This is a genomic window from Sphingomonas corticis (assembly GCF_012035195.1).
GTDB classification, from domain to species: Bacteria; Pseudomonadota; Alphaproteobacteria; order Sphingomonadales; family Sphingomonadaceae; genus Sphingomonas; species Sphingomonas corticis.
Window position 1 is genome coordinate 1 of record NZ_JAAVJH010000015.1, and the last position, 81,383, is coordinate 81,383.

The window sequence follows — 81,383 nt, forward strand, 5'->3', positions numbered from 1 at the left end:
TCTTGGGAAAGAACGGCCGCAGCCGCTCCATCTGCTCGTCGGTCAGCCAAAACAGGTCGCTCATTCCGGTCTCCTTGCGGAGCCTGAATCAGATCGCAACGCTCACATCAATGGGTCCTGACCCTAGCGATCGTAGACGTACACGCCGGTGCCGGGATAGTAATAGTCGCCGTACCAGCCATAATAGGACGAGGCATAGCCGGGCCCGCCCCAATTGCCCCCGCCCCAGCCGCCGCCAAAGCCGTCGTAATAGGGGTCGCCGCCGTAGGCCGCACCATATCCGACGCCCAGCCCGCTGTAGCCGTATCCGTCGGTGCACGCGGCGGTGCCGAGCGCCAGTCCGCCGAGCAGACCGGACAGGATCAATCGCTTCAGGAACATGGCTCTCTCCTCTACGCCGGAGAGGACCGCAGGAACGCGCGGCCCCGGACCGGAAGGAAACGGGAACGGCGCGGCGAAGTTCCCGCGCGGCTCAATCGCCGGGAAAGGCGACCAAGGCGTCCACCGCGATCCCCTCCGCGCGCAGCCGGTCGGCACCGCCGAGGTCGGGCAGGTCGACGACGAACTGCGCCTGCTCCACCACCGCGCCCGCCTTGCGCAACAGCCGCACGGCGGCGCGCGCGGTCCCTCCGGTCGCGATCAGGTCGTCGATCAGCAGCACGCGCGCCCCCGGCGCGCAGGCGTCGGCGTGCATGGCGATCCGGTCCTGCCCGTATTCCAGCGCATAATCCTCCGCGATCGTGGCGCCGGGCAGCTTGCCGTCCTTGCGGATCAGCAGCACGCCCGCGTTCAGCGGGACGGCGACGGCGGCGGCGAACAGGAATCCGCGCGCCTCGATCCCCGCCACCAGGTCCACCCGCCCGCGGGTGGCGAGCACCAGCCGCTCGACCGTCGCAGCGAGACCGGCAGGCGACAGCAGCAGCGTGGTGATGTCGCGAAAGGCGATGCCCGGCTTGGGGAAGTCGGGGATCGTGCGGATCAGTGCTGTGAGATCGTCGTTCACGTGCGCGTCCTTTCCGAAAACGGGACGGGGGCCGTGGCATCGCGCCCCGGCCCCCGTCGATGTCGCCCGGCTTACGCGGGAGCGGCGGCTCAATGCTTCACGTTGCGCCACACGTTCTGATAGGCGCCCCACGTCAGGAAGACGAAGATCACGAGGAAGATGATCGCCGCGACACCGGCGGCGTGGCGCGATTCCAGGTTCGGCTCCGCGGTCCACGTCAGGAAGGCCGCCACGTCCTTCGCCATCTGGTCCACCGTCGACTTGGTGCCGTCGTCGAACGTCACCTGGCCGTCCGAGGTCAGCGGCGCGGGCATCGCGAGGTTCAGGTTGGGGAAATAGGGATTGTAGTGCAGCCCGGGAGGCGTCTTCGCGTCCGGGAACTTGGCCAGCAGCGCCGCGGGCTGCGCGCGATAGCCGGTCAGCAGCGAGTAGACGTAATTGCCGCCGTCGTGGCGCGCCTTCGTCATCAGCGACAGATCCGGCGGCAGCGCGTTGTTGTTCGCGGCGCGCGCGGCGACCTCGTTCGGGTAGGGCGAAGGCACGCGATCCGACGGCACGTTCTTGCGCGTGGCCGCCTCGCCGGTCTCCTCGTTCACCGTCGGCTGCTCGATCGGCCACGCCTGCGCCAGCGCCTTCACCTGCCCTTCGGAATAGCCCAGGTGCTCGAAGTCGCGGAACGAGACGTATTTCAGCGAGTGGCAGGCGGCGCAGACCTCCTGGAACACCTTCAACCCGCGCTGCAGCTGCGCGCGGTCGAACTTGCCCACCAGCCCCGCGGAGGAGAGGTGCGCGTCGCGCGGATGCTCGTGGAACTCGTGCTCCGCGGTCTCCGCGGCCGGGTTCTGTATGGCATCCTTGGCGGTGAAGAAGAGGGCGAGCGCCAGCACGAAGACGAACCCCGCACCGATCACCAGCGAGATGAGACGAGCCATGTTTCTATCGGTCCCCTGATGTCGTCTCGATCAGCCGGCCATGGCCGTCTTGGCGGGCGACGTGCCGCCATGCTTCGCCAGCACCGCCTCGGTGATCGAATTGGGCAGCGGGCGCGGGCGCTCCGACGCCGACACGATCGGCAGGATGATGAGGAAGTGCGCGAAATAATAGGCCGAGGCGATCTGCCCCAGCATGACGTTGCGGGCGGTCGCCTCCGCCCCGCCGACGTAGCCGAGCACGATCACGTCGAGCAGCAGCACGAGGAGGAACCAGCGATAGGTCGGCCGGTAGTTGGCCGAGCGCACCGGCGAGGAATCCAGCCACGGCAGGAAGAACAGCAGCAGGATCGAGCCGAACATCGCGAGCACGCCCCACAGCTTCGCGGGCAGCAGGAAGTCCGCGGTGAAGCTCTTGAGGATCGCGTAGAACGGCAGGAAATACCATTCCGGCACGATGTGCGCGGGCGTCGAGAGCGGGTTCGCCTCGATGTAATTGTCCGGATGGCCGAGCAGGTTGGGCGAGAAGAAGATCAGCGCGGCGAAGATCAGAAAGAACGCCGCGACGCCGACGCCGTCCTTGGCCGTGTAGTAGGGGTGGAACGGCACCGTGTCCTGCTCGCCCTTCACGTCGACGCCGGTCGGGTTGTTCGAGCCCGGGATGTGCAGCGCCCAGATGTGCAGGATGATGACGCCCGCGATCACGAACGGCAGCAGGTAGTGGAGCGAGAAGAAGCGGTTCAGCGCGGCATTGTCCGGCGCGAACCCGCCCAGCAGCCACACGCGCACCGTCTCGCCCACCAGCGGGATGGCGGAGAAGAAGCCGGTGATGACCTGCGCACCCCAGAACGACATCTGCCCCCACGGCAGCACATAGCCCATGAAGGCGGTGGCCATCATGAGAAGGAAGATCACGACGCCCAGCAGCCACACCATTTCGCGCGGCGCCTTGTACGACCCGTAGTAGAGGCCGCGGCCGATGTGGATGTAGACGACGGCCAGGAACATCGACGCGCCGTTGGCGTGGGCGTAGCGCAGGAACCAGCCCGCGTTGACGTCGCGCATGATGCTCTCGACCGAGCCGAACGCGACGCCGGCATTGGCGGCGTAATGCATCGCCAGCACGATGCCGGTGACGATCTGCACGACCAGCGCGAGCCCGGCGAGGACGCCGAAGTTCCAGAAATAATTGAGGTTGCGCGGCACGGGATAGCCGGCGCCGATGGCATTGTAGACGAGGCGCGGCAGCGGCAGCTTCTCGTCCATCCACCGCATCAGCGGCTGCTTCGGCTCGTAATGCTTCGCCCAGGGAAAGCTCATTTCTCGCTACCTCAGCCGACCGTCACGACGGTGTCGGAATTGAACGTGTAATCGGGCACGTGCAGGTTGGTCGGCGCCGGCCCCTGGCGGATGCGTCCCGCGGTGTCGTAGGCCGAGCCGTGGCACGGGCAGAAATAGCCGCCGAACGGCCCCTTGTTCTCGCCCTCGCCCGCGCCCAGCGGCACGCAGCCCAGGTGGGTGCAGACGCCCAGCGTGATGAGCCAGTTCTTCTTGCCCGCCTTGGTCCGCTCCTCCAGCGTCTGCGGATCGCGCAGCGAGCCGACGTCGACCGCGTCCGCCGCGGCGATCTCCGCCGGGGTCAGGTTGCGCACGAACAGCGGCTGCTTGCGGAAGCTGGCCTTCACCGCCTGCCCCGGCTCGATCTTCGAGATGTCGAGCTCGGTCGTCGACAGCGCCAGCACGTCGGCCGAGGGGTTCATCTGGTTGACCAGCGGCAGCACGATCGCCAGCGCGCCCACGCCGGCGAAGGACACGGCGGCGATGTTGATGAAGTCGCGGCGGCGGGGATCGTGCGCTTCCTCGTGGTACGGCGCGGGATTCTCGCCGAGAGGAATATTGTCGTCCATCGTCGCCATTCGCGTCAGACCCTCAAGCATCGTTCGTCGTCCGCCGGGATCGCGCGAGAGGTTCCTTCCGGAGGCTCCCCTGCCCTCGTGCCCGCCGTCGCCCCCGTCCCCACGGAGGCGCTCGCCGGGCCTGATAGCCGTGCGTCGCGCGCTTTGCCAATCGGTTTTTGCCGCCGCCGGCGGAGGGGTGTAGCGCGGCGGCGATGCGCATCGCCCTGTTCCAGCCCGATATCGCCGGCAATCTCGGCACGATCCTGCGGCTGGCCGCCTGCTGGGGCGTCGGCGTGGACGTGATCGAGCCGGCGGGCTTCCCCTGGAGCGACCGCGCGCTGGCGCGGGCGGGGATGGATTATGCCGCCGTCGCGGATGTGGTGCGCCACGCCGACTGGGCTGCGTTCCGCGCGACGGTGACGGGCCGGCTGGTGCTGGCCACCACCGCGGGCGCCACGCCGCTCTACGACGCCGCGTTCCGCGGCGACGACGTCCTCCTCTTCGGCAGCGAGGGCGCGGGGGTGCCCGCGCAGGTCCACGCCGCGGCCGACCTGCGCGTGCGCGTGCCGATGCGCGCCGGCTTCCGCTCGCTCAACGTGGCGGTGGCCTGCGGCATCGTGCTGGGCGAGGCGCTGCGTCAGGCGGGCGCGTGGGCGGATAGGGACTAGAGGGGCCGCGGGGCGGGCGGCACTGGCAGCGCGGCGGGGGCGGCAGGATCGCCCAGCAGGCGCCAGCCGTCCGGCAGGTAGTCGGTCGACATGTAGAAGTAGAAGCCGCACGATCCGTCCGCGCGATAGCTGCCGCCCTTCACGATGCCGAAGGCGCGACCGCCCAGGAACACCGGCGCGCCGCTGTCGCCGCCCTTGCAGCCGGGGCCCGCCACCGTCACCCAGGTCGGCGTGCACAGCCCGCCGCACAGCTGCCCGCCCGGCGCGAAGTCGACCAGTTCCACCGTCGCGCAGCTGTAGCCGGTGCGCTCGCCGCGGTGGCACACGAAGTCGCCCGCGCGCGTCGACGCCAGTGCGCGGCGCCCCTCCACCTGCCGCATCCGCGTCTTCGCCGTGTCCGCGAAGAAATAGGGTGCCAGCGGGTCGCCCCCGGCGTTGATCTGCACGTCCTGATAGCCCCAGCCCCATTGCCCGACGAAGGGCAGCGGCGCGCGCGTGCCGTCGGGCGCGACGTAGCTCAGCTCGTCCGGGCAATGCGCCGCGGTGGTGATGGCGGTGCGCGCGCCGTCGGTGACGACGAAGCCCGTCGTGCAGGCGAAGCGGCGCGGGTCGCCCGGGTGCGTACCGATCACGCGCGCGCCCCCTTCCGCCGCGGCGGCGAGCTCCACCGTCGTGCCGTCCGCGCGCACGCGCACCGGCACGCCGGCGATGGCGGCGAGCCGCTCGGCGATCACCGCCGCGCCCAGCGCGTCCACGTCGGCGCGCGACGCGGACACGACGATGGCCCCGCGCGCCAGGTCCACGCCCATGCCCGGTGCGTGCGGCAGCTCCGCCGCCAGCGCCGCCTGGTGCGTCGCCAGCGCCTCGGTCAGCTGCCGCCGCGTCGCCGACGCGCCGGTGCGATAGACAATCGGCACGGTCAGCCCGTCGATCACCACCGCTTCGTCCTCCACGGCCGCGTCGCCGGTCAGGCGCACGACGATGCGGAAATCGGGCCGGTGCTCCACTGCGATGCCGGCGAGCCGCGCATCCTGCTCGCGCGCGATGCGCTCGGTGACCGCGACGGTCGCCTCCTGCGCGCGCAGCCGGCGCAGCGCCTCGTCCGCGGGAACGGCGAAGAGGCGGGCATATTCGGCCGCGTCCTGCGCCAGCGCGTCCGGCGCGGCCTGCACCTGCTGCGCCAGCGCCGGCCCCGCTGCGAGCAGCGCGAGCAGCGCGCCCGCGATCGCGTTCATCGTCCCTCCGCCCATCATGCCTTGTCGCATGGCAGGAACGAATGGCGGATTAATGGCCGGCGCGCGCGGAAAGATAGGCGTGGATCGCCCCGATCTCCGCGTCGGTCAGCGCGTGGAGGCGGTGGCGCGCCTCCTGGCTCATCAACCCCACCTGCCGTCCGCCCGCCGCCTCGCCGGTGCGCAGCAGGCGGCGGAAATCGGCGGGGGTGTACCCCGCGGCGACGACCAGGTCGGGCGCGTCGCCGGGCTGCGGGTCCTTCGGCCCTTTCAGGTCGGGCCCGTGGCACTCGGCGCAGGCGATCCGCGCCAGGTAGCGGCCCGTCGCGGTCGCACCGCCGGCATCGAGCGGCGCACGCGCGGCGAGCCGCGTCGCCTGCGCGGCCGAATCGCTGAAGCCGTGGCCCAGCGCCACCGCCCATTGCGGCCCCTTGACGATGCCGGGATGGTCCGTGCCCGTCGGCTTCACCGTGCGAAGCCACGCGATCAGGTCGCGCATGTCCGCGTCGGTCAGCGGCGCCTGCGCGAAGGTGGGCATGAACCACAAGGCGGTGCCGTCGCGCCGCCGCCCGGTCCGCAAAGTCGCCGCGATCTGCGCGTCCGACCAGCGCGGCAGGATGCGCGACAGGTTGGAGCTGTACGCCAGCGCGAAGGCCGGGTTCTCCTCGAACAGGTGGCCGTCCAGCCGCTCGCCGTGGCAGCTGACGCAACCCATCACCGTCGCCAGCCGCCGGCCATGCGCCGCGTCGGCACGGTTCGCCGCCGGCGCGGGGGCGCACGCCGCCAGCACGAGTGTCGCCATCAGCACGAACAGCCGCATCGTCGATTTCCCCCCATCGGCCATGCTGCCACCCCGGTCGCGCCGCGGCAAGGATGGGACATCCTGTCGCCTCGACACCCGCGCCCCGCCGCGGCTACACGCCCGCCATGCCGACGCTCGACCCGCAACAGACCGAAGCCCGCACCTGGTTCGAGCACCTGCGCGACCTGATCTGCGCCGAGTTCGAGGCGATCGAGCGCGAGGCGGGATCGGACGCGCGCTTCGACTATATCGCATGGGATCGCACCGATCCGTCGGGCGAGCCGGGAGGTGGCGGGGTACGCGGCGTGATGAAGGGCCGCGTGTTCGAGAAGGTAGGCGTCAACGTCTCCACCGTCGGCGGCACGTTCGAGGGCGAGTTCGGCAAGACCATCCACGGCGCAGGCGAAGATCCCCGCTTCTTCGCCACGGGCATCAGCCTGGTCGCGCACATGACCAATCCGCACGTCCCTGCGGTGCACATGAACACGCGCTTCCTGCGCACGACGAAGCAATGGTTCGGCGGCGGCGCCGACCTCAACCCCCCGCTGCCGGTGGAGGAGGACACGGCCGAGTTCCACGCCACGCTGAAGACAGCGTGCGACGCGCACGATCCCGCCCATTATCCGCGCTTCCGGAAGTGGGCGGACGAGTATTTCTACATCCCCCACCGCGGCGTGCATCGCGGCGTCGGCGGTATCTTCTACGATCACCTCGAGGGCGATTTCGCCGCCGGCCTCGCCTTCACGCAGGACGTCGGCCGTGCCTTCCTCGACGTCTATCCGCGGATCGTGCGGCGGCGCATGGGGCTGCCGTTCACCGACGCCGACGTGGCGCGGCAGCGCGCGTGGCGCGGCCGCTACGCCGAGTTCAACCTGGTCTACGACCGCGGCACGCTGTTCGGGCTGAAGACCGGGGGCAACATCGACGCGATCCTGATGAGCCTGCCGCCGGTCGCGACATGGGACTGATCGCGGTCCCGCGCGGCGAGCTGGCGACGGTGGTCACCACGCTGGAGATGCGGCGCCGCCCGCCGCTGCGCCCGCTGCCGCCCTCGCCGCTGCGGCTGGTGCGGTGGGACCGGCCCGCGCCCGACCGGTATCGCACGTTGTTCCGCCGCGTCGGCGCGCGCTGGCTATGGTTCTCCCGCCTCGCCATGGACGATGCCGCGCTCCGCGCGATCATCGACGATCCCGGCATCCAGGTGTTCGCCGCGGTCGATCGCGCGGGAATCGAGGTGGGGATGCTGGAGCTGGATTTCCGGCGGGCGGGCGCGTGCGAGCTGTCCTACCTGGCGCTGGTGCCGGAACTCGCCGGCAAGGGGCTGGGCCGGTGGCTGATGGCGGAGGCGCTGGCGCGGGCGTGGCTGCCGGGGGTGGAGCGGGTGTGGCTGCACACCTGCACGCTGGACCATCCGCGCGCGCTCGGCTTCTATCGCGCGCAGGGGTTCGAGGCGGTGGCGCGGACGGTGGAGACCTTCGCGGACCCGCGCCTCGCCGGGTGGCTGCCCCCTGACTGCGCGCCGCAGGTGCCGCTGCTGCCGTTCTAGATCCCTATGCCCGGCCGGTGCGGTACGCCACCACGCCGACCAGCAGCGCCGCCACGTGCCACGCCGCCCCCGCCGCGGCGATGCCGGCATCGACGAGGAAGAGGACGAAGGGATTCTCGTTCCCCGGCGCGCGCAGCCAGGTGTCGGCGGACAGCAGTGGCACCGCCACGATCCACTGCACGAGGAACACGGCCACCAGCGCGCCGGTGATCGCCAGCCCGCGCCCGCGCGTCCGCCGGACGCTGCCCGCCAGCGCCGCGCCGACGCCTGCGCGCGGGTCGCCCGCCAGCAGCGGCAGCGCGACCGACAGCCGCGCCTGCGCGTAGAGGCCGGGCAGCACGAACAGCCACAATCCCAGGCCCACCGGCACCGCGACCGCCAGGTTCAAGAGCGCGAACGGGACGATCCGCCGCGCCGCCTGCACCAGCGCCTCGCCCACCGTCGGCCGCGCGGGGGCGACCAGCAGCAGCGCGACCGCCGCCGCACCGTAGAGCGCGACCACGTCCGCCAGCAGGTAGAGCAGCGCGTTGCCCTGTCCTCCCCACGCGATCACCGTGTCCATCCACGCCGCCATCGCCGCCTGGTCGCGCGGCCCCTCCGGCAGCGGGGGGATCGGATCGGCGGCCAGCAGCGTCGCGAAGGCGGGCAGGAACACCAGCGCACCGGTCAGCGCCAGCACCGCGTCGGCCTCGCGGCGCAGGAGCCGCCAGGCGGCGACAAGGAACGTGGCGGGGGTGCCGGGCATCAGAACGGCGTCGCGGCGCGCTCCGCCTCCGGCCCCTCGCCCGCCCCCGCTTCTGCCACCGCCTCCGCCGCGGCGACGTAATATTGCGCGTAGAACGCCGCCTGCACCGTGCTGGCCAGCGCCGTCAGGATCGCGCCGAAGGTCGACACGACGAACGCCACCGCCGGCAGCGCCTCGCCGCCCAGCAGCAGCCGCGCCACCACGCCGACCACGCTGGTGGTGGCGATGCCGAGCACGAGGAGGACGACGCCGTAGAGGATGATGACGCCGACCAGCCGCCACGCCGCCCCCCGCGTCAGCGCGAAGCTGCGCGCGAAGGCGCCCAGCCCGCGCCGCTCGTTCACGATCACGGCGAACAGCGGCACCAGCTTCGCGCTGACATACAGGCCGACGACGAACAGCAGCAGCGCGGCGAGGCCCGCCAGCGCGATCGGCCCGCCCCGCGCGTTGGTCAGGTCGACCCGGCTGGTGGCCGCGGTGTAGGTCGCGCCGGAGGAGAAGAGCAGGTAGGTGATCGGCAGGATCGCCAGCACGGCGGCGACGATCAGCAGCAGCACGCAGCCCAGCGCCGGCCCCAGCCGCCGCACGGCGATCACGATGCCCCGCGCGCGATCGACCCGCGGGTCGCTGGCCACCGCCGTGATCGCCAGCAGGCCGACCAGCAGCAGCAGCGAGGAGGCGAGGTTCGCCGCCCCCGCGACGCTCCGCGTGGCGGCGCCGCTGCCGCCGAACGCGGCCAGCGCGTTGGTGGCGAGGCTGGGCAGCAGGATGAACAGCGCGGCGATCGCGGCCAGGATGCCGGCCCTTCCCTGCAGCACCTCCAGCGTGCGTTCCCACACGGTGCTGATCCTCACTCGCCTGCCGCCCATGCCGATCACCCCTTCACGCCCACCCGCGCGGTCGCGCCTTCCCTCGGGACTAGCCGCCCGGCGGGCGCTTGCCAATCGCCGCCGCCATGCGCATCTGCCCGCCACCGTGAGCGAAATCGACGATATCGAGTGGCGCCGGACGCCGGGGACGACGGACTATGCCGCGGCGCTGGCGCAGATGGAGGCGCGCGCCGCCGCCGTGGCCGCGGGCGAGGCGCGCGAGCTGGTCTGGTTGCTGGAGCATCCGCCGGTCTACACCGCGGGCACCAGCGCTGACCCGGCCGAGCTGGTCGATCCGCGCTTCCCCGTCGTGCCGGCGGGGCGCGGCGGGCGCTACACCTATCACGGGCCGGGACAGCGCGTCGGCTATCTGGTGCTCGACCTCAACCGTCGCGGCCGCGACGTGCGCTGCTTCGTCCACGCGGTGGAGGGATGGGTGATCGCGGCGCTGGCACACATCGGCATCCCCGCCTTCCGGGCGCCCGGCCGGATCGGCATCTGGACGCGCGATGCCGCCGGGCGGGAGGCGAAGATCGGCGCCATCGGCGTGCGCGTCCGCCGCTGGGTGACGCTGCACGGCTTCTCCGTCAACCTGTCGCCCGACCTGTCGCACTTCGGCGGGATCGTGCCGTGCGGGCTCGCCGAGTTTCCCGTCACCAGCGCGCAAGCCCTTGGCCGCGCGTGCGATCTTGCAACCTTCGACGCCGCGCTGGCGTTGACCGCCGACGCCTTCCTGACAAGCCTAACTTGTGGCGGTGAAATCGAGGCTTGAGGGGGCTGCGTCTTGTGATTAATGTCCAGTCCGGTTTGGGTGAAACGGTAAAGCCGGTCGCCAAAATCCACAGTCTAGGGAGCAAATTCATGCGTGCAGTCATCACCAAGGTTCTGGCCGGTTCGGCGCTCGCTGCGGCGGCGCTCGCGGTCTCGGCCTGCGGCTCGAAGACCGAGACCACCGAGAACACCATGATCACCGACATGAATGCCACCGAGGGCATGGACACGATGACCGACAACATGACGGCCGTCGACAGCTCCATGAACGGCGGCATGATGGCGAACGACACCGGCGCGATGACCGGCAACGACATGATGATGTCGAACACCATGGGCAACGCGATGTAATTTCGCCGACCGGCGTTTTTACCGATCCCAAGGGGCCGTCCGGGCGACCGGGCGGCCCCTTTTCGTTGCGGCGGGGGCGGTTTGCCCCGCGCGCCCGGCGCGTTACAGCGACGCGATGTTCGACCTCGACGCCTATCTCGCCCGCATCGACCTGCCCGCGCGGCCCACGCTGGATGCGGCCGGACTGTCCCGGCTGCAGCGCGCACACCGCCTGGCCATTCCGTTCGAGAACCTCGACGTGATCCTGGGCCGCGGCATCGCGATCGACGGCGCGTCGGTATTCGCCAAGCTGGTGACGGCGCGGCGCGGCGGCTATTGCTTCGAGCACAACCGCCTGTTCGGCGACGCCCTGGGCGCCATCGGGTTCGACCACCGTCCACTGCTCGCCCGCGTGTGGCTGGGCATCGATCTCGGCCATGGGACGGTCCCGCCGCTGACGCACACGTTCAGCCTGGTGGAGTCCGACGAGGGGCCGTGGATCGCGGATCCCGGTTTCGGCGGCACCTACGCGCCCGCCATGCCGCTGGCCGACGGGGCGGAGGCGACCGCCCCCGATGGCGCCCGCTTCCGCCTGTCGCGGCACGATCGCCACGGCTGGCTGCTGGAGCGCAGCGGGACGGTGGCGGGTACCGACGGGCGCGGCGGCGGAGAAGCAAACGCCACCGGAGGCTGGCAGCCGCAGTACAGCTTCACCACCGCCACGGTGTTCGACGCCGACCTCGCGCTCGGCAATTGGTGGTCCTCCACCGCGCCGGGCACGCGCTTCACCACGCTGCGCCTCGCCAGCATCGTGCTGCCGCACGGCTTCGCCACGCTGACCGACGACCGCTATCGCCGCATCGCCGGCGAGGACAAGGCGGAAGGCACGATCACCGATCCGCGCGTCTACCGGATGCGGCTGGGCATGATGTTCGGCATCGCGCTCACCGCGCAGGAGGTCGCCGGGCTGCGGCTGTTCCCGGCGGCGGGCTGAGTCACCACCCCTCCATCCACTCGCTCTCCGCGCCGCCGATCGGCATTCCCGGCGGCACGCGCGGGGTGCGCGCGTCGATCTGCGCCAGCGCGGCGGTGAGCCGCGCCTCGTCGGACAGCAGCCGCGCGGTGCTGCGCGACCAGGCGTCACGCCCCTTCGCCAGCCGCGCGGCGCTGGACGCCACCGCCTCGTCCGCCACCGCCGCCACGCCCGGCGCGCTACGCGGGTCGCGCGCCAGCCGCGCCAGCATCAGCAGCACGCGACCAGCCACCCGCTGCGCCACCGGGTCGGTCCCCGCGCGCGCCACCGTGGCGGCGAGCAGCCGGTCGACCACCTCCGGCACGCCCGGCAGCGCGGGATCCCCGTGCTGCAACGCCAGCCGCTGCATCCGCTCGCCGTCCAGCATCGCCTCCAGCGTCACCGTCGCCGCGACGTCGGCGGCGACCAGCGGATCGAACACCGGCCCGCCCGCGGTGCGCATGATCTCGATGTCGAACTGCCGGTCGCTGCCCCCGCTGCGCCCGGCGGAGAGCAGCGGCTCCAGCCGCGCCGGCACGCGCAGCGCGTCGGGCGACAGCGTGGCCAGCAGTGCGTCCAGCGCCGCGCGCTGCGTCGCGCCGTCGACCGGGGTGGCCGCCGCCTCCTGCCCGCCGCCCGCCACCGGATAGACGAAGGATCGCCCGCCCAGCAGCTTGGCCGCCGCCTCCACCTGATAGCGGTGGAGCAACCAGATCGGCACGAACTTGCGCCGCAGGTTCTCCACCGCCTCGCCGGGGCGCAGCGCGGACAGGCCGAACCGGTCGACCGCGGCGCGGCGCACCGCCATCATCCGCACCAGTTCCGCCGCGGGATCGGCGCCATCGTCCCACAGGCTGCCCCATGGCTGTCCCGACGACACGTTGCGCGCATCCCCGTCGCTGACGAAGCGCAGCCCCGCCGCGGCCAGCGCCGCACTCTTCGCCGCATCCGCCGCCGCCGGCGTCGTGCCGGGCGCGGGCTGGCCGTACAGCCGGTCCACCGCCGCCACGTCCCACGCGCCGATGCCGCTGCCATAGGCGTCGGACAGGTCGGGCGCCCCGTCCTTCAGCAGCACGCGCGGCGCGGGATAATCCATCACCGACGCGCGATCCTGCGTCGATCCGGCGAAATTGTGCTCGAAGCCGAGGGCGTGCCCCACTTCGTGCGCGCCCAGCTGGCGGATGCGCGCCAGCGCCACCTGCACCGGATCGTTCGCGCCGCCCGTTCCCACCTTGTCCGCGCCGACCAGCCCTTCGAAGATCAGGATGTCCTGCCGCACCCGCAGCGAGCCGAGCAGCACCGACCCGCGCACGATCTCCCCCGTGCGCGGGTCGGTGACGGTCTGTCCGTAGGACCAGCCGCGGGTCGCGCGGTTGACCCAGTGGACGACGTTGTAGCGTGCATCCAGCGGATCGGCGTCCGCCGGCAGGATCGCGACGCGGAAGGCATCGACGAAGCCCGCCTTCTCGAACGCGGTCCGCCACCAGCCGACGCCCTCGGCCAGCGCGGTGCGGATCGGCTCGGGCGCGGCATTGTCGATGTAGAAGGTGATCGGCTTCCTGACCGGCGAGCGCGCGGCCGTTGGATCGGTCTTCTCCAGCCGGAACCGCGCGGCGAGCGCGTAGACCACGTCCGCGCCCAGCGGCGCGGCGTAATCGACCACGGGCGCACCGAAGATCCCGCCCCAGCGCGGGTCGAAGCGGATCGGCAGGTAGCCCGGCGCGGGCAGCCGCAGCAGCGAGTGGTGGATCGTCAGCGACACCGACCGCGGGTCGGGCGCGATGTTCGCGATCGCCGCCCCGGGATCGTCGCTGGTCCAGTTCTGCCGCGCCTCCAGCTCCACGTTGTCGGCGAAGACACGCGTGGCGGCGGCGTCCACCACGCTGCCGCCCGCGTCCAGCTTGTAGCCACCCTGCTTTTTCAGCGCCGTCGCGACGCCCAGCGCGTCGCGCGTCAGGAATCCCGAAAGGTCGACGGTGAACGAACCGTCCGGCCGGGTCGCGGCCACCTCGCCGACCCAGGTGGTCGTGGTGGCGAAGCTCTCGCGCGCGGCACGCTGCTCCGCGGCGCTGCCGCCGGTCGCCCGGAAGCGCGGATTCTCGTACTCGGCGATCACCTTTTCGCCGATGCGGCGGAAGGCCAGGACGTAGCTGTCGCCCTGCTGGCCGTGGTCCAGCCCGGTCTCCGGCGCGCCGATGCCGGTGCGCAGCGACGCGGCGTAGAGGAAGCGCGCGGCGACGCCGTCCGCCCCGGGCGGCGGCAGCGTGACGATCACCCGCCCCTTCTGCGCGTCGATCTCCACCGGCAGCAGCGCGGGTGCGGCGGGTGCGGGCGCGCGCTGCGCCGCGACGGGCGCGGCGCCCGCCAGCAGCGCCGCGACGAGGGCGGCGAGACATCGGTTCATGCGGAAAGTCCTTCGAAGGAAGCGATCAGGGCTGGCGGCGGGTCTCGAGCGGCATCTCGCACACGTCGATCGCGCCGGATCCGATCGTCGGCGCGGGCGGGTTCTCGCGCCGGCGCAGCGCGGCGAGGAAGCGGGGGTTGTCCGCGGCGCGATACTGGAACCGCGGCCGCGCGGCGGCGGGCAGATCGCTCGCCAGCACCGCGGACACGATCGGCAGCCGTTCCTCCGCCGTCGGGTAGACGCCCAGCGGTGCGTCGCTGCGCGGCAGCGCGGACAGCCACTTCATCCCCTCGATCACCCGGCCCGCGACCGCGTAATTGCGATCGAGCCGGCGCGCCGACTGGCCGATCGGCGTGAACAGTTCCGCTCCGGTCCCGCTGGTCGGATCGGCATCGCGCGCGACGCCGACCATGCCGTAGCAATGCGTCAGCCACTGGTGCCCCGCGCCGTCCGCGCCGACGGGCCAGCCGTCCGCGGTGATGCCCGAGAAGGTGCTGTGCGTGTCCGCGCGCGCCATCCGGGCGGCGGGCACGGCGGCGGCGGGTGCCTGCGTCTCGAACTCGGGCGGCACGCTGACGGCCACGCCGACCGGAAGCGGCTTCTTCTCCGTCGCGTCGCCCCATTGCGCCACCCAATTCTCCTGCACGCGATAGACGCTCGCGCCGTCCCACCAGCGCGCGCGGGCAAGCCGGCGGATGTTCTCGACGTGCAGCGGCGCATAGGTCGCGGCCAGCCGCACGACGACGGTGCGCCCGCCTGCCAGCGTCACGATCATCACCTCGTCGTCGGGAATCGCGCGCCAGTCGGCGGGGAGCGGATCGTGCGGAGCGGGAGGCGTGGCAGGCGCGACGGCCTGCACCGGCGCCAGGAGCGGAAGGAGCAGCATACGCCGATCCTGCGCCAGCCCCCTCGCCGACGCAATCGCCCGCTTGCACCCACGCCCGCCACCCACTAGGGCGCTCGTTCCCGGCAATGCGGAGCGGTGGCCGAGTGGTCGAAGGCGCTCGCCTGGAAAGTGAGTATACGGCAAAACCGTATCGAGGGTTCGAATCCCTCCCGCTCCGCCACTAGCCGGTGTCAGGCCGTGTCAGGCCCTATCAGAAGCCTTGTCGCCCGAGGCACTTAGCCCTAGCCTCTGTGTCATGGCGCGTCATCCGGCTTCACCCAATCGCAGCTCGAGTGGGGGCATCGCCGGGGCACGGAGCCGCGGCGGATGGGGGCATCGATGCTGACCGAGGTGGAGGCCCGCAAGGCCGTCGCGGCCGACCGCGACTACAAGCTCGCTGACTCGGGCGGCCTGCACCTTTTCGTCTCGAAGACGGGCCACAAGTCCTGGCGACTGAAGTATCGCTTCGGGGGCAAGGAACGGCGTCTGGTGCTGGGGACCTATCCCGCATTGAGCCTGAAGCGCGCGCGTGAGCTCCGCGACGACGCCAAGCGTGCTCTGCGCGACGGGCGCGACCCCGGCCTCGAGTCGAAACGTGCGCGCCACTCCAGGAAGATGGGACACGAGAACACGTTCAGGCAGTTCGCGCTCGAGTGGCATGCCGGCCAGAAAGACCGATGGAAGGACGTTCACGCCGACGACGTGCTGGTGTCCATGGAGCGCGACCTGTTTCCGGAGATCGGCCAGTTCCCCGTCGACCAGATCGACGAGGGTCTTCTGCTGGCCGCGTTGAGGAAGGTCGAGGCGCGCGGCGCGATCGAGACGGCCCACCGGCTCCGCCAGCGGGCCGAGCGAGTGTTCAGGTATGCGGGCGCGGCTGGGGTCAAGAATGGCAATCCTGCCGTCAACGTCCGCGACGCGCTGAAGCCGGTGCCCCCTGGCAAGCGAAGGCCAGCGGTCACCGACGTGGAGACGGTCCGGAGGCTCATCCGGGACGTCGACCGCGCGGCCGCCTCCCCCGTGACCAAGTTCGCCTCGCGATACCTAGGCATCACCGCGCAGCGTCCAGGCATGGTGCGCAACGCGGCCTGGACGGAGATCGAGGGGGTCGACTGGTCCCGGCCGGACGAGCCCTCGCCGGACGCCGTGTGGCGCAACCCTGCCGACAAGATGAAGCAGGAGCTCGACCTGAGGGAGGACGACGCCTTTGAGCACGTCGTGCCGTTGACCGGGCACGCCGTCGCCGTCCTGCGGGCGGTCCGTCCGTTCACGAACGGCAAGGGCCTGATCTTCCCCGGCGGCCGCGATTCCCAGAAGCCGTTGTCCGAGAACGCCATCGGCTACCTCTACAACCGGGAGGGCTGGAAGGGGCGGCACGTTCCCCACGGCTGGCGAAGCTCGTTCAGCACGATCATGAACGGGCGGATGGAGCGCCTCCACCTCGGCGCCGAGCGCCTGCTCGTCGACCGCCTCGTCATCGACCTGATGCTAGCGCACTCGCCGACCGGTATGTCGCACAGCGAGCTGGTCTACAACAGGCAGCGCTACATGGAGCGCCGGCGCGAGCTCGCGGAGGACTGGGCGGCGCTCATCCTGGAGGGCGCCGATCCGCTTGACGCCGTGATCGCGGGCCGTCGGCGACGCGTGGAGCGCTGAACCCGGGACCCTGTCTCACCTCGGGTTGGCGATCCACTCGGCGACCTCGCTTTCCCACCACGACGCGATGTTGCCGCGCTCCATCGGGATCTGCTTCGGGAAGCGGCCCTCGCCGATCCGTCTGTAGACCGTGCTGGCGGACATGCCCGTGCGACGGACGATCTCGGGCATGCGGATGTGTCGGTCCTCGGCCCGGCTTGCGCGAGCTGCGTCGCGATCTTCGGCACCCACGGCTGTGCCTGCCGCGGCGGATCTTGCCGGCCTCCGCTCCGGCACCACGTCGGCGCAGCTCAGTTCGAGCACGCGGTTGAAGTCGGCGAGCTCGAGGAAGATCCAGTGCGTGGATGGGGCGTCGCGGTCGAATGGGCGGTCCGGATCGAAGGCGCTTCTCGCGAATCTTTCCCTATAGTCGTCGAGCTCCCAGTAGGTTGCGGGCACGTCGTCTGGCGGGCCGCCGCCGAATGGTCTGGACCAGGAGTGGATCTCCTCGCGCGCCACCAGCTCGCCTAGCAGCCGCGCCGCGAACCTCACCTGCGCCTGGTCCGACGGGCTGGCCGTCCCGCCCGGATCCAACGCGGCTGCCACCTCGTCGGGGCCGAGGCCGTGGTGCACGGCGCACCAGTGGGCGAGCGCACGTGCGAGCAGCACGCGACCGACCGAGGTCGGGGCCTCCTCCATTGTGTAGGGCGAGATGGTGTCGGTCGTCATGGCTGCCTCCCGCCGAAGTTATAGGATCGCCGTTGACGCCGGCCTAATGGTGGCGGATCAGCGAACACCGATCCGCGACGGCTCGCATGACGGTTGCAGCCATCCCTCAGAGGATGTGGTTTGCTCGTTTAAGGTTTTCGTCTACCTCGACGAGCGTGAGGTCGTAGCCCCCGCCCGAGGAGACCTGCTGGACGCGAAGGTCAGGCCGGGAGCGGCGCGCGGCTATCGCCTTGGCAATGAGCGATGCCGGTGCGCGGGCGCCCAGGATCACGCCGGAAATGAGGGAGGGGTCGACCGTGACGAAGATCGCGCCTGCCGGCTCGCCGGCCCGAACGATGCGGAGCTCCTTCTCGTATGACCATGCTGTCGGCTTGGTGAAGAGGATGGGCCCGAGCATCTCCCCTGGCGAGGCCTCGAACCAGCGCAGTTCGGGTGGCTCAGCGCGATAGGAGACATGGCCGCTTCCCACATGGTCCGCCGATGCGGCCAGCGTGTCGATCACCTCGGGCTTGTAGACTACCGCGAAGCCCCGGTGTGCGTTCGTGTAGTGCGACCACATGAGGTGACTGTCCCACCTCTCGACCAGGCACAGGACGAACAGCCTGGAGAGGACGTTTGCGCGCGGTGCATACGAGGTGTTCCAGTCAGCGGCAGGCCCAGCGAACGCGGCCCAGGCGTTCTCGAGTTCGGCGGCCGATCTCTCCGGATGGTGCTGCCGGTGCCAGGCGTCGAACCTGTCGCGGGACGGAGCAACCGACTTGAACTTGAACTCGAATGGGTCGTTGAAGTGGGCGGCCGAGGCGAACTTCAGCGACCCCGTCAACACCTTGTCCATGACGTCGAGGATGGCGGCGTCGTCGCCACCGACGAATTTGTGAAGCATGAGGTCTGTCGTCCTCTTAGGCCCGCCGTCGGGCTGACCACAAATCGGTAATCAATTCACGATGAGCTTGTCCCGTGTCACGTCGCTGACCTTGCCAGCGAGACCCGGAACCTCCTCAAGTTGCCGAAGGTCGGTGAAGCGTCCCCGTTCCTCGCGATACCGCACGATCTCTGGGCCATGGCCCTCCAGACCCTCAATGGCGTCTAGCGCCTTTTGATCGGCAGTGTTGATGTCGAGCTGCGGCATCGTTCCTCCGGATCAGTCATGGCTCGATTGTCGCGGCGCGTCACCCTACGGCCGCTTTCGGCGGTTCTGCGGCGAGTGACCTCCGGCGGTCCTCGGCCTCTCTGTTGGACTTCGTCTTGGCGGAGCGGAAGCCCGTGAGCTCGGCCAGGTCCGCGCGCATCTGGGCCTTGCTCGGCGTCTCGATCTGGCGTCCCGCGGCTTGGTCGTGCCCCGAGTGCTCGGACGCCCGCGTCATCGCGCGATGGATCAGCATGAAGTCGTCGTCGCTCACGTCCACGCCGCCGAGGCGCAACGTGCCGACCGTCGGGCCGTAGCGGCGGACGACGTCGTTCAGCACGATCTCCTCGACCGCCCGCTCCCAGGTCTCGCGCAGGGCGGCGTAGAACCCCGTGCACCTGCCGCGGTAGGCGTCGCTGGCGACCGCGAGATCATCGGGAATGTCGTCGATCATGGTCTTGAGCGTCTGTTCGCGCTCCCGGACCTTGCGAGCCACCCATGGCGCGTCGCCTACGGACACGATGCCGAACTCGCCGCTGCCGCCCTGCTGGATGAGGCATGGCAGCGCCGGCACCGGGACGGCGCGATCCACGCAGGCAAGCGTCAGCTCGTTGTAGAACACGAGGTTGTGCGTGAAGACGATGATCTGGCGCCCCTTGGCCGCCTCGTCCACCAGCCGGCGTGCCACGCATCGGACTCGACCGTGGTCCAGGCTGGTGACCGGATCGTCGAGGATGATGCCCGACTTGCGACCCGCGACGTGCGACTCCGCGAGGAAGCACGCGAGACTCAGCGCACGCTGCTCCCCCTCGCTCAGGATGCGCGACTTCTTCGCCTTTCTGGTGGTCGCTAGCGCGACCTCGAAGAAGCTGGTCCCCTTGGAGGTTTCGTCCGAGAACTGGAGGGGTATGTGGGTGAGCGCGAAGTTCCCGATCTCCTCCTCGATGCGGGCCTTGAGACCGGGGGTCGTGAGATCCTTGCGCAGCGACGTCATCAGACGCGACAGGGGCCCGGTGTTCAACGCGGCCTCGCACCGCTTCCATGCGAGTATGTTGCTCAGTTCGTTCCTGCGAGCCACCAGCTCCTCGATCTGACCGCTCATCTGCCGCCGGTCGGTCAGCTCCGCGACCCGGCTCACCGCGGCGGCGGTGCGGTCGTCGCCCGACCGCAGCGTTGCTGCGTGGTCGGTCAACTGAGCCGCCCAGTTCCGGAGGTCGTCGACGGGTGAAGCTGGTAGGGTCGCGAGATCGGCGATGCGCCCTGCATCGAGCTGGCTGACGCGCTCGTCACGGCGCGCCTCCAGGGCGTTGCCGAACGCTACCGTCCGGTCCACCAACGCCTGCGCCGGCTCCCCCTGCGTCGCCGCTTCGCCCAGCAACGTGCGGAGTTCGGCCTCGGGTTTGAACGTGAGTGCACGCAGTGCGGCGGTCCGCTGCGCGACTGCGCCCGCGGCTAGTTCGGCCTCCTGCGTTGCGCGTCCCTCCACGTAGGCGTCGAAGGCCGTCAGGCGGGCGGCTGCGTCCTCGCCGAGTGCCTGCTGGCAGAGCGGGCAAGGATCGCCGACGGCGAACGGTTCGCCTCTCATACGCACGCCTGCCTCGGCGGCGAATTGCCGCGCGAAGCCGAAAAGCTCGCGCCAGGTGTCCGACCCCGTCGCGGCAATCGGCTGCGAGCCGATCCGCTCGGCGGCGAGCGCTTCGGCGACCCGTCTCGTCCGCTGCCTTGCGTCGACGAGCGCCTCGTCCGCCGCGACGGCGTCGTCCGTGAGGGCGGCGGCTGCCCCTTCGAGGGAAGCGGCGACCGTGAGGCACGACGTCGCGATCCGGTCGCAGAGTGCGGCGGTCGCCGCTGGCCCCTGCACGAGTTCGGTCTGCAGGTTTGCCAGTTCGGCCTCCGCGTCCGGCCCCCAACTCGCTGCTTCCCGGAGCGCGTGCTCCGTCGGCAGCTCAGCCTCCGCGGTCGCCACCTGGAGCCGTCCTATGAGCGCGGAGGCTGTCGTGCCGGGCGTGTAGTGGCCACCGAAGGACCTTGCGCACCGCCTCGTGGCGTCGCCGATCCAGCTTCGGAAGCGATCGCCCGCGGCTTGGTAGAGGTCGGCGAGCCGCCCCACGCACGCCGCCTCGGGAGGCATGTAGAGGATGTCGCTCTTGCCGCTGACGTAGACGCGCAGGTTCTCGGTATCGAGGAGCGTCGCCCCGCCGAGAGCCGCAGGCTTGGGCTGTCCCTCGGACCAGGTCGCCGTGACCGCATCACCGTCTCCGGCGCGGTAGGTGTAGGTTATCGACTTGGCCGGCGAGCTATCCCCGGCGAAGACGTTTCCCTCGAGCGGTGCTTCCTCCCGCACGCAGGTGAGTTGCCGCAGCGCGCGCGTATAGCCGCTCTTGCCGGACCCGTTCTCGCCGAAGACGATGGTGATGCCGTCGAGCGCGAACTTCAGGACCTGGCCGCCGGCGAGCCGATCCAGGCCCTCCAGCGGACCGACGGAATGTAGGATGACGTCGTCCGGGCTGGCGCCGACGGCCACGATGCTGTCCTCGGTGAACGGCTGACAGGGGTGTTCGCCTTCTATTGCGAGCCCGTGCGCCAGCCCGATGCGGCAGACGAGGGCATCGGCGTCGGCATCCACGTCCTGCGAACACGAGGCTGCGCGCTGCATCGCATCCACCGCCCAGGCGGGCTGGCCTGCGCACCACTCAGCTAGCTTGCCCACTCTCCCCTCCAGCGCCACCCCGTCTTCCGGACGGTGGTAACACCGTTGCGCCATGGCTCGCCAGCCAGACGTGGCAGGCTGCCGGTCAGCGCTGCGGCGCGACCAGGTCGTGGCTACGATCAGTAACGCTGCTCGTCGAGCTGGACCTCCGCGGCCGGTGCGAAGCCGAGCAGCGTGCGCTGCTGCGCCCAGTCCATCGGCAGGCTCGCGTAGAGCAGCACGCGCCGGGTGAGCCGCGGCGGCTGGCGCCCGTCCAGGATCGCGGCGATGATGTCGGGCGCGAGGTAGTTGAGCCGCACGAGCCGGGCGAAGATGCCGGGCTGGCGACGGAAGCGCGCGGCGACCTCGGCGACCGGCGCGGTGCGGTCGTCGTCGAGCGCGGCCTGCGCGCGTCGCGCCTCCCGGATCAGAGCGACCAGCGAAGGTGACGGATCGGCCGCGGATGCGGGGTCGCGGCGATCCAGCGGCAGCGCGAGCGTCCGCTCGATCCTCACGGCGACGGCCGGGATGCGGACGACGTGGACCCTGTCGTCGCGGCGGGAGCCGGTAGGATCGCGCCGGAAGACGCCCGTGCCGTTCCACGCCAGCAGCCGCTCGAGTTCGGCGCAACGGACGAGGAGGGTCACGTCGCTCCGGGTGACCTCCACGCGCGCAAGCACCGCGGTGAGCATCAGGCGCAGCCGTTCGGCCGGGGCGCGCGCGAGGCGACCGGCGGCGGCCGGGCCCGCGGCGACGAGCCTCTCGGTCGCAGGCTCGTAGCTGCCGAGCGAGGCGAGCGCCGCCCGCGTCTCCGACTGGTCTCGAAGCGTCGTGCACAGGGCGGCGAGCACCAGCCGTTCGAGCTCGCCTGCTTCGGCGCGGAGCCGCTTCACCCCCTGCCTGGCCGCCCAGCGGGCCTGGTCCGAGATGTAGTAGCGGTAGCGGCGGCCCCGCGTGCTGTCGTCGGCGATCGTCATCCGGCGGCCGTGGCCGTCGTGCAGGATGCCCAGCAGCACGTTCGGCGAGGGTCCGAGGTCCAGCTTGAACATCGCGCGTCGCGCGCGCAGCGCCTGGACCTCCTCCCAGAGCGCACGGTCGACGATCGCCTCGTGCTCGCCCGGGAAGCTCTCGCCGTGGTGCGGCACCTCGCCGACGTAGAAGCGGCTGGCGAGCATGTTGTAGACCATGCCGCTGCTGACCACGCCGCCGCCGGTCACGACGCCCTTGCGGTTGGTCCAGGTCTTGGTGCGCAGCCCCTCCTCCTGCAGCTCGCGGCGGAGGGCGACGTAGGAGCCGAGCTCGAGGAAGCGCCGGTAGACGCGGTTGACCGTCTCGGCCTCGGCGGCGTTGGGGATCAGCCGGCCGTCGACGACGTCGTAACCGAATGGCGGCGGTCCACCGGTCCACTTGCCCCGGCGCTTCATCGCCGCGACCTTGTCGCGGATGCGGTCGGCCGCCATCTCGCGCTCGAACTGGGCGAAGGTGAGCAGTATGTTGAGCACCAGCCGGCCCATGCTGTCCGACGTGTCGAACGACTGCGTGATCGACACGAACGAGACCTCGTAGCGCTCGAACAGGTCCATCAGGCGGACGAAGTCGCCGAGGCTCCGGGTGAGCCGGTCGATCTTGTATATGACGACGACGTCGACGGCGCCGCGCTCGATGTCGGCCATGAGGCGCTGCAGCGCGGGCCGCACCAGCGTGCCGCCCGACTGGGCAGGGTCGTCGTAGAGTTCGCCCAGTTCCAGCCACCCCTTGTGTCGCTGGCTGCGGATGTAGGCCGAGCACACGTCGCGCTGGCTCTCCAGGGTGTTGTAGTCCCGGTCGAGCCGTTCGTCTGTCGACTTGCGGGTGTAGATGGCGCAGCGCCGCGCGCGCTCCGCCGAAGTGACGATCGCGGCCATCACCCTCTCCGTGCCTGTTGCGTCCGGCATGGTGTGGCTTCCGGCGGCGACGCGTTGCAAATGCCGCGTGCGCGGCTAGCGTGAGCGTCAAGGGGGGAAGCCATGCCGCGCCTGCTCGCACGTCTCGTCTGCGCGATGGCGGCGGTGCTGCTCGCGTGCGCGGGTCAGGTCGCTACGGCGACCGATGTTACGCCGAGCGCTCGCGTGGTCCGCGGTGTCGTCGTGCGCGAGCGCCCCACGACCGCGTCCGCGCCGGTGGGTGGCCTTCGTCCGGGCGACAAGGCGGTGGTGGTCGAGGACCTTCCCGGCTGGTGGCGGGTCCGGCTTCCGGACGGCGCCACGGGCTACGTCAGCAAGGCGTGGACGGTGGTCGTCGCCGAGGCGCCGCCGTCCCAACCTCTGTCCGCTACCGCGCCGACCTGGAAGGTCCACGTCATCGACGTCGGCACCGGGCTCGCGGTGTTCGTTGAGGGTCCCGGCTTCGCGATGCTCTACGACGCCGGCAGCCAGGACGACCTGGCGATGGGGAGGGACAACCGCGTCGTCGCCTACATCCACGCCGTCAGGCCCGACCTGACCACGCTCGACCACGTGGTCCTCAGCCACCCGCACAAGGATCACGTCGAGCTCATGCCCGACGTGTTCGACAGATACGCCGTGCGCGACGTCTGGGATTCGGGGGCGCTCAACCCGACGCGTGGATACTGCCGGTTCCTGAAGAAGGTTCTCGCCGAGCCCGGGGTGCGGTATCATGACGCTATCGCGACCGGGGGCGTCCGGCTCGCCGTCTTCCCTAGCGGAGAGTGCAAGGGCAGGCTCTCCATTCCGCAGTCCACGATGATGACGGCCGACCCGATAGCGCTCGGTCCGGGTGCGTCCATGTCGATCCTCTACCGCAACGCCGAGAGGCACAGCGACCCGAACGAGAACACGGTCGTCGTGAGGCTCGACCTCGGCGGCTACCGCATCCTGCTCGCCGGTGACGCCGAGGCGGGCGGCCGCGATCCGGTCGATACGCCACCGACGCGGGGGTCCATCGAGTGGTCGCTGCTCGGATGCTGCAAGGCGGCGCTCAAGGCCGACGTGCTGATCGTCGGCCACCACGGCAGCCTGACATCGTCCCGGCGGCCCTTCCTCGACGCGGTGGGCGCCTCGATCTTCGTCATCTCGTCAGGCCCCCATCCATACCAGTCCGTGCAGCTGCCGGACGCCGGCATCGTCACCGAGCTGCGCGGTCGCGGCCAGGTGTTCAGCACGAAGGAAGGCGACGAGGAGTGCCTGACCGCGACGGCGAAGGTCGGCCCGGACGAGGACGAGAGCCCGGGCGGCTGCACCAACGTGCTCGTGACGGTGGGCCCGCTGGGCGTCGGCGCGGCGGTCGTGCGTCCCGCCGACTAGTCGGCGCCTGCCTCCGCCGCGGGCAGCCCCGCAAGCAGCTCGCCGAGGTCCACGGGCAGCGCGACCGCGATCCGGGCCAGCGTCTCGAGCGAGACGTTCTGCGCGCCACGCTCGATCCGGCCGAAGAACGAGCGTCCCAGGCCGGTCCGCCGCGCGAACTCCTCCTGCGAGACGCCCGCGGCCTCGCGGCGCGCCCGTATGCGCCTGCCGACCTCGATCTGGAGTTCGCTCTTCACGCCCGGTGGATAGCAGCCGGGCGGCGGCCCCTCCAGTCGAATGCGCGATCACCGTTGACATCAAGGTCGAATGCTGTATGCACCTTTTAAAGCCACGCCCGATAAGGTTCCTAGGCCGTGATTTGAAGGTTGGAGATTGCACGTGCGCGCACTGACGATCCGGCCGGGAAAAAAAGGCGGTGGCCGCCGCCGCGATCGCGCGCCCGCGTCGCCGTGCCGTCTGCCGCGCTTCGGCCCGCCACCATGCCTCGTCCGTCCGCCGATCGGGCGGACCCGGGGACCACCATGGGAGATTTCACGATGACCGACACGATCGAAGACCTCTACGAGCTCGGCGCCATGCGCGCGTCATGGCACGCGCTCGCCGTCCGCTGGGCCATCACCCCCCGCGAGATGGCGGCGATCCTGCCCGACGGCGGGATTCGCAACATGACCCCGCCGGCGACCACCGAGCGCCGCATGCGGCGGATGCTGGCGCTGGACCACCGCCTGCCGTTCTACGACGACGCGGACGCGCGGGCCTGGCTCCGCACCCCGATCCCGCAGCTCGGCGACCTCGCCCCCATCGACCTGCTCGAGCGTGGCGACGCCCACGTCCGCGAGCTGTTGCGGTTCGCGGAATGGAGTTTCGGGAGGTGAGCGCGGCGAGCCTGATCGAGGATCCCGAATACCTCCGCCTCCTGGACGATGTCGCCGGCCACCTGGCGGCACAGGAGGCGTCGCGGCTCGAGCTCTACCGCCGCTACCTCCAGTGGTCGGTGCGCTCGGCGTCGCCGCTCGTCGCCCGCATCGTCGATCGCCCTACGCTCGACGCCGCGCTCGATACGCTCGAGCCGAAGACCTTCTGGCCGGAGATCTTCCCGGTCGCTGGCGCGGGCCGCGGCTGGGGCGGCGGCTCGGTCGCGCAGCGGGTCGCCGGCGTCAGCAAGGGCAGGCTGCGCAAGCGCTTCGCCGACAGGAGCTCCGGCGTGCTGCTCCGCGCTCCCAGCCAGGACGTCGCCGGCGTCGGGGTCCGCATCGTCGAGAACTGCCTCGAGGTCCGCTTCTTCGGCGACAGGTTCCTGGTGACGACCTACCGCGGCAACGTCACGGTCGACGTCGAGGCGGCCGTGCCGGAAACCCTGCTCGATGGTGCCAGGGGGCGCCGGCTCTCGGACGTCGTGGACCATTCGGCGTTCACGGGCACCGACTACCGAATCAGGAGCGTCGGACGGGACGAGAACTACGTCACGCTCGTCGCCCGCACGGGCGTGGTGCCGTACCGGATGCCCTGGCCGCACCTGGTGAGGCCCGCGTGACCCCGTTCGAACCGCGCGACGGCTTCGACCGCATCGCGGCCGCGATGGCGGAGGTGGTGTCGTTCTCGCGGTCGCTCCCGGCCGGGCTCGCGCCCGTCGCGTCGATCTACCTCGACGGGGCCGTCGGCAACCTCATCCACGCGCGCGATGAGCTGCGGGCGGCCCTGGTCGGCGACCGTGGTGGTTGGCGTGCCGACATCGCCGAGATCGGTCTCGTTCAGACCGGTGTCGCGGGCGAAACGACGAGCGCCACCATCGCGGGCGGCGAGGCCGAGGGCGACCCCAGCCCCGACCTCGGTGCCGACGCGATCCGGTCGGGTCGGATGATGGAGCTCTCGCGGCGCGCCGGCTTCGCGGCGCTGCTCGCCAGCGCACTTGCCGAGCACAGGTGGGTGCATCTCGCGAGCGGCGTGACATGGGCGTCGACCTGGCCGGCCGCGGACTCGCTCGTGCGCGCGCTCAACGGGGGCCGGCCTTTCCCCGCGATCGACCACGTGGCGCTCCGCGGGACCGTCGATCGCCGCGTTGCGGAGGAGCTAGCCGTGCTGGGATGGCGACGCCTGTCCTCCCCGCGGCTGCCTGGCCACTAGCCCTTCTTCGTCCGCCAGCGCTTCGCCTCCGCGGCCGAGTCGAGCGCCTCGCGTCTGGCGCTGGCGAGCTGCAGGTCCTTCTCCGCCAGCTTGGACCGCAGCACCCGTTCCCGCTGCTTCCACTCCCGGGCCTCTTCCTGCAGCCGCTCGATCAGGGCCGAGGTGTTCTGGCTCACGCCGTGCGTCGGCCGGATGTCCCTGATGAACCGGGCGAGCTTGGGGTATCGCGGCGTCTTGCCGACCAGCGCCTTCCGGTCGCGCCCGGACTGGATCACGATGTTCTCGATGTTCACCGGCAGCCGCGCGTCCTCGTCGCCGTCGGCCCGCATCTCGTCGAGCTTCCCGAGCAGGTCCCGGTGGTCCGGCTCGCCCCTCAGCAGCGCGTCGACGGCGTCGACGAGGTCGCGGTAGACCGCGGGTCCGGAGCCCAGCGGGAAGTCGAGGTCAGCGCTGATCAGCAGTGGATGGTGCATCATTCCCTCCCATGGTGTTGGCCAAGCCCGACAGCATTGCTCCGCCGACCTCTGCGTCCGTCGTCTTCGCCAGTGCGCCGGCGTTCGCCTTCGTCACCCTCGGCACGCTCGCGCCGAGCGCCTTCAGCACTCCGGCGGCCTGCTGTGCCATCCTCCGGACCACCTCGAAGTCGGCACTGCCGTCCGACAGCATCCAGTTGGACTGATGCTGCACGTAACGTCGCCGCCAGAAGGCGCCGTGCTCGCTCGAGACCGAGAAGTTCTCGCATCCGGCGCACATGCCGGGTGTCCTCGTCTCGACGTTCGGGCTGAGGCGGCGCCAGCCCGAGGTCCCCGCCGCCTCGTGGCACCGCGCCTTGTCCGGGTTGGCCGCGATGAGGCAGCGGCCGTGCTCCGCGTTGAAGATGCGCAGGTCCCGCGTCACGAGGGCATGCCTCACGTTCTCGTAGTTCTCCTCCAGCGGAAGGTCGCCGATCAGTCTCTCCAGGTCGTCGGCGAAGCCGTCCATGGCGCGGTCGAGCTTGCCGAACTTCCCGCCGTCCCGCCGTCGCATCTCGTAGAGCGCGCGGTGCGTCTCCATCATGTGGACGCTTTCCGCCGCCGCGATCATCGATGGGTCCTCGGGCATGTATGCGCCTTCGGTGACGGCGATCGACATGTGCTTGAAGTGGTGCGCGAGCGCGGGGATCATCCGCTCGTCGAGCCGCATCATGAAGAGCGCGAACGTCTTGCGCCACTGGTGCGTCCGGATACAGCGGCCATTGTCCTTCACGTAGGGCGCGAGCTTCGGGTTCCTCGCGACCTGTGACTTCAGCCCGGCAAGTCCGACCTCCTTGCGGCCCGCGTGCTGGGCGAGCGCGAGGTTCACCTGCGAGGACGACGCCGGAACGATCGAATCCTTGCGCCGCGGCAACCCTTGGGTCGCGAACGTCAGGATGAGCGAACGGCGCGTCAGGTCGTCCTCGACCAATTCGCGCCAAGGCTCGAACAGCCGTTCGAGGACGCGGATCGCGCGCACCACGGGCGGCTCCAGGTCGACCGCGTCCGCTGGGCGCGATCCGCAGAGCCACTTCTCGTCCTTCGGCTCGTCCTCTCCCTTCGAGAGCTTGCCGTGCATGAAGAAGTGGTGGTGGAGTCCGCTCTTCGACCGCTTGACCGAGATGCAGGCCGGCAGCGCGTGCGCGGGCGACGACCCGTCAACCGTCTGCGGCCCCTTCGGCTTGACCCCGGTCTCGAGGCTGAGGACCTCGCTGATGCGGCAGCCCGTCCCGGAGAAGATGACGGTGATGCAGGCGTTACGGATGAGCTGGATGAGCTCGCGCAGCTCTTCGGAACCCGTGGCGAGCTTCGTGTCGAGCGAGAGCGGCGCGTGCCAGGCCTTTCCCTCGACCAGCGAGAAATTGAAGTCCGCCGTCACCTTCTGGATGCGCGCGATCTCGTGGACCCAGGGCGGCCGGTCCATCCGGAACATCGCGCCGAGGTGCAGCCTCTGGAGCTCGATCACGTCTTCGGCCGGTTTCCCGATGAGGCGGAACGCGTCGCCCATGATCAGGGTGGAAACCTCGTCGGGCAGAGGCGGGATGAGCGCGACCGCGATGGCCGACGCCTCCTCCGCCTCCCTCGCGACCGTGCTGCCTGGGAACGGGTCCTCCGGCAGCACGTCGACGCCACCAGCGGCCAGGTCGTCGCGGTGCTCCCATAGCTTGCCCAGTATCCAGAGCCTCAGGTGGGCCGCGGAGTAGGTGAACTCGTCCTTCGCGATGATCTTGGGCGGCTTGGCGCTCCGCTTCTTCTTGCCGGCCTTGGTCATCGGCCGATGGAGCTCGGTGTGGCCGTCCGCCTCTACGGGCGGGTCGTCGGTGACTTGGACCTCCTCGTCCGTCGCGCTCGTGACGGCGGTCGCGTGGTCCAGCAGGTTTTCATCAGGGTCGACCTGTTCAGGGTCGGAGAGCGCGACGTGCAGGTCGCGCTTGAAGCGCTTCACCGCGTCGAGGTCGAACTGGTCAAGCGAGCTGTAGCCGTGCCGCTCCATGTAGCGCAGGAAGTGTCGGACGCCGACGCTGAAGTTCGCCGCCGAGGTGTGCTTGTGGAGGACGCGCCCGTCGCGCTCTAGGAACAGCAGCGCCGCGAGGTATTTCATCTCGTCGATCAGCCTCTGGTCCGCGGCGACGTCCCAGTGGATCGCGTGGAGCTTCCAGTTCCGGCCGGGTGTCCAGCCGTCGATATACCAGACGTCGCTGTCGAAGCGGCTGCGCGAAGAGACCATGACCGGCTTCGCGAGGATGTCATTGAGCCTGGGCAGCCGACCCATGTCGAGGCGGGGGAGATGGTTAGCGTCCATGTCGTTCAATCCAGTCTGGGGAGGTCGGGGATGGTGGTCCGGGCCAGCGCTACGCCTCGCTTCACGACCTCGGGATCGGTGAAGATGCGCGCCCAGTGGACGGTGATGCGCTCCTTCACGGGCGCCCAGCGGCGGAGCCACGGTGGACCGAGCCGGCCTGCCGCCTCGTCGAGCGCCTCCCGGAGCTTGATGAGGTAGGCGTATGAGTGCTCGGAGCCGGGGTCCATCATCGCCAGCGGGCAGATCGGGCAACGGCCGTAGGCCTGGCAGAGGCGCCCCTTCCTCTCGCCCTTGAGCGGGGAGCGGTAGGGGTTGAGGCAGGCGAAGCCTGGCGTGGCCGATCCCAGGTCGGAGCGGAGGCGGTGCCGGGCAGCCACGTCGATGCGCCCCGCGGTCTGGTATTTGCGCTCCAGCTGCAGCATGCCCGCCGCGAGCATCTCCTCGTTCCGGCGCTGGAAGGCCTCGCTGGTGTAGAACTCACGGGTCGTGTTGGGATCGTCGTGGTTCGCGACCTGCTGCATCGCGAGCAGGTTGCCGTCGGTGATCTCGTGCACGAGGTCCAGCGTCGTCGGCCTGATCTGCTTCAGCTGGAAGACGTCGATCTTGTGGCGGGCGCAGAACCGCGCGATCGCCTTGCGCATCGCGATGTCTGTCCCTTCGAGCGCGAAGACCTTGTTGTATTTCCAGCTGTAGCGGAGAAACACGCGGTTCGCCCATTCGGGCCTGACGATCGCGCGGGCCCGCAAGCACCGGTCCCGCAGGTGGCGCAGGATCGTGCGCGGGTTGTCGAGGTCGTCCGTCGCCAGGACGGTGTTGATCTGGTTCTTGTTCGCCCTCGGCTTGAACGGCTTGAGCCTGATCCGCTCCCGCCCGAAAAGCGTCTCGTCCTCGTAGTCGTCGTGGGTCATGTTGAGCACCACGCCCGGGTTGAACGCGAACATCAGCGTGAGAAGGAGGACGAACGGGAGGATCTCGTCGAGGTTGGGGTAGAGGAGAGCCTTCGCCGCCTCGAAGAGCGCCTTATCGATGCTGGGGGCGAAGCGCTTCGAGCGGGCGGCGATCTTCCAGTAGACCGGTATGCTGCCCTTGTAGGTCTGCATCAGGTAGGCGGCGCATGAGAAGGCGTCCTTGCCGGCCGCCTCGAGCGGGACTGCTTGGCTCATTGTCGCCTTGAGCCTGTCGCGATCCTTGCGGAACCGCAGGATGCTCCTCTCGCAGTCGTCGGCGGCATGGACGTAGAGCCGCTCTAGCGTGGCGTCGTCGAGGATCTCGGTATGCTTGGTGTCCTTTCCCGCGTTGGGGTAGGGGTTCTTGAGCAGCTTAAGCGCGGGTGACAGCTGCGGTGCCCACCGCTTCGACGCCATCAGCGTCGAGAGGATCCGCTGGCCCGCTAGCAGCACCTTCGAGCGGCTGTTCTCGCTCGGCATGAAGATCGGGGATTCAGGGTCGTCGATCCACGCCTTGAACGCCACGAGGGTACTCTCGTCGATGTCGCTGAGCCTCGTCTCGTGCTTGGCGCCATGTCTGGCGAGGAAGGCCACGAACCCGGTCTTAAGCGTTCCCCATCCCCTGTATCGGGCGTCGGCGGATCTGCTCTCGAGGAAGCGCAGCGTGTAGGCCTCGGCGAGCGGCTGCGCGAGATGCGTGAAGGCGTGGAGCCCTTGAAGCTCGACCGGCCCCTTCGACAGGGCGCCGAAGTGATTGGGGAACGCAACGGAGATCGCGCCGTCGTCGCCTCGCCGGATGTATCTCGCGACGACGTTGTCCGGGTCCGCCCGCTGCTGCTTCTTGGCTTCGCGCGCGCGGCGCGCGGCCTCGCTCTCCCGTTTCGCCATTTTCCCCTCCTCAGTGGATCGTCTCTTCGCGCCGGTCCTCGGCGACCCACCTGTCGCGCATTGCGCGATAGGCCTGTCCCAGCCTGTCCAGCGTCTCGGCGCCGAACGCGTCGAGCACCTTCAGGTAGGTCCCGACCGTGGTGGAGACGGACGCGTGCCCGAGCAGTTTCTGGATGCGGATCCAGGGGCGCGGGATGCCGATGTCCTCCAGCGCATGGTAGGTCATCACGGCGAAGGTGTGCCGGAAGTCATGGAATGTGTGCCGAGGGCCGATGGCGACGGCCGCGTCGGGCGTGCCTTTTGCGATCGTCTTGGAGCGGCGCAGCTCCTCTATGCCTAGGCAGGTCTCGGCGAACCGCTGCTCGATCGGCTCGGCGTTCGCGCGCTTGCCGACGTGGCGCCCGGACCCCGGTGGGTTGACCAGCAGCTGCCATGGGAGCGAGGTGGCGTGGCGTCCCTTCGCCCAGATCCGCCTCGCCTCGGCGAGCGCGACCGACCTCTCCTTGGCGATGTATTCGGCGATCTCGCTCATCAGCCAATAGGGGATGAAGACCTCGCGCGGGACGAGACCCTTGGTGTGCGTGATGCGGAGCTCGAAGAGCTTGAACCCCTCCTCTGGCGTGCAGGTGAAGTCCTTAAAGGTCGCTGAGTCGAGGTTCAGGATCTCGTCGATGCGCATGCCGCAGGACAGCGCGAGCTCCATCGCGAGGCGGTCGCGCGAGGTCATGAGCTTGCCGTCGGGCTCCTTGCGCCAGACGCTGTCCTTGACCTCTGGGTCGGGTGTCCACTTCTCGCCCATGTCGCTCGGGAGCTTGCCCATCCCGCGCTCGAACGCGGGGAGATACTTGCCGGCGATCGGGTGCGGGTCAGCCTCGAAGCGCTGCCACTCGGGGGGCTTCGTCCGCCGCCGCGAAGCGGCGAACTTCAGCTTGGCGAGCCTTGTCGAGGCAAGTGCCGTGGGTGCCCGCTCGACCAACCCCTCGTCGAGCGCCCAGCGGTAGAACTCGCTGACGGAGGCGGCGCGGCGCTTGACCGTCGAACTGGCGAGGAAGTTGTTGGTGCGGCCGCTGATGAGCGTTCGCTGGTCGATCAGCCATTCGGCCACGAGGTCGTCGTCGGCGACGTCCCACGGGATCTCGCGGGCGTCGAGCTTATACCACCAGTCCTTGAGGTCGGAGATCGCGGCTTCGGCCGAATTGCGCTTCGTCCAGCGGCCCTCCGACCAGCAGTTTGCGGAGGTGAACTTGGCGCGGGCGTAGAGCAGCACAGGCTCTATGACTTCGGCGCTCTCGACGTCGAACAGGAACGGGAAGCCTGTCGGAAGCGCAGGCCGCCTGCCGGCGGCGGCAACGCGATCGACGTTCGGCTCCGGCACGCTTTCGTCGAGATCGAAGTGCTCGATCACCAGTTCCATTTCAATTTTCCTCTCAATGTGGACGGACGCCTCACCCGTCCGGCACGGGCTTTTCAGAAGGGACTTTTCCGCAAGGCCGGATAATCCAGCTTATGTCGGGTCGCGATTTCGTCCCTTCGGGGGAATGCCGTGTAAGAAGCGGTGAGTGGGACCTGAGGGGACCTTGGACGTCCGCCTGTTAACATCAGGTCCCCGCTCGGGTCCCTTGCCTCGTCCCTTCGCCCGACCGTCGAGACGACTGTCTCGGCGACCGGGTGATGGGACCGTCAGGCGGCGAGCTTGTCGGAGCGGTATGCCCACTGGCCAGGCCCGTTGAACTGGACGAAGCCCCGACTGACCCCGACGTGGGCGTCACGCATCGCGTCGGACGCCGCCAGCTTCAGGAGCAGGTTGGCGCCGCGCCGCAGCCCGGCCTCAAGCTTCGCGGCCGGCCAGCCCTCGACCTTCGCGATACTGCGGCCGGGACGCAGCACGAAGTGGCATGGCGCCTCGCGCTCCAGGCCGACGAGGACTGCACGCTTGCCGCCTGCCGGCGCCCAGAGGCCGCATTGCGGATAGCAGGCGATCAGGTCGCCCTCGACCCGGAAGACCATGATGCCGTGCGGATCGCCGGCCGCCCGCTCGATGTGGAAGGTTAAGTGGACGACGTCGGTCTCCAGGCGCGCGGCGGCGGCCATCAGCAGGTCGCGTTCCCCGAGCGTCAGCCTGAAGCCGGACTGGATGATCGGCTCCTCGTCCGTCTGGTCGTAGCCGCGGCGTCCGAGCAGCAGGAGGTTCAGCGCTGCCATGTGGCGCGCCATGTTGCCGGCCGCGACCGGGTCCGCGGCGACGCGCTCCTGCTCGCGCTGCATCTCGCGTTCGGCTTCCGTAATCTCTTTCATGATCTGCTCCTTGGTTGGCGCGGAAGCCTGGCCTTTTCCCTCGGCCCGACTTCACACCCCTTCGCACCGCACCCGGATGCGAATCACGCTTGCACCCTGGAATAACGACCGTTACCCAATGCATAACCGCTGCTATCCGTCGCCTGCGGCTGCACCGGTGCGCATCATGGCGACGATCATGACGGTAGGCGGATCGGGGACCGGGAGACTGACGATGGGGAACGCCGACGGTCAGGACCATGACCAGCTGGTCGACGCGCAGTTTGGCAAGCAGGCCGAGCGCTACGTCGAGAGCTCCGTCCACGCGACTGGCGTCGATCTGCGGCGCATCGGCGACATCGCGCGGATCGGGGTCTACGATCGCGTGCTCGACCTCGGTTGCGGCGGCGGGCACGTGACCTACGCCGTGGCGCCGCACGTCTCCGACGTCGTCGCGTGCGATCTTTCCCAGGGCATGCTCGACGCCGTGGCGACGGAGGCGGCAGGTCGCCACCTCTCCAATGTCCGCACGGCGCTGGCGTCGTCGGAACGGCTGCCGTTCGCGGACGCGTCGTTCGACCTAGTCGTCAGCCGCTACAGCGTGCACCACTGGCGGGACTGGGAGGCGGGGCTGCGCGAGGCGCGGCGCGTCGTGCGGCCCGATGGCTGCCTGGTCTTCGTCGACGTGATGGCGCCTTCGTCCCCGATGCTGGACACGCACCTGCAGGCGGTCGAGCTGCTGCGCGACCCGTCCCATGTCCGCGACCGCAGCATGGCGGAGTGGATCGCGGCGCTCGGGCGCGCCGCGATCACGCCCGTCTGGGTCGAACCCTTCCGGCTCCCGCTCGAGTTCGTCCCCTGGGTCGAGCGCATGGCCACGCCCGACGTCGCGGTGGACGCGATCCGATGGTTGCAGCGGGGGTCCTCGTCGGAGGTGCAGGCCGCGTTCCAGATCAAGGACGATGGCGGCTTCGTGGTGGACGCCGTGTTCATCGAGTGCCGGGCGGGAGAGGTCGCATGACGGCCGATCCAGCGGCGCCGACCGACCTCTCTCGCGCACGGCGCCGGCCAGAGCGCGCCACCTACGACCGCCCCGCCATTCACGCCGCGCTCGATGAAGGGTTGATGGCGCACGTCGCGTGGTCGCACGACGGTCAGCCCTTCGCGACGCCGACGGCATACTGGCGCGAGGGCGACACCCTGTTCTGGCACGGCTCGGCCGGCAGCCGGATGATCCGCTCGGTCGTCGGCAACCGCGCCTGCGTCACCGTCAGCCGCATCGACGGGCTGGTCGTCGGCCGGACGGGATTCGCGCACTCGATCAACTACACGTCGGTGATGGCGTTCGGAGGCGTCGAGGCGGTCCCGGAGGTGGCTGGCAAGCGTGACGCGATGCACGCGTTCATCGACCGCATCTATCCCGGCCGTTCGCCGACCCTGCGACCGATGACCGACGCGGAGCTGGCGCAGATCACCGTCGTCCGCATGCCGATCGTGGAGGCGGCGCTGAAGGTCCGGTCCGGACCGCCCGCGACGCTGGAGGCGGACGACGGGTGGCCCGTATGGGCAGGCGTCGTGCCCGTCCGGTCGGTGGCCGGTGTGATGGAGCCCGCCGCGACGAACGACGCGAGCGCGGGCGAGGGTCCGGCACCGTATCGCGATGGCGTGTCCCGCGCTCTGGCGGACCTGCTCCGTCACGCCGCCCGTCAGTAGGGGGAGCCGTCCTTTCGCGTGTAGGTCCACCGGCCGTCCACGTTGACGGCGACGAGGTCGTCCTCGGGATAGTCGGCGGTGTCGCCGGGGCGCCGGTCGCCGATCTCCAGGTAGGTGGCTGGCGCGTCCGAGCGGTTGACCAGGCAGTGCGCCCTCCCGCCGGCCGGGAACCCCGCGCACGTGCCGGCCGACAGTGTCGCCTCGCCGCCCTCGTGCCGCAGGACCAGCTCCCCTGATACGACGAACACGAACTCGTCCTGCACCGTGTGCCTGTGCATCACGGACGATTGGCTGCCAGGTTCGAGCGTGGTGAGGTTCACGCCGAAGCCGTTCAATCCGAACGCGTCGCCGAGCGGACGCTTGAAGCGTCCTCGCACCTTGGCCGCGAACTCCGGGGGATAGTTGGTCGATCCCCGTCCGGGTGCCTGCTGTGCGACCAGTGCGACTGGCGTTGGCGGTTCGGTGTCGTGCATCGTGCCTCCTGCGCTCCTTGCGACATTGGATCACGAACGCTACCCAAATACAACCGGGGACATGGTCGCCGCCAATGCAGAGGAGGTCCGATGAGGAAGTTCGACTACCGCACCGTCGACGTGTTCACCGACCGCCGCTTCGGCGGCAACCCGCTGGCGGTGTTCACGGACGCGCGGGGCATGTCGGACGAGGAGATGCTCCGCCTGTCCGCCGAGATGAACCTGTCCGAGACGACCTTCGTCCTGCCACCGGATGACCCCGCGAACACGGCCCGCGTGAGGATATTCAACCGCACCGCCGAGATGCCGTTCGCCGGCCACCCGAACGTCGGCACGGCCTTCGTGCTCGCGTCGACGGGAAGGGCCAGTGGGGAAGTGCTCCGCTTCGAGGAAATGGCCGGCATCGTCGAGGTCGACCTCGTCCGCGATGCCGGGATGGTGGGTGGCGCGTCGATCAAGGCGCCGCGACCGCTCGAGCTCCTCGGGGAGGTCGAGCCCGCGGCCGTGGCCGGATGCATCGGTGCCGACCCTGCGAAAATCGTCCTGGATCGGCACCCGCCGGTCGTCGCCAGCGTCGGGGTCGACTTCGTCATCGCCGAGTTCGCGCCGGAGGCGCTTGGCCGTGCCACTCCGGATCTTGCGGCCTTCCGCGCGGCACGCGCCGCCAGCGGGCTGAGCACCGACCGGCTCTCCCTGTTCTGCTACGCGCGCGACGGCGGCGGCGTGCGCGCACGCATGTTCGCGCCGCTCGCGGGGACGTGGGAAGATCCCGCGACCGGCAGCGCGAACGCGACCCTCGCGGCGCTGCTGCTCAGCCTAGGCGGCGACGAAAGGATCGCGTTCCGCTCGACGCAGGGCGTCGAGATGGGCCGGCGAAGCGTCCTCGATGTGCATGCGTGGCGCGCGGACGACGGCATCAGGGCCGGAGTGGGAGGTTCCTGCGTGCCGATGTTCACTGGCAGCGTCGAGCTTGACTGAGGCACGAGCCTTTAATCCGGCAACTTCTGCGCGACTGGTCGGCGCACGACGAGCTGGTTCAGCGCCAGCCCGCCGAGCACCAGCGCCCCGGCCGCCAGCTTCCACCCTTCGATGGGTTCGCCGAGGATCAGCGCGGACGAGGCGAGGCCGAAGATCGGCACCATGAGCGCGAGTGGCGCGACCTGCGACGCGGGATGCCGGCTTAGGAGCCAGTTCCAGCTGCCGTAGCCGAACACGGTGTTGGCGTAGGCCTGCCACGCGACGACCGCCCAGACGATCGCGTCTCCCGACAGCAGCGCCGAGCCGAAGGCGCTAGGCCCCTCGATGAGGAGGCTGGTCGCCAGAAGGGGCGGGACCGCGAACGGGCTCGCCCAGACGACGAACGCCACCATGTTCACGCGACCGGCGGTCGCCGCGAAGTAGTTGGACACCGCCCAGCTGGCCGCAGCCGAAAGCACCAGAGCGAGGCCGATCGGCGTGGCGGACGAGCCGCCCTCGACCGCGATGACGACGAGGCCGCCACAGGCGATCGCGAGCGCCGCGATCTGGGCGCGACGGACGGGCTGGTGCAGCAGTGCGGCCGCGATCGCGATCGTCAGGAAGACCTGCATCTGGACGACGAGCGAGGCGAGGCCGGGACTGACCCCGAGCCGCATGCCTGGGAAGAGGAAAGCGAACTGGAAGCCGAGGAAGAAGCCAGCCGCGGCGAGACGGCGCAGCGGGACCGCGGGTCGCGGGATGAGGAGGATCGCCGGCAGGGCCGACAGCACGAACCGCATCGTCGCGAGGAAGATGGGTGGCGCCCGCTCCAGTCCCATGTGGATGACGACGAAGTTCGTGCCCCATACGGCGGTGACGAGCACGCCGAGCAGGAGGTGGAGCGGCGGCAGGCCGCGCGAGGCGGGTTCGGCCGTCCCGCTCATCCCTGACCGGTGATCGCGCGGGCCAGTCGGACGACGTCCGGGAAGGTGGCGTCGAGGGCAGCCTCGATCCTGGCCTTCTCCTCGTCGCTGATCTCGACGTCCTCGAGCGCGTCGACGTCGGCGAGGAAGATGACGCCCTCGAACCGCGCGATGACCTGGGTGTGGCTGTAGTGCCACTTGCCGTCTTCGACACGGATGTAGGGGCCGAGGATCTCGACGGGCTGGCCTGCGAGGATCGCGTTCTTGGGGAAGGTCATGGTCTCGTCTCCTGTTCTGCGCCGCTCCGCGCGGCGGCTATGATCGCTGCCGCGGTGCGGTCGATGTCCGCGTCCGTCGTGACCCAGCTCGAGATGCTCACGCGCATGGCGCGCCTGCCGCGCCAGGTCGAGCCACCGCACCAGCATGTGCCGTCGGCCTGCACGGCCGCGGTCATCGCGTCGGTCGCCGCGTCGTCGTCGGCGGCCACCAGCACCTGGTTGAGCACCACGTCGTTCAGCACCTCCAGCCCGGCCGCGCGGACGAGGTCCGCGAGCCGCGCGGCGTGCCTGCAGGTCCGGTCGACGATCCCGGCGACGCCGCTGCGGCCGAGCGACCGCAGCGCGGCCCAGATCTCGACGCCGCGCGAGCGGCGGGAGAGCTCGGCGGAATAGTGGCTGGGCTCGCGGTGGCCGCTCGTCACGAGGTATGACGCGGGCGCCGACATCGCGGCACGCAGGTGCCCGGGATCGCGGACGAGCGCGATGCCGCAGTCGTAGGGCGTGTTGAGCCACTTGTGGCCGTCCGTGGCCCAGGAGTCGGCGAGCTCCGCGCCGGCGGCGAGGTGCGCCTTTGCCGCCGATGCCGCCACCCACAGCCCGAACGCGCCGTCGACGTGCACCCATGCGCCGGCCTCCCGCGCGCGGGCGCAGATGTCGGCGATCGGGTCGAAGCCGCCGCTGTTCACGTCGCCTGCCTGGACGCATACGATCGTGCGCTCGTCGAGAGGTGGCAGCCTGTCAGCCATGATCCTTCCCTGTCCGTCGACCGGCGCCCGTTCGAGGGTCGCCCGTCCGTAGCCGAGCAGGGACAGCGCCTTGGTGACGGTGACGTGCACCTCCTCCGACACGACGATGCGGAGCCGTGGGGCGCCGGCTAGGCCGTCCTCGCCGACGTTCCAGCCAGCCCTGGCGAGCAGCGCGTCGCGCGCGGCGGCGAGCGCGGTGAAGCTCGCCATCGACGCGCCGGTCACGAACGCGCCGCCGATCGTGGCCGGGAGCCGGAGGATGTCGGCGAGCCACTCGAGCGCGATCTCCTCCAGTCTCGCAGAGACCGGGCTCGCGGCCCACAGTCCCGCGTTCTGGTCCCAGGCGGTCGCCAGCCAGTTCGCCGCGACCGTCACCGGCAGCGCCCCGCCGATGACGAAGCCGTAGTATCGGCCGCCCTGCGAGGCCATCGTTGCGGGCGATCCCGCCTCGTCGAGGAGCGCGAGCGTCTCGGCGGCAGGGGTCGGCGCATCGGGTAGCGGGCCCGCCAGACGCTCGAGGGCGGCGATGTCGGCCGCCGAAGGTCGGACCGGCCGCTCGTCCACGCCGTCGAGATACGAGTTGGCGCGTTCGGCGGCATCGCGCAGCAGCGCGGCGCGCTCGGCATGCATCGCGCGCTGCGAGCCCGCTATGCCCGTCACAGCGCCGCCCCGTAGAGCGCCTCGCCGGAGACCTGGCGACCGTCCTCGAATCGCATGATCTCGACGGCGGTCCGGGCCGCGCCGTCCTTCTCGGCGCGGTAGAAGACGACGAGCGTCTGCGCGGGCACGTCGCAGATCGCCTCGATGAGGTCGAACCTCAGCGACGTGCTCTGCGCGGAGGCACGCTTCCAGTAGGCCCGCAGCGCCTCCTTCCCCCTTACCTCGCGCTCGCCCGTGATGGTGGCGGCCAGCGGGCTGATGAACACCGGATCGTCGGTGAAGTGGCCGAGCACCGCCTCGACGTCCCGTCGGTTCCAGTTCGCGATCCAGTCGCGCGCGAACGCCTGCATCCGCTCCGCGTTCAAGCTATCGGTCACCCGTGTCTCTCCTTCCGTCGGTTGTTTGGCGCGGGTCGCGGCCACGCCGGCATCCGCGCTGACGCCGAGCTCGCGACGAGCTCCCACGCCGCCAGCAGCTTGGCATGGTCGTCGGCCTGCCCGTCGTAGGTCAGGATGCCTGGCTGGACGGCCCACGGCTGTGCGCTGCTCGTCCAGAACTGCGCGACGGGGCGGATCCACGAGGCGTCATCGAGCGTCCCCGCCCGCAGGTTGAGCGTCCGCGCACCGTCGGCCTGCGTGTAGATCCTGGAGTTGCACTTGTCGCAGGCGTGCGACCGGTTCACCCGTCCGGAACCGGTGGGCCGCTCGCCCGTGCGCAGCTCGCCCTGCGTGATGGCGAGCCCATCCGCGGGCACGACGATGGAGAGGCTGAAGGCGCTGCCGGTGCGCTTCTGGCAGAGGTGGCAGTGGCAGATGTAGCACGTGAGTGGCGGCGCGGTGAGCAGGTAGCGGACGGCGCCGCAGTTGCAGCCGCCGACTGCGCCGACCCTCCCTTCTTCGGGGGTCTCGGTCGCCGAAAACGTCCCCTGCTTGCTCACCTAGGCGGCCTCGCGTGTCGCGCGGAGTTCCCCGCAGGGACCGCCGCGCAGCACGCGGACAGTGGACGCGGGATCGGTGGCAAGCGCGGCGGGCGGACGGATCGGCCGGGGGACGAAGTTCCCCTGGCAGTTCGGGCACACGCCACCGAGCACCGTCTCCACGCAGTCGGCGCAGAAGGTGCATTCGTAGGTGCAGATCCGCGCGTCCGGACTGTCGGGCGGGAGGTCGCGGTCGCAGCATTCGCAGTTCGGTTTCAGGTCCATCATCGGCTCTTCTCCACCCCAGGCATCTCGTCCCTACCGCACCAGCCTGGCCCTGTTCACCACCTGCGCGAAGTCCGCGCCGCGCCAGTAGGGCTCGATCCACAGGAGGCGCCGCTCCAAGCGACCTTGTCCGCGGGCGTGGTAGCGCCAATGCCCCGCGACCAGCTGGCGGACGCTTCGACGGTCGGACACCTCGCCGCGCCGTGTCTCGCCGACCGCCCGCCGGGGGCCCAGCGGCACGAGCCCCTCGCCGAGCGCCATGAACTTGCGCGGACTGCGGTTGAGCGGATCGCGCGCGCCCGCATCGCGGCGCGGTGGCGACACGCGTGCCCCCTGCGACGTGATGTAGAGGACCGTGTTGAGCAGCAGCCTGTGGAAGTCGCGCCCCTTCGCGCGGATCGGCGCGTCGTCCACGCCGGGCCACGCGGTCGAGAGCATCGCGTCGAGCGAACCCTCGCCGTATCGCATCGAGCGCTGCATCATGCCGTGGGTCCGCCGTCCGCGCGTGTGGAGCGAAGCCGCTAGCAGGCACGGCTCGCTGCCGACCTGGAGGTCGAAGAGGATCGAGCTGATCGCCCCGCGGCCGGGGTTAGGGCCGAACGGCCGGCCGGTGTGGAAGGCTGCCAGCGACGCGTCGTCGTCGAACACTAGCATGAGGCTCCTGAACGGCAGGCGCAGCGCTTGCGCGGGCACGTCGTCCCGGGTCTCGAGCAGGCGCTCGGCAAGCGCGGGGGCCACGCGGTAGGTCTTTCCGCCCGCCATCTCGAGGTTGAGGACCAGGTGGTAGTGGCGCGCCAGCTCCTCGAAGCGGAGGCGCAGCTCCTCGCCCTCGCGCGCGACGACGGCTGCGCGAGCGTCGTCCCGGCTCGTGCCGAGCCGCTGGGCCTCGGCGACGTAGAGCCTTTCGAGCCGTCGCTCGACGAGGTCGAAGAAGGACGTGGGAACCTCCTCCAGCCGGGCGAACCCGGGCTCGTGACCTGACTCCACCAAGCGCGCCGCGTCCGCGCGCGCCAGCCTGACGAGTTCGGGATCGTTGGCGGCCAAGAAGTCGACGATCGTGGCGGGAAGCGAGGACGCGGGCAGCCCCATCTTCTAGCCGCCTGTCCCGGTAGCCTGGTTCGTTTCTGGCCAGGGCGTGTCCACGCCGGATCATCCCCGATCGGCCTAGTCGTCGACATGGTCGGTCATTCGCCGGCGGGCGCCAATCGCATCGTAATTCAAGTCGCGTCGCTGGCATCGGCATTGGAATCATAGGCTCGGCTCAATGCGTCGATCCCGCTTGCGACGGGATCAGAGCGCATTTAGGATAGAGAACGTTATCCAACTGCCGTCGTCGGTAGTCGGCTACGCATCGGGAGATTTGGATGGAGAGCGCACCGGTCGTCGTCGACATAGAACGGAGCTTCGCGGCGTTCGACGACGTCTGGGCGCCGAAGATCGTCGCTCGCTACAACGGCAACGAGATCCGCCTGGTCCGGACCGAGGGCGAGTGGGTCTGGCACAGGCACGACGAGACCGACGAGCTCTTCATCATCCTGGAGGGTGAGTTCGAGATGGCGTTCCGCGACCAGGTCGTGACGGTCGGCCCCGGCGAGATGCTCCTGGTGCCTCGGGGCGTCGAGCACCGCCCAGCCGCCCGCAAGGGGCAGGTCAGGCTCATACTGATCGATCCGGACGGCACGCCGAACACGGGCGACGTCGCGACGGCCACGACCGCCGTCGAGCTGTGATGGCGACGGTCCGGGACGTCTCCTCCAAGTTGGATTCGATCGACATCGCGCTGATCGAGGCGCTGCAGGCGAACGCGCGGACGCCGATCGCGGAACTCGGGCGCAAGGTGGGGCTGTCGCAACCCGCGGCCTCGGAGCGCGTGCGCCGGCTCGAGGACATCGGCGTGATCGTCGGCTACGGCGTCCGGCTGGATCCCGCTGCGCTCGGTCTCGCGACGGAGGTGTCGATGCGAGTCCGGACGAGCTTCGACCGCTTCCGGCCGTGCGTCGAACACCTGAAGGGGGTGCCGGAGGTGGTCCAGCTGCGGCGCCTGACCGGGGAGGAGTGCCTCGACCTGACCGTGCGCCTGCCCGACACCGTCGCGCTCGAGGCGGTGATCGACGACATCGGCCGCTTCGGCGACGTGAGGACGGCGGTGGTCCTCCACGCCGAGCCCCCTAAGCCGCTCGGGCGGACGCTGATCCGCGGCTGCGGGGCGCGGCGCGCCTGAGGCGCCGCGATCCACCGGCCGGAAAATAGCCGGCCCCGGGGCGCTGATCAGGTCTGTCGGTTTACCCGTCTGCATTCCGCATCGGGCGCACGTGATTCCGGGCCGGGACGCGTCACCATCCCAGCGACGCGTTCTACGCGGCTTCAGATCGATCGCGAACGCGGCGGCCAGGACCGCGTCGCTCACATCAAGTCGCTGCGCACGCTAGCCGGGGACCTGCAATTCGACTCCTGGTCGCCTTGGCCCCTTTGCTGTCGCGGCCGGGCCGGCCTCACGGCAGTGCCTCGAAGTCGCGCTGGTGCCCCTGGACCATGGCGCGCAGCGCCGCGGGCTGGAGCACCTCCACCGACCTGCCCCAGGAATAGAGATGCCAGCACATCTCCAGGTGGCCCGACGCCCTGAACCTCACCAGCAGCGATCCGTCCTTCTCCTCCTCGACCGACTGGGTCGGATGGAAGACGAACCGGCGGGCGTGGTCGGCCGCCTCGGGGGTGAAGCGCCACACCACCTCGCCGTGCTGTGCCTCGCTCTCGTAGGAGCCGAAGCCCTTCTCCGCGTGGGCGCGCAGGCTGAAGCCGGGGTCTATCTCGAAGCTCTCGCCCAGCACCTCGGCCGAGTAGATCTCCTCGACCCGGTAGTGCTGCAACCGCGCGCCCTTCTTTGCCGTGTCCCGCGCGACGAGGTAGCGGCGCACGCCGAGCAGCAGGCCGTGCGGCGCGACCACGCGCTCGCTCGGCTTGTCCTGCGATCGCCGGCGGTAGGTGATGCGGAGCAGGAACGGACCCTTCAGCGCTTCCGAGATCGCGGCGTTGACTTCGCGGTCCATCACCGGCTGCGGACCGGGGCGGGCGGCGTGGCCGAGCGCCTCGAGCAGCGCCTCCTCGTCGACCGCGAGCCGAGTCCCCGCCCCGGGCGGCAGGAGCGCGCGCACCTTGGCCTGGAGCTGCCGCAGCGTCGCCGCCTCGGCCGTCATCTGCTCCGCCTCGAGTTCCGTTATCGCGGTCGCTAGCGCCGCCAGCTCCTCGGCCGACGGCGTCAGGAGCGGCGCGATGGCCTTGGCGTGGATGCGCCACCGCCGCTTCCGGTCTTCGCCGTCCTCGGCCTCGGTCTGCGGGAACGCGGCCTGAAGCGCGTCGGTCATCCGCTGCGCGGTGCGGTGCGAGCACCCCCACTCCTCGACGATCTCCTCGAGCGACACGCCGCTCCGCCCCGTCGCCATCATCGCGAGCTTGAGCAGCTCCTGACCCTTCGCGAACGACATGGACTCACCCCTGACAACTTTTGTCACCCTTATGTGCTATGGAGCAGGAAAGGGGAATGCACATGCGCAGGATCGATGGCGCGATGAGGCTCTCGGCCTCGGACTTGATGCGGTTCAAGGGATGCCGGCACGCGACGGCGCTGGACCTGCGCCTGATCGAGGTCGGCGACCTGGCGCCGGGCGAGGACGGCGCGGAGGCCGAGCTGCTGCAGCGGCAGGGCGACGAGCACGAGCTCGCCTTCCTTGACCAGCTCAAGGCGGACGGCCGCCGCGTCGTCGAGATCCCCAAGGAAGGCATCTCCCTCGAGGAGTCCGTGCGGTTGACGCACGAGGCGATGCGCGATGGACCCGACGTGATCTTCCAGGGTGCGCTGCTCGACGGCGCGTGGGGCGGCTACAGCGACTTCCTCGAGCGCGTCGAGCGCCCCTCAAACCTTGGCGCCTGGTCCTACGAGGTCGTCGACACGAAGCTGAAGCGCAAGCCCGACCCGAAGCACGTCCTGCAGCTCTGCCTCTACAGCGACCTGCTCGCGAAGGTGCAGGGCGTCGCGCCCGAGGCGGCCCACCTGCAGCTCGGCGACGGCACCCGGTTCACGGTCCGGCTGGCGGAGGTGTCCTCGTATGCCCGCCACGCGCGCCGCATGCTGGAGGCGTTCCTCGTGGAGCGGCCGGAGACGCGTCCCGAGCCGGTGTCGGCGTGCGCGCTCTGCCGCTGGAGCGACCGCTGCGAGGAGCGGTGGGAGGCGGAGGACAGCCTCGCGCTGGTCGCCGGCATCAGCCGCTCGCAGCGCCAGAAGCTGGAGGCCGCCGGCGTGACGACGATGGCGGGCCTCGGCGCCCGTGACGAGCGCGTGCCGAGGATGGCGGCCGAGACGCAGCGGCGGCTCGTCACCCAGGCGCGGTTGCAGTCGGCGCGCCGCGCAGGCGGGCCGCCGTCGTTCGAGCTGCGCGACGCCGAGCCCGGCAAGGGCTTCGGGCTGCTTCCCGCCCCTGACGAAGGCGACGTCTTCTACGACATCGAAGGCGACCCCTACTTCCCGGGTGGCCTTGAATACCTCCACGGGGTGTGGTTCCGCGAGAACGGCGCGTGGGAGTTCCGCGCCTTCTGGGCGCACACCCGCGAGGACGAGGGCCGCGCCGCCGCTGATCTGCTGGCGTTTCTCGTCGACCGCATGCGCCGCTACCCCCAGGCGCACGTCTACCACTACGCCAACTACGAGATCGCGGCGCTCCGCCGGCTGACCGCGCAGCACCGCACCGGCGAGGCGGCGATGGACCAGCTGCAGCGCGAGCGGCGCTTCGTCGATCTCTTCAAGGTGGTGTCGGGCGCGATGGTGGCCTCGGAGAAGGGCTACTCGATCAAGGATCTCGAGGCCTTCTACATGGAGAAGCGCGCGGCCGACGTCGCGACGGCCGGCGCCAGCGTCGTCTTCTACGAGGAGTGGCGGCAGACGGGCGAGCAGCGCCTGCTGGACGAGATCCACGACTACAACCGCACGGATTGCGTCTCCACCCAGCTGCTCCGCGACTGGCTGGTCCGCGACGTGCGCCCGGCCGCGATGGCGTGGCCGGTGCTCGGCGAGGTGCCCGAGGGCGGGACGCTATCGAACCTCGCGGCGGAGGACGAGGAGCTCGCGGCACTGCGCGCGAGGCTGCTTCCGGTCCGCGAGCGTCTCGGCGACCGCATCGCCGACCTGCTGCTGGACCTCAGCCAGTTCCATCGGCGAGAGGACAAGCCCGCATACTGGGCGATCTTCGACCGTCTCGCGCAGGAGAGCGAGGAGCTGCTCGACGACCTCGAGTGCATCCAGGGGTTGGTCGCGATCGACCAGCCCGTCCAGGTGACGAGGCAGTCGTTCGAGCGGACCTACCGCTTCCCCGAGCAGGAGACGAAGCTGCGGGCCGGCAAGTCGCCCTGCATGAAGCCGGCGGCTGGCATCGAGGAGGTCAACCTCCGCTCGATCGACCACGACGCGAACACGCTCGTGCTGCGGCGTTCGACCGCGAAGGGTCCGCTGCCCGACACGCTGGACCTGCTGCCGCCCCAGCCGCTCCGCAACAAGGTGCTGCGCGAGTCGGTCGCCGCGGTGATCGACGAGGTCATCGCCGGCGCCGGCCGCCTGCCGGCGGTCGAGCACCTGCTGACCCGGTCGGCGCCGGTCTTCCTGGATGGTCCGCGCCCTGCAGGGGTCATCCCGGCCGATGGCGACCTACCGGCCGAGACGAGCCGCGCGATCGCCGCAATGGCGGGCACGACGCTCGCCATCCAGGGCCCGCCCGGCACCGGCAAGACCTACGTCAGCGCGCTCTCGATCGTGAACCTCGTCCGCGCGGGCAATCGCATCGCGGTCTCTTCGAACAGCCACAAGGCGATCGGCAACCTGCTCGAGGCGGTGGCCGACCGTGCGCGGGCCGAGGGCGTGCGCTGCGGCGTCGTCCAGAAGTCTTCCGACGACGGCGACGACGACGCGCATCCCGGCATCGTGCTCGTCGGCGACAACGACGCTCCCGAGATCGCGGCGGCGGACGTGGTCGGCGCGACCGCGTGGCACTTCGCGCGCTACACCGAGGCGGCCTACGACTACCTGATCGTCGACGAGGCCGGGCAGGTCTCGATCGCCAACATCCTCGCGATGGCGCGGTGCGCACGCAACATCGTGCTGGTGGGCGACCCCATGCAGCTGCCGCAGCCGCTGCAGGGCAGCCACCCCGGCGACAGCGGCCGCTCGTGCCTCGAATACCTGATCGACGGCCACCGGGTCGTGCCGTCGGACCGCGGCGTGTTCATCCCCATCAGCCGCCGCATGCATCCGCGCGTATGCGGCTTCATCTCGACGGCGGTCTACGAGGACCGGCTGAGCAGCGACGACGCGGCGGGCGGTCAGGCGCTGGTCTCGCGCGACGGTGTGGACCTGGTCGGCGCCGGCATGCGGGCGGTCCTGCACTCCGGACGCTCGCAGGTCAGTCCGGAGGAGATCGATGCGGTGGCGGCGCGGATCGCCGAGGTCGAGGGCTCGACCTACCGGGACCGCGACGGCCGCGAGCGCGTGGTCGGCCTCGCCGACATCCTGGTCGTCGCCCCCTACAACGCGCAGGTCAACGCGCTGCGCGCGAGACTGCCTGCGGCGGTCCGCGTCGGCACCGTCGATCGCTTCCAGGGCCAGGAGGCGCCGGTCTGCCTTGTCTCGATGACGACCTCCAGCGGCGAGGAGCTGCCGCGCGACATCGCCTTCCTCTTCTCCCTCAACCGCATCAACGTGGCGGTGTCGCGCGCGCAGGTGGCGGCGATGGTGTTCGCGAGCCCCGCGCTCCTCGAGACGCCCTGCCGGACGATCGAGGAGATGGCGCTGGTCAACGCGCTGTGCATGCTCCGCGACTACGGGGGTGACAGCTTCTGACACCCGCGCGTGCGACTGTGTGCATATCGAGGCACGCAGGAGACGCGGGAACATGGCACTCTGGGACATCGGCTTTCGCAACATCGTGGACGTCGACGGGCAGCTGCTCGCGATCGACGCCGACCTCATCGATCCGGCCACGCTGCTGGCGAAGGCGAACCGGCCGGCGGACGGGCCGCTCTGGCTGGTGCGCGCGGGCGAGCGCCTGCTGCTCCAGCCGCGCCAGATGATCCGCCTGAACCAGGACGAGGTGCTCTTCTTCGAAACGGCGGAGGTTCGGCAGGCCTGGGAGCCGGCCCGGCTCGCTGCCTGAGGGTCGGCCCGGCGATCGCCGCTCTTTAGCGTGCGGCAGCGTCGGCGCCCTCTGGCGGTGCCACTTCGACATCCGCGCCAAGGTCGGCCGCCATCGTCAGCAGCACGTAGCGGGTCACGCGTTCGAGGCCGCTGAACAGCGGCGCCTTGGCTAGGATCTTGGCCATCTCCCGGTCCGCCACCACCGGCTCGCCGAGCTGCACCTCGTATTGGGACATGTGCAGGTTGATCCATTGGCCGAACGGGTAGCCCGAATGGACGAAGCGGCTGCGTAGGTCGTAGGCGGCCGAGATCCTGCCGGGGAAACCGTCCCTCTTGAACGAGCCCCACTGGTCCTCGGCCTCCCAACGCTCGAAGAACGAGTCGTCGACCATCGACGTTATCGCGCCGACGAACCTTCGCTTGATGCCGCGGAGCCGACCGCGAAGAAAGGTCGCGAGGCGCTCTCCGTCCTCCATCTCGTTGGCTATCCGTGCAAGCGCGGCGCGGGCCTCCTCGTCGAGCGCTTCCTCCTCGCTCGGTTCGTGGAAGTTCGAGATGATCTCGCCGGCGGTGATCAGGTTGAGGTATGCCCCCTCGGGATCGTTCTCGATCGACAGGAGCGCGCGTCTGTAGAATCGTGCCGCCGACAGGAAGGTGGCCACCCGGTGGTCGTCGCGCGGGGCTCCGAGGATCGGCGCGATGCGGCGGACCTCCCCGAGGTTGAGGGGCACCGGCCGGTCGACGCGCGGCCGCCCGTCGTTCTGCCGGAGTCTGGGTTCGCAAGGCGTCGCGAAGGTCCCTAGGTCAGGCATGCCGAAGGAGCCTGACATCTCGAACGGGCCGTGATTCTCGAACTTCTTCCCGAACAGGACACTCAGCGCGGATGCCAGCACCTCGCCGGCGTTCTCGTAGTTGGGGATGATCAGGCCCGGTGCGGGTTCCTCGGGCGGTGGTGTCCGGAACGCCAGGACGAGCGCCGTCCGGCTGAGCGAGTCGCCACCGTTCCCGAACCACTGCCGGCGCCCGGTGTAGAGGGGCGGCCATGCATGCGCGATGAGCATGTTCGGCGTGTCGAACTCGCCGACGAAGTGTGCCGGTGTCGAGAGCAAGAGCTTCTGGACGCTGTCGTCCGGGCGAAGGCGAAACTGTTGGGATCGTTCGTCGTCGGGCATGTCAGTTCCTCGTCCCTCGGCAGGCCGGGTAGCGCGAGCAGCCCCAGAACTGGCGGCCGGACCGGGGTCCCCGTCGCGCCGTGCGGCGGACCATGCCGGACCCGCATTGGGGGCAGGTGGGCCTGGCGCCCGGGGTGCCCGACGGTGCCGGGGCGGGACGGGGAACGTGGCCACCACTCGCGTAGGCCGAAGCCGTGGGGCCTCGACCGGGGATGTTCGGGGATGATCTGGCGAGGTTGATCGGGGCGCTGGCCGGGACGGCCATGCCGAGCTGCCGGAGATCCCGCGCCGCCTCGGCGCGGGCCTGGAGTGCCGCGGTGAGCGCGGGATCGGGTTGTTTGGCCCGGGCGCCGAGGAGTTGCGGCGCCGCCTGCAGCGCCGCCGCTCCCGAGCGGATCTTCGCCTCGAGGTCGGATCGCCTGCTCGCGGCCGCGGAACGCACCGCGTTCTCCGCCTGCACGTCGCTTGCGTCGGGCGTGGCGTTGTATCGGAACCTGGCCTCGTGGGCGCGGCGCCAGGCGACCAGCTTCGCCGTGAGCGCGTCGCCGAAGCCGGGGACCGCCTGGACCTTCGCCGCCGTTACGTCGGCGGCCGTCTCCACGCCGTAGGATGCGAGTGTCGCGGTCTTCGCGGGGCCGATGCCGGCGATGCTGGCGCGTCGGATCTGGAAGCGGTCCAGGAAGGCGTCGCGCTGCCTTGCCTCGCGCGTCGACTTCAGGCGCGCGAGCTCCCGGGCCATCTCCTCGTCGATCCGGCGGTGCTCGCCGATCCAGCGTTCCACGTCGTCGCGGACCGCGGCCAGTTCGACGAGCCCGATGCGCTGCAGGAACGCCATCTCCGCGGCCCGGGCCCTCTGGTCCGCCTGCTCGTAGGCTCGGCGGAAGGGCGCCTGCTGGACCGAACCCCCGAAGAGCCTGACCAGTCCGAAGATGCCGATCCCGATCCACACGATCGCGAGCGCGCCGGCGTAGGCGAAGCCGGCGGCGGCGGCGAGCAGGGCGGCGAGCCCTAGCGCCTTCGCGCCGCGCACGGCGCCTTTCGCCTTCCGGACCGCCTCGCTGGATTCGCCGGAGGCCTCCGGGACGATGGGCAGCAGCGCGCCCGGGTCGGGCAGCCGCACGGCGCGGATCTGCGCGAGGATGCGCTCCAGGTCGAAGGGCGCGCCAGCCGGTGCGTGCGCAGCGCCCAACCGAACGTCGGGGAACATGTCGATCGCGGACTGGTCGACGATCCGGCACCACGTGCACTTGCCCGCGGCCGAGGGATAGTAGTGGGTCTTGACCCTGCCGCAGCGGCTGAGGGAGCCCTCCAGCTCCTTCAAGAGGTGCACCCACGCCGGGGCGTCGGGCCGCGCGGCCGGGTTCTTGCCGAACGCGGCCTCGAATGCGCGCGCGATGGGTGGCGGGAGGTCGGATAGCGTGATCGACGCCGGCGGTGGCGTCGTGCGCGTCTCCGCCCTTCTGGTCTGGGAGAAGGCGAAACGGTGCTGTGCGATGGCCTCGCCCATCGAGATGTCCCCGCCGGCGAACCGGCCGGCGTAGGGATGCTTGCCCATCGCGAGGAGATGGAACACCGCGACGGCCAGCCCGAAGTTGTCGTGGGCCTGCGTGCGCGGAACGGCCCTGAGATCGGCCCCGTGCAGTTCCGGCGGCGTGAAGTCGGGGACGCCGACGACGCACCCGTAGCGTCGGCCGTTCGCGTCGAACTGGAAGCTGTCCGCGTCGATGAGGGCGACGGTCGCGTCCTTCGAGACGAGGACGCCCGAGTGGTTGAAGTCGCCGATCACGCATCCGGTCTGGTGGACCTGGGCGACGGCCCTGGCCACGTTCAGCGCCGACCGCACGACGAAGCGGTAGTCGGCGTCCGGGAAGGCAGTCCGTCTGGATTTGGGGCTGTAGAGCTCGTGCAGAGGGCGGTAGCCGGAGACGAGGCGCATCAGGAAGCCGACGAAGACCCCGCGGGCGTCGGTCGCGATCGCCGAGGGGAAGGCCACCAGCTTCGTCGTGGAGGCCAGCGCGGCCTCCACCATGGCCCGGACCTTCGGCTCGCGCTCCGGCCGGAGATCCTGACGGTAGATCTTCACGGCGCCGTCCGGACTGCCCTCCAGGGCGAAGACCTCGCCCTCGCCGCCCTTCCCGATCCGCCTTCCCAGCGTGTGCGCGCGTCCGGCGACCCTAACCGTCTGCATCGTCACGCGCCGGAGACGAGGACCAGCGTCTTGTCGTCGTCGGTGCGCTCGCAGATCGCCGGTCCGTCGAGGTAGCGGCCCAGCGCGGCGGACAGGTCGACGAGCTTGCCGGCCGCCTCGGCCGTGTCGACCGGCCGGATCATTGGCCCGAAGAAGCCCGGGTGCGGCCTGCGCTCCGCCTGCTGGAGCGCGATCGTCTCGATCCCGTCCGAGAACACGGCGAAGCCGTCATGCGTGGAAGGTGCGCGGACCGCGTTGAGGCGCACCTCGGGATCGTCCGTCACGAAGTAGGTGGTCGATGCGAACTCGCCGCTGTCCGGCCAGCAGATCGCCACCCATTCGCCGTCGACGCGGCCCACGATCGAGCTGTCGCCGACCTGGAGGGCGAGCAGTTCGCCGCGTCTCACGACGAGCATAGCGAGCGTCGCGGCGAACTGCCGTCGCGTGACCTTCCTCTTCTCCGCGACGACCGACAGCGTGTCCCGCAAATCGTCGAGCCAATCGAGGACGAGATCCTCGTCTGGCATCGCGTCGTGCCGCTCGAACCACCCCCGGAGCCTCGCCGCCATCGACCTGCAGACCAGGGAGGCTCCCTCGCCGCCGAACGGCGCGCTGCCGGCGCCGTCCGAAACGACGACGCAGAGCGTGTCGTCTCGAAGGGTGCGCGCGAGGTAGGCGTCCTGCTTCCTTGTGCCCGCCTTGAGGTGGGAGGTGCCGATCCTGGATGCGGCGGCCCAGCGCCACCGGGGGCGATCAGCCGGCAACAGCCCAGCCGTCGGGCGCGGTGGGGTTCGCCAGCGACACGGCGTCGCCGGGGCTCGACTGCGAGACCGCGCTCAGGGAGCTCGACAGCCACTGGAAGAGTTCGCGGAACGCGAGGCCCTTGAGCTTGAGGGGCTGGCGCGTGCCGATCTGCGACAGGACGGACATGTCCGCGCCTTCGACGCCGGCGGCGTAGAACATGAACTCCTTGCGCTCTTCGCCCTCGTGCACGCGGCGCTTCGCCTCCTGCCAGCTGTCCGTCGGCGCGCCGTCGGTGATCAGGAATACCCAGGGGCGGTAATACTTGATGCCGTTCGCGCGATAGCGGTCCTTGCGTTCGCGCAGCAGGTCGAGCGCCGTCACGATGGCCTCGCCCATCGGGGTGGCGCCGCTCGCTTCGAAGTTCTCGGGATACCAGCCGTCGACCGTCGTGAATTCCGTGCGCGTCTGCACCGGACCGAACGTGACGATCGCTAGTTCCACGCGCTTGGCGGCCATCGGATCCGAATGCAGCTCGTCCTTGAACTCGACCAGCGCGCTGTTGAGCTGGTTGATCGGCGCGCCCCGCATCGAGGTCGACGTGTCGATGAGCAGGACGCACGGGCACCGCTGCTCCGGGTTCTCCGCGAACTCGGCGTCCGCGAATGGCTGCTGCTCGAAGTCGTCCATGAGTATCCCCCTTCTTTCTCGAATTGCTAGCGCCGATTATCTGGAATCCAAAGGTCTTTCCTCCGTGCCCAGCGCAAGCTCCTTTGCCTCGCGCCCGGTTCTATCCGGAATGGATCCATCAGTCGTATCGCCACTGCGGATGATCGCGTCCGCGAATGCGGATGTTCGGGAAGTCGGAAGCGCACTGCGGCGTGCGCCGACCCGGACGCACACCTCAGCCCAGGTCTGGTCCGCATTCCAGGAGCGCTTTCCCGAGGCTGATCCGCTCCTCCCGAGCGAAGCCGAGCGCCTCGTAGAAGCCGGCCAGCCTTTCGTTGGAACCACGGACCTGCAGGTTCACCTTGGTGCATCCCAGCGCGGCCAGCCGCCTCTCCGCCTCGCGGACGAGGGAGCGGCCGATGCCCCGCGATCTCTGCTCCCTTCTCACCGCGAGCGAATAGAGCCATCCGCGGTGCCCGTCGTAGCCCGCCATGACGGTCCCGGCGACGTGTCCGTCCAGCGTCGCGACGACGAGGAGGTCGGGTTGCACCGCCAGCTTCTGCGGTATTGCGGCTTCCGCCCGGTTCCGCGGCGGATCGTCGGGGAATGCCTCGTTCCAGAGGTCGCGGACCTGAGCGAACTGGGTCGCGCGGTATGTGCCGATCTGCAGGCCCGGCACAGGGTGGACGTCCGCAGCTGAGGACGCCGACCGCCGCGGACGTTCTTCGTCGGCGCTGCTCATGCCGCCCGATGCGTGGCCGCGCGGCGCTCGGCGAAGACGAGGCACAGGGCCGCAAGCACCCCGAGCGCCACAAGGGCCGCGTTCGCGAACGTCGCCGTCGCGAACGCCCGGCGGTAGTCGTCGTGCTGGCCGGCGCCCAGCGTCGCGAAGAACACCCCGCCGACGATGGCGACGCCCGTCGAGGCCCCGACCTGCAGCGAGGACATCACCAACCCGGCGGCCAGTCCGGCGTGCTCGGGCTCGACGCCCCCGACGACGGTCCCGACGATGGTCGGCATGATGATCCCGAACCCCGCGCCGAGGAGCACGAGGCCGGCGGTCGGGATGCCGAGGCCGCTTGCCCCGTGACCCATCCCGATCACGATCAGGCCCGCGAACTGCGAGGCCATCCCGAGAAGCGTCACTGCGCTGCCGAGCCGCTTTGCGAGCGAGGCGGAGGCGAGCGACACCGCGAAGTAGCTCGCCGACATCGGCATGAGCGCCAAGCCCGACTTCGCGGGCGCGACGTGCTCGCCGCTCTGCAGCAGGATTGCGATGGTCATGAACATCGCCGACGTGGTGTAGAAGGCGGCGGCGATCGCCGCGCCGAAGGCCATCGCCGGACGGCGGAACAGGTCGACGCGCACGAGCGGGTCGCCGCCGCGCCGGGCGACCGCGACCTCCCACCTGACGAACGCGGCGACGAGGGCCGGCGTCGCCGCTAGCGACGCGAAGCACCACGCGGGCCATCCCGCCTCCCGTCCGGCGGTCAGTGGGACGACGAGCGACAGCAGTGCGGCGCTGCTGATCGCGACGCCGATGAGGTCGAGGTGCTGCGGGTTCGGGGAGCGGGTGTCCTCGAGTGCGAGCGTCGCGCCGGCGAGCGCGGCGAGGCCGAGCGGGACGTTGACCAGGAATACCGGTTGCCAGGACAGCCCGAACGGGCGGGACTCGACGATGAGGCCGCCGACGACCTGGCCGCTCACGAAGGCGAGGCCGAAGGTGGCGCCGTAGAGCGCGAGCGCGAGCCGCAGGCGGTGCCCCGGGAAGATGTGGCGGATCGAGGAGATGACCTGCGGCGCCATGACCGTCGCCGTCGTGGCCTGGAGCATGCGTCCGCCGATCAGCCACGCCGGCGTCCGCGCGGTGCCGCACAGCGTCGAGGCGAGCGTGAAGCCGACGAGGCCCAGCATGAACATGCGCCTGCGTCCGTAGCGGTCGCCGAGGCGGCCGCCGGTGATCAGCAGGACGGCGTAGGTCGACATGTAGACGTTCATGACGAGCTGCAGCTGCGATGGCGACGCGTGGAGGTCGCTGCGGATCGCCGGGATCGCGAGGTTGACGACGTTGAAGTCGAGGATCGGCAGGAAAGCCCCGAGCAGGAGAACCGCGAGGGCCGCCCAGTCGCCTCTATCCGAGGCGCCACCGGCGTCCATTCAGCTCAACCCCTGCGTGGCGAGGGCGCGCCTCACGGACGGGCGTTCGCACATCCGCCGGTAGTGGTCGGCGACGTTCGGGAAGGGTGTCGTGTCGAGGCCGATGCGCGGCAGCCACCGCGTCATCAGGTAGACGTAGAAGTCCGACGTCGAGATCGCGTGGCCGAGCATCCACGGCCCCTGCGCCAGGTCGCGGTCGATGAGGTCGAAGCATTTTGAGTAGTTGGAGACCGCCTTGGCGGCCATGTCGGCCCTGGCCTGCTCGGTGTCCGCCCACCGGTAGCCGCGCAGTCCGTGCGCGATCGCGACATGGACGGTGGAGGAGATCCAGGCGTTCACGGCGTTCATCCGCGCGAGCCCGAACGCGTCGGCGGGCGCGAGCTCCGCCTCCGGATGGGTCGCGGCGACGTAGCCGAGGATCGCGGCGACCTCGGTGAGCGGGCCGTGCGCCGTCTCGAGGACGGGGACCCGGCCCTTCGGGTTCAGGGCGAGGAACCCGGGCGTGAACTGGTCTCCCGCGGCGAGGTCGAGGCGGACCGCCTCGAAGTCGGCGCCGGCCTCCTCGAGCGCCGCGTGGACCGCGAGCGAGCAGCTCCCGGGTGAGTAGTGGAGGCGCAGCGCGGTCACGCGAGGATCTCCTGCGCCTCGGCCCACAGCCGGCGCGTCAGCGTCTTCGCGGACTCCGTGCTGGCGAGCGATCCCGACTGGCCCGACCACGCCTGCATCCGCTCGGCGTCGCCCGTCCTGCCGGCATCGGCCCGCATCTGCGCGGTCAGGCCGCGCTGCACGGGATAGGGCGCGGGTGGCGGCGCGTCGTCCGCCGTGGCGGCGCGGACGTATTCCGTCCGCACGCTCCTGCCCGGGCGGCCGCTGAACACGCGGCTGACCGCCGTGTCCTCGGGGGCGGTGCGGGCGATGGCGTCGGCCCAGGCCGGGTGTATCCGCGCCTCCGGGGTCCGCAGGAAGCCGGTGCCGATCTGGGCGGCGCTCGCGCCCAGCGCGAGCGCGGCGGCGACGCCGCGGGCGTCGGCGATGCCTCCGGTCGCCACGACGGGCACGGCGACCGCGTCGACCACGGCCGGTATGAGCGACACGAGCCCGACCAGCTCGCGCTCGGCGGACGCCGGGTCGAAGGCGGCGCGGTGGCCGCCCGCCTCCATGCCCTGCGCGATGATGACGTCCGCGCCGGCCGCTTCGGCGCGGCGGGCCTCGCGCACGGTGGACACGACGGCGAACCACGGGATCCCGCGGTCCTTCGCGCGGCGCACGACGTCGTCCGGGAAAAGGCCCATGACCGACGAGATCGCAGCCGGCGCTGCGTCGATGATCGCGTCACATTGCGCCGCGAAGTCGGGGGGCGTCGCGTCCCCGGCGTCCGCGGGGACCTCGGGCCCCCACTTCGCGAGGAAGTCCCGGACCCGCGCCTCGGACCCGGCGTCGCGCCCGGGCGCTGGGTCGGGAACCCAGAGGTTCAGCTGGAACCGGTTGGACGAGGCGGCGGCCACGGCCGAGCACCAGTCCAGGATCTCGGCCGGCTGCATCAGGAGGGCGCCCAGCGCCCCCATGCCGCCCGCGCCGATGACCGCCGAGGAGAGCTCTGGCGCGCTCGCCCCCGCCATCGGCGCCAGCATGATCGGCACGTCGAGCCCGAAGCGTTCGCAGAACGCGGCCACGCGCGCGTTTTTCAACATAGATCACCTCCGTTATCCTATTGTGCTTTCGGTCCGCAGAGCCCACAAACGATAAGTCGAGAACACGGTTATCTCGTTCGGAGATAGCGGCTGGAGCGGGCATGGAGCTGAGTGATCTCAGGACCTTCGAGGCGGTGGCGCGGCTGGGCGGGATGAACCGCGCCGCGGCCGAGCTGAACACGGTCCAGTCCAACGTGACCTCGCGGATCCGCGCGCTCGAGCGGGAGCTCGGGACGGAGCTGTTCCGCCGGCACAGCCGCGGCGTCGAGCTGACGCGCGCCGGCGCGCGGCTCCTGCCCTTCGCGTCGAAGGCGGCATGGGTGCTGGCCGAGGCGCGCCGCGCGGTCCTCGACGACGGGTTTCCCTCCGGGCGCCTCGACCTGGGGTCGCTCGAGACCACCGCGGCCTTGCGGCTGTCTCCCGTCATCGCCGCCTTCACCGCGGCGCATCCCGCCGTCGCCGTCAACCTCCGGGTCGGGTCCAACGAGGTGCTGATCGGCCAGGTGCTCGAGCATTCCCTCGACGCCGCGTTCGTCTGCGGACCGGTCGACCATCCCGAGCTCGAGGCCGAGGTCGTGTTCGAGGAGGAGCTCGTGCTCGCCCGCTCGGCCTACGCCGACCTGGACGCACCGGCGCTCGCCGATGGCGCGCGGATCATCGTGAAGTCGCCGGGCTGCGCCTACCGCGACCGCTTCGAGGCGGTGCTCGGTGCGGCGGGCGTCCGCGAGCATGCGGTGCTGGAGTTCGGGACGCTCGACGCGATCATCGGCTGCGTGAAGGCGGGGCTGGGCGTGACCATGCTCCCACGCAGCGTCCTCGTAGCGGCTGAGGCGGCCGGCGACGTCGTCCTCGAACCGCTCGGCGGGGAGCTTGCCGCGGTCGAGACGCTGCTAGTCCGCAGGCGCGGGGCGACCGGATTCAGCGCCCTGCGCGAGTTCCTGTCATACCTTCGGCCGGTCGCAGATGGCGACGGTTGCGGGATCGCGGCGTGAGGCGGCGCCATCGACCATCTACCTCCTCGGCCCGCGGCGGGCCGAGGCCCACCGGGGACTGATCCATGCGATATTCGGCAGAGCACAAGGCTGCGTCGCGCGACGCGCTCGTCCGGGCGGCGGCCCGCGTGATCCGCGAGAAGGGCTTCGACGGCGTGGGCGTCGACCAACTGTCGAAGGCCGCGGGCCTGACCTCGGGCAGCTTCTACAAGCACTTCGACACCAAGGCGCAGGTGCTGCTGGAGGTGGCGAAGGCGGGGATCGACCGTGTGGCGGCGCGCATCCGGCGGCTCCGGTCCTCGCCGACCCTCGACCCCGTCGGGGGTTGGGTGAACGACTTCGCGTCGCTCCACACCTCGAGCACCCACCTTCAGGAGACCGGCCGGGGCTGCAACCTCCCGGCCCTGACCCCCGAGATCGTCCGGGCCGACGGGGAGACGAAGGAGGCATACCAGGAGAGCGTGAGGCGGGCGGTCGACGCCATGCTGGAGGAGGCGCCCCTCGAGGGCGAGGCCGACGGACGCGCGCGCGCCCTCGCGATGCTCGCCCTGCTCGCCGGTGGCGCCAGCATGGCGCGGGCCGTCGCCGATGAGAGGCTGTCCGCGGAGATCGCCGAATCCGTCCGCAGGGCCTGCGTGACCATCGCCGCCACGCCGCTCTCGGAGACGCCCCGCAGCGGCATCGTCTGGACGCCGTCCGACTTCTAATCCCGCCCGGCGCGCTTTTGGATAGCAAACGTTATCCAACGTGCTATTCCGGGGCGCGAAGGGAGATTGGGATGAGGGTCGCGTTCCTCGGCCTCGGTCACATGGGCGAGTCGATGGCCGCCAACCTTGTGCGGTCGGGCGTGGATGTGCTGGCCTGGAACCGCTCGGAGCCCGCGCTGCGCCGTCTCGCGGCGCTCGGCGCCGCGACGGGCGCTTCGGCCCGCTCGACGTTGCGCGGCGCCGAGGTCGCGCTCCTTATGCTGGCGGACGAGCGGGCGGTCGACGAGGTCCTCGGTCGTGGCACCGCGGAATTCGCGGGCAACGTCGCGGGCCGGCTGGTGGTGCACATGGGGACGACGTCGCCCGCCTTCTCCGCCTCGCTGGGGGAGGCGGTCCGCGAGGCCGGCGGCCGATACGTCGAGGCGCCGGTCTCGGGCTCGCGCGTGCCTGCCGAGCAAGGGATGCTGGTCGGCATGGTCGCCGGCGGGGACGCGGATGTCGCACTCGTCCGTGAGCTCGTCGCGCCGATGTGCCGCCGGACCTTCGCCTGCGGCGCGGTGCCCGGGGCGCTCACCATGAAGCTCGCGGTCAACCTCTTCCTGATCGCGATGGTGACGGGTCTGGTCGAGGCATCCCACTTCGCCGCCAACAGCGGCCTCGACCTCGACCTCTTCCGCTCCGTGCTCGACGCCGGTCCGATGGCCAGCGACGTGTCGCGCGTGAAGCTGGACAAGCTCGTGCGCAGCGACATGTCGCCGCAGGCCGGCTTGTCGGACGTGCTGATGAACTGCGGCCTCGTCGCCGACGCGGCGCGTGCCGCCGGCATCGCGACGCCGCTGCTCGACCAGTCGCACCAGCTGTATGCCGAGGCCGAGGCCATGGGCTTGGGCGACCTCGACATGATCGGGGTCTCGGGGGCGATCGAGGAGCTGACGGCAGCGCGCCGGGTCACCCGGATCATGCAGGGACGCTGACCGGATGCACCGCCTCTACTACTCGCCGGGCAGCTGCTCGCTCGCTCCCCACATCGTCCTCGAGGAGATCGGCGAGCCCTACGAGACTGAGCTCGTGGCCGCGACCGACGGCGCGATGACGCGCACCGACCGGTGGCGCGCGATCAACCCGAAGGCGCGGGTGCCGGCGCTGAGCGCGGTGCCTGGTTCGATCGGGGGACAGCCATGCCTCCTGACCGAGGTGGCGGCGATCGTCACCTACCTCGCCGACACGCACCCGGAGGCGGGGCTCCTGCCTGCCGATCCCGCGTGGCGGGCCCGCGCGGCCGAGTGGATGAACTGGCTGTCGGGTGCCGTGCACGCGATGGCGTTCGGCCAGATCTGGCGGCCCGAGCGCTTCTCGGACGACGTCTCGGCGCACGGCACCATCAAGGAGAAGGGGCTCTCGTCACTGCGCGACCACGCCGCCTACATCGACAGTCTTCTCGGCGACGGACGGGGCTGGGCGGTCCCGACGGGCTACTCCGTGGTGGACCCGTATCTCCTCGTGTTCTGGCGTTGGAGCGGCATCGTCGGCCTGGACACGTCGGGGCTCGTCGCCTGGGCTGAGCATGCGGAACGCGTGAAGGAGCGACCGGCCGTCCGGCGCGTGATGGCGTTCTGCGGGATCGAGTGACCGCTAGCCGTCGGCGGTCCGGACGATCTTGAAGATCGCGGAGGCGCTGGCGACCGCCTCGCCGTCAGCCAGGACGTCCGCCTCGGCGTAGGCGATCGAGCCGCCGACCCGGCGGGGCCGGGCGCGCACCTCGATCCACTGGCCGACCCGTGCGGATCCAAGATAGTCGACCGACAGGTGGGCGGTCAGCAGCCCCTTCGCGCCGTCCGCCCGGTCGGCGCACGCTATGCCCATCGCGTTGTCGGCGAGCGCCGACAGCACGCCGCCGTGCAGGAGGCCGCGCGCGTTGCAGTGCGCCTCCCTCACGTGGAGCCCGATCGTGAAACCGTCGTCGCGGCGCGACCAGAGCGGCTCCCACGGATCGGTCGCCGGGCTCTGCCGGAAGTGGCGTTCGAACCCTGCAGGCACGGTCTCAGACACCCCCATCTCACTCGCTCCTTGCCGCTTTGGATAACGGACGTTACCTTACGTGTTCGGGCTGCTGGTGCAAGCGCCCGGACGCTGGAGGGCAGTCTGTTGGGAACCTCGCCGCCGATCGAGTTCTGGTTCGACCTCAGCTCGCCCTACGCTTACTTTGCGGCGCTCAAGATCAAAGGGTTGGCGGAGCGCCACGGCCGGAAGGTGCACTGGCGTCCATTCCTGCTGGGCGTCCTGTTCCGCGTGACCGGAAACGCACCGCTCACCGGTCAGCCGCTCAAGGGCGACTACTGCCGGCGCGACTGGGAGCGGCTGGCCCGCATGGACGGTGTGCCGTTCGTCATGCGGTCCGACTTCCCCGTCGCGACGCAGGCGCCGGCGCGTATGATCCTCGCGGTGGAGAGGATCGAGGGGCGCGATTTGGCCGCCTGGTTCGCTCGCAGCCTCTTCGAGGCGATGTTCGGCGCCGGCCTCAGGATCGAGGATGCGGCGGTCGCCGCCGACGTCGGCCGCGGGATCGGCCTCGATGCCGCGATGCTGAGGAAGGCGGCGGAAGACCCGGAGCTGAAGTCCGCCTTGCGCGACCAGTGCGCCGAGGCCGAACGGCGCGGCATATTCGGCTCCCCTTGGTTCATCGTCGACGGAGAGCCGTTCTGGGGCGCCGACCGCCTGCCGATGGTCGAGCGGTGGTTGACGCACACTACATCGATCGGCCCTTCCACACCCTGACAGCTTCTGTCACCCTCATGCACGATGATTCACGGTGCGGCCATTCTCCGAGCGGCGGTCGATTCGGGGACGGGGCGGCGGCATGGTGATGGAGGATCGATATGGCGAAGGGTGGTGGCTTCAGGAGCGCGGGCACCGGACGGTATGTGAGCTCGAGCTACGGGCGTTCGCATCCGCGGACCACTGTTCACGAGGCGGCGGGCAGGAGCGGTAGCTCGGGCGCCCACTACCGCAGCGCGATCAGCGGACGCTACGTGACCACGAAGCATGGCAAGGCCAGCCCGCACACCACGGTGCGCGAGGACTGACCGGGGAGCGGCCGCCGCCCGTCGGCGGCCGCGCCTTCTGAGAACAGGGAGTCGGAGATGGAGTTCGCAATCTACGCAGCGGCGGTGCTCGCGCTGGTCGCCGTCGTCCTCGGCGTGCTGATCCTGCAGAAGGTCGGCCGTCCCGCCGTGATCCCCGAAGACCTCTCGACCCGGATCGCGGTGCTCGAGCAGGTCGCCAACTCGTTGCCCGGCACGTTCCGCGACGAGGCGCGGATCGGACGCGAGGACCTGCGGTCCGCGGTGGGCGCGCAGACCGAGACGCTCGAGGGCCGCTTCACCGCGGTCGAGACGCGGCTGACCGAGTTCGGCAAGGCGCAGACGGACCAGCTCGCGGACATGCGCAAGGAGGCCGCCGACGGGCGCGACAAGCTCGAGGCGACCGTGCAGCGTAATGCCGAGGGCTTCGCCAAGGCGCAGTCCGAGCGCCTGAAGGAGACGAACGACGCCGTTACCACCCTGTCCGACCGGCTGCTCGCGGCGCAGCGCGAGGGCCGCGACGAGCAGCGCATCGCGCTCGAGGGGGTGACCGCGAAGGTCGGCCAGATGACCGAGAGCAACGAGAAGCGGCAGGACGCCTTGCGCGAGACCGTCGCGAAGGGGCTCGACACGCTGCGCACGGACAACGCCGCCAAGCTCGAGCAGATGCGCGCGACCGTCGACGAGAAGCTGCAGGGCACGCTGGAGAAGCGTCTCGGCGAGTCGTTCCAGCTCGTCAGCGAGCGCCTCGAGCAGGTCCACAAGGGCCTGGGCGAGATGCAGAGCCTCGCGACGGGCGTCGGCGACCTCAAGCGGGTGCTCAGCAACGTGAAGTCCCGCGGCGGGTGGGGCGAGGTGCAGCTCGGCATGCTGCTCGAGGACATGCTGACCAAGGACCAGTTCGCGACGAACGTGCGGATCCGCCCGGACTCGAGCGAGATGGTGGAATTCGCCGTCCGCTTGCCGGGCCGCGGCGGCGACGACGTCCCGCTCTGGCTCCCGATCGACGCCAAGTTCCCGCACGAGGACTACGACCGGCTGCTCGTCGCCCAGGAGGGCGGCGTGGCCGACGACGTCGAGAAGGCGGCGAAGGACCTCGAGCGCGCCATCCGGCTCCAGGCGAAGACGATCTGCGAGAAGTATGTCCATCCGCCGCACTCGACCGACTTCGCGATCATGTATCTCCCGACCGAGGGACTGTTCGCCGAGGTGATCCGGCGCCCCGGCCTCGCCAGCGAGCTCCAGACCAAGCACCGGGTGATGGTGCAGGGCCCGACGACCCTGGCGGCGCTGCTGACCAGCCTGCAGATGGGCTTCCGGACGCTGGCGATCGAGAAGCGGTCGAGCGAGGTCTGGCAGGTGCTCGGGGCTGCGAAGAACGAGTTCACCAAATATGGTCAGGTCTGGGAGAAGCTCGGCAAGCAGCTCGATACCGCCAAGCGCACGGTCGACGAGGCCGGACGCCGGACCCGAGCGGTCACGCGGCGCCTGCGCGACGTCGAGACGCTCGACATTCCCGAGAGTCCCGCCTTGCTCGAGCTGGTCGGGATCGACGGCGACGACGAAGAGGATGCGGCCCAGGTGGCCGACGCGGCGGAGTGAGGGTCAGGCCGGCGGGATGAAGGGCTGCACGGTCGTCCGGAAAGCCTCGAGCCCCTCGCAGCGGTCCGCCAGACCCGTCAGCCTGGGCCAGCGTGCGAGGTCGAACGTCGCTCCGTGCGCCTCCCGGAGGAAGCGCATGGCGCAGGCGACCGCGACGTCGCCGTGGGTGACCGTCTCGCCGAACCAGTAGGGCGTGGACCGCGATGCCCGTTCAGCCTCGAGCAGGTCGAGCACGGCGCCCACCTGCAGTCGACAGCGTTCGAGCCACCCGTCGGACACGTGCTCGTGCAGGGCGCGCTCGTAGACCATCGACACCATCTTGTCGCAGGTGCCCATGGCGAGCGCGGCAAGCCTCAGCACGGCGCGGCGGCCGGATCCCTTTGGCGGGATGAGGGCGCCGTCGCCTTCGATCTCGTCCAGGTGGTCGAGGATGGCGGCGCTGTCGACAAGGACCTCGCCGTCGTCGAGCACGAGCGTCGGCACGCGCCTGAGGGGGTTGTAGGCCGCCAATGCGTCGACGTCGCTGAACGTCGACCAGGGCCGGTGCTCGTAATCGAGGTCCAGGATGCGCATCGCGACCGCCACGCGGCGGACGAACGGGGAGTCGTATTGGCCGATCAGGATCATCGGCGCGCTCCTAGCATTGCTTGAAGGTCTGACCCCGGCACTGCGGGGACAACTACCATCATACCGGTGGGAGGGGCTGCGGCGGGGCGTCACGGTCCAGCTCGTGCACCTCGACCGAGCCGCGCGCGATGTGGCTGCGGCGGAAGCCGTAGGCGAAGTAGATGACGAGGCCGGCCGCGCCCCAGATCGGCAGCACGAGCCGGTTCAGCCACGGCAGGCTGAAGTAGAGGAAGACGCATCCGAACACAGCCAGCGGACCGACCACGAATACCGCCGGCGTGCGGAACGGCCGCGCCCGGTGCGGGTCGCGCAACCTCAGCACCATCACCGAGACCGCCACCAGCAGGAATGCGAAGAGCGTGCCGGCGTTCGAGATGTCGACGAGCTGGCCGACGGGAAGCATGGCGGCGCCCGCGGCGACGAAGAGGCCGGTGATGATCGTCATCCGGTGCGGCGTCTTCCACCTCGGGTGGACGGCCGCCAGCCCGTCCGGCAGCAGTCCGTCCCGCGCCATCACAAAGAAGATGCGCGTCTGGCCGAACATCATCATCAGGATGACGGACGGTAGCGCAAGGTTGGCGGCGAAGCCCATGATGTCGCCGAGCACGCTGTGGTTGATCGCGCGCAACGCGTAGGCGAGCGCCTCGTTCGAGCAGACGAGCGGCGTGCTGCCGGACCTCGCGAGCGCAGCGCACTGCGCAATGAACTCGGCGGACCCGGGCTGCAGCGGCAGCCCGCCGGCGCCGGTGACCGGCTGGGCGCCCGTCGCGCCGATCGCCCCGGCCGCGACCAGCAGGTAGAAGACCGTGCACATGGCCAGCGTGCCGATGAGGCCGATCGGGACGTTGCGCTGCGGGTTGCGGGTCTCCTCGGCGGCCGTCGAGACCGCGTCGAACCCGACATAGGCGAAGAAGATCGATGAGGCGGCGCCGAACACGCCCATGCCCGTGGTTCCCGCGGGACCGAACCAGCCGTTCGGCGTGAAGGGCGCGAAGTGCTCGCCGTGGATGCCGGGCACCGTCACCACGATGAACATGGTCAGCGCGGCCACCTTCACCGCGACCAGCGCCGCGTTCACACGGGCGCTCTCCGTCGTCCCGATGACGAGGAGCCAGGTGACGCCGAGCGCGACGACGATGGCGGGGACGTTGACGACGCCGGCCGCGAAGTCCGCGTGCGGCATCCAGCCGTCGAGCGTCCAGGCGGGCCCTGCCGCGAGCGCGTGCGGGAGCTCGAGGCCGGTCCAGCTCTTCAGCAGGCCCATGAAGTAGCCCGACCAGCCGACCGACACCGCGCTGGCCGAGACCGCGTATTCGAGGATCAGCGCCCAGCCGACCATCCACGCGAGCAGCTCGCCGAGGACGGCGTAGGTGTATGTGTAGGCGGATCCCGAGACCGGCAGCATCGCCGCGAGCTCGGCGTAGCAGAGCGCGGCGACCGCGCAGACGGAGCCCGCGATCACGAAGCTCCACATCATGCCGGGACCGGCTTTCTGCGCGGCGGCGGCGGTGAGCACGAAGATGCCGGTTCCGATGATCGCGCCGAGGCCCAGTAGGGTCAGCTGGATGGGTCCGAGCGATCGGTGGAGGGACTTGCGCCGTGCGGTCGCGAGAATCGCGTCCAGCGGCTTTACGCGCATGTCCATCGGCATCCCCTCGTTTTTGGATATCGATCGTTACCTAACCAGGTGGCTCTTGCTCGTCAAACAGGTCTCGGGAAGCTAGCGTCGCTGCGGAGATGGCGACGGGACACCTCGATGACGGTTCTGGACGACGTGCGGCGCTTGGTCGGTGGGTTGGCTCCGGCGGCTGTGTGCGACGACTGCATCGCCGAGCGCCTCGGACTTACCATCCGCCAGCATGCCAATCACAAGACGCGCGAACTCGCTGGCCAGGATGGCTTCGAGCGGCGGAAGGGTGGTTGCGCGCTATGTGGAGCGGCGAAGCTCGTGATCGGTAGGCGGCGGGCGTGAGCGGGCGTTCAAGCCGGGGCGACCGGTCTCGATACGGCGGCCAGGTTGATCGCGAGTTCGCGCGGGTTCCCTTCGTGGGCGCCGACCTTCCTGAGCATCGCGACGAACGCGTCGGGATCAGGCTGCCCGAGCGCGAGCCGGTAATAGAGCAGCTCCTCCAGCATCTCGTCCCGCCGCCTCGACCTCAGGCTGAACCTCCAGTCGAAGCTCACGCTGAGGGGCTTGCCGCGCTCGGGTAGCCACCATCGCTCGAGACCGGTCCGGCCGGCCTCCTGCTCGCTCGCGACCGCAAGGAGTTCGCTGAACGGGCTTCCGGCGGTGGTGCGCGCGAGTGCCTCGGCTCCATGGATATCGCCGAGCGACTTCCGGACCGCTAGGCTGGCGTAGCGCGCGATCCTGCCCTCGCGTTGCTCGAAGTCGACCGGATCGCTCGGAAGGTCCCAGTGCACGATGCGCCTGCACCATAGGTGGAAGTCGAGCCCCTCCTGACCTACCGACGTCGTGCAGAGGACATGTGGCCAGAACGGCGAGTTGAACGCCCGGCGGAGGGTGTCGCTGCGGAGCTTGCCGGACCTCTTCTTGCCGGCCTTCCGCTGTTCCCCTCCGGCGAAGGGCGTGACCGCCTGGACCGGGATCCTGAGCCTCGCGCTCTTCCCGCGGCGGAATCGGACCAGGCTCGGCCGATCGAGAAGGCACTTGGCGAGCTCGTCGAGTATCGCGGGGCCCTTGGCGTCGCCGAGCTGGCCGAGGAGCACCATCTGCTCGTCGAGGACCGCCTCGAAGCCGCCCTTCAGCATCGCCTCCCTGAGGGCGGCGGTGTATCGTCCGTGCTTGGAGGCGCCGAGGATCGCCTCCGCGAACACCCGGTGTCCGAGATATCCCCTGAGATTGTTCCACGCGAAGTCGAAGACCCGTTCCGCCTGTCCCCTGTCGGCAGTAGGCACGTCGTGCCGCCGGGCGCAGCGCGCTACGATCGCGCCCGGTGCCGACAGCAGGTAGTCGGCGAGCGCGCGGACCTCGTCGGACGAGATCGAGCCGATCGCGTCGATCGTGCGCCAGTCCCTGGACCTCGACCGTCCACGCGCGCGGGCGGTCATCGCCGCCATGCGGTTGAAGCCCGGTTTCGAGATGCGGCGCTCGGGCGGTGCGCCGGGCACGAGCGCGAGCCGGTCCTCCCCCGGATTGTAGTCCTTCTCCTCCTTCCCCGTCAGGGACACGAACTTGGACCGGTTCTGTCCGGCGATCTCGAGGCTCGGACACAGATACATGAGGTTCAGTTGCCGACGCTTCCCTCGTAGCCCCTGGGCAACTGCTCGCGCGATGATCGTCTTGCCGAGGCCGACCTCGTCGGCGACCAGGAAGCGACGCGGTCCGTCGCCTTCGAGTGCGGAGAGGGCGACGTCCACCGTCCTCTGCTGGAAGCCCGCGAGCTTCGTCATGCGGTGATCCCGATCGCGTCATGGACCGCCCTCAGGAAGGGGCGCACCTCGTCCAGATCCGCCAGCGCGGCTTCGCGCTCGCCGTCGTCCTCGATCTGCGCGAACACCTCGTTGAACGACTCCAGCATCTCCATCATCCCGGAGACCCGGCTCTCGAAGGCCTTATGGTCGCGCGCCCAGGCGGCTAGCATCGTTTCCAGCGTGAAAATCCGGGATAGCTGATCGCCTGGATCGCGCGGACCCGCCTCGGCCACGGGATCCGACCACCGTCCGCCGCCGGTCCGGTCCACGCCGTCGAGCAGCGACCGCAGCCAGTCGCGGAACCGGGCCGCGCCCACGTAGCGCGCGAGGAGTGCCCTGTCGCGCCGGTCGAAGTCGACGCCGTCGATCCCGACCGTCTGCACCCACTCGCGGCTTACTTCCGGGTCTTGCAGGCGCGCCGCTTTGAAGTTCACCAGGGCGGTCTGCTCGCTGAGGACAGGCTGGTTCGCCAGGAGCCGGACCGACCGCGAGCCCGGCGGGATCGGCATCCAGGCGTCGGAATCGAGGAAGGGTGACGCCGCGAATTGCGCCAGGCCGAGGACCTCTGCAGCCACGTCGACCTCGAGATGCAGGCCGTCGGGCTTCGAGACGAGTCGGAACCTGCCGTCGAGGAACCGGCTTATGACCTCGTCCAACTCGCGCTTGGTGTTCTCCTTCTCCTGTTCGGCGCTGACGTCGGTCTCGACATCCTTGAGCTCGATGCCGCCCTGGACGAAGCCGTAGAGGCTATCCACGATGCGCGGCTCGTCGATTTCCACCATTGCGACCGCTTCGGCGTTCGGTCCGACGAGGCCGCGGCGCGTGAGGTTGGCGCTGCCAAGCATCAGGATCGTCCGGTCGCCCTTGGAAATCGCGACGAGCTTGGCGTGGACGCCGGTCGAGGGCGGGTCGTTGAACTCGCCGACGACCTCGTCCTGCTGCTGCTCGACCGACACGGTCGCCGCCGGCTCGGGGGCGGCATCGACGTGGAACGTCACGCCGTCGCAAGGGCCGCACTTCGCTCCTGCGAGTTCGGTGGTCAGCAGGGGAAGGCCTTTCACCCCGGCCTTGAGCAACTCGGCCAGTCCGCGGCGGTCGATGAACGGGCTGACGGCGCAACCACGGTCCGCGCGGGCTAGGAATGGGCCGTCGATGAACTCGCGCGTCTCGCCGTTGCTTCTCCACCGCAGCGACCTGACGACCACTCCAGGTGGCGCGGACCACCCGGCCGCCTTCAGCTCCGCGAGGTGCGCCGGCGAGAGTCCGGCTCCGGCCAGAAGGTCCTCTGCCAGGCCCGCGACGTCAGGCACCTTCCTGGTTCCCTTGCCTTTGGCGCTGACGAGTAGGAGGCCTGCGTCGCGATCGGTTGAGCCAGTCAGGTTCCGACTGCCGATCCAGAACCTCCACTCGGATGCCTTCCCGGACTCGTATCTGACCAGGGCGAGCTTCGGATGCCAGCTCTCCCTGCGTTCGTTCGCGGCCACGGCCCGCACCATCGTGTCGAGCAACGGCAGGACCGACCTGTGCGCGCTGGGCGCGACGACGCGGCCGAGCTGATGCAGCACGAGCAGCTTGCCGCGCATGCTGTCGAACGCCTTCACCAGGCCGAGCGGTGAGGCCTCGAACTCCGCCTCGCTGTCGCCGCCGAGCGCCAGCACGAGCCCGAGCATGGCGACGAGGTCCAGCGAGTATGTGGTCACGATCGCGCGCGTTACCATCTGGCCCGCCCTGGGGCGGAGGGCATCGAAGATCGAGACGCGATCGTCCTTCCGGCCGAAGGTCACGTCGCCTCCCTCACGCGCAGGATCATCTCGCGCACGACCGGCCATCTGTAGTCCAGTGGAGAGGCGATGCCCTTGCTCCAGTCGCGCCTCCGCTGCTCGTTGACCAGGTAGGCACGGACGTCCTTCAGGTCTCGCTCCCGCGCGGTGATGGTGGCGGCGATCGCCTCGAGCGGTTTGCCCTCGCGCACCCAAGCGATGACGGCCTCGATGAACTTGACCAGCGCGTCGTCGATGTTCGTCTCCTTCCGCAGGGCCGGGACGTCGAGGTCGAGCGCCTTGTCCTGGTGCTCCTCGATCAGGCCCGGAAGGGCGTCGGAATGCCGGTGTTCCTCGAGCTTGCGGTCCTCGTTGCGTTTCCGCTCGATCAACGCTGAGTGCGCGGCGCGCGCTATGCACGCGACTGCTGCCGCGCGTTCGGCGAGGGTCAGCGCGTGGTGCTCCGACGACGTGGCTGCCCGGCGGACGGAAGAGGACCAGAGCGACTCCGTGGTCACCCCCTGTTCGGTCAGCCGGCTGAGCAGCGGCCTCGTGCCTCCGGCGCCCGCCCTTCCCCAGAGCCGGCGGAGGTATTCCGCCTCGCTCGCCCGGAGCGCGAAGCCGAGCGCGCCGGTCTTGTTGCGCCAGCCCGGCGGCGCCGGAGGAAGGCCCTTGAAGATGTCGAGCGTCGTCGACTTGCCCTCGTCTCCATCCTCCCGCACCTCCAGGCGGGGCCAGAGCGCTCTGAGCTGAGTCTCGGTCGGGGGTTCGCCGAGCCCGGCGACCCGGCTCGCCATCCCCCACGAACGCAGCGCGGTCCAGTAGATCGTGCTCGCGCGCACGACCGGACGCTGTTCCGCCTGATACTTGGTCCAGCCGGATATGCCTGAGCCCTCGAGCGGTCGGTCCGAACGCTCGACGGTCCTGATGAGCCTGCACGAGTATCGCCGCTCGATCTCGAAAAGCTCGTCCACCGGGAAGCGCTCGCCGGCCGTTCGTTCCAGCAGCTCCTGATAGGACCATGCCGCGAAGAATGCGTATCGGAGCTGGGCGTGCTGGACGGAGGTGCCCGGGAAGAACCGGTCCGCGAAAGCGAAGTGGATCGGGGCGAAGCCGAGCTCGTCCCGCGTCCCGTCGGAGGAAGCGCTGGCGAGCAGCCGGTTGGCGGCAGCCCGGTCCGCCTCGGAGAGCATGAACCAGCCGATCGTAGGCTCGCTGCTACGCATCCGATCGCACCATCGGCGTTACCGTTTTACTTTCTTCCCGCTCGTGCACGATTTGTTGGATCCCCGCCGCGAACTCCGCGGAGCCGGGACCAAGCTGACTGAAGAGCATCGGACGCACCGCGTCCGGCGAAGAGGCCAATGCGGAGCTTGCCAAGAATCACTCCCCCGCCGGGAGTAGGCCGCAAGCTCCTGAACGGGTCAAGCAGGACGTTTTCGTTTTCAATGGATTACAACAGGATCGGATCGAGTTGCGAGGGCATTGGTGGACTTGGCGCGAGTCGCGCGATGAATTCATCGGTCGGGGCGGTGGGGTTGCTTGCGTTTCAGTCGTCGGACGGTGATGACTGGGCCCCAGGGGGTAGTCGGATGAAGGGCGTCTTCGAGATCAGTGGCACGTCCCGCTACGACGACCTGATCGCCGAGCGCTATCACTTCCCGCGCGTCTACCTACGGGTCGCCGAACGCTTCGTCGGTGACTGGATCATCTACCGCGAGACGGGATCGGACGGCGGACGCAAGGCCTACGTCGCGGTCGCCCGCGTGGAGCGGATCGATCCGGATCCAAATGACGCCGGCCTCTTCTATGCGCGGGTGGCAGACTTCCTCGAGCTCGATCATGCCGTGCCCTATCGGGACGACAACGGTCGCTTCGCGGAGCGCTTCCTCCGGGAGCTGCCGACCGTCTCGGTGGCCGGGCGCGCTCTGCGCGGCCGCTCGGTCCGCGAGATCGACGCCGCCGACTTCGTGGCGATCGTCGACGCCGGCCTGAGGCGGACGCTGGACCCGATCAATGCCATACGTTTGGAGCTGGAAACGCGCTTCCTCGACCCGGCGACGGAAAGCCTGATCCAACAGCCGCCGACCGAACGCCGGATCGAGGAGATGCTGGTCAACCGCAAGATCCGCGACGCCGCCTTCCGTGGTCTCGTGCTCGACGCCTACGACAGCACCTGCGCCGTGACCGGCCTGCGGATCGTCAACGGCGGCGGCAAGGCCGAGGCCCAGGCGGCGCACATCTGGTCGGTCGCGGACGGCGGCCCCGACGAGGTGCAGAACGGCATCGCCCTGTCGGCGACGGCGCACTGGCTGTTCGACCGGCACCTGATCAGCCTCGACGAGGCTTTCGGGCTCCTTGTCTCCCACAACAAGGTGCCCTCCGAGTTGCGTCGGCTGTTCCCGTCCGCGGGACAGCCGATCCGGCTCCCGCGGGATCCGCGCCTGCGTCCCCGCCCGGAATACGTGGCCAGGCACCGCGAGCGCTTCGCCGGTGGCTGAGGAGGTCGATGGCGCGTCCGACGGGGCGGACGCGATCGCGGCCTACGACGCGGATGCGCGGGCGCTGGCGGCGAGCTACGACCGCCCCGACCTGCTCGGCGTATACGCGCCGGTCGGGGCGCTGCTGCGGGATCCGTCCACAGGCGCCCTCGCCCTCGACGTCGGCGCGGGATCGGGACGTGACGCGCAGTGGCTGGCAGACCTCGGCTACGAGGTCGTCGCCGTCGAGCCGGCGGAGGCCATGCGGGCGGAAGGCGCGCGGCGGCATCCCTCCGGGCGAATCCGCTGGTTGGACGACCGCTTGCCCGCGCTTGAGGCCGTGCATCGGCTTGCGCTGACGTTCGAAGTCATCCTCGTCGCCGGCGTCTGGCAGCATGTCTACCCCGCGCATCGGCCTCGGGCCGTCCGCAAGCTCGCGACACTGCTGAAGCCCGGCGGCTTGCTGGTCGTCACATTGCGGGAGGGACCGCCGCCACCGGGTCGGCCGATGCATCCCGCGCCGCTGGGCGAGCTGGAGGCACTCGCGCGGTCCCATGGACTGGAGATCCTTCGCGTGGAGAGGGGCTCCGATGCGCTCGGCAGGACGGAAGTCTCCTGGACGACCGTCGTGCTGCGGATGCCCGACGATGGCGGCGGCGCGCTGCCCCTCCTGCGCGGCGTCATCCTGTCCGACGACAAGTCCTCCACCTACAAGCTGGGCCTCCTGCGGGCGGTCGCCAGGATCGCGGAATATGCGCCCGCGACCGCCGTGCCGTGCGGCGATCTCCAGGAATCGGACGCGGTGGAGGTCCCGCTCGGGCTGGTCGCGGCCAATTGGATCCGCATGTATCTGCCGCTGGTGAGGCTCGGTCTTCCGCAGGCGCCGGGGAACAGCGGCGCCGATGGTCTCGGGTTCGCGAAGGCGGGCTTCAGGACGCTGGCTGCGGTCGGCTCGCCGCCGCAGGACCTCCGGCCCGGCGCCGTCCACGCGGGCGACCGCGCGGCTGCCGTCCGGGCGGCAATTGGGGAGGCCGCGGCGACGATCGCGGCGATGCCGGCGAACTTCACCCGCTTCCCCAACTCGGAGCGGCGGGTGTTCGAGGCGCGCAGGATACGGTCACGGGCGGCCGCGGCATCGCTGGTCCTGGATGTCCCAACGCTCCGGGGTTGGGGTGCGCTCGTCGTGCCGGGCAACGTCTGGCGTGCGATGACCCGCTACGGGGCCTGGATCGAGCCCGTCCTCGTCGCCGAGTGGGCCCGTCTGACGCGACGCTACGCGGCTCGGATGGGCATGTCCCTGGCCCCGGGCCGCGTGGAGGCGGCACTCGAGTGGCTGGAACCGCAGCGCAGCACGGTCGCCGGCCGAACCGCGGCGCAGCGTCTCATCACGGCCGGCGACACGGTGGAATGCGTCTGGAGCGGCGGCCGCCTCTCGATGGCCAGCCTCGACGTCGACCACTGCCTGCCATGGTCCGCCTGGCCGTGCGACGATCTCTGGAACCTGATGCCGGCGGACCGGCGGGTGAACCAGCGGCAGAAGCGCGATCTCCTCCCGTCCGCCCCGCTGCTCGCCGCGTCACGCGAGCGGATCCTGGGGTGGTGGGAGCGGGCCTGGCTGGCGGATCCCGGGTTGGGAGAGGCGTTCGCCCGCGAGGCGACCGCGGCGCTGCCCGTGGGGCCGGACGCCACACCGGCCGACGTCTTCTCCGCGCTGGAGTGGCGCAGGCTGAGGCTGCGTCAGGACCAGCAGCTGACCGAGTGGCGTCCCGTCCTCTGACCGGGGCGGTCCGGCCGCGACCGGGGCTGTCGGCGCCACCTGCAAGGGGCCCCCGCCGGTCAGGGCCGCGGATGCCTCAGTTCTCGGCCGAGGGTGCCGAGTAGGCGGCGCTCTGCTCACGACGGCGCTGACGGAAGATGAAGCCGCGCACGTGGACGTCCGAACCGCGTTCCGCCGCCGTGGCGAGGCGGCGCGCGATCGCGTTCGCGACCGGGACCGCCGTCAGCGGGGTCGCGAACAGGCCGGCTAGCACCGCCAGCGGCGACATGAAGTGCAGGCCGAAGGCGATCCGCAGGAGCGCCGTGACGAGGAGGAAGATGACGGCCGAGGTGATGCCGACGAGGCGCCTGCGGATCGCGAGCAGCCAGCACCAGTCCGCGGCCGCGCGGATCCAGGCGACGAGCAGGACCGGGGCACCGAACGCCAGGAGGAGCGCGAGGGTGAGCAGGCCGAGGTCCAGCGCGGTGCTCACGCGACGCCCCCCTCTTCCCCGGCTTCGACCGCGGTGCCGTCGTGGACGGCTTCCTGCTCGACCTCCTCGATCACCACGTCGGGGATGTTCTGGATCACGATGTTCCGGATCACCGCGTTGTCCAGGACGACCACGCCGCCGATCCAGTCGCGGTCATGGGTTTCGATGTGCGGGACGAGCCGGGGCTGGTCGGGCTTCCGGTGGACGACCTGGTAGACGAACCGCTCCGGGTCGGCGAGGCTGATCGACTTCAGCTCGCCGTTGTCGCCCTGGCGGATGTCGGCGACGACGCCCTGGTAGCCGATCCCGTATTCGCCGTGCGGCGTGCTGGTGAGGATGTAGGCGATCGGCTTGTAGCCGTGCCGGAGCGGCCGGACGACGTGCTGGAAGACCCAGCCTTGGGATCGGACGTCGAACTCGTCGAACACGATGTCGAGGCCCTGCGAGGTGACCAGCTGCCAGGCCATCAGGCACTCGAACAGGACCGTCAGCGCGAAAGCGAAGAGGGACGCGGCGGATGCCTTTGCCGAGCCCTGCGCGAGCGCGACCGCCATGTCGTAGGGGTTCTCGATGAGGGGACCGACCGAGTGACCCGAGGCCTCCCCGAGCTGCGCCGCGGCGGCCCACCCCAGGCTGACCAGCCCGTATCCGAGAAGGTGCATCGCCAACGCGATGCCGAGTGCGGCGAAGAGGGCCGTGACCGAGGTCAGCTGGAGTTCGGGCCGCTTGGCCCCGTGGTGCACGTTCTGGAAGTTCCAGCTGACGAGTGCGGTGATGCCCGGCAGGAGCAGCACGAGCCCCGCCAGAAGGGCGAGCGTGAAGTTCAAATGCGGACGTTAGTCCGGGTCACGATCGCGGCGGACGCCCCAGCGCCCGGTTGTCGCGTCGCGGCCGACCGTGCCGCCGGCCGAGTGGCGGCGCTCGTTGGCTAGGCGCACCAGCTCCTGGTAGCCTCCGACGCGCCGGGCGGCGGCTGCGGTGTCGCGCTGGTCACGACGGGTGGTGATCGTCGACATGTCCTGAAGATAGGTCGCCTCGCCGGCGCCGTAAAGGACCTCCGTGCCCGGCATTGGGAAGACGGCTCCGTGGCTTCCGTAGGCTCCGCGGAGCGGGCATGGGGATCGGATGAGCCAGGACGCATTGAGGCGCTTCGGCCGGGCCGACGCTCTGCAGTCGGCCCTGGGTCTGACGCCGGAAACAGGGTTGGGAATAGCGGCCATCGTCTCGTTCGCCGGCGCGATCGAGTATCATCTCGAGCGCGCGATCTGGCGGATGCGCGGCGTCGAGCCCAGGGGCGTCAGGCCCGACACGGACGCGCGGATGGTGTCGGACCTGATCGCGATGCTGGAGCGCGAGGCCGCGACGCGGGACGGGGAGGCGGGACGGCTGCTGCGGACGTGGTGCGCCGCCGCGCGGGCTGGCTTCACTGTGCGTCACAACATCGCGCACGGCGTGCCGGGACGGATCGGCGACACGTTGGCCTACATGCGCAACCCGCGCTGGGAGGGTGAGGTGCGCAAGCGGGAGTTCGGCGACTTCTGGGCGGATCGGCACGCGCTGGATCTCGTGAGGGAGGCGATGGCCACCCTCCTGAGGATCATCGCCGCGCTTTCCGGGGACGGCGCGGATCCGTCCCTCGTCGCGACCGCGGCGGCGCTGCGCGCCGTCGGCGACGCGCGTTCCGTCCTGGGCGAGTTCGCGAGCCAGGACTACAACCCGAGCTTCGAGAAGTATTGAGGCGCGCGGCGCCGCCGTCCTGTAGCGCGGCGCTCAGGTGTGCGTCGCGACGGGCAGCAGCATGTAGCGCAGCGACCGCGTGGCGTCGGTCCAGACGAACTCGTAGTCGTTCCTAAGCGTGATGGGCGGCAGCTTGGAACCGGGGGTCCGGTAGGTCATCGCCGTTCCGGCTGCATATCGTTCCCCATGCCGGAAGTCAAAGTCCGCCGTGTCGGGCGAGTAGCCGCTCCATTCGACGTAGTGCGGGTGGTCCGTGGCGACGAGCATGAAGCCGGTGTCGGCCACGTCGCCGCATTTCTCGAGCCGGGCGATGTCGAGCATCGTCTTGTGCCGGTTGTTGGGTTCCGCCTGGCTCGCCTTCTTGAAGAACTTCAGCTCCATCGCGCACCGCCACTCGCGTCCGTCGCCCGTCGTGAGGCGGAACCACACGTCGAGCCTGCCCCGGCCACCCCCGCCGAGCGGCTTCTCCAGCTCCAGCGCGAAGGTCTCGCGCGGGCTGGTCATCTCCAGGTCGGCGACGGTCATGATGATGCGGCCAAGGTGGAGCTGCAGCGACGCCTCGCTCTGCACCGGGACCCGGCCTCCCTCGATCTGGTCGAAGAGGATCGGGACCGCCCTCTCGACAATCCTGTTGAGGCGGGCGACCGACATCAGCCGAACCGCTCATGGAACTCGCGCGCCTCGTCCTCGCGCTCGAACTCGAACGTCATGGAGTTGTAGTGCGTGCGCGCGAAGTCCTCGCCGGGATTGTCCGGGTTCCGCTCCCTGACGAGCGGCTTCTGGCCCTCGGCGCGGTAACCCCCGACGCGCAACGCCATGGCCTTGTCGTCGATGATGCCCAGGACCAGCACGCGGCCTTTCAGGCCGGCGAGGAAGCCGTCGATCTCGTCGACGGTCTCGTCGTCGCCGATCTGTGGAATGGATACGGTGTAGCTCAAGCCGATCTCCTCCTCTCTTCTGCCGCTGACCAATCCAGCGAGCGAATTAGGCTGCCACGGTCGTGCGCGTCATAGCGCGGATCATCGAGCGTTGGCGATCGAACGGACCAGGGTCGCCGACCCGGCTGCGATGGTCCCGCTCTGCTTGGCGATCGTAAGGTTGAGCTGCCGCACCGTGGCGCCGTCGTCGGCATGGTGGAGGCTGACGCCGCCGTCCCCCCGTCCGACTCCGACAGCGATGTCGGACGCGATGGGCATCCACATCTCGACGTGGGGATCGGTGAGGTCGGTGCGTCCGGGCGACGTGAGCTTCACGACGGGACGGCTGCCGATGATGAAGCTCTTGTGCGGCCTGCTGATGCGCAGCACCGCTATCCCCCGGCGCTCCAAAACCGTCATCACCTCGCCGCTGAACTGGATGAGCGTCTGCACGCGCACGTTCCGGATAGTGCGCGCCATCGCCTCGGGCGTCGCGAGCCGCTCGATCTCAGCACTCCGATGGGGAACGGCCTGGCGCAGCTCTGCGATGATCCCCTCGATCATGCGCGTCGCCTCCTCGTCGCTGGTGTTCGCGCGCTGGGTCTCCGGCGTCCGCCGCCACTGCATGAGGAAGAACAGGTGCCAGACGCGCATCTGCCCGGCCGAGAGGGCCGGCACCCTGCCAGCCCTCGCCTGATCCAGGATTGCCTGGACGACGCTGACGGCCTCACTCTCGAGGACGGAGAGCGCGCGCTCCATGGCGGGGTCTTTGATCCCGGATTCCGAAAGCGTGCTGTAGAGGTGGTTCTGGTGGAACAGCTCGGCCGTGCGCGCCCGGCGGATGGCGGACGGGTCCTCTCGGTGCCTGCACCAGTGGAGCCAGCCGTCCGGGTCGGTGAACCCGTTCAGGATCATCTGCGGAACGTAGTGGTGGCGCTTCGGAAGGGGCACTGCACGGAATGCGGATATGTGTGGCTCGACGGTCGTATCGGCTTCGCGCGTAGCCTACCCGTTGGCAAGCTGCCGGCACACGACCCACACCTCGTCGTGTGCGAAGGTGCCGCCGGGCACGATGGGCAGGTGCTGGTGCCCGACGACCTCCAGCCGCAGTTGCCTGCCCTCGACGGTCTCGGTGATGCGCGATCCGATCTCGGGCGGATGTTCCGCCTCGCGAGGACCGCACGGTAGGGGCCCGGACGCCGCCTGGATGAGCAGGTGATACTTCATCGTCCTTCCGAACCTTCCTGACCCGAGCCCCGGTCCGGACTCGTCACCCCGTCTCTCCGGAATACCAGCATGCCGTGCTCGCGCACCGCAGGCGCCACGACCACGTCGTCGTCGAACATGGACTGGGCGTGCACCTTTACGGGCAGCAGCGCCTGGAGTTCGGCGCGCCATGCGGGGAGCAGGCAGATCGCGTTCCCGAGTTGCTCGCCCTCGTCCTGCCCGTCGACGACAAAGGCGAGGTCCAGGTCGCTGTCCGTCCGGTAGCCACCCTTCACGCGCGAGCCGAACGCATGGACCTCGAGCACGAGCGGCTGTCCCGTCGCCCACGCCCGGATCGTCTCCGACCAGTGCGGTTGCAGTCCTGTCTCCATCGTGTCGTGCGCTCCCCATGGAAGTTCGACTGTGAGCCTTGACCGGATCGCGTGTCGCTCACCGCGGACCGGGCAATCACTGTCAAGATGGTGCGGAGGCTGGCCCGTCGCTAGGTCCTCCGCTTCGCGATCTCGGTCCTGCAAAGACTGGCGATCTGCTCCAGCCGCAGCCTCGCGTCGTCGTCGTGCCGGATGTATTCGAGCCTTATGCCGGCGAGCCGGCAGAGGCTGCGCTTGTTCTCGTCGCGGCGCACCGTGGCCGTGTAGCCGGCTTCGCCGCCGAACATGTCGATCGGCCGGTAGTGCTGCTCGCCCTGATACTCGACCGCGACGCCAGCGTCGGGAACGAGCATGTCGAGGTGCTGCGGGGCGAGCCAGCTCGGCATCGCGTGTTGCTCGATCGAAGTGTCCGGTAGCAGCGCCTTGAGCGAGAGGAATGCGGACTCCTCGGATTTCCACCGCACCTTCTCCATGTCCCGCGCCCACGCCGCGACGAGCTCGGCCGAGAGGACGTCGCACAGCCTCGCGAACGCGGGCATCCGCCGGACGTCCTTCCACCTCTGGCCGGCGGCCTCGGACACCACGTCCGCCCATAGGGTGTCGAGCGTGCCTCCTGTCGCCCAGCCCGCGATGACCCCTTCGGCCCACACGGAATGCCCGCGCACCACCGTCAGCGGATCCACCCGGTCGGGATCGAAGGTCCCGCGCTCGATGTCCGCCATGATGGAGGACGAGAGCTGGAGGACGCAGGCGAACAGGACCTGCGGCGTTGGCGTTCCCCGCGTCGCGACGAGTGCGGCGAGGAGCTCCCGCATCGCCGACCGGGTTATCCATGGATGGCTCGAGTAGAACTCGATGTGCCGGGAGCCGAGGTCGGCGAACATGTCGGCCTCGCACTGAAGGGCGAACAGGCAGCTGCCGAAGACGTCGTAGCTGCCGACGCTGGTGAGCCAGAAGACGACCTTGGCGAGTTCCTCGTCACTCCCCTCGGCAAGCCAGCGGAGCAGGCTGGCGTGCGCGTCGCGGAAACCCGGCTCGAGCTTCTCCAGGAAAGCGGCAACCCCCGCGGCCCGCTCCGTGCTGCCGTCCGCCAAGATCCGGGCGAGCGGACGGGGCACGACGCGAAGCAGCGGTGGCCTGGCCAGCTTTGCCACGTCCTTGGCGTATGCGCCCGAGCGGGCGTGCCCGAGGAACACCTCGACCTCCGCCTGTTCGAGATCAAAGAAGCCGCGCATCTCGCCGGCGATCCGCGTGTCGCCTGTGGCGACCGCCGCATGCGCGCAGAGTTTCACCAGCGGCCCTTTCGCGCGGCTGCCGCCGCCGAACACCACGTCCTTCGCTCCCAGCGGGTCGGGTTCGCCCGCTCGGATCAGGCGGAGGATGCCGTCCCAGTCCTCCTGCGAGATCGCCAGCGCGACGAGCCTGTCCACATCCGGGCCGCGGCGGAAGGCGGCGTATTCGCCGCCGGTCGGGTTCTCGCCCTTCTCGTAGCTGGCGCGCGCGCCCGCGACGTCGCCGAGCGCGAGCAGCGCGTCGCCGATCTTCCTCCAGTGGCTGAAGGTCTGCCAGATGGGGATCGCCTCCCTGTAGGCACCGTCGGCCATGAGCAGGTCGGCCTGGTCGCGCGTCCGCGCGACGTCCCACAGTCCTGAGGCTTTCAGCGCGCTGATCTTCTCGGCTGGCGACAGCCAGCCCTTGGCCAGGGCGATGGCGTAGGTGACGCTCGAGCGCAGTTCTTCGATGCGGCGGATCATCGCGCACGTATCCCCACGTCCCATAGCCGGGGCTTTTTTGTCCTAGCGCGGCGCCTCATGGGGTCGTCGCTGGCAGGAGCGCCGCCAAGTCGGCGTAGTCCGTGTAGAAGTATTCTCCGTCCGACCCGCTGAGCTTCGGTTTGTAGGGCGCCCGTGGGATCTTCCGCCTCGTCACATAGTCCTTGATGTCGAGCGACCGGAAGAAGTCCGCGTCCATGTAGAGCTCGTGCGCGCGGTGCGCTCCGTCGCGTATCGCCCGTCTCGCCGCCTCGTCGATGAGCATGATCTGCGCGAAGGGCAGGCCCAGGCTGTTGAGGCAGATGTGGTTGCCGCTCTTCGATGTGTGGAGGAGCGCGTCATCGTAGTATTCGTTCGAGCCCGAGGCGAAGACCGCGTAGACGCCGAGGCCGAGGGTGTCCCGGAAGATCTGCCTGATCTCGTCGAAGAGATGGATCAGCTTCTCCGGCGCGTAGGTGTAGGCGCCCTTGTCGAACATGCCGACCGTCCAGTTGGTCTTGAGCAGGAGGCTGTCGGCGAACGAGATGAAGGAGATGTCCGCGTGCTCGGCGGCCAGAATGTCCAGCCGGTCGCGCAGCTCGACGAGACTGCGCTTCTCGATCCGGCCGTTCTGCAGTTCGTCGCCCATCGCCACGACATCGATCATCGCGAAGAGCGAGTTGTTCTGGAGATGCACGCGCTCGAGCCATTCGCCCCTGACGAACACTGTCGGCTTGCCGCCGTATTTGTGGACCTCGACGCACTGCACGATCTCCGTCAGCGGCAGCACGATCTTGAGTTCGTGGAAACGCTGGTGGGTGTCGGGATACCACGAGATCTCCAGCCCGTGGGTCAGCTGGCGGATGACTGACGCGGGCATGACGTATCCGACCTCATATGGACTGGGTTCGGGCCCAGGGCCGCAGTCGTCCTGATCGAGTGCGTCGTTGAGCAGCCAGGCATGCTCCCATTCGGCGAGGTATCTCTCGTCCATGAGGACGATGTCCTGGTCGATCGGGAGGTCCGCAGGGTCGTATGCGTCGAAGAGGCCGCTGCTGAACATCCTCACTCCTACCTGCACGATCTTCTGAGCGAACCGGCTAGTCGCGGCCCATTCCAATTCTAACGTTGTCGCCGATGAGATGCCGCGTTGAAACCTCCGATTCTGTGGCCGACGTGATCGATACGGGGAAGCCCGCACGCCGACATTGGTCGCTAGGTCGCCTCGAATAGATCAGGCTATGCGTCTGACCCGCACCGCCTTCGGCATGCCGTCGACATGCATCAGGTTGCCCTCGACGATGACTTCCGGCCGGTATTTGTATTGGTAGCGGTAGTAGTACTGCTCCTGCCGCCACACGCTGCCGTTCACGAGCTTGACGACGGTGTCGCCGTTCCACCCGGTCCACGCGCCGTCGATCCTCGACTTCATCGCGACCTCCTCAGTCCAGCCGGCTGACGCGCACGCCGCGGCTCATGCCCTCTACGAACATGGTGTTCCCGCTGAGCGTCACGCGTGGCCGATAGGCGTAGCGGTATTCGTAATGGTATTCCTCCTGGCGCCAGACCGACCCGTCCGTCAGCTTGACGATCGTGTCCCCGTCCCAGCCCTCCCATTCGTCCTCGACCTGCATAGGTGACTCTCCTCCATGACGGCGGTCGCACCGGCCATCCCAGCATCGACTCTGCCACACGGGCACGTCAGAACCTGTCACCCTGCCGCCTCGCCGCCGGACGGTCGCGGCGAAGGCGTTTACCGGCCATCCACCTCCACCAAGGCATGTTCGCCAGCCGGGTTTAGGGAGCGGTTGGTGGAGTTGGGACCTGACAACGCGTTCTGGGACGATGGCGAGTGGGTCAGCTGGGACGAGATTGAGGAGCAGATCGAGCACAAGGAGTGGCGGGCGCGCTATCCGAACGCCGACCTGTCGATCGTGTCCGTCTTCCATTCACTCATTGGTAAGCGTGGCCTGAGGGCCGCCTTGCCCGTTTGGCCGTAGCCGGGATGCTTATCGTCTTTGACGAGGGCGCGGGCGGTGCGGGAAGTTTTCGGTTCTGAGACTGGTCGTACGAGCGCTCGTACGA

Annotated in this window: 86 protein-coding genes and 1 tRNA gene; 30 read left to right on the forward strand and 57 right to left on the reverse strand. The window is 69.9% G+C overall.

The annotated features are described in order from the left end of the window. Nucleotides 1–123: 123 nt before the first annotated feature. From HBH26_RS16810 to petA, 5 genes are all read right to left on the reverse strand, one after another. Entirely contained in the window at nt 124–381 is a 258-nt protein-coding gene (locus tag HBH26_RS16810) for a hypothetical protein (RefSeq protein ID WP_168135807.1), read from the reverse strand. A gap of 91 nt (nt 382–472) precedes the next feature. Further along, nucleotides 473–1,003 carry an adenine phosphoribosyltransferase gene (locus tag HBH26_RS16815; protein WP_168135808.1) on the reverse strand — a complete coding sequence of 177 codons (531 nt, stop codon included), beginning with the start codon at nt 1,001–1,003 and terminating at the stop codon, nt 473–475. 89 nt (nt 1,004–1,092) lie between these two features. Then, nucleotides 1,093–1,935, reverse strand: a complete 843-nt coding sequence (locus HBH26_RS16820) for a cytochrome c1 (protein ID WP_168135809.1) — start codon at nt 1,933–1,935, stop codon at nt 1,093–1,095. A gap of 30 nt (nt 1,936–1,965) precedes the next feature. Continuing rightward, nucleotides 1,966–3,252: a cytochrome b gene (locus tag HBH26_RS16825; RefSeq protein ID WP_168135810.1), complete on the reverse strand. Its 1,287-nt coding sequence runs from the start codon at nt 3,250–3,252 to the stop codon at nt 1,966–1,968. A gap of 11 nt (nt 3,253–3,263) precedes the next feature. Continuing rightward, nucleotides 3,264–3,839 (reverse strand): ubiquinol-cytochrome c reductase iron-sulfur subunit, encoded by a 576-nt coding sequence (gene petA / locus HBH26_RS16830; RefSeq protein ID WP_168135883.1) that lies wholly within the window; start codon nt 3,837–3,839, stop codon nt 3,264–3,266. A 203-nt stretch (nt 3,840–4,042) separates the two neighbouring features. Between petA and HBH26_RS16835 the strand changes: the two genes are divergently transcribed. Next, a complete protein-coding gene (locus HBH26_RS16835; protein ID WP_168135811.1) occupies nt 4,043–4,498 on the forward strand; it encodes a tRNA (cytidine(34)-2'-O)-methyltransferase in 456 nt (151 codons plus the stop codon). Here HBH26_RS16835 and HBH26_RS16840 read toward each other — a convergent pair. Beyond that, on the reverse strand, nt 4,495–5,733 hold the full coding sequence (locus HBH26_RS16840; protein WP_239024885.1) for a S1 family peptidase: 1,239 nt from the start codon (nt 5,731–5,733) through the stop codon (nt 4,495–4,497). The two genes, HBH26_RS16835 and HBH26_RS16840, sit on opposite strands and share 4 nt — an antisense overlap. 49 nt (nt 5,734–5,782) lie before the next feature. Continuing rightward, the gene (locus tag HBH26_RS16845) at nt 5,783–6,574 is read right to left on the reverse strand and encodes a c-type cytochrome (protein ID WP_168135813.1); all 792 of its coding nucleotides are present in this window, start codon (nt 6,572–6,574) and stop codon (nt 5,783–5,785) included. Nucleotides 6,575–6,657: 83 nt separating this feature from the next. Here HBH26_RS16845 and hemF point away from each other — a divergent pair, with 83 nt between their 5' ends. Next, nucleotides 6,658–7,500, forward strand: a complete 843-nt coding sequence (hemF, locus tag HBH26_RS16850; RefSeq protein ID WP_168135814.1) for an oxygen-dependent coproporphyrinogen oxidase — start codon at nt 6,658–6,660, stop codon at nt 7,498–7,500. Then, on the forward strand, nt 7,491–8,078 hold the full coding sequence (locus HBH26_RS16855; protein WP_168135815.1) for a GNAT family N-acetyltransferase: 588 nt from the start codon (nt 7,491–7,493) through the stop codon (nt 8,076–8,078). The genes hemF and HBH26_RS16855 overlap by 10 nt, the downstream gene beginning before the upstream one ends. 4 nt (nt 8,079–8,082) lie before the next feature. Here HBH26_RS16855 and HBH26_RS16860 read toward each other — a convergent pair whose 3' ends face one another. Continuing rightward, nucleotides 8,083–8,823: a hypothetical protein gene (locus tag HBH26_RS16860; RefSeq protein ID WP_168135816.1), complete on the reverse strand. Its 741-nt coding sequence runs from the start codon at nt 8,821–8,823 to the stop codon at nt 8,083–8,085. After that, nucleotides 8,823–9,692, reverse strand: coding sequence for a hypothetical protein (locus HBH26_RS16865; RefSeq protein WP_168135805.1), 870 nt, complete (start codon nt 9,690–9,692; stop codon nt 8,823–8,825). The genes HBH26_RS16860 and HBH26_RS16865 overlap by 1 nt, the downstream gene beginning before the upstream one ends. 106 nt (nt 9,693–9,798) lie before the next feature. Between HBH26_RS16865 and lipB the strand changes: the two genes are divergently transcribed. From lipB to HBH26_RS16880, 3 genes are all read left to right on the forward strand, one after another. Further along, on the forward strand, nt 9,799–10,464 hold the full coding sequence (lipB, locus tag HBH26_RS16870; RefSeq protein WP_338057447.1) for a lipoyl(octanoyl) transferase LipB: 666 nt from the start codon (nt 9,799–9,801) through the stop codon (nt 10,462–10,464). A gap of 89 nt (nt 10,465–10,553) precedes the next feature. Then, nucleotides 10,554–10,814 (forward strand): hypothetical protein, encoded by a 261-nt coding sequence (locus HBH26_RS16875; protein WP_168135817.1) that lies wholly within the window; start codon nt 10,554–10,556, stop codon nt 10,812–10,814. 115 nt (nt 10,815–10,929) lie between these two features. After that, on the forward strand, nt 10,930–11,787 hold the full coding sequence (locus HBH26_RS16880) for an arylamine N-acetyltransferase family protein (RefSeq protein ID WP_168135818.1): 858 nt from the start codon (nt 10,930–10,932) through the stop codon (nt 11,785–11,787). Nucleotide 11,788: 1 nt separating this feature from the next. Here the strand turns inward: HBH26_RS16880 and HBH26_RS16885 are convergent, their stop codons facing one another. Both HBH26_RS16885 and HBH26_RS16890 read right to left on the reverse strand, forming a co-directional pair. Further along, nucleotides 11,789–14,209, reverse strand: a complete 2,421-nt coding sequence (locus HBH26_RS16885) for a zinc-dependent metalloprotease (RefSeq protein ID WP_168135819.1) — start codon at nt 14,207–14,209, stop codon at nt 11,789–11,791. 25 nt (nt 14,210–14,234) lie between these two features. Beyond that, a complete protein-coding gene (locus tag HBH26_RS16890) occupies nt 14,235–15,095 on the reverse strand; it encodes a peptidylprolyl isomerase (RefSeq protein ID WP_168135820.1) in 861 nt (286 codons plus the stop codon). Nucleotides 15,096–15,185: 90 nt separating this feature from the next. Between HBH26_RS16890 and HBH26_RS16895 the strand changes: the two genes are divergently transcribed. Both HBH26_RS16895 and HBH26_RS16900 read left to right on the forward strand, forming a co-directional pair. Beyond that, nucleotides 15,186–15,276: transfer RNA gene (locus tag HBH26_RS16895), tRNA-Ser, on the forward strand. Between the two features lie 158 nt (nt 15,277–15,434). Continuing rightward, entirely contained in the window at nt 15,435–16,751 is a 1,317-nt protein-coding gene (locus HBH26_RS16900) for a tyrosine-type recombinase/integrase (protein WP_168135821.1), read from the forward strand. 15 nt (nt 16,752–16,766) lie between these two features. Here the strand turns inward: HBH26_RS16900 and HBH26_RS20490 are convergent, their stop codons facing one another. The 5 genes from HBH26_RS20490 to HBH26_RS16925 form a co-directional block, all read right to left on the reverse strand. Then, nucleotides 16,767–17,459 (reverse strand): helix-turn-helix transcriptional regulator, encoded by a 693-nt coding sequence (locus HBH26_RS20490; RefSeq protein ID WP_209308647.1) that lies wholly within the window; start codon nt 17,457–17,459, stop codon nt 16,767–16,769. Nucleotides 17,460–17,565: 106 nt separating this feature from the next. Further along, nucleotides 17,566–18,342 carry a DUF2971 domain-containing protein gene (locus HBH26_RS16910; protein ID WP_168135822.1) on the reverse strand — a complete coding sequence of 259 codons (777 nt, stop codon included), beginning with the start codon at nt 18,340–18,342 and terminating at the stop codon, nt 17,566–17,568. Nucleotides 18,343–18,393: 51 nt separating this feature from the next. Next, nucleotides 18,394–18,588: a ComEA family DNA-binding protein gene (locus tag HBH26_RS16915; RefSeq protein ID WP_168135823.1), complete on the reverse strand. Its 195-nt coding sequence runs from the start codon at nt 18,586–18,588 to the stop codon at nt 18,394–18,396. A gap of 40 nt (nt 18,589–18,628) precedes the next feature. Next, the gene (locus HBH26_RS21250) at nt 18,629–21,295 is read right to left on the reverse strand and encodes an AAA family ATPase (RefSeq protein WP_168135824.1); all 2,667 of its coding nucleotides are present in this window, start codon (nt 21,293–21,295) and stop codon (nt 18,629–18,631) included. A 119-nt stretch (nt 21,296–21,414) separates the two neighbouring features. Further along, nucleotides 21,415–23,178 carry a recombinase family protein gene (locus tag HBH26_RS16925; protein ID WP_168135825.1) on the reverse strand — a complete coding sequence of 588 codons (1,764 nt, stop codon included), beginning with the start codon at nt 23,176–23,178 and terminating at the stop codon, nt 21,415–21,417. Between the two features lie 135 nt (nt 23,179–23,313). On the opposite strand from HBH26_RS16925, the gene HBH26_RS16930 reads away from it, so the two are divergent. Then, nucleotides 23,314–24,576, forward strand: coding sequence for an MBL fold metallo-hydrolase (locus HBH26_RS16930; RefSeq protein WP_168135826.1), 1,263 nt, complete (start codon nt 23,314–23,316; stop codon nt 24,574–24,576). Here HBH26_RS16930 and HBH26_RS16935 read toward each other — a convergent pair. Further along, a complete protein-coding gene (locus HBH26_RS16935) occupies nt 24,573–24,812 on the reverse strand; it encodes a helix-turn-helix domain-containing protein (RefSeq protein ID WP_168135827.1) in 240 nt (79 codons plus the stop codon). The two genes, HBH26_RS16930 and HBH26_RS16935, sit on opposite strands and share 4 nt — an antisense overlap. A gap of 300 nt (nt 24,813–25,112) precedes the next feature. Here HBH26_RS16935 and HBH26_RS16940 point away from each other — a divergent pair, with 300 nt between their 5' ends. The 3 genes from HBH26_RS16940 to HBH26_RS16950 are packed head-to-tail and all read left to right on the forward strand — an operon-like array spanning nt 25,113 to nt 26,700. Continuing rightward, the gene (locus tag HBH26_RS16940) at nt 25,113–25,451 is read left to right on the forward strand and encodes an antitoxin Xre/MbcA/ParS toxin-binding domain-containing protein (RefSeq protein ID WP_168135828.1); all 339 of its coding nucleotides are present in this window, start codon (nt 25,113–25,115) and stop codon (nt 25,449–25,451) included. Then, nucleotides 25,448–26,110, forward strand: a complete 663-nt coding sequence (locus HBH26_RS16945) for a hypothetical protein (RefSeq protein WP_168135829.1) — start codon at nt 25,448–25,450, stop codon at nt 26,108–26,110. The genes HBH26_RS16940 and HBH26_RS16945 overlap by 4 nt, the downstream gene beginning before the upstream one ends. Continuing rightward, nucleotides 26,107–26,700 (forward strand): hypothetical protein, encoded by a 594-nt coding sequence (locus HBH26_RS16950; protein WP_168135830.1) that lies wholly within the window; start codon nt 26,107–26,109, stop codon nt 26,698–26,700. The genes HBH26_RS16945 and HBH26_RS16950 overlap by 4 nt, the downstream gene beginning before the upstream one ends. Here the strand turns inward: HBH26_RS16950 and HBH26_RS16955 are convergent. The 5 genes from HBH26_RS16955 to HBH26_RS16975 all read right to left on the reverse strand — a co-directional run bounded on the left by HBH26_RS16955 (nt 26,697) and on the right by HBH26_RS16975 (nt 33,644). Then, nucleotides 26,697–27,176: a hypothetical protein gene (locus HBH26_RS16955; RefSeq protein WP_168135831.1), complete on the reverse strand. Its 480-nt coding sequence runs from the start codon at nt 27,174–27,176 to the stop codon at nt 26,697–26,699. The two genes, HBH26_RS16950 and HBH26_RS16955, sit on opposite strands and share 4 nt — an antisense overlap. Further along, entirely contained in the window at nt 27,145–29,484 is a 2,340-nt protein-coding gene (locus HBH26_RS16960; protein WP_168135832.1) for a hypothetical protein, read from the reverse strand. Before HBH26_RS16960 ends, HBH26_RS16955 begins: the two co-directional genes overlap by 32 nt. Before the next feature lie 35 nt (nt 29,485–29,519). After that, complete coding sequence (locus HBH26_RS16965) at nt 29,520–31,349, reverse strand: hypothetical protein (RefSeq protein ID WP_168135833.1); 1,830 nt, start codon at nt 31,347–31,349, stop codon at nt 29,520–29,522. A 10-nt stretch (nt 31,350–31,359) separates the two neighbouring features. Further along, the gene (locus HBH26_RS16970; RefSeq protein ID WP_168135834.1) at nt 31,360–32,763 is read right to left on the reverse strand and encodes a tyrosine-type recombinase/integrase; all 1,404 of its coding nucleotides are present in this window, start codon (nt 32,761–32,763) and stop codon (nt 31,360–31,362) included. A gap of 266 nt (nt 32,764–33,029) precedes the next feature. Beyond that, on the reverse strand, nt 33,030–33,644 hold the full coding sequence (locus HBH26_RS16975; protein ID WP_168135835.1) for a hypothetical protein: 615 nt from the start codon (nt 33,642–33,644) through the stop codon (nt 33,030–33,032). Nucleotides 33,645–33,858: 214 nt separating this feature from the next. Here HBH26_RS16975 and HBH26_RS16980 point away from each other — a divergent pair, with 214 nt between their 5' ends. Together HBH26_RS16980 and HBH26_RS16985 are read left to right on the forward strand one after the other, a co-directional pair. Then, complete coding sequence (locus tag HBH26_RS16980; protein WP_168135836.1) at nt 33,859–34,644, forward strand: class I SAM-dependent methyltransferase; 786 nt, start codon at nt 33,859–33,861, stop codon at nt 34,642–34,644. Further along, nucleotides 34,641–35,336, forward strand: a complete 696-nt coding sequence (locus HBH26_RS16985) for a pyridoxamine 5'-phosphate oxidase family protein (protein WP_168135837.1) — start codon at nt 34,641–34,643, stop codon at nt 35,334–35,336. The genes HBH26_RS16980 and HBH26_RS16985 overlap by 4 nt, the downstream gene beginning before the upstream one ends. Here HBH26_RS16985 and HBH26_RS16990 read toward each other — a convergent pair. Continuing rightward, nucleotides 35,330–35,809, reverse strand: coding sequence for a cupin domain-containing protein (locus tag HBH26_RS16990; RefSeq protein ID WP_168135838.1), 480 nt, complete (start codon nt 35,807–35,809; stop codon nt 35,330–35,332). The genes HBH26_RS16985 and HBH26_RS16990 overlap by 7 nt on opposite strands. Nucleotides 35,810–35,899: 90 nt before the next feature. On the opposite strand from HBH26_RS16990, the gene HBH26_RS16995 reads away from it, so the two are divergent. Beyond that, nucleotides 35,900–36,787, forward strand: coding sequence for a PhzF family phenazine biosynthesis protein (locus HBH26_RS16995; RefSeq protein ID WP_168135839.1), 888 nt, complete (start codon nt 35,900–35,902; stop codon nt 36,785–36,787). Nucleotides 36,788–36,798: 11 nt separating this feature from the next. Here the strand turns inward: HBH26_RS16995 and HBH26_RS17000 are convergent, their stop codons facing one another. Genes HBH26_RS17000 through HBH26_RS17030 form a run of 7 tightly spaced genes read right to left on the reverse strand, consistent with a single transcriptional unit; the run spans nt 36,799 to nt 41,663 of the window. Further along, nucleotides 36,799–37,710, reverse strand: a complete 912-nt coding sequence (locus HBH26_RS17000) for an EamA family transporter (protein WP_168135840.1) — start codon at nt 37,708–37,710, stop codon at nt 36,799–36,801. After that, nucleotides 37,707–37,967, reverse strand: a complete 261-nt coding sequence (locus HBH26_RS17005; protein ID WP_168135841.1) for a hypothetical protein — start codon at nt 37,965–37,967, stop codon at nt 37,707–37,709. The genes HBH26_RS17000 and HBH26_RS17005 overlap by 4 nt, the downstream gene beginning before the upstream one ends. Next, nucleotides 37,964–39,373, reverse strand: a complete 1,410-nt coding sequence (locus HBH26_RS17010) for a pyridoxal phosphate-dependent decarboxylase family protein (RefSeq protein ID WP_209308648.1) — start codon at nt 39,371–39,373, stop codon at nt 37,964–37,966. Before HBH26_RS17010 ends, HBH26_RS17005 begins: the two co-directional genes overlap by 4 nt. Beyond that, nucleotides 39,370–39,750, reverse strand: a complete 381-nt coding sequence (locus HBH26_RS17015) for a nuclear transport factor 2 family protein (RefSeq protein WP_338057449.1) — start codon at nt 39,748–39,750, stop codon at nt 39,370–39,372. Before HBH26_RS17015 ends, HBH26_RS17010 begins: the two co-directional genes overlap by 4 nt. Next, nucleotides 39,747–40,310 carry a GFA family protein gene (locus tag HBH26_RS17020; protein WP_168135842.1) on the reverse strand — a complete coding sequence of 188 codons (564 nt, stop codon included), beginning with the start codon at nt 40,308–40,310 and terminating at the stop codon, nt 39,747–39,749. The genes HBH26_RS17015 and HBH26_RS17020 overlap by 4 nt, the downstream gene beginning before the upstream one ends. Beyond that, entirely contained in the window at nt 40,311–40,577 is a 267-nt protein-coding gene (locus HBH26_RS17025) for a DUF1272 domain-containing protein (protein WP_168135843.1), read from the reverse strand. It lies immediately after the preceding gene. 30 nt (nt 40,578–40,607) lie between these two features. Beyond that, complete coding sequence (locus HBH26_RS17030; RefSeq protein ID WP_168135844.1) at nt 40,608–41,663, reverse strand: AcrVA2 family anti-CRISPR protein; 1,056 nt, start codon at nt 41,661–41,663, stop codon at nt 40,608–40,610. 275 nt (nt 41,664–41,938) lie between these two features. On the opposite strand from HBH26_RS17030, the gene HBH26_RS17035 reads away from it, so the two are divergent. Continuing rightward, nucleotides 41,939–42,304, forward strand: coding sequence for a cupin domain-containing protein (locus tag HBH26_RS17035; protein WP_168135845.1), 366 nt, complete (start codon nt 41,939–41,941; stop codon nt 42,302–42,304). Beyond that, a complete protein-coding gene (locus HBH26_RS17040) occupies nt 42,304–42,795 on the forward strand; it encodes an Lrp/AsnC family transcriptional regulator (RefSeq protein ID WP_168135846.1) in 492 nt (163 codons plus the stop codon). The genes HBH26_RS17035 and HBH26_RS17040 overlap by 1 nt, the downstream gene beginning before the upstream one ends. 271 nt (nt 42,796–43,066) lie before the next feature. Here HBH26_RS17040 and HBH26_RS17045 read toward each other — a convergent pair whose 3' ends face one another. Next, nucleotides 43,067–44,056 carry a helix-turn-helix transcriptional regulator gene (locus tag HBH26_RS17045; RefSeq protein ID WP_168135847.1) on the reverse strand — a complete coding sequence of 330 codons (990 nt, stop codon included), beginning with the start codon at nt 44,054–44,056 and terminating at the stop codon, nt 43,067–43,069. Nucleotides 44,057–44,139: 83 nt separating this feature from the next. Here HBH26_RS17045 and HBH26_RS17050 point away from each other — a divergent pair, with 83 nt between their 5' ends. After that, entirely contained in the window at nt 44,140–47,454 is a 3,315-nt protein-coding gene (locus HBH26_RS17050; RefSeq protein ID WP_239024886.1) for a TM0106 family RecB-like putative nuclease, read from the forward strand. 52 nt (nt 47,455–47,506) lie between these two features. Then, complete coding sequence (locus tag HBH26_RS17055) at nt 47,507–47,767, forward strand: hypothetical protein (RefSeq protein WP_168135849.1); 261 nt, start codon at nt 47,507–47,509, stop codon at nt 47,765–47,767. Between the two features lie 25 nt (nt 47,768–47,792). Here the strand turns inward: HBH26_RS17055 and HBH26_RS17060 are convergent, their stop codons facing one another. From HBH26_RS17060 to HBH26_RS17095, 8 genes are all read right to left on the reverse strand, one after another. Continuing rightward, a complete protein-coding gene (locus HBH26_RS17060) occupies nt 47,793–48,920 on the reverse strand; it encodes a HEPN domain-containing protein (protein WP_168135850.1) in 1,128 nt (375 codons plus the stop codon). Between the two features lies 1 nt (nt 48,921). Beyond that, nucleotides 48,922–51,108, reverse strand: coding sequence for a topoisomerase DNA-binding C4 zinc finger domain-containing protein (locus HBH26_RS20495; protein ID WP_239024895.1), 2,187 nt, complete (start codon nt 51,106–51,108; stop codon nt 48,922–48,924). A gap of 2 nt (nt 51,109–51,110) precedes the next feature. Beyond that, nucleotides 51,111–51,872: a PP2C family serine/threonine-protein phosphatase gene (locus tag HBH26_RS17070; protein WP_168135851.1), complete on the reverse strand. Its 762-nt coding sequence runs from the start codon at nt 51,870–51,872 to the stop codon at nt 51,111–51,113. Further along, complete coding sequence (locus HBH26_RS17075) at nt 51,862–52,539, reverse strand: vWA domain-containing protein (protein WP_168135852.1); 678 nt, start codon at nt 52,537–52,539, stop codon at nt 51,862–51,864. The genes HBH26_RS17070 and HBH26_RS17075 overlap by 11 nt, the downstream gene beginning before the upstream one ends. Nucleotides 52,540–52,753: 214 nt before the next feature. Beyond that, entirely contained in the window at nt 52,754–53,260 is a 507-nt protein-coding gene (locus tag HBH26_RS17080; RefSeq protein WP_168135853.1) for a GNAT family acetyltransferase, read from the reverse strand. Further along, complete coding sequence (locus HBH26_RS17085; RefSeq protein WP_168135854.1) at nt 53,257–54,675, reverse strand: MFS transporter; 1,419 nt, start codon at nt 54,673–54,675, stop codon at nt 53,257–53,259. The genes HBH26_RS17080 and HBH26_RS17085 overlap by 4 nt, the downstream gene beginning before the upstream one ends. Continuing rightward, a complete protein-coding gene (locus HBH26_RS17090; RefSeq protein WP_168135855.1) occupies nt 54,676–55,302 on the reverse strand; it encodes a glutathione S-transferase N-terminal domain-containing protein in 627 nt (208 codons plus the stop codon). It lies immediately after the preceding gene. After that, nucleotides 55,299–56,366 (reverse strand): NAD(P)H-dependent flavin oxidoreductase, encoded by a 1,068-nt coding sequence (locus tag HBH26_RS17095; RefSeq protein WP_168135856.1) that lies wholly within the window; start codon nt 56,364–56,366, stop codon nt 55,299–55,301. Before HBH26_RS17095 ends, HBH26_RS17090 begins: the two co-directional genes overlap by 4 nt. Nucleotides 56,367–56,467: 101 nt before the next feature. Between HBH26_RS17095 and HBH26_RS17100 the strand changes: the two genes are divergently transcribed. From HBH26_RS17100 to HBH26_RS17115, 4 genes are all read left to right on the forward strand, one after another. Beyond that, complete coding sequence (locus tag HBH26_RS17100; protein WP_168135857.1) at nt 56,468–57,358, forward strand: LysR substrate-binding domain-containing protein; 891 nt, start codon at nt 56,468–56,470, stop codon at nt 57,356–57,358. 65 nt (nt 57,359–57,423) lie between these two features. Beyond that, nucleotides 57,424–58,065: a TetR/AcrR family transcriptional regulator gene (locus tag HBH26_RS17105; RefSeq protein WP_239024887.1), complete on the forward strand. Its 642-nt coding sequence runs from the start codon at nt 57,424–57,426 to the stop codon at nt 58,063–58,065. 71 nt (nt 58,066–58,136) lie between these two features. After that, the gene (locus tag HBH26_RS17110; protein WP_168135859.1) at nt 58,137–59,039 is read left to right on the forward strand and encodes an NAD(P)-dependent oxidoreductase; all 903 of its coding nucleotides are present in this window, start codon (nt 58,137–58,139) and stop codon (nt 59,037–59,039) included. Nucleotides 59,040–59,043: 4 nt separating this feature from the next. Beyond that, the gene (locus tag HBH26_RS17115) at nt 59,044–59,694 is read left to right on the forward strand and encodes a glutathione S-transferase family protein (protein WP_168135860.1); all 651 of its coding nucleotides are present in this window, start codon (nt 59,044–59,046) and stop codon (nt 59,692–59,694) included. A 3-nt stretch (nt 59,695–59,697) separates the two neighbouring features. Here HBH26_RS17115 and HBH26_RS17120 read toward each other — a convergent pair whose 3' ends face one another. Then, nucleotides 59,698–60,120, reverse strand: coding sequence for a PaaI family thioesterase (locus tag HBH26_RS17120; protein ID WP_168135861.1), 423 nt, complete (start codon nt 60,118–60,120; stop codon nt 59,698–59,700). 12 nt (nt 60,121–60,132) lie between these two features. On the opposite strand from HBH26_RS17120, the gene HBH26_RS17125 reads away from it, so the two are divergent. Both HBH26_RS17125 and HBH26_RS17130 read left to right on the forward strand, forming a co-directional pair. Continuing rightward, the gene (locus HBH26_RS17125; RefSeq protein WP_209308650.1) at nt 60,133–60,840 is read left to right on the forward strand and encodes a 2-hydroxychromene-2-carboxylate isomerase; all 708 of its coding nucleotides are present in this window, start codon (nt 60,133–60,135) and stop codon (nt 60,838–60,840) included. A 392-nt stretch (nt 60,841–61,232) separates the two neighbouring features. Beyond that, nucleotides 61,233–62,747: a DNA recombination protein RmuC gene (locus HBH26_RS17130; protein ID WP_338057450.1), complete on the forward strand. Its 1,515-nt coding sequence runs from the start codon at nt 61,233–61,235 to the stop codon at nt 62,745–62,747. Between the two features lie 3 nt (nt 62,748–62,750). Here the strand turns inward: HBH26_RS17130 and HBH26_RS17135 are convergent, their stop codons facing one another. Beyond that, entirely contained in the window at nt 62,751–63,374 is a 624-nt protein-coding gene (locus HBH26_RS17135; protein ID WP_168135863.1) for a glutathione S-transferase family protein, read from the reverse strand. 58 nt (nt 63,375–63,432) lie between these two features. Continuing rightward, a complete protein-coding gene (locus HBH26_RS17140) occupies nt 63,433–65,019 on the reverse strand; it encodes an amino acid permease (protein WP_168135864.1) in 1,587 nt (528 codons plus the stop codon). A 111-nt stretch (nt 65,020–65,130) separates the two neighbouring features. On the opposite strand from HBH26_RS17140, the gene HBH26_RS17145 reads away from it, so the two are divergent. Then, a complete protein-coding gene (locus HBH26_RS17145) occupies nt 65,131–65,346 on the forward strand; it encodes a hypothetical protein (RefSeq protein ID WP_168135865.1) in 216 nt (71 codons plus the stop codon). Between the two features lie 8 nt (nt 65,347–65,354). Here the strand turns inward: HBH26_RS17145 and HBH26_RS17150 are convergent, their stop codons facing one another. The 3 genes from HBH26_RS17150 to HBH26_RS17165 are packed head-to-tail and all read right to left on the reverse strand — an operon-like array spanning nt 65,355 to nt 69,792. After that, nucleotides 65,355–66,785 carry a DEAD/DEAH box helicase gene (locus HBH26_RS17150; protein WP_239024888.1) on the reverse strand — a complete coding sequence of 477 codons (1,431 nt, stop codon included), beginning with the start codon at nt 66,783–66,785 and terminating at the stop codon, nt 65,355–65,357. Continuing rightward, nucleotides 66,782–68,590: a phospholipase D family protein gene (locus tag HBH26_RS17160; RefSeq protein WP_168135866.1), complete on the reverse strand. Its 1,809-nt coding sequence runs from the start codon at nt 68,588–68,590 to the stop codon at nt 66,782–66,784. Before HBH26_RS17160 ends, HBH26_RS17150 begins: the two co-directional genes overlap by 4 nt. Next, complete coding sequence (locus HBH26_RS17165; protein WP_168135867.1) at nt 68,587–69,792, reverse strand: DUF6361 family protein; 1,206 nt, start codon at nt 69,790–69,792, stop codon at nt 68,587–68,589. The genes HBH26_RS17160 and HBH26_RS17165 overlap by 4 nt, the downstream gene beginning before the upstream one ends. 366 nt (nt 69,793–70,158) lie before the next feature. On the opposite strand from HBH26_RS17165, the gene HBH26_RS17170 reads away from it, so the two are divergent. Together HBH26_RS17170 and HBH26_RS17175 are read left to right on the forward strand one after the other, a co-directional pair. Beyond that, the gene (locus HBH26_RS17170) at nt 70,159–71,067 is read left to right on the forward strand and encodes an HNH endonuclease (protein ID WP_168135868.1); all 909 of its coding nucleotides are present in this window, start codon (nt 70,159–70,161) and stop codon (nt 71,065–71,067) included. Further along, nucleotides 71,060–72,823, forward strand: coding sequence for a methyltransferase domain-containing protein (locus HBH26_RS17175; protein WP_168135869.1), 1,764 nt, complete (start codon nt 71,060–71,062; stop codon nt 72,821–72,823). Before HBH26_RS17170 ends, HBH26_RS17175 begins: the two co-directional genes overlap by 8 nt. A 76-nt stretch (nt 72,824–72,899) precedes the next feature. Here HBH26_RS17175 and HBH26_RS17180 read toward each other — a convergent pair whose 3' ends face one another. From HBH26_RS17180 to HBH26_RS17190, 3 genes are read right to left on the reverse strand one after another with little or no spacing between them, the layout of a single operon-like run. After that, nucleotides 72,900–73,295 (reverse strand): hypothetical protein, encoded by a 396-nt coding sequence (locus HBH26_RS17180; RefSeq protein ID WP_168135870.1) that lies wholly within the window; start codon nt 73,293–73,295, stop codon nt 72,900–72,902. Further along, a complete protein-coding gene (locus HBH26_RS17185) occupies nt 73,292–74,122 on the reverse strand; it encodes a hypothetical protein (RefSeq protein ID WP_168135871.1) in 831 nt (276 codons plus the stop codon). The genes HBH26_RS17180 and HBH26_RS17185 overlap by 4 nt, the downstream gene beginning before the upstream one ends. A gap of 9 nt (nt 74,123–74,131) precedes the next feature. Next, on the reverse strand, nt 74,132–74,311 hold the full coding sequence (locus tag HBH26_RS17190; RefSeq protein WP_168135872.1) for a hypothetical protein: 180 nt from the start codon (nt 74,309–74,311) through the stop codon (nt 74,132–74,134). A gap of 109 nt (nt 74,312–74,420) precedes the next feature. Here HBH26_RS17190 and HBH26_RS17195 point away from each other — a divergent pair, with 109 nt between their 5' ends. Further along, nucleotides 74,421–75,032 (forward strand): hypothetical protein, encoded by a 612-nt coding sequence (locus tag HBH26_RS17195; RefSeq protein WP_168135873.1) that lies wholly within the window; start codon nt 74,421–74,423, stop codon nt 75,030–75,032. A 33-nt stretch (nt 75,033–75,065) separates the two neighbouring features. Here HBH26_RS17195 and HBH26_RS17200 read toward each other — a convergent pair whose 3' ends face one another. The 9 genes from HBH26_RS17200 to HBH26_RS17240 all read right to left on the reverse strand — a co-directional run bounded on the left by HBH26_RS17200 (nt 75,066) and on the right by HBH26_RS17240 (nt 80,932). After that, nucleotides 75,066–75,683, reverse strand: coding sequence for a hypothetical protein (locus HBH26_RS17200; protein WP_168135874.1), 618 nt, complete (start codon nt 75,681–75,683; stop codon nt 75,066–75,068). Then, entirely contained in the window at nt 75,683–75,970 is a 288-nt protein-coding gene (locus HBH26_RS17205) for a hypothetical protein (protein WP_168135875.1), read from the reverse strand. Before HBH26_RS17205 ends, HBH26_RS17200 begins: the two co-directional genes overlap by 1 nt. 81 nt (nt 75,971–76,051) lie before the next feature. Then, the gene (locus tag HBH26_RS17210; RefSeq protein WP_338057451.1) at nt 76,052–76,900 is read right to left on the reverse strand and encodes a DUF4238 domain-containing protein; all 849 of its coding nucleotides are present in this window, start codon (nt 76,898–76,900) and stop codon (nt 76,052–76,054) included. A gap of 54 nt (nt 76,901–76,954) precedes the next feature. After that, nucleotides 76,955–77,176 carry a hypothetical protein gene (locus tag HBH26_RS17215; protein WP_168135877.1) on the reverse strand — a complete coding sequence of 74 codons (222 nt, stop codon included), beginning with the start codon at nt 77,174–77,176 and terminating at the stop codon, nt 76,955–76,957. Further along, nucleotides 77,173–77,547 (reverse strand): nucleotidyltransferase family protein, encoded by a 375-nt coding sequence (locus tag HBH26_RS17220; protein ID WP_168135878.1) that lies wholly within the window; start codon nt 77,545–77,547, stop codon nt 77,173–77,175. Before HBH26_RS17220 ends, HBH26_RS17215 begins: the two co-directional genes overlap by 4 nt. A gap of 110 nt (nt 77,548–77,657) precedes the next feature. Next, complete coding sequence (locus tag HBH26_RS17225) at nt 77,658–79,301, reverse strand: YfgM family protein (RefSeq protein WP_168135879.1); 1,644 nt, start codon at nt 79,299–79,301, stop codon at nt 77,658–77,660. A 55-nt stretch (nt 79,302–79,356) separates the two neighbouring features. Continuing rightward, nucleotides 79,357–80,361, reverse strand: a complete 1,005-nt coding sequence (locus HBH26_RS17230) for a hypothetical protein (protein WP_168135880.1) — start codon at nt 80,359–80,361, stop codon at nt 79,357–79,359. A gap of 171 nt (nt 80,362–80,532) precedes the next feature. Continuing rightward, a complete protein-coding gene (locus tag HBH26_RS17235; protein ID WP_168135881.1) occupies nt 80,533–80,730 on the reverse strand; it encodes a hypothetical protein in 198 nt (65 codons plus the stop codon). A gap of 10 nt (nt 80,731–80,740) precedes the next feature. Then, entirely contained in the window at nt 80,741–80,932 is a 192-nt protein-coding gene (locus HBH26_RS17240; protein WP_168135882.1) for a hypothetical protein, read from the reverse strand. Between the two features lie 177 nt (nt 80,933–81,109). Between HBH26_RS17240 and HBH26_RS17245 the strand changes: the two genes are divergently transcribed. Then, nucleotides 81,110–81,298: a hypothetical protein gene (locus tag HBH26_RS17245; protein WP_168135806.1), complete on the forward strand. Its 189-nt coding sequence runs from the start codon at nt 81,110–81,112 to the stop codon at nt 81,296–81,298. Nucleotides 81,299–81,383: the final 85 nt, after the last annotated feature.

Excerpts from the sequence above, each read along its gene's own strand:
- HBH26_RS16810 (WP_168135807.1), bottom strand. The coding sequence starts at position 381 with ATGTTCCTGAAGCGATTGATCCTGTCCGGTCTGCTCGGCGGACTGGCG.
- HBH26_RS16820 (WP_168135809.1), bottom strand. The coding sequence starts at position 1,935 with ATGGCTCGTCTCATCTCGCTGGTGATCGGTGCGGGGTTCGTCTTCGTG.
- HBH26_RS16825 (WP_168135810.1), bottom strand. The coding sequence starts at position 3,252 with ATGAGCTTTCCCTGGGCGAAGCATTACGAGCCGAAGCAGCCGCTGATG.
- petA (WP_168135883.1), bottom strand. The coding sequence starts at position 3,839 with ATGGACGACAATATTCCTCTCGGCGAGAATCCCGCGCCGTACCACGAG.
- HBH26_RS16835 (WP_168135811.1), top strand. The coding sequence starts at position 4,043 with ATGCGCATCGCCCTGTTCCAGCCCGATATCGCCGGCAATCTCGGCACG.
- HBH26_RS16840 (WP_239024885.1), bottom strand. The coding sequence starts at position 5,733 with ATGAACGCGATCGCGGGCGCGCTGCTCGCGCTGCTCGCAGCGGGGCCG.
- HBH26_RS16845 (WP_168135813.1), bottom strand. The coding sequence starts at position 6,574 with ATGGCCGATGGGGGGAAATCGACGATGCGGCTGTTCGTGCTGATGGCG.
- hemF (WP_168135814.1), top strand. The coding sequence starts at position 6,658 with ATGCCGACGCTCGACCCGCAACAGACCGAAGCCCGCACCTGGTTCGAG.
- HBH26_RS16855 (WP_168135815.1), top strand. The coding sequence starts at position 7,491 with ATGGGACTGATCGCGGTCCCGCGCGGCGAGCTGGCGACGGTGGTCACC.
- HBH26_RS16860 (WP_168135816.1), bottom strand. The coding sequence starts at position 8,823 with ATGCCCGGCACCCCCGCCACGTTCCTTGTCGCCGCCTGGCGGCTCCTG.
- HBH26_RS16865 (WP_168135805.1), bottom strand. The coding sequence starts at position 9,692 with ATGGGCGGCAGGCGAGTGAGGATCAGCACCGTGTGGGAACGCACGCTG.
- HBH26_RS16875 (WP_168135817.1), top strand. The coding sequence starts at position 10,554 with ATGCGTGCAGTCATCACCAAGGTTCTGGCCGGTTCGGCGCTCGCTGCG.
- HBH26_RS16880 (WP_168135818.1), top strand. The coding sequence starts at position 10,930 with ATGTTCGACCTCGACGCCTATCTCGCCCGCATCGACCTGCCCGCGCGG.
- HBH26_RS16885 (WP_168135819.1), bottom strand. The coding sequence starts at position 14,209 with ATGAACCGATGTCTCGCCGCCCTCGTCGCGGCGCTGCTGGCGGGCGCC.
- HBH26_RS16890 (WP_168135820.1), bottom strand. The coding sequence starts at position 15,095 with ATGCTGCTCCTTCCGCTCCTGGCGCCGGTGCAGGCCGTCGCGCCTGCC.
- HBH26_RS16900 (WP_168135821.1), top strand. The coding sequence starts at position 15,435 with ATGCTGACCGAGGTGGAGGCCCGCAAGGCCGTCGCGGCCGACCGCGAC.
- HBH26_RS20490 (WP_209308647.1), bottom strand. The coding sequence starts at position 17,459 with ATGACGACCGACACCATCTCGCCCTACACAATGGAGGAGGCCCCGACC.
- HBH26_RS16910 (WP_168135822.1), bottom strand. The coding sequence starts at position 18,342 with ATGCTTCACAAATTCGTCGGTGGCGACGACGCCGCCATCCTCGACGTC.
- HBH26_RS16915 (WP_168135823.1), bottom strand. The coding sequence starts at position 18,588 with ATGCCGCAGCTCGACATCAACACTGCCGATCAAAAGGCGCTAGACGCC.
- HBH26_RS16925 (WP_168135825.1), bottom strand. The coding sequence starts at position 23,178 with ATGGCCGCGATCGTCACTTCGGCGGAGCGCGCGCGGCGCTGCGCCATC.
- HBH26_RS16930 (WP_168135826.1), top strand. The coding sequence starts at position 23,314 with ATGGCGGCGGTGCTGCTCGCGTGCGCGGGTCAGGTCGCTACGGCGACC.
- HBH26_RS16940 (WP_168135828.1), top strand. The coding sequence starts at position 25,113 with ATGACCGACACGATCGAAGACCTCTACGAGCTCGGCGCCATGCGCGCG.
- HBH26_RS16955 (WP_168135831.1), bottom strand. The coding sequence starts at position 27,176 with ATGATGCACCATCCACTGCTGATCAGCGCTGACCTCGACTTCCCGCTG.
- HBH26_RS16960 (WP_168135832.1), bottom strand. The coding sequence starts at position 29,484 with ATGGGTCGGCTGCCCAGGCTCAATGACATCCTCGCGAAGCCGGTCATG.
- HBH26_RS16965 (WP_168135833.1), bottom strand. The coding sequence starts at position 31,349 with ATGGCGAAACGGGAGAGCGAGGCCGCGCGCCGCGCGCGCGAAGCCAAG.
- HBH26_RS16970 (WP_168135834.1), bottom strand. The coding sequence starts at position 32,763 with ATGGAACTGGTGATCGAGCACTTCGATCTCGACGAAAGCGTGCCGGAG.
- HBH26_RS16975 (WP_168135835.1), bottom strand. The coding sequence starts at position 33,644 with ATGAAAGAGATTACGGAAGCCGAACGCGAGATGCAGCGCGAGCAGGAG.
- HBH26_RS16980 (WP_168135836.1), top strand. The coding sequence starts at position 33,859 with ATGGGGAACGCCGACGGTCAGGACCATGACCAGCTGGTCGACGCGCAG.
- HBH26_RS16985 (WP_168135837.1), top strand. The coding sequence starts at position 34,641 with ATGACGGCCGATCCAGCGGCGCCGACCGACCTCTCTCGCGCACGGCGC.
- HBH26_RS16990 (WP_168135838.1), bottom strand. The coding sequence starts at position 35,809 with ATGCACGACACCGAACCGCCAACGCCAGTCGCACTGGTCGCACAGCAG.
- HBH26_RS16995 (WP_168135839.1), top strand. The coding sequence starts at position 35,900 with ATGAGGAAGTTCGACTACCGCACCGTCGACGTGTTCACCGACCGCCGC.
- HBH26_RS17000 (WP_168135840.1), bottom strand. The coding sequence starts at position 37,710 with ATGAGCGGGACGGCCGAACCCGCCTCGCGCGGCCTGCCGCCGCTCCAC.
- HBH26_RS17005 (WP_168135841.1), bottom strand. The coding sequence starts at position 37,967 with ATGACCTTCCCCAAGAACGCGATCCTCGCAGGCCAGCCCGTCGAGATC.
- HBH26_RS17025 (WP_168135843.1), bottom strand. The coding sequence starts at position 40,577 with ATGATGGACCTGAAACCGAACTGCGAATGCTGCGACCGCGACCTCCCG.
- HBH26_RS17030 (WP_168135844.1), bottom strand. The coding sequence starts at position 41,663 with ATGGGGCTGCCCGCGTCCTCGCTTCCCGCCACGATCGTCGACTTCTTG.
- HBH26_RS17035 (WP_168135845.1), top strand. The coding sequence starts at position 41,939 with ATGGAGAGCGCACCGGTCGTCGTCGACATAGAACGGAGCTTCGCGGCG.
- HBH26_RS17040 (WP_168135846.1), top strand. The coding sequence starts at position 42,304 with ATGGCGACGGTCCGGGACGTCTCCTCCAAGTTGGATTCGATCGACATC.
- HBH26_RS17045 (WP_168135847.1), bottom strand. The coding sequence starts at position 44,056 with ATGTCGTTCGCGAAGGGTCAGGAGCTGCTCAAGCTCGCGATGATGGCG.
- HBH26_RS17050 (WP_239024886.1), top strand. The coding sequence starts at position 44,140 with ATGAGGCTCTCGGCCTCGGACTTGATGCGGTTCAAGGGATGCCGGCAC.
- HBH26_RS17055 (WP_168135849.1), top strand. The coding sequence starts at position 47,507 with ATGGCACTCTGGGACATCGGCTTTCGCAACATCGTGGACGTCGACGGG.
- HBH26_RS17060 (WP_168135850.1), bottom strand. The coding sequence starts at position 48,920 with ATGCCCGACGACGAACGATCCCAACAGTTTCGCCTTCGCCCGGACGAC.
- HBH26_RS20495 (WP_239024895.1), bottom strand. The coding sequence starts at position 51,108 with ATGCAGACGGTTAGGGTCGCCGGACGCGCGCACACGCTGGGAAGGCGG.
- HBH26_RS17075 (WP_168135852.1), bottom strand. The coding sequence starts at position 52,539 with ATGGACGACTTCGAGCAGCAGCCATTCGCGGACGCCGAGTTCGCGGAG.
- HBH26_RS17080 (WP_168135853.1), bottom strand. The coding sequence starts at position 53,260 with ATGAGCAGCGCCGACGAAGAACGTCCGCGGCGGTCGGCGTCCTCAGCT.
- HBH26_RS17085 (WP_168135854.1), bottom strand. The coding sequence starts at position 54,675 with ATGGACGCCGGTGGCGCCTCGGATAGAGGCGACTGGGCGGCCCTCGCG.
- HBH26_RS17095 (WP_168135856.1), bottom strand. The coding sequence starts at position 56,366 with ATGTTGAAAAACGCGCGCGTGGCCGCGTTCTGCGAACGCTTCGGGCTC.
- HBH26_RS17100 (WP_168135857.1), top strand. The coding sequence starts at position 56,468 with ATGGAGCTGAGTGATCTCAGGACCTTCGAGGCGGTGGCGCGGCTGGGC.
- HBH26_RS17105 (WP_239024887.1), top strand. The coding sequence starts at position 57,424 with ATGCGATATTCGGCAGAGCACAAGGCTGCGTCGCGCGACGCGCTCGTC.
- HBH26_RS17110 (WP_168135859.1), top strand. The coding sequence starts at position 58,137 with ATGAGGGTCGCGTTCCTCGGCCTCGGTCACATGGGCGAGTCGATGGCC.
- HBH26_RS17115 (WP_168135860.1), top strand. The coding sequence starts at position 59,044 with ATGCACCGCCTCTACTACTCGCCGGGCAGCTGCTCGCTCGCTCCCCAC.
- HBH26_RS17120 (WP_168135861.1), bottom strand. The coding sequence starts at position 60,120 with ATGGGGGTGTCTGAGACCGTGCCTGCAGGGTTCGAACGCCACTTCCGG.
- HBH26_RS17135 (WP_168135863.1), bottom strand. The coding sequence starts at position 63,374 with ATGATCCTGATCGGCCAATACGACTCCCCGTTCGTCCGCCGCGTGGCG.
- HBH26_RS17140 (WP_168135864.1), bottom strand. The coding sequence starts at position 65,019 with ATGGACATGCGCGTAAAGCCGCTGGACGCGATTCTCGCGACCGCACGG.
- HBH26_RS17145 (WP_168135865.1), top strand. The coding sequence starts at position 65,131 with ATGACGGTTCTGGACGACGTGCGGCGCTTGGTCGGTGGGTTGGCTCCG.
- HBH26_RS17150 (WP_239024888.1), bottom strand. The coding sequence starts at position 66,785 with ATGACGAAGCTCGCGGGCTTCCAGCAGAGGACGGTGGACGTCGCCCTC.
- HBH26_RS17165 (WP_168135867.1), bottom strand. The coding sequence starts at position 69,792 with ATGCGTAGCAGCGAGCCTACGATCGGCTGGTTCATGCTCTCCGAGGCG.
- HBH26_RS17170 (WP_168135868.1), top strand. The coding sequence starts at position 70,159 with ATGAAGGGCGTCTTCGAGATCAGTGGCACGTCCCGCTACGACGACCTG.
- HBH26_RS17190 (WP_168135872.1), bottom strand. The coding sequence starts at position 74,311 with ATGTCGACGATCACCACCCGTCGTGACCAGCGCGACACCGCAGCCGCC.
- HBH26_RS17195 (WP_168135873.1), top strand. The coding sequence starts at position 74,421 with ATGAGCCAGGACGCATTGAGGCGCTTCGGCCGGGCCGACGCTCTGCAG.
- HBH26_RS17200 (WP_168135874.1), bottom strand. The coding sequence starts at position 75,683 with ATGTCGGTCGCCCGCCTCAACAGGATTGTCGAGAGGGCGGTCCCGATC.
- HBH26_RS17215 (WP_168135877.1), bottom strand. The coding sequence starts at position 77,176 with ATGAAGTATCACCTGCTCATCCAGGCGGCGTCCGGGCCCCTACCGTGC.
- HBH26_RS17220 (WP_168135878.1), bottom strand. The coding sequence starts at position 77,547 with ATGGAGACAGGACTGCAACCGCACTGGTCGGAGACGATCCGGGCGTGG.
- HBH26_RS17225 (WP_168135879.1), bottom strand. The coding sequence starts at position 79,301 with ATGATCCGCCGCATCGAAGAACTGCGCTCGAGCGTCACCTACGCCATC.
- HBH26_RS17230 (WP_168135880.1), bottom strand. The coding sequence starts at position 80,361 with ATGTTCAGCAGCGGCCTCTTCGACGCATACGACCCTGCGGACCTCCCG.
- HBH26_RS17235 (WP_168135881.1), bottom strand. The coding sequence starts at position 80,730 with ATGAAGTCGAGGATCGACGGCGCGTGGACCGGGTGGAACGGCGACACC.
- HBH26_RS17240 (WP_168135882.1), bottom strand. The coding sequence starts at position 80,932 with ATGCAGGTCGAGGACGAATGGGAGGGCTGGGACGGGGACACGATCGTC.